Source organism: Rhizobium subbaraonis, from assembly GCF_900220975.1.
GTDB lineage: Bacteria > Pseudomonadota > Alphaproteobacteria > Rhizobiales > Rhizobiaceae > Mycoplana > Mycoplana subbaraonis.
In genome coordinates, this window is record NZ_OBQD01000006.1 from 55,902 (window position 1) to 171,244 (window position 115,343).

Sequence of the window (115,343 nt, forward strand, 5' to 3'; positions counted from 1 at the left end):
CGCATTCAACGTCGAGGAAGTCCTTCGGCTGGTCATCGCGAATGCGGGTATCGGCATGCTGCCCGTGCATCTCGCCGCGGCGTCGGCGGCTTGCGGCGACCTCTGGCAACTGCCGCCCTATGACGACCTGCCGCAGACCGAGACTTTCCGCATCACCAATCCGAGTGCGGCCCTCAACCCTGCCGAACGCGCCTTCCTTGCGCACATCGCGGACGTTCCGCTCTGGCAGCATCCGAACGCATAAACCGTATTTATAGCCGCTTTCATGACTATAAATTTGAGCGACGGCTCCGCCTCCCCTACAAGATGCCGTCAGCGCGGCCCGCGGAGCACGGCCGGACAGCGGACGGGGGTGGACGAGCATGCAGCACTACGACGTGGCCATTGTCGGTGGCGGGATTGCAGGATTGTCCCTCGCCTATTTCCTTGCACCGCAACGTTCCGTCGTCGTGCTGGAGCGCGAGAGCGCGCATGGCTATCACAGCACCGGGCGTTCGGCCGCCGAGTTCACCCTGCGCGACAACACGGCGGCCGTAAACGCGCTTGCCCGCGTCAGCCACGCCTTCATGTCTGATCCGCCGGCGGAGTTTGCCGCAGTCCCGCTGCTGACCCGGCGGGGCAGCCTCTGGATCGGAGAAGCGGGCAAGGAGGAAGCGGTCGAAAGCGCGCGGCGCAAGGCGGAGGCAAGCGGGGCCGGCGTGGTCGCTCTCACCGTCGAGGAGGCGGTTGCGCGCGCGCCTTTCCTCGATCCGGCCTATGTCGCGGCCGCCTATTTCGATCCGGACTACTGGGACATCGACGTGGACGCCCTGCTGCAGGGATATGCGCGCGGTGCGCGTCGGTCGGGCGCAGAGTTCCTGAACGGGGCGGAACTCGTCCATGCCCGCCATGAGGATTGCCGCTGGCGGATCGAAACGTCGACGGGCCATCTGTCGGCGGGGCTGCTGGTGAATGCGGGCGGTGGCTGGGCGGACGCGATCGCCCAAATCTGCGGCGTGGCGCCCGCCGGCATCGTCCCCCATCGGCGCACCGCGATCACCGTCGGCCTGCCGGATGGCATCGACGCCTTGGCCTTGCCGGAGATCAACGAGATCGACGAGACCTACTACTTCAAGCCGGATGCCGGACGCCTGCTCGCCTCCCCGGCGGATGAGACGCCCTGCGAGCCGGCCGACGTGCAGCCGGAAGAGATCGACATCGCCTATGCAGCGCACTACCTCCAGGAAGCGACGACGCTGACCATCGGGCGGATCGCCAGCAGTTGGGCGGGCATGCGCAGCTTTTCCGCCGACAGGCTGCCGGTGATCGGTCCGGCAAACGACAATCCCGCCTTTTTCTGGCTTGCCGGACAGGGCGGCTACGGCATCCTCTCCTCACCGGCCCTCGGGCGGCTTGCGGCACATCTGCTAACCGGCATTCCACTACCGCCGGACTTTGCCCGCGAGGGGGTCGAGCCCGCCGTGTTTTCTCCCGCGCGCTTCGGCTGAGGCCGGGCGCGGGTACGGGACCGAAGGGCGGGGCGTGCCCTTCCCCCCGCTTGGCATCGCCGCCGGATTTTCCATGTACCTTCGAGGCAGGGCTTACCGTTCCAGCAGGTCGATCAGCGACGGCAGTAAAGCGAAAGGGGCGCCGAAGCGCCCCTTTCCTCATTTCTGCTCGATGACCTGGCCTTCCGGCGAAGCCGTCGGCAGGCGGCTGCCTTCGCGGTCCGTCCACCAGCGCGACAGGAACAGCAGGATCGGGCCGCCGATGTAGATCGACGAGGACGTCGCGACGATGACGCCGAACACCATCGGCCAGGCAAACGGCTTGACCGTGTCGCCGCCCCAGATCGCCATCGGCAGCAGGGCCGCCGCCACCGCAACCGAGGTGAAGATGCATCGCATGATCACCTGGTTGATCGACAGGTCGATCAGCTCGGCGAACGGCATCGACTTGTACTTGCGCAGGTTCTCGCGCATGCGGTCGTAGACCACCACCTTGTCGTTGACCGAGTAGCCGATCATCGTCAGCACGGCTGCGATGGCCGTCAGGTTGAAGTCGATCTGCATCAGCGCGAAGAAGCCGATCATCTTGGTGACGTCGAGGATCAGCGTCGCGATGGCGCCGACGGCGAAGTGCCATTCGAAACGCCACCAGATGTAGATCAGGATCGCCAGCATGCCGAGGCCGACGGCGATGAAGCCGGACCGGGCAAGCTCGGTGCTGACGGTCGGGCCAACGACTTCGGTGCGCTCGAAGCTCGCGTCCGGAATGACCTCGAGCACGCCCTTCTGCATCTGCTGCAGCGCCGCTGTCTGCGCCTCTTCGCCGCCGGGCTGGCGCTGGACGCGAATGAGGACCGAGGTGCCCTGGCCGAATTCCTGCAGCGCGACCTCGCCGAGGTTCAGCCCTTCCATCTTCTCACGCAGGGGTGCCAGCTCGATCGGCGTCTTGGACGTCGCCTCGACCTGGATACCGCCGATGAAGTCGATGCCGTAGTTGAGGCCCGGCTTCAGGAACAGGATGATAGAACTGATCGAAAGGAAAGCCGAGATGGCGATGGCGATGTAGCGCCGCCGCATGTAGGAGAAGTTCGGAATGCCCCACACAGCACCGAAGATCGAATGGATCTCGATCTTCTTCATCTTACGGCGAATGACGACCTCACGCATCAGCAGTCGAACGACGGTGATGGAGGTGAACATGGAAATCGCCAGGCCGAGGATCATGGTGATCGCGAAGCCGCGCACGGGGCCGCTGCCGAACATGAACAGCAGGATCATGCCGACCATGGTCGTCATGTTGCCGTCGACGATGGTCGCGTAGGCCTTGTTGAAGCCGACATCGAGCGCCTTCATGGCACCGGAACCGGTGGCCGTTTCCTCGCGGATACGCGCGTTGATCAGGATGTTCGCATCCACCGCCATGCCAATGCCGAGGATGATGCCGGCGATGCCCGGCAGGGTCAGCGTCGAGCCGAGCAGGCCGAGAAAACCGATGGTCATGACCGTGTGCAGGACCAGACCGACGACGGCGATCAGGCCCCAGGCGCTATAGAGGCCGACCATCATGACGACGACGAGGGCGAGACCGGCGAGACCGGTGTAGAGGCCCATGCGGATCGAGTCGCTGCCGAGGTTCGGGCCCACGGTGCGCTCTTCGATGATCGTCAGCGGCGCAGGCAGAGCGCCGGAACGAAGCAGTGCAGAGAGGACGGTGGCTTCCTGCGGGGTGAAGTTGCCGCTGATCTGTCCCTGACCGCCGAGGATCGGCTCACGGATCACCGGCGCGGTCAGAACCTTGCCGTCAAGGACGATCGCAAAGGGACGGCCGACATTGGCCTTGGTGATTTCGCCGAACTGACGCGCACCGGTCGTATCGAAGGTGAACGAGACGATGGGTTCGTTGGTGCGCTGGTCGAAGCCGGCCTTGGCATCCGCCAGGCGATCGCCCGAGATCGCGACGCGATCCTCCACGGCATACTTCTGGCCGTCGTTGGCACCTGGCAGGATCGTCACGCCACGCGGCGCCACGCCGTTCGGGTCGACCGACGAATCCAGCATATGGAAGCTCATCTGCGCGGTCGAACCGAGAAGCTGGCGCAACCGGGTCGGATCCTGCAGGCCGGGAAGCTGGACGAGGATGCGGTCGCCGCCCACGCGCTGGATCAGCGGCTCGGCCACGCCTACCTGGTCGACGCGTCGCCTTATGATCTCGAGGCTCTGGTCGACCGCCGCGGTCATCCGATCGGCTAGGCCGGCTTCGGTCAGCTGGACGGTGATCGTCGTGCCGGAAGTCTGGACGTCGATGTCGGACGTTCCGCCACCGAAGCCGAGCGTCCCCGTGGGGGCGGCGAGCTTGCGCACTTCGGGCAGGACCTTGTCGAAGGCCGCCTGGTCGGTAAGCGTGATGACCAGCGCATCGCCGTTCAGGCGCGCCGCGGAAGCACGTTCGCCGGCGGTGCGCAGGATGCCGCGAACATCGTTCAGCAGCACGTCCATGCGCGCCTTGGTCAACGCCGCCGAATCCACCTCCAGAACGAGGTGCGAGCCGCCCTTCAGGTCGAGGCCGAGCGTAACGGGCTTTGCCGGCAGGTATCCGCCGAAACGCTCGAGCTGCGATGGCGTCAGGACATTCGGTACGGCCGTCAGGACGCCGAAAAGAATAATGGCAATATAGGCCAGGAGGGCCCATTTGGATGTGCGCATGGAATATTCCGCTTCATGTGCGATGGAGCGCCGAGCCTTAGGCCGTATCGCTCCGGAAACTGATGGAAAAATCGGCGACAGCGCGCCGAAGCCGGCCTCAGAAGGCCGTCAGAGGATCACCGCTGGAGGCGCCCTGCCCTCGAACTGATGCCGCGGCGTGCCTGCCGGCACCAGACCGACGCGCGCCAGCACCTTGGCTTCTCCGGTCTTCGATAGACCGATGCCCGGGGCGTCCGTGGCCAGAAGGCCGACATCAGGGAAAGGATCCCCGCCGGTACCCGTCGGCTTCACCTTGAAGACGCGCCGATCCGTGCTGCTGCCGGCCATGTGCCAGTTGTCGCCGCTGCTCGTTCCGCCGCCGGCCGAACGCGGCAGCGGCGCGTTGCGTTGCGCCAGCTTTTCGGCTGCCGAGCGCGAGACGGACGGATCGGCCGAGGACCTAAAGGAGATCTTGCGTTCCAGCGTGACGAACTGGCCAACGACAAGCGCAAGCATGAGGAGCAGCGCACCGAGGAAACCCCGCTGCCGTTCCGTCACGCCGCTGTATTGCCCATTGGTCATGCCGTTCGCCCGTTGCCGCTTCGGTCCGGACCGAAGCACGGTGCCAAGAACCATCGGCGGTCCGTCAAGTCAACCCCGTAGCCACTCTGAGGCCTCCGAAGCGTTCTGTTTCGGCCATCTGCCCGCTGACGACGGCCACGCGGACGACGCTGACGCCCGCGACAGAATCGCGCTGCCGCGGGGGAAACGCAACTGTGATTTTGCGATTTGCGGAACAGGCCCCATATGCGGACCTCCAAAGCCCAAGCGCCGCCAGCCGTTACATTGCGGTCACCTCGCCGGCGTAACCTCACAGCCGACGCCGCCAGCATAAGGGATTCCATGATCGACGAAACGCCCGGAGACGAGTTCTCGAAAGAGGCAGCAGGGGGCTCCGAACCGCCACGACGCCGTTTCTCGACCATCCTGAGCGAGCTTGCCGACGACACGGTACGCGAGAGGATATCCGTGGGCGACATCCTCGCAGCCATGGGCGATCGCGCCTTCGGCGCGCTGATGCTGATCTTTGCGCTGCCGAACATCCTGCCGACTCCGCCCGGCACCTCGGCCATTCTCGGCGCTCCGCTGGTCGTGCTGACCGCACAGATGACGGTCGGCCTGACGCCCTGGCTGCCGAAGGTGATCGCCAACCGGTCGATGCTGACGAAGGACTTCGCCGCGATCGTCCGGCGACTGCAGCCCTGGCTCCAGCGGGCCGAGCGCCTGCTCCGCCCGAGGATGAGCTATCTCACGATACCACCGGCGGAGTATTTCGTCGGCGCGGTCTGCCTCGTGCTTGCGGTGATCCTCTTCCTGCCGATGCCGCTCGGCAACATCCTACCGGCGCTGGCGATTTCGGTTGCCGCGTTCGGCATTCTGGAGCGCGACGGGGCCTGGGTGATCGCCGGTCTGATCTGTGCGGTCGTGGCGATCATCGTCGTGGGGGGCGCGATCGTTGCCGCAGCGCTGGCATTCCTCCTGCTCCTGCGGCAATTCATGCCCTGAGACGAGACGGCGCCGACATGAACGCGAAGCGACCGGTTCAAAGCGCGTGGATGACGACGTCCGGGCAGGCCTCACGCGCGATGTCGCGCAGATGCTGGTGGTGCGTCAGGTAGATAACCTGCCCCACCTTCGACATCTCGGCCATCAAACGGAAGGTGTTCAGCGACCGGCCGTCGTCAAAGGTCTCCATGATATCGTCGGCCACGAAGGGCAGGATCTCGCGATTGGCCGCGATCTCGTGATAGCCTGCGACGCGCAACGCCAGATAGAGCTGGAAGCGAGTCCCCTTGGAAAGCTCGCGCGCAAGCTTGGTGCCTCCGGCGGCAGCCGTCGCCACCAGGATCTCCTGCTCCTTCTCCACGATGGTGGCGAGGCCTGCATATTCCCCGCCGCTGATGGTGCGGAACGCATCCGAGGCATGGCGCATCATCGCGCTGCGGTGGCGCTCGCGGTAGAGCCGCAGCGCGGCTTCTGTCGCGAGGATGCCGGCGCGGGTTGAAAGATATCCCCTCGCCCTTTCGGCGAGGTCCATGATGAGTGTGCGGCGCCGTTCTTCCAGCATGGCCGCCGTGCCGTCGGCACCGATGGCGGCCAGTTGCTCCTTCGCCTTTATCCTTGCCGCATGCACCTCGCGAACCTCCGCATCCCTGTCCTCGTGGACGGCGCGCAGGCGATCCTTCTCGGCAAGGAGTTCGGCTTCGTCGGTGGCGATCAATGCCGCTTCGGCTTCCTCCGCGCTTGCCGCCAGCATCTGCCGGGCAAGATCGTGAGCGGTATCGTCGACGCGCTGCCTCAGGTCTTCGCGCTCCCTGTAGCGTTCCAGCGCGAACGAAGCCTCAGAAAGCGTCTCGCAACCGAGCGCGACGCAGATGTCGCGCGAGCGCTGGTCATGGAACGCACTGCGCTCCTCAAGCGCGATGCGCTCCTTCTCCAGCCGGTCGAGCTCGGCCTCGAGGTCCTTCCGGCGCGCCTGCATGTCCCGGGCGCGCTGCAGGCGCTCGGATAGCGCCTTGACTATGCCGAGCGGATCGGCAGCCGGCTCGTCACCCGCCTGCGCCGCCAGTTCAGTTGCGCGGCGGCGATAGTCCGCCTCGTCGCGGCGCATGCCGTCGATGCGGCGGTCGAGCTCGCGGCGCGCCTCCACCAGGCGCGAGAGCGCGTGAATGAGAGGCAGGCGTTCGCCCACGCGCGCGGCCTCGCCTGCAAGGCCAGCCGCAGCAAGCCACGTGCCCTCGCCGGCGGCCGCCCATGCCGCACGCCAGTCCTCGATCGCAGCGTGCGCCGCCTTCAGGGCCACCGTGCGCTCCGCGAGACGCTGCTTCGCCAAGCGATGCGCCTCGGCGGCGGCCTGCCGGCGTGCGGTGCTTTCGGCCAGCGCATCGGCGCGTTCCTGGGCGAGATCAAGAAGTTCGTCCAGCACTGCCGCTGATATCGTATCAGGCGCCCGCGCCCCGAGCGCGGCAGCAAGGCGATCCGCAAGCCCCCTTGCCTCCCGCTCGGCGAGATCGAGACCCGCCTGCCGCCCGGACGCGAGTTCGGCATCCGCCAGCGCAACGGCACGGCGTTCAAGCCAGCGCTCGATCCTTTCCAACTCGCCAAGAGCGGTTTCCAGCGCACCGGCGACGGCATCCGGTTCCTCATCGGCGCTGTCATCCGGCCTGGAAACCGCAGCGGCGCCAAGCGAGGCGGTGGCAAGCCTGCCGGCACGGCGGGCCGCCGATGCCCCGCGGGTCAGATGTGAAAACGCGACCGGCAAACCGCAGCGCGCGACGATCGCTTCGGTTCGCGCAATTGCCGCGACACCGTCACTGGCGACACGCCGCAGTTCGTCCTGCAGCGCTTCCAGCCGCGCCTCCCCCTCGGCAATCACCTTTTCTGCCAGCCGCAGCTCCGAAAGCCTGCCGGCCTGCGCCAGGCGCTGTGCGCCGGCGCGATCATCGTCCAGCATCGCCATTTCGAAGTGATGGGCCGAGGTCGCGTCCAGGGCTGCGCGATGCGCCTGCCAGGCCTCGTCGCGGCGGGCACGCAGCGCTTCCGCTTCGTCGTCGGCGATCAGCGGCTCCGAGCGGCGCATGCGCTCCATGCCCGCGCGTCGACCGGCCAGATCCCGCTCGGTCAAACGGGTCTGCTCGCCAATCTGGGCGACCGTGTCGATATGGCGCCGGATCGCCTGCCGGAGAGCATCGATCGTCTCACGCCCCGGCGCATCGAGCGCGCGCAGCGCCTCCAGATCGCCGCGCCACTGCAGATTAGCAAGCGCGGACGATGACGCCTTCCTTGCGGCCGTCACGTCGCGTTCGGCCTCGCGCAGGCGGGCGGCGTTCTGTCGCCCGAGCCGGATCAGCCTCGTCAGGCCCTCGCGCGCCGCGTCGCCGTCGGGCGCCTCGTCCGAAGCGCCGGCGTGTTCGGCCTTTTCCTCCGCCACCGCAAGAGCGCGGACCGCCTCCTCTTGCTCGCGCCCCGCCGCCGCAAGCCGTTCGTCGATGCCGGAACGGGATGCGGCTAGACCCGACAATGCTTCGGCGCGGTCCGCCGGCAGTACGAGGGAAGAGGTGTCCATGTCGGAGGGAATGGCGAGCAGGACGCGCTTCTCGACGATGTCGGCGTCTATGCGCTCGCGTTCGCCGATCCTCCCGTCGAGATCGATGCGGGCCGTGCGATAGCGCGCCTCCAGATCCGAACCCGCAAGATCTTCGATACCGGCCTCGAGCAGCAGGACCGGCGGATCGGCGGGAATGCCCTTCAGGGACTCGCACCGCTGTTCGAACTCGGCTTGCAGGCTTTCGCGGCGAGCGGCCAATTCGGCTTCCTGCAGCATCAGCTGATTGGCGGTTGCCGCCCACTCCCGCGGGGGCGTTTCTCCCAGCTCGTAGGCATCAAGCTGCGCGCGAAGAGCGCGAAGCCGGTGCAGCAGCGGCATCGCCGCCAGCTTGCGCTCGATCTCGTCGAGCTGCCGTCTGGCTTCGCTGCGCTTTTGAAACGCCTCGTCATAGGCTGCGGTGGAGGCTTCCAGTTGGCGGGTCAGTGCGCCGTATTCCCGCGCGGCGACATCGACCTCCTGCCGCTTCCTCTTCAGCTCCTCGATCTCCGCCTTCATTGCCGAAAGCTGGTGCTTGCGGCCCTGCGGCCGGAAGAAGGCGTCGGCCTCGGCCCTGAGGCGTTCCAGCCCGGAACCGACGCCAGAAAGGCCGGAGCTTGCGGAGAAGAGCAGCGCCCCCAGTTCGCCCTCGCTCTTGAGAATGCTCTCGCCACCCCGTTCGATGCTGTCGTCATCGAGGGAGAACATCAGTTGATACGCCTGACGGTCCATGCCGCCGAGCGCCGGGGCGAAGAGCGCATCCGGCAAGGGCCTGTCGTCCGGGGCAACGAGCGAGCCCTGCCGCCGTTTCAGGCGCGCCACCTCGTGGCGTTCCGCGCCGATCGTGACGTCGCCGCCGACCCGCATCGTCGGATAGGGATGAAGGAAGCCGTATCCGCTCTGGGTTTCGATGCCGAAAAGTAGATCGAGATAGGCGGAAAACAGCGTCGACTTGCCGGCTTCGTTCGGACCGTAGACAAGGTGGAAATCGGCTAGGCCCGGTCGTGCCGGGCCGAAATCCAGGCGCTTGTCGGTAAACTTGCCATAGCGGGAAAGATCGAGACGGTTCAGGCGCATCAGGCCATCTCCCCCTCTGCGCCCGACGCCAGCTTAGGCAGGATTCCGGCTGCGCCGCGCGCCGAGGCGAGCGCGAGCAGCGCCTCCTCCCCTTCCTCGTCAGCCCCCAAGAGATCGCGCACCTCCCGCGGCAATTGCGCCATCAGGGCCGTCAACGTCTCGCGCAACTCGACCCCATAGGCGTGCGAGGGAAGGATGTCGCGTTCGATGATAGCCCCGAGTTCGGCAAGTGCGCCGACGTCATCGCCGGACTGCACCTCGAGTGCTCGGCCGACGGCAAGCTCGACGGTTTCGATCCAGCAGTCGCCGATACCGTCCGCAACGGCCTGCAACTCCGCCGACAGCAGGTCATGGTCGCGCTGCAGGCGCCAGGCGAGCTGCGTAGTACCGGCAAGGGTGATGCGGCAGACGAGGTGGTCTGCATGCACCTCCTGCTTTGCCTGCTCCAGGCGGTGGCGGACCGTCCGCAACATCGCCTGCCACTCATCGATTCCGGCGACATCCACTGTCACGCGCTCGAAAGCGGCGATCGCCAGAAAGCGCTCATCCAGGGAAAAGCTGCCCTCTTCATCGATCGTGACGAGAGTGACGGATTTCGAGCCGGCTTCATTGATATCGCGCCCCTGCGGAATGCCCGGCATGACGACGAAAGGTCGATCAAGGTGGACGGCGCGCTGGTGGATGTGGCCGAGCGCCCAGTAGTCGAAACCATGCGCCGCAAGGTCGGCGATGCTGGCCGGCGCATAGTTGTCGTGGCGCGTGGAGCCAGCAAGACTGGTGTGCATCAGGCCGATATTGATCGCGTCCGCGACCGGCGCACGATAGGATGGCAGCAGGCTTGCCGGGGCATGCGGCTGGCCGAAGCTGATGCCGTGCATGTGCACCTCGCGGCCGTTTGCAAGCATCCCTGCCTTCACCGGCCGCCCGCGCCCGTCGAAGACGTGAACATTGTCCGGAAACGTCAGCTCCCGGGTGATCTGCGACTGGGCATCGTGATTGCCGCGGATAATGAAGACCCGAATACCCGCGGCCTGCAGCCGACGCATCTGCGCGACGAGGAAGAGCGCCGTCGACATTGACGTCTGCGCCCCGTCGTAGAGATCACCGGCGACGACGAGGGCATCCGCCTCCTCGCTGATGGCAAGGTCGACGATCCGCTCAAGGGTCCGCCGCGTCGCGCCCCGCACAAGCTCGGCCAGTTCGCCGTTGCGCAGGGCGAGCGAAGCGATCGGCGAATCCAGATGCAGGTCGGCGGTGTGAACGAAGCGAAAGGGCATGACCGACCTTCCCGCAGGCATTGGCCGATGGTCAATGGCCCGCCGGAACAGTCACCAGCTTATTCACGCACGAATACTGCACCACGACTGGGCGGATACTGAACCATTGTTCAACAAATCGAACCACTCCTCCATGAAAGTGCCTCAATTCTTTTGACATGGTCCCTCAATATATATATGGTGCCGGCATGACAGATACTCTCGAAATCTCGCAGGGAATGTTCAAGCTCTACCACCAGGTCAGCCGCCTGGTGAACGAATGCATGATGGACGAGGGCGTATCGCTTGCGCGCAGCAAGTTTCTATTCCTCCTCTCCTGTGAAGGCCCGCAGCGGTCCACCGACATTGCCGCGGCGCTCGGCTTTGCCCCACGCACCGTCACCGAGGCGATCGACGGGCTGGAACGGGACAAGCTTGTGGTAAGAGAGCCGGATCCGAAAGACCGGCGGGCGAAGATCGTCTCGATTACCGAGACGGGGCGCACGGTCATGAATGCGGCGATGGAACCCAAGCAGAAGATCGTCCACGGCATCTTCGATGTGCTCAACGACGACCAGAAGAACCAGTTCGCCGAGATTCTCGAGTGCCTCAGCGCCCGAACGGTGGAATTGCAGCGCGAACGCGACGAGGCGGCGAGCCAGCTCGTCGACCCGCGCGTGACCGCAAGCTCCTGATCGAATACACCTCGACACCCGCATCCTTCCAAATGCGAAGAGGCCGGAAGCATCGCTTCCGGCCTCTTGCCTGTTCAACCCTACAAGGGGTGGTCACATCGCATTGACCGGGCCGACACCGAAGAACAGTGTCTCGCCGGACGAACCATCCACCCCGTCGTTGTCGGTCACGACATAGCCATTGCCGGCCGCATCGATGGTGAAGCCTTCCACCTTGTCAACGACATAGCCGTTCAGCGCCTTCAGGTCCGGAATGAGGTCGCGGACCTCTTCCTTCTTCACGACGGACAGTTCGCCGCCGAGCTTGGCAGGCTTGAGATCGGCCAGGGCGACGCGGTAGAGCTTCTTCAGCTTGGCATCCTTGCCGACCAGATTGTCCCGCTCGACGATATAGGCATAGTCACCGTTGACGGTGATTTCCGAGAGGCCGACCCAGCCGCCATCGGCCTTTTCGAGCGGATAGCGGACCGCGCCCCATTCCTCGGTCGAGGGCTTGTAGGATACGAGCTTCACGAAGCCCTTCTCGTCGTCCTTCCACTCGCGCTGCACCGCCATCCAGAGGACCATGTCGTCCCCTTCGCCAACGGTGGTGACACCTTCGAAGCCGAAGCGGGTTTCGCCGGCGCGCAGTTCTGCCGGAATGGCGATCTCCTTCTTGATCTCGCCCTTCTTGTTCACGTTGATGATGGCATGCGCGTAGAGCTTGTCGGCATTGCCCTCGGAGGCGAGCCAGAAGCCGCCCTCCCCGTCATTGGCGATGCCTTCGAGATCCAGCTTCTGGGCCGGCGCGCCGTCGCGCGTGATCGTCAGCTTGTCGGTGATGAGGGCCGGCGTCTGGGTGGCGTCGATCGTGAAGATCGCCGGATCAGACGAATAGAACGAGTCGCTGACGGCAAAGAGCTTGCCCGGCTCGTCCTTCGCGGCGGCAAGGGCCGACAGGGCGCCGAAGCCGACCGGCAGCCCGTCCTTGTCGGCGGAGCGGATCTGCGGGTAGGCGGGCGTGCCTTCTCCGCGCTCATAGATCATCACGTGGGAGCGAGGGCCGCCGTCCTCGACCAGATCGGTCTCGTTCGCCGTCACGAACAGGTTGCGGCCGGGAATGGCGACGGCACCTTCCGGGCCGACGCCGGAGGGCAAAAGCTGCAGAAGTTCCGGCTCGCCGCCGGTATCCTTGTAGACGCCGACGATCGAGGCCCGCTCCGACAGGACGAAGAAAAGGTTGTCGTCGCCGAACTTCGCCGCTTCCAGACCTTCCGGCTCGACTCCCTTGGAGTTGCGCTTGTCGGGATAGTGGCCGATGGAGGCGATTGCATGCTCGAAGGATGAGCCGCTTTCGTAGAGCATCTTGCCGGACTGGTCGAAGATGGTGAAACCACGGCTGCCGCCTTCCCAGTCGCCCTCGTTGGCCATCACGACGCGATCGTCGTCAAGCCACTTGACCGCGTCGGGCTCGCGCTTCTGCGCATCCTTCTTGCCGGCGAAGGAGACTACGCCGTCCTTCTTCGTGTCGATGTTCTTCAGATCGACGGTGCCGGCGGAGAAATGCGACTTCACCGTGCCGGACTTGCCGTCGACGATCACGATATGGTTGTTCTCCTGCAGCGTGACGACGATTTCGTCGCGGCTGTTGAAGGAGACGAATTCGGGTTCCGGATCCTCGGGGGCGATTTCGGCCAGGCCGGTCAGCGCCACATGCTTGGTCGAGGCACAATCGGGTGCACCGTCCTTCAGCGACACGATAACCAGTTCGCCGGCAGGCATCTGCGGCAGGGCGCCGTCGTTGACATCTTCATCGCGCTCGTTTTCGATGGCGATCGCCGCAAGCGTGGCGTCCTTGTTGATCGCGATGGAGTCCGGCTGACCGCCGAGATCGCAGGTCGCGTCGATCTTCCGGCTGGCGATATCGACGGTTGCAAGAATGCCCGACGGCTTGACGTAGCTCTCCCGAGTATTGACGGCGACCAGCGCCTTGCCACCGACGACGGCAACGGAGGTCGGCTCGCCCTCGAACGAAACCGTACCGCCGGCCTTCGGCGCGCGAGCGTCGGTGATGTCGATGAAACCGATCGCCTTCAGCGGGCTGTCGGAATAGACGAGCGTGTTGCCATCTCCGGTCGCCGCGATGATCTCGGACGACGTCGGCGCCTTCCGATCGACGCCGTCGGGCAGATTGTCGACCACGGCGAATGAAGCAATGCGGTTGAAGACTTGCTCGGCATGGGCGGCAGGTGCCACCGATGCAGCGAGCGCGGCGGCAAGGCCGGCCACGAGAGAATGCGATTTCATCTGAACCTCCGAGTGTGCGTCAAGGAATTTTGGGGTTCTGATGGCTCACCGTTACAGCGCGATGACGATTGGATGACAGATTGACGACGGTCCCCAGCAAAGAAAAAGGGCCCGGAAAACCGGGCCCCCATTCCGCCGGCCGGAGCCGGAACAGGCATGCAATCAGCCGTTGACGGCGTCCTTCAGGCCCTTGCCGGCCGAGAACTTCGGCACGTTGCGCGCCGGAATGTCGATCTCTGCGCCGGTCGAAAGGTTACGACCCTTCGAAGCTTCGCGACGCGATACGGAAAAATTGCCAAAACCGACGAGGCGAACGTCACCGCCGCTCTTCAGTTCGCCCTGGATCGTCTCGAATACAGCATCGACAGCCGATGCAGCATCCGTCTTCGACAGGCCGGACTTCTCAGCTACTGCGGAGACCAGTTCGTTCTTGTTCATGTTTCCACCCCTTTCATACGGTTCGAAACGACTCATACCAAGTCGAGGGCAGAATACGCATCGACCTTCCCGCCGCAACCGGATTTCACCCGCAAACGCTGAAATTCCGGGCTTTTCACAGGCTTTTACATGAAAAAGGCCGGCATCGCTGCCGGCCTTCCTCTTCCTTGAGCTGCGAAAAGACAAATCTTCCGCGCTGGCTCCAACGTCAATGGGCGACGGCGGAACCGGCGTCGTCGGTCGATTCGACCGGCGCGACCGCCTTGGTGTCGGCAGTCGCCGGGTCCCATTCGATCGGTTCCGGCTTGCGAACGAGGGCGTGTTCGATCACCTCGCCCATGCGCGAGACCGGAATGATCTCCATGTTGTTCTTCACGTTGTCCGGAATCTCAGCCAGATCCTTGGCGTTCTCTTCCGGAATCAGCACCTTCTTGATGCCGCCGCGAAGGGCAGCAAGCAACTTTTCCTTCAGGCCGCCGATCGGCAGCACGCGGCCGCGCAGCGTCACCTCGCCCGTCATCGCCACATCCTTCGAAACCGGGATGCCGGTCATGATGGATACGATGGCGGTTGCCATGGCGATACCGGCCGACGGACCGTCCTTCGGTGTCGCACCTTCCGGCACGTGCACGTGGATGTCGGTCTTGTCGAAGCGCGGCGGCTCGATCCCGAAATCGATGGCTCTGCTGCGGACATAGGATGCCGCCGCCGAGATCGATTCCTTCATGACGTCCTTCAGGTTGCCCGTGACCGTCATGCGGCCCTTGCCGCCCGGCAGGCTCACGCCCTCGATCGTCAGCAGTTCGCCGCCGACCTCGGTCCAGGCCAGCCCGGTAACAACGCCGACCTGGTCGTCGCGTTCGGCTTCGCCGTGGCGGAAGCGCGGAACGCCCAGGAAGTCGTGGATGTTCTCCGCCGTCACCTCGACCTTGGTCGTCTTGCCCTTGATGATCTCGGTGACCGCCTTGCGGGCGAGCTTCATCAGCTCACGCTCGAAGTTACGGACGCCCGCCTCGCGGGTGTACTGCTGGATCACCGCCATCAGCGCGCCGTCTGTAACGGAGAATTCCTTCTCCTGCAGCGCATGATCGCGGATCGCCTTGGGCAGCAGGTGACGCTTGGCGATCTCCCGCTTCTCGTCCTCTGTGTAGCCGGCGATACGGATGACTTCCATGCGGTCCATCAGGGGCGCAGGGATATTCAGCGTATTCGCCGTCGTCACGAACATCACGTTCGACAGGTCGTATTCGACCTCGAGGTAATGATCCATGAAGGTCGAGTTCTGTTCCGGATCGAGCACCTCGAGCAGGGCCGAAGACGGATCGCCGCGGAAATCCATGCCCATCTTGTCGATCTCGTCGAGCAGGAAGAGCGGGTTGGACTTCTTCGCCTTCTTCATCGACTGGATGACCTTGCCGGGCATCGAGCCGATGTAGGTCCGGCGGTGACCGCGGATTTCGGCCTCGTCACGCACGCCGCCGAGCGCCATGCGGATATATTCGCGGCCGGTCGCCTTGGCGATAGACTTGGCGAGCGAGGTCTTGCCGACGCCCGGAGGGCCGACGAGGCAAAGGATCGGCCCCTTGATCTTGGTCGAACGGGCCTGCACGGCGAGATACTCGACGATGCGTTCCTTGACCTTGTCGAGACCGAAGTGATCCTCGTCGAGGATCTTTTCCGCGGCGTTGAGGTCGGTCTTGATCTTCGACTTCTTACCCCAGGGAATGCCGGTCAGCCAGTCGAGGTAGTTGCGCACGACGGTGGCCTCGGCCGACATCGGGCTCATCTGGCGCAGCTTCTTCAATTCGGCGTCCGCCTTCTCGCGGGCCTCCTTGGAGAGCTTGGCCTTGGCGATCTTCTCTTCCAGTTCGGCCATCTCGTCGCGGCCGTCCTCGCCGTCGCCGAGCTCCTTCTGGATCGCCTTCATCTGTTCGTTCAGATAGTACTCGCGCTGGGTCTTCTCCATCTGGCGCTTGACGCGCGAGCGGATGCGCTTTTCGACCTGCAGCACCGAGATCTCGCCTTCCATGAAGCCGAGCGCCTTTTCCAGACGCAGCTTAACGCTGGTCGTCTCGAGCATCTCCTGCTTCTCGGTGATCTTGATCGACAGGTGCGAGGCGACCGTATCGGCCAGCTTCGAGTAGTCCTCGATCTGGCTTGCAGCGCCAACCACTTCCGGCGAGATCTTCTTGTTCAGCTTTACGTAGTTCTCAAACTCGGAGACGACCGAGCGCGACAGCGCCTCGATCTCGACCGGATCCTCTTCGGGTTCCGGCAGAACATGTGCCATCGCCTCGTAGAAGTCCTCGCGATCGGTATAGCTTTCGATCTCGGCGCGTGCGCGGCCCTCGACCAGCACCTTCACGGTGCCGTCGGGAAGCTTCAGCAATTGCAGCACATTCGCAACCGTTCCGACCTTGTAGATCGCATCGGGCTCCGGATCGTCGTCACCGGCGTTGATCTGGGTCGCAAGCATGATCTGCTTGTCCGTCCCCATCACCTCTTCCAGCGCGCGGATGGACTTTTCGCGGCCGACGAACAGCGGCACGATCATGTGCGGAAATACCACGATGTCGCGCAGCGGCAGGACCGGGAATGCCATGTTTTCGTTCGCGCCAGACGTTTTCTTCGTCATGTCATGTCCTTTCCAACTTCCCGTTGCCGGGAGCTGATGCCGGAGCGCCCTGTTGCGCCAATCCGGCTTACTTTCTTCCACACTCAAGTGGACTTCGATCGACTACTTTTCAAGGCTGCAGCCAGGCCGGATGGATTTCCTCACCCTAGGGAAGCCACGGTAGAACCGGCACCTGTCGCGGAGCTTACGCCCGCGTCCGCGCACCAGCTTCGGTACGGCAATCCCCTGATATCGTACACATTCGGGCGACGGTCACAATGCCAAGGTGTAGCCGGAACGCATTTCGCGAAGGGCGGGAGCGTTGTCCCGCGCGAGACCGGCAATTGCTGCAGCCGTGCCATGCAATAATGCTGCATCTTGCCGGACCGCGTCTTGGACGCCAATCCCGAATACTCACTACATCCAAAGACTGCGGTCGAGCGAACGGGACCAAACCCTTCGCCTGGTGCAGGCCCGCAATTGCGGGCCTACTGTCTTGCGGTCGGCCTCAGGCCGATACGTTCGCCTTCTCCTCCGAGCGATCGGAGTAGATGTAGAGCGGACGGGCGGCGCCCTTGACGACCTCGTCGGAGATGACGACCTCGCGCACGCCTTCCAGCGTCGGCAGTTCGAACATGGTGTCGAGCAGGATCTTTTCCATGATCGAGCGCAGGCCGCGCGCGCCGGTCTTGCGGATGATGGCGCGGCGGGCGATCTCGCGCAACGCGTCCTCGTGGAATGTCAGTTCCACGTCTTCCATCTCGAACAGGCGCTGGTACTGCTTGACGAGTGCGTTCTTCGGCTCCGAAAGGATCTGGATCAGCGCGTCCTCGTCCAGGTCCTCCAGCGTCGCCAGAACCGGCAGACGACCGATGAATTCCGGGATCAGGCCGAACTTGACGAGATCCTCCGGCTCCAGTTCGCGCAGCACTTCGCCGACGCGGCGGTCTTCCGGCGCACGCACCATCGCGCCGAAGCCGATCGAGGTCTTCTCGCCGCGGGCGGAGATGATCTTGTCGAGACCGGCAAACGCGCCGCCGCAGATGAACAGGATGTTGGTCGTGTCGACCTGCAGGAATTCCTGCTGTGGGTGCTTGCGTCCGCCCTGTGGCGGAACCGAGGCAACCGTGCCTTCCATGATCTTCAGAAGCGCCTGCTGTACGCCCTCGCCAGACACGTCGCGGGTGATCGACGGATTGTCGGACTTGCGGGAGATCTTGTCGACTTCGTCGATATAGACGATGCCGCGCTGGGCACGCTCGACATTGTAGTCGGCGGCCTGCAGCAGCTTCAGGATGATGTTCTCGACGTCCTCGCCGACATAGCCGGCTTCCGTCAGCGTCGTGGCGTCGGCCATCGTGAAGGGAACGTCGATGATGCGGGCGAGCGTCTGGGCCAGATAGGTCTTGCCGCAACCGGTCGGGCCGACGAGCATGATGTTGGATTTCGCCAGCTCGACGTCGGAGCCCTTGGCCGCATGCGCCAGACGCTTGTAGTGGTTGTGCACGGCGACCGAAAGGATGCGCTTGGCCTGCTGCTGGCCGATGACGTATTCGTCGAGGACCTTGATGATGTCCTGGGGCGTGGGAACGCCATCGCGGGACTTGACCATCGAGGTCTTGTTCTCCTCGCGGATGATGTCCATGCACAATTCGACGCATTCATCGCAGATGAACACGGTCGGACCCGCAATCAGCTTGCGAACCTCGTGCTGGCTCTTGCCGCAGAATGAACAATAGAGAGTGTTCTTGGAGTCGCCGCCGTTGCTGCCGCTGACCTTGCTCATATCACTTTCCTTCCGGCACGCCGCACGAACCACAAGGTCGCGCGGACCACTCAACCCGCCTTACGGTCCGGCCACGACGCCGGCCCATCCAGGCCCTTTGGGGTACTGGCCGGCCGAAACGAAAACTTTCGACCGGCGGCAACGAATCCCCCACCAAACCGACTGCCACGTGGTTCAAGCCCAGCATGACATGGCGGTCATTATTAACGTCTTTGGCGCGCGGATAAAGCCCTTGGACCATTACAATTCCGTCACATCGGAGTTGATCCACCGCCAAAGCCCCCCTGATCAGCCGGCCTGCGGCCCTTCGACCGCCTCGCGCGTCGTGATCACCTTGTCGATCAGGCCCCAGTCAAGAGCCTCGTCCGCACTCATGAAATGGTCGCGGTCGAGGGTCTGTTCCACCTCTTCATAGGTGCGGCCGCAATGCTTCACGTAGACCTCGTTCAGGCGGCGCTTCATCTTGATGATGTCCTTGGCGTGGCGCTCGATGTCCGAGGCCTGCCCCTGGAAGCCGCCCGAAGGCTGGTGAACCATGATGCGCGAATTCGGCGTGGCGAAGCGCATGTCCTTGTGACCGGCGGCGAGCAACAGCGAGCCCATCGAGGCGGCCTGGCCGATGCACAGCGTCGAAACGGCCGGCTTGATGAACTGCATGGTGTCGTAGATCGCCATGCCCGACGTCACGACGCCGCCCGGAGAGTTGATGTAGAGCGCGATCTCCTTCTTCGGGTTTTCGGCCTCGAGGAAGAGAAGCTGTGCGCAGACGAGGGTAGCCATCGAGTCTTCCACCGGCCCGGTCAGGAAGATGATGCGTTCCTTGAGCAGGCGGGAAAAGATGTCGTAGGAGCGCTCGCCGCGGTTGGTCTGTTCGACGACCATGGGCACGAGGCCCAGTGCGGTATCAACGGGATTTCTCATATCCACCCTTTTCAATGTGCCCGAAACCTTTGCGAAGCGCCGGGAATCAACAATTCTTCATATTCCCTACATAGAGTGTCCCGGTGCCCTACTTCAAGACGCGCAGGAACTTTGGCCCCGGTCAATGGCAGATTGCAGTTAACCGGCGAAGCGGCGCAGCCGATATCCACAACGCAATGGGCCACGAGCGTAAAGGAAGCGTGAAAGCCACCTCACCCGCGTCGCCTTGCGATCGTCCCTTGCGTGCCGATTGCCAGCCCGGGCGCAGCCAGCCATAGTATTGCGGCCATTTCGAGGGAGGTCCGATTGCAAAGGAACCTTTTCGCCTGCGCGCTTGCGGCACTCGTGCTCGCCACGCCCGCCCGGTCACAACAGGCCTCGGACGCGACGGCGCCCGAAGCCTCCACCACGACGTCGACCGCCCGACTGGTGACGGCAAAATCCTACATGGTGGCGGCCGCAAACCCGATCGCCGCCGCCACCGGCGCCGAGGTTCTCAAGCAGGGCGGCAGCGCCATCGACGCAGCCGTCGTCGTGCAGACGATGCTGGGCCTGGTGGAGCCGCAATCCTCCGGCCTCGGCGGCGGCGCCTTCCTCGTCTACTACGACGCCGGCAGGAAGCGGCTGACGACGCTCGACGGCCGGGAGACCGCACCGCAGATGGCAACGCCGAAGCTGTTTCTGGACAAGGACGGGCAGCCGCTGGAGTTCATGGACGCCGTCGTCGGCGGGCGCTCGGTCGGCACGCCGGGTACGGTGCGGCTCCTGCAGGAGGCGCACAATCGATGGGGCCGGCAGGACTGGAAGCGGCTGTTCGAACCGGCCGCCGCGCTTGCCGATGCCGGTTTCTCCGTCTCGCCGCGGCTGGCCGCGCTGATCGCCGAGGCGGGCGACGGGCTGAAGAAATACGAGGCGACGAAGAACTACTTCTTCGACACGTCGGGGGCACCTCTCAAGACAGGTTCGCTGCTGAAGAACCCGGCCTACGCCGAGACGCTGCGCCTGATCGGGGAGCGGGGCGCGGACGCCTTCTACACCGGCAGGATCGCCGAGGCGATCGTCGATACGGTGCGGATGGCCGCCGGCAACCCGGGGGTGCTGGTCCTCAACGATCTCGCCGACTACCGGGTGCGCGAGCGGCAGCCGGTATGCATCACCTACCGCGCCCTCGAGGTCTGCGGCATGGGACCGCCGTCCTCCGGTGCCGTCGCCGTCGGCCAGACGCTCGGCATGATCGAGAACTTCGACATCAAGGGGCTCGGCCCGGACAATCCGCAGAGCTGGCGGATCATCGGCGATGCGCAACGGCTCGCATTTGCCGATCGTAGCCGCTACCTTGCCGACACCGACTTCGTGCCTGCGCCGATCAAGGGGCTGATGGAGAAGGACTATCTCGGCAAGCGCGCCGCCCAGCTGGACGGCGACAAGGCGCTTGGCGGCGATGCCGTGCAGGCCGGTGAACCGGATTGGGACCACGCGCTGCTGTTTGGCCGCGACCGTTCGATCGAGCTGCCGTCGACCAGCCACTTCGTCATCGTCGACCGGGAAGGCAACGTCGTATCGATGACGACGACGATCGAGAACGGCTTCGGCTCGCGCCTGATGACGGGCGGTTTCCTGCTCAACAACGAGCTCACCGACTTCTCCTTCGAAACGCACGACAACGGCGTCCCCATTGCAAACCGCGTGGAGCCCGGCAAGCGGCCGCGGTCCTCCATGTCTCCGACGATCGTGATGAAGGACGGCAAGCCGCTGCTTGCGATCGGCTCTCCCGGCGGCAGCCAGATCATCGGCTACGTCACCCAGGCGCTGATCGCCTATATCGACTGGGGCAAGGACGTCAGCCAGATCGTCGCCATGCCGCACCTGCTCAACCGCTTCGGCACATTTGAGATCGAGGCGGGGACGGACGCGGAAAAGCTGGCCGATCCGCTGAAGGCGCTCGGCTACGAGGTCAAGATCGGCGACATGAACTCCGGGCTGCAGGCCATCGAGATCACGGCAGACGGGTTGAAAGGCAGCGCCGATCCACGGCGGGAAGGCATTGCGATCGGTGAGTGAGACGCCGATCGCGAATGCTCCGTTGTGAGACTTGCGCCCGCTCCCGCCAGTTGCGTGACGGTTGCAACCGACGCTGCATCGATCCTGCCGCAACCGGGCTCCCGGAACGATGCTTTACGGGACCGCATCGGAGATCTGTTGGATCGCCCGCCGCCGGACTTTTCACCTTCGGCGAAATCAAATAGGTCTGGGGCATGAGCCAGAAATTCCCCTTCCTCTCCATAGACGCCGCCGCCCGGCGCGTCTCTCTCGATGCCCGCGACCCGGCGTTCTACAGCGATCCGAATCCGGTCTATGCGGAACTGCATGCTCATGCGCCGACCTTCTACTGGGAGCAGCAGAAGCAGTGGTATTTCACCGGCTACGATCAGGTGAACGCGCTTTTGCGCGACCGCCGCTTCGGTCGGCAGATCCTGCACGTGGCCAGCCGAGAGGAGCTCGGCATGCCCGCACCGCTGCCGCATTTGAAGCATTTCGATGCGGCGGAAGCCTGGTCGCTGCTGGAGATCGAGCCGCCCGAACACACGCGCCTGCGCACGCTCGTCAACCGCGCTTTCGTCTCGCGCCAGATCGATCGCCTGCGGCCGGAGATCACCGAACTGACCGACCGGCTGATCGACGGCTTCGAGAAGGACGGAAAGGTGGAGCTGCTGTCGGCGCTCGCCGATATCGTTCCGGTGACGATGATCGCGCGAATGATCGGCATTCCCGACGACATGGGGCCACAGCTCCTGAAATGGAGCCACGCCTATGTGCGCATGTACATGTTCGGGCGGACCGACGCCGACGAGCACGCCGCCGACAAGGCGGCGGCCGAATTCGCCGACTATGTGCGCTCGATTATCGCCGAACGCCGCGCCGAACCTCGCGACGACCTTCTGACCCACATGATCCACACGGAGCACAAGGGCCAGTTGCTGACGGACGACGAACTGATCTCGACAACGATCGTGCTCTTGAATGCCGGGCACGAGGCGACCGTGCACCAGATCGGTAACGCCGTGCGCGTGATCCTGGAAAGCGAAATCCCGGCCGAGACGATGTTCGCCGACGAGAAGACGACCGAACAGACGGTGGAGGAATGTCTGCGCATCTGCGCTCCGGTGCATATCTTCCAGCGCTATGCGCTCGATGACATCGACTTCGACGGCCTTTCGTTCAAGCGCGGCGACAAGGTCGCGCTGATCCTCGCGGCCGCCAACCTGGACCCGAAGAAATTTAGCGATCCGCTCGCCTTCCGGCCCAATCGCGACGAAGGCCCGAACCTTTCGTTCGGCGCCGGCATCCACTTCTGCATCGGGGCGCCGCTGGCGCGCCTGGAGCTCAACATCGTCCTGCCAATCCTGTTCAAGCGACTGGCCGGCATGCGGCTTGCCGGGACACCGACGGTGAAGGACGTCTACCACTTCCACGGGCTGGAGCGCCTGGATCTGGAATGGTGAGAAGACGAGGCTTCTGAAGCGCGTCGCGACCCGAAAGGGCGCGGATGCGTTTCAGATCGGCTTTTTCTCCGCCTGCTGGGACACGAGTTTCAGCCACGCCCCACGACGCCGGGGCGCACGTGCGTATCATGGGCGATCACGCCACGCAAAACCGGGTTGAACAGAATGAACGGAACGCCGCTCAGTGCGGGCAGCGGAATACTGTCCTGCCTCTCCCGGCGATGGCTTTCCGGCAAGAGGATATCAGGCCGTTCCCCGTGGCTCAGACCCGGATCACATAGTCCTTGCGAGTCGTTTCAACGACTTCCCAGGTTCCCTTGAAGCCGGGCCTGAGGATGAGCCTGTCACCGGCCCGGAGGTGAAACACGTCTCCGTCGTCGGAGGTGACGATCGAATGGCCGGAGAGAATGTTGAAATACTCCCACTCGTCATAGACGATCCGCCACTTGCCCGGCGTCGCTTCCCAGACGCCGCAATAGATCCCGCCCTCGGCCTCTTCCAGATTCCAGGTGCGAAACTGTGGATCGCCAGAAATCAGGCGATCCTCCGCCGGCCGGCCGATATCCGGCGCGATGGCGGCGAAGTCGAAACGAAGGGCTTTTGTCATATCCCATCCTGCTGCAAGTTTGCGCCCGAAGGCGCCGCTATTGGTAAGGCCCGGCAGCAACCGCCGCGCCGTGAGTTGCGATGCGCGTCAGGTGCAGTTTTCCCGGGTCCATCCGCGATACGCGCAGGGCAGTATCGATTTCGCTGCACGATTCGACAACCACCGCCGGACAGGCCTGACAGTTTCGGGACACCGGCGCAGACTGCCGATGAGCCCTCGCCACACCCCTCAGCGTCGCGACGGATCAGCGTCACAATCGAGCATGGAGAACCGGCCAGCCTTGACCGAGGTCGGGGGACGGCCGGGCTGCACGGGCTTGCTTCGTTCATTAAGGCCAATGGCGGGTCCGGGTGTTCGGCAGGTCCGCCGGGCAATTCCCCGAGCGAGCTGTCGGCTTGTCGAAATGACGCTTGCCGATCCTGCCCCTTTGCTCCTATCCTTCATTTCAACATTTAAAGGATTATTGCAATATGGATGATCATCAGGCCCTCGCTTCCTTTGCCGCGCTATCCCAGGAAACCCGGCTCGCCATCGTAAGGACCCTGGTCGTCGCCGGTCCTGAAGGGCTGGCCGCCGGTGCGATTGCGGAACGCATGGGGGTCTCTCCGTCGAACGTCTCGTTCCACCTGAAGGAACTCGAACGCTCTGGCCTCATCTCCCAGCGCCGGGAGTCACGCTCGATCGTCTACAGCGCAAGCTACGACACGCTGGCCGACCTGGTGACTTTCCTGATGGAAGATTGCTGCGCGGGACATGCCGGCATCCGCGGCACGGTCGAGCGATCCACGGGTTGCCGCCCGAGCGAAGCATAGGTGGCCTTGAGGAAACCGTCTTGAATACGATCAAGGTTCCGGCGGGTATAGTCTCCGCTCTCGGTGTTACGCAGATCATCGGCTACGGCACCCTCTACTATTCCTTCAGTATCCTCGCGCCCGGCATGGCCAGGGACCTGGGCATCAGCCTGGAACAGGTCTTCGCGGTGTTCTCCGTCTCACTGTTCATCGGCGGCCTGTCGGCTCCGATCATCGGCAGGCATATGGACAGGATCGGCGCGGCGACGATGATGACGCTGGGATCGGCTCTTGCAGCGCTCACCCTGGCACTGTGTGCATGGTCGCCATCCGTTGCAGTGTTCGCCCTTGCGATCGTCCTGCTGGAGGTCTCCTCGGGCATGGTCCAGTATCAGGCAGCCTTCGCGACGTTGGTCGAAAGCTCCCCCCGGACAGCCTCCCGCAGCATCACGTATCTGACGCTCATCGGCGGCTTTGCCTCAACGATCTTCTGGCCGATCGCCGCGACACTGACCGGATACCTGTCCTGGCGGGAAATCTATCTTGTGTTCGCCGTGCTGAACCTTCTGGTCTGCATGCCATTGCACTACTGGATCATGCGGGTCGGAAGGGCCGGTTCCAAACTGGACGCGACACGAACCCGCGAGGTCGTCGTCGGCGCTCTCGCGCCGCAGGACCGCCGCCGTGGCATGCTGCTCGTCTCCTTTGCCTTTTCGCTTTCGGGCTTCACTCTGGCCGCGATCCTTGCCCACATGGTGCCGATGCTGGGCGCGATCGGAGTTGGCGGTGCGGCGGTCGTGATCGGTTCCCTGTTCGGTCCGGCACAGGTCATGAGCCGCCTGGTCAATATGGTCTTCGGAAAGAGCTTGTCGCCGCCCGCGCTGGCGATCGTCTCTGCGGGCCTCATGGTGCTCGGCGTCCTGATCCTCGGGCTCTCGGGCGATTGGTTGCCAGGCGCGCTGGCGTTTGCAATCTGCCTTGGGCTGGGGTCCGGGATCAACAGTATCGCCCAGGGAAGCCTGCCGCTCTATCTCTTCGGCTCCGCCGGCTACGGCGCGATCACCGGCAGGATGGCAGCGGCAAGGCTGGCAGTGGGTGCCGCCGCCCCCTTCGTGTTCGCCATGGCGATGGAAAATCTTGGCATCGCCACAGCGCTGTTGGTCAATGCTCTGCTTGGCACTCTCGGCATTGCCGCGTTTGTCGCAGTGGCTGTGTCAACGCGGCGCGCTGCGAGGCCAGAGTGACTAGATCGACCTCAGCGACACCCGCTTCTCCAGTTCTCCAGCCTGTTCCTTCCGCTCGCTGTAGCGGTCGGTCAGGTAGGCGGAAGCATCCCTCGTCAGAAGGGTGAACTTCACCAATTCCTCGCAGACATCCACGACGCGGTCGTAGTAGGAAGACGGCTTCATCCTGCCGTCGGCGTCGAACTCCTGATAGGCCTTCGCGACGGACGATTGGTTGGGGATCGTGATCATCCGCATCCAGCGGCCCAGCACCCGCATCTGGTTCACCGCGTTGAAGGACTGGCTGCCGCCGGAGACTTCCATGACCGCCAGCGTCTTTCCCTGCGTCGGGCGGATCGATCCGAGCGACAGGGGAATCCAGTCGATCTGGGCCTTCATGATGCCCGTCATCGCGCCGTGGCGCTCGGGGCTGACCCACACCTGGCCCTCCGACCATTGCGACAGGTCGCGCAACTCCTGCACTTTCGGATGGCTTGCCGGCGCTTCGTCCGGAAGCGGCAATCCTTTCGGATCGAACACCCGAACCTCGCACCCCAGACGTTCGAGAAGGCGTCGGGCTTCGTGCGCAAGCAGCCGGCTGTACGACACCTCGCGGAGCGAGCCGTAGAGGATCAGGATACGCGGCTTGTGCGTCGAAAAGGCCGGACGCAGCGCGTCGAGGTCAGGCTGGCGAAGATGCCGTTCCTCCAGGGCGGGGATGGTCTCAGACAATGCGCTTTCCCTCCTGATCGAGGACCTGCTCGCCGTCTTCCTTGAAGAAGGCTCCCTTGAAGGCATCCGGCAGGATGTCGAGCACGGCCTCTGAGGGGCGTGCGAGCCTCGTGCCGAGCGGCGTGACGACGAACGGGCGGTTGATGAGGATCGGGTCCTTCAGCATCGCGTCGAGCAACTGCTCGTCGGTCAGATCCGGATCGTCGAGGCCGAGATCCGCATAAGGCGTCCCCTTCTCGCGGATCGCCTGCCGGACGGTCAGTCCGGCGTCGGAGATCATCCTCGCCAGTTCCTCGCGCGACGGCGGGGACTGGAGGTATTCGATCACGGTCGGCTCGATCCCGGCGGCGCGGATCATCTCCAGCGTGTTGCGGGACGTGCCGCAGGCCGGGTTGTGGTAGATGGTGACGTCCATTGTCATGTCCTTTCGGTAATGGTGTTCCGGGAGACGGCGGGGGCCGCCTCGTACCAGCCCTTCGTGCGGTTCACGGCCCACACGACCGTCAGCATCACGGGGACTTCGATCAGCACGCCGACGACGGTCGCCAGTGCTGCGCCGGACTGGAAGCCGAACAGGCTGATGGCGGCGGCGACAGCCAGTTCGAAGAAGTTGCTCGCCCCGATCAGCGCCGAAGGCCCCGCGACGCAATGGCGCTCGCCCGACATCCGGTTCAGCAGATAGGCGAGCCCCGAGTTGAAATAGACCTGGATGAGGATGGGAACGGCCAGCAGCGCGATGATCGTCGGCTGGTTGATGATCTGCTCGCCCTGGAAGCCGAAGAGAAGGACGAGCGTCGCCAGCAGCGCGACGAGCGAGAGCGGCTGCAGTTTCGCCAGCATAGCGTCCAGCGCCCTGGTCGTGCCGTCGGCGGTCAGCCGGCCTCTCAGAACCTGCGCGATGATGACAGGTACGACGATATAGAGGACGACCGACAGGACGAGCGTGTCCCACGGCACGGTGATGGCCGACAGCCCGAGCAGCAGCCCGACGATCGGCGCGAAGGCGACGACCATGATCGCATCGTTGAGGGCGACCTGGGAGAGCGTGAACAGCGGCTCGCCGCGTGTCAGGTTGCTCCAGACGAACACCATCGCGGTACAGGGCGCAGCCGCCAGGATGATCAGGCCCGCGATATAGGAATCGATCTGCTCGGCAGGCAGATATGGACGGAACAGCCATCCGATGAACAGCCATCCCAGCAGCGCCATGGAGAACGGCTTCACCGCCCAGTTGATGAACAGGGTGACGCCTATCCCACGCCAATAGGTGCTCACCTGCGAAAGCGAGCGGAAGTCGATCTTGACGAGCATCGGGATGATCATCAGCCAGATCAGGATGGCGACGGGCAAGTTGACCTTCGCGATCTCGGCCGCGCCGATGACATGGAAGACACCGGGCATCAAATGGCCGAGGGCGACGCCGACGACGATGCAGAGAAAGACCCAGATGGTCAGGTAGCGTTCAAACGCGGACATCAGGCGGACTTCCCCTGGCTTGTCGTCGAGCCTTCCATAGTGCCGATCTGGCGGAGCTTCGTTTCGAGCGCCAGGCGGTCGATCGATGCCAGCGGAAGGCTCAAGAACACCATGATGCGGTTCTTCAGGAAGCGGGCCGCCTGCGCGAAGGCGCGCTGGATCTCGACTTCCGAGCCGACAACGGCCGCGGGGTCTTCGACACCCCAATGCGCCGTCATCGGGTGCCCGATCCACACCGGGCAGGCCTCGCCGTGCGCGCTGTCGCAGACTGTGAAGATGAAATCCATTTCGGGCGCGCCCGGCTTGGCGAAGACGTCCCAGCTCTTGGAGGAGAACCCATCGCTCGGATAGCCAAGGGCCTGGAGTTCCTTCAGAGCGTGAGGATTGACTTCGCCCTTCGGATGGCTGCCTGCCGAATAGGCTTTGAACAATCCGCCGCCTTCCTTGTTCAGGATGGATTCGGCGAGAATGGAGCGAGCGGAGTTGCCCGTGCACAGGAAGAGCACGTTGTAGGTCTTGTCGGTCATGGTCGTTATCCGTGGTTAGATCGGAGTTCTGCTGGGCTTCATGATGGTGGCCGATGCCGGGCAGATGCCGGAAAGCTGACGGGTTGCGAGAACGGCAGGCGGAACATCGCCCCGCCACCCCGGGACCGGCTCCAACCGGACGCCGCTCATGACGGCTTCCCCTCGGGCGCACAGCAAGGCGTGAGTTCGGCGATCAGCGGCGCACACAGTTCGGTGGAGCCGCCGCAGCAGTCTTTCAACAGGAAGAGCGTCAGGTCGCGCAGTCCCTGAAGGTCCGCCCGGTAGATGATCGAGCGGCTCTGCCGTTCGCTTGTCACGAGACCCGCGCGCGACAGCGTCGCAAGGTGCGCGGACATGGTGTTCTGCGGAACGTCGAGAAGCCGGGCGAGTTCGCCGGCAGGCACGCCATCGGGCTCGTGCCGGACGAGAAGCCGGAATGTCTCGAGCCTTGTGGTCTGGGCGAGTGCGGCAAGCGCCGCGATTGCTGCAATACTATCCATATATCCAGAATAACGGATATTAAATCACTGTCAATCCCGGATCGATCCACCCGATGGATGGACCGTTCGGATAAGGGACGCTGGATCAACCCGGTCGTTCGCAGCCGGAAACAGGACGACTGCGGCCAGGCCCGGGAAACCTTTCCTTGCAGGCAGATGCCCCGACAAGACGACGCCTGTCGGGGCAAGCAAGTCAAAAATTTCTGGTTGCATCCAGAGCGCAGGCATGCCGGGACATGTCGTCTCAAATGCCGGCGTTGCTGGCGGTCAGGCTTTCGCCAGGGCCTGCTCGATATCCGCGATGATGTCGGCCGCGTCCTCGATGCCGATCGACAGGCGGACGACATCGGGGCCGGCGCCGGCCGCCGTCTGCTGTTCGGGCGAGAGCTGGCGATGGGTCGTGGAGGCGGGATGGATCACGAGCGAGCGGGTATCACCGATATTGGCAAGATGCGAGATCATCTCCAGCCCCTCGACGAACCGCTTGCCCGCGTCGTAGCCGCCCTTCAGCCCGAAGGTGAACACGGCGCCGGCGCCCTTCGGCGCATAGCGCTTCTGCAGGGCGTGGTTCGGGTCGCTCTCGAGCCCGGAATAGTTGACCCACGAGACCTTGTCGCTCGCCTTCAGCCACTTCGCCACGGCCAGCGCGTTGTCGCAGTGCCGCTGCATGCGCAGCGGCAGCGTCTCGATGCCGGTAATGATCTGGAAGGCGTTGAACGGCGAGATCGCCGGGCCGAGGTCGCGCAGGCCGAGCACGCGGCAGGCAATCGCAAAGGCGAAATTGCCGAAGGTCTGGTGCAGCACGATGCCGGCATATTCCGGGCGCGGTTCGGAAAGGGCCGGATACTTGCCCGAAGCCGACCAGTCGAAGGTGCCGCCATCGACGATGATGCCGCCCATCGAATTGCCGTGGCCGCCGAGGAACTTGGTCAGCGAATGGACGACGATGTCGGCCCCGTGTTCGAACGGGCGAACCAGATACGGCGTCGCCATGGTGTTGTCGACCACCAGGGGCAGGCCGTGCCTGTGAGCGATTTCGGCGATCGCCGCGATATCGACGAAGGTGCCGCCCGGATTGGCGAGGCTTTCGATGAAGATCGCCTTCGTCCGATCGTCGATCTGGCTCTCGAAGGTTTCGAGCTTGTCGGTATCGGCCCAGCGCACATGCCAGTCGAAGTTTGCGAAGGAATGGCCGAACTGGTTGATGGAGCCGCCGTAGAGCTTACGGGCGGCGACGAAATTGTCGCCCGGACGCATCAGGGTGTGGAAGACCAGCAGCTGCGCGGCGTGGCCGGATGCGACCGCAAGCGCAGCCGTGCCGCCCTCGAGTGCGGCAACGCGCTCCTCCAGAACCGCCTGCGTCGGGTTCATGATGCGCGTATAGATATTGCCGAACGCCTGCAGACCGAAGAGCGAGGCGGCGTGATCGGTATCGTTGAAGACGAAGCTCGTGGTCTGGTAGATCGGCGTCGCGCGTGCCCCGGTCGTGGGATCCGGTGCTGCACCTGCATGGATTGCGAGCGTCGAGAAACCCGGCTTGTTCTTCGTCATGTCAACCTCCCGTATGGCGCGCCCCTCCAACGGTAAAACGCGCCTTTATCAAAACCTTAGCCTCCGCCCGCAAGCATACTGCTCCAGCAACCCGGGCGTCCGGAGCGGCACTATTCCAGAGCAATCAATGACGGTCAAAGAAAGAATTTGTCGAATGTGGGCCGCAACCGGAAACAGCTTTCCGCGCCACATCCACAACCGGCATGCACCGAGAGGAACCTCCCGCGATTTCCGCCGGTTGCTCCGCCGTGGCGTCAGCTGATCAGCCGCGGATGTTCAATGGCCGGGCAGCGGTCCATGACCACCTTGATGCCGGCAGCCTCCGCGCGTTCGGCGGCACGATCGTCGCGAACGGACAACTGCCCCCAGATGACCTTCGGCAGCGGGTTCAGGGCCAGCACTTCGTCGACGAGGGCGGGCAGCGCGCTCGCGGCCCGGAAGACATCCACCATGTCGATCGGCTCGGAGATATCCGCAAGGCGCGCATGGACCGCCTGGCCATGAATCGCCTTGCCGGCCTGCCCCGGATTGACCGGGATCACCCGATAGCCCTTGCGGAGGAGGAAGGCCATGACGCGGTTGCTCGGCCGCTCAGGATTGGGTGAGGCGCCGACAAGCGCGATGACGCGCGTGTCCCGCAGGATATCGGCCAGATAGTAGTCGGCGTAGCTGTCGTGATTCATCCGGCCTCCGTCATGCTGACTTCAACATGGAACGGTTGGCGGACTTGTCAATACGCGATTGACGCCAGGTCAGGCGGACATCGCTGCGACGCGTGTCCGCGCCGGAAACTCGGCGACCGGCGAACGATCCATCACCACCTGCAGGCCGGCCGCCTCCGCCTTTTCGGCTGCAGCATCGTCGCGAACGCCGAACTCGCCCCAAATCACCGCCGGGCGATGATCAAGCGCAAGCACCTCATCCACCACCGCGGAGAGGTGCGAGGGGGCGCGGAACACGTCGACCATATCGACGGGCTCAGCAATGTCGCACAGGTGCGCCACCACCGTCTGGCCCAAAATTTCCTTGCCGGCGTGGCCAGGATTGACCGGTATGACGCGGTAGCCCTTGGCGATCAGGAAATCCATGGCGCTGTGGCTGGGACGCGACCGGTTGGGCGAAGCGCCGACAACGGCGATCGTGTGCACCGAGCGCAGAATCTTGCGCGTGTAGCCGCTTGCGTAATGATCGTGGTTCATCGAAGCCTCCCGGGGCTGTCGTGACGGCGGGGCGCCCCGCGCCCGCACTCCCGATCCGTTTCGTCCGTACATCATACGTTATTTCAGCCACAATTGCGACCATGCGCCGCCACGGAGCGCACCAGCCCTTATCCGGCCGCAGGCGTGCCGGATTTTTCTGCGGCAGCGCCCGCGCGCTCCGTTGCAAATACGTCGGTTTCGGCAGATGAAGTGTCTGCCGCCCATCACCCCCTCCAGCCCCAACCGAAAAGACCGAGGTTCTTCCGTGCCGATAGACGTGATTGCGCTTGTGCTGCTCGGCGCGGCGCTGCATGCGACCTGGAATGCCATGGTCAAGGCAGGCACCGACAAGTCGCTGGATGCGGCGATGATCGCGCTGGGCGCCGGCGTGTTCGGCCTCGTCTTCCTGCCTTTCGTTCCGCTGCCGGCCCCGTCCTCCTGGCCCTTCATCGCCGTTTCGGCAGTCTTCCAGTTCGCCTACTTCCAGCTGGTTGCTGCGGCATACCGGGCCGGAGACATCGGCCTCGTCTACCCGCTGATGCGCGGTGCCGCCCCGCTGATCGTCGCCTCGACCAGCGGCTTCGTGCTCGGCGAGCATCTCTCCCCCGGCGCGATGACAGGAATCCTCATCATCTGCGGCGGGGTGCTGACGCTGGCCTTCGAAAGCCGCCACGGCGGCAAGCATGCCTTCCTCCTGGCGCTCGCCAATGCCTGCGTCATCGCCTGCTACACCTTCGTTGACGGTGCGGGCGCGCGCGCCTCCGGCAACGCGATCTCCTATACGCTGTGGATGGCGCTCCTGCCGCCGGTGCTTCTGTTTTCGTGGGCGATCTGGAAGCGTGGCCTCGACGTGGTGACGAACCATGTCCAGCGGAACTGGAAGCGCGGGCTGATCGGCGGCGGCGGTTCGATCGCCTCCTACGGCCTGGCCCTGTGGGCGATGACGAAGGCGCCGGTCGCCACTGTCGCAGCACTCCGCGAGACCGCGATCCTCTTCGCCCTCATCATCTCCGTCGTGTTCCTGAAGGAAAAGGCGAGCATCTGGCGCTACATTGCCGGAGCTGTGATCGCTGCCGGCGTGTTGGTCCTGCGGCTCGGATAGCTATTCCGGGCTCCCCTTCCATTCCGGCATCCGCTTTTCCAGAAACGCGCCGATGCCTTCCTTCGCGTCGTCGCGCAGCATGTTGTCGACCATGATGGAAATGGCCGTGTCGTAGGCCTCGGGCAAAGGCAGACCGGCCTGCGCGCGGTAGGCGGCCTTGCCGATCCGCAACGCCTCGGGCGACTTCGAGGCGATGACGGCCGCATATTTGTCGACCACCTGGCGCAGATACTGTTTCGGCACGATGCGGTTGACGAGACCGAAATCCTTGGCGGTCGATGCGTCGATCGTCTCCCCGGTCAAAAGCATCTCCATCGCCTGCTTGGGATGGGCGGCGCGCGTCACCGCCACCATCGGGGTCGAGCAGAAGAGGCCGATATTGACGCCTGGCGTGCAGAAGGTGGACGTGTCGGTGCAGATGGCCAGATCGGCCGTCGCCACCAGCTGGCAACCGGCTGCCGTGGCCAGCCCGTCGATTTCGGCGATCACCGGCTGCGGCAGCCCGGCGATCTTCAGCATGAGGTCGGCGCACATGCGCATCGTCTTTTCGAAGAAGGACCGCCCGCCGTCGGCATCCGCGCGATGCGCCGTCATCTCCTTCAGATCGTGGCCGGCGGAGAAGAGGCTGCCGGTCGCCGCCAGCACCACCACGCGAATGCCATCGTCGGCCGCAGCCTTGTCCAGCGCCGCCGAAAGGGCCTCCATCAGGGCGATCGAGAGCGCATTTGCCGGCGGATTTGCAAGCGTCAGGCGCAGAACCGCGTCGTGGCGCTCCTCCGACAGCAAGCCGTTGCCCTCGGATTTGCGCAACTGGACCACATCAGCCATGACGACACTCCCATCCCGATTTCATCCGGCATTCCGCATTCATCCGGAACGCTGCCTTCGTCCGCCTCGTGGTACCCGCGCCGCAGGCTTGTTTCAAGTCTGCGGCTGGCATCGCGACAGCGCCGCTTGGGACTTTAGACTTTCCGGCAATTGCACTTATGTGGCTTTCGGCTCTATCACATTTGCCGTGGCGGAGAACGGATGAGATCACGATGGCGAGCGAACATATCCCGGTCATGACCGTCGAAGAGCTGAACCGGTTCCTGGAGACCGATTTCCCCGAGATCCATACCGACGGCAAGGTGGTCGAGGTGACCGCCGTCGGGCCCGGCAGCGTCTCCATGCGGCTGGCGCCTTCGGAAAAACACCTGCGCCCCGGCGGCACCGTTTCCGGCCCGACCATGTTTGCCCTTGCCGACGTCGCCGCCTATTGCACGGTGCTGGCGCATATCGGACCGGTGGCCCTTGCGGTGACGACGAACCTCAACATCAACTTCCTGCGCAAGCCGCAGCCGGCTCCCCTTTCCTGCGACTGCCGGCTTCTGAAGCTCGGCAAGCGGCTGGCCGTGATCGAGGCGTCGATCTCGGCAGGGACGGAAGGCGATCTGGTCGCCCACGCAACCGCGACCTATTCGATTCCGCCACGATAAAATGTGGTATAGGAGAACCACAAACTCAAAACATTGATTTTACAGAGTTTTTATTCCAGCCACTCAAAAAGCGTCCCTTGACGCCCTGAGAGCCATCCCCTATAAGCCCGCACAGATCGCGGTCCGTTCGGGCCGCTTTCGTTTTTGGCCGGCCCACGCCTGCCAGCCCAAGCAACAAGAAACGCCCCGGGCGCCTGGCGCCTCGGGTCCAAATGAAAAGAGTTTTACCATGGCAACCTTCTCTCAGAAGCCCGCCGAGGTGGAAAAGAAGTGGATTCTCATCGACGCCGAAGGCCTCGTTGTCGGTCGTCTCGCTTCCATCATCGCAAACCACCTGCGCGGCAAGCATAAGGCCACCTACACCCCCCACGTCGACGACGGCGACAACGTCATCGTCATCAACGCCGAGAAGGTCGCTCTGACCGGCAAGAAGTACTCCGACAAGAAGTACTACTGGCACACCGGCTACCCGGGTGGCATCAAGGAGCGCACCGCGCGCCAGATCATCGAAGGCCGCTTCCCGGAGCGCGTCATCGAGAAGGCCGTCGAACGCATGGTTCCGCGCGGCCCGCTCGGCCGTCGCCAGATGAAGAACCTGCGCGTCTATGCCGGTTCCAACCATCCGCATGAAGCACAGCAGCCGACCGTCCTCGACGTCGCCAAGCTGAACAGCAAGAACGTAAGGAGCGCCTGATAATGGCTGACCTGTCTTCCCTGAAGGATCTGGGTACGGCTGCTGCCGCTCCGGCTTCCTCCGCCCCGGTTCACGTCAAGAAGGTTGACGCCCAGGGCCGCTCCTACGCCACCGGCAAGCGCAAGGACGCCGTCGCTCGCGTATGGGTCAAGCCGGGCTCCGGCAAGATCACCGTCAACGGCAAGTCGTTCGAAACGTACTTCGCCCGTCCGGTCCTGCAGATGATCCTGCAGCAGCCGATCGTCGCAGCTGCCCGCGAAGGCCAGTTCGACATCGACGCCACCGTTGCCGGCGGCGGCCTCTCCGGCCAGGCCGGTGCCGTCCGTCACGGCCTGTCCAAGGCGCTCACCTACTTCGAGCCGGGCCTGCGCTCGGTCCTGAAGAAGGGCGGCTTCCTGACCCGCGACTCGCGCGTCGTCGAACGCAAGAAGTACGGCAAGGCGAAGGCCCGTCGTTCGTTCCAGTTCTCGAAGCGCTGATTGCTTCACGAACTTGCGGAATATCTGGAAGGCCGGGCTCGTCCCGGCCTTTCTCGTTTTCAGGGAGTGCTTTCCTTGCAGGCGGATGGTCGCTCCTCTTGCGCGCAAGGACTTGCCCGCGCTGGATGCCGGATCAAGTCCGGCATGACGGATGCAGGCGGACCGCATCCGGCGGCACTGGGGCCGGCCTTGGCCGGCCGCAATGACAGCGAGACTAACGGACTATGACGTGCTCCCTGCTGCCCCGGTGCATCGCCCTCCCGTCATGCCGGACCTGATCCGGCATCCAGCCGCGTCGCGTCCGCGGCGCGAGGGAACCGTTCCGTGCCACCGGGGGGACATGCGGGGCGCCTTCGCCCACCATTCCGCTGTGCCCGGTCAGAGCGGCAGTTCCGTCGAGGCCTTCATCTCGCGCAGGACGAAGCTGGAGACGACGTTGCGGACGTGGGGGTTGCGCAGCAGGTAGCGCGTCATGAAGGTCTCGTAGCTCTCGACGTCGGCGGCGCGGATCTTCAGCATGTAGTCGAAGGCGCCCGACAGCGCGTAGCACTCCAAGATCTCCGGATGGTTCCTGACGACGGCGGAAAAGGAGGCGATCGCCTCCTCGTGGTGGTCGTCGAGGGTCACATGAGCGATGACGCAGAGCTTCAGATCCAGCTTACGCGCGTCCAGCAGCGCCACCCGCGCGCGGATGACGCCGGCCGCCTCCAGTTCCTGCACCTTGCGCCAGGCCGTGCTTTGCGACATGCCGGCACGCTCGGCCATGTCGGAAAGGGCAAGGCTGCAATCCTGCTGCAGCAGCCGAAGCAGGCGAAGGCTACCCTGATCAATTTCTTTCATGAAAGCCGCCCTCCCCGCGATTTCCATTCAGAAGCCGAGTATCCGGCCGCGAGATTGAAAAGTCTATCCGCATCCTTCGACTACAATTTTCCGAGGCAAGAGTGCGCGGGCCATGCCCGCATGGCGACGGGAGGCGAGGATGCCGAAGGAAAGCACGTACATTGCAAAGCTGCCGGATGCAGACGGCATCTATGCCTACACCGCGGAAGAGGATGCGATCTGGAGCGAGCTCTATTCGCGCCAGATCGCCCTTCTCGCCGACAAGGCCTGCGACGAGTATCTGCAGGGCGTGAAGACGCTCGGACTGGATGCGCCGCGCGTGCCGCAGTTGAAGGACATCAACGCCAGGCTCGAGCGGGCGACCGGTTTCGGCGTCGAAGGCGTGCCCGCCCTGATCCCGCCATCGAAATTCTTCCAGCTGCTGTCTGAGGGCAAGTTCCCGCTCGCCACCTTCATTCGCCGGCGCGAGCATATCGATTACATCGAGGAGCCCGACATCTTCCACGAGGTGTTCGGCCACTGCCCGCTTCTGACCAATAGTGCCTATGCCAGCTTCGTGCGCCGCTTCGGCGAAAATGCCGTCGCGCTCGGCAAGGACTATTCCTGGCACCTCTTCCGGATCTTCTGGTTCACCGTCGAATTCGGACTGATCAAAACCGCCAAGGGCCGCCGCTGCTATGGCGCGGGCATCGTCTCATCTCCGAACGAAACGCGGGCGGCGATGATCGACAAGACGTCCGAGTTCCGCCGGTTCGACCTGATGACGGTGCTGCGCACGCCCTACCGGATCGATATCGTCCAGCCGATCTACTACGTCATCGACAGCTTCGCCGAGCTCGACGCCATCAACGACGAGGACATCGGTGCTGCGATCCGCGAAGCCAAGGCGCTCGGCGACTTCCCGCCGACCTTCGCGGCCAAGGCGTCCTGACCGGAGCGCTGCCGAGGATGGCGGATGGCGGTGGAAATCGCCACCCCGCCCCCTTGCCTTCGCACTGCCGATTGGCCAACGTCCTGCAACCCAAGGAGGACGGCTGATGGCAAACAAGACGATCGACCATGCGGTCACGGCGAAATCCCTGAAGAGCGCGGCATCCGACCCGACCCATGCCGGCATTCTCTCCTTCATGCGCCGGCGCTATACCAAGAACCTCAAGGACGTCGATGCCGTCGTCTGGGGCATTCCCTTCGACGCCGCCACCTCGAACAGGCCGGGCGCGCGTTTCGGACCGCAGGCGATCCGCCGGGCGTCAGCAATCATGGACAATGACCCGCAATACCCCTTCCAGCAGGACCTGTTCGAGAACATGGCCGTCATCGACTACGGCGACTGCCTGCTCGACTACGGCAACCACCAGAAGACACCGGCGACGATCGAGCGGGAAGCGGCGAAGATCCTGAAATCCGGCGCCTTCCTCCTCACGCTCGGCGGCGACCACTTCGTCACCTGGCCGGTGCTGAAGGCGCACGCCGCCCTGCACGGCCCGCTGTCGCTGGTACAGTTCGACGCGCACCAGGACACCTGGCCGGACGAAAAGGGCCGGATCGACCACGGTTCGTTCGTCGCGCGCGCCGTCAGGGATGGCGTGATCGACCCGGAAACCTCGATCCAGATCGGCATCCGCACGCATGCGCCTGAGGATTGCGGCATCCGTATCGTCTACGGCTACGAGGTCGAGGAGATGTCGGCTTCCGAGATCGCCGATGCCATCGTCCGCCATGTCGGCGACAAGCCCTGCTACCTGACCTTCGACATCGATTGCCTCGATCCCGCTTATGCGCCCGGTACCGGCACGCCGGTCTCCGGCGGCCCGTCGAGCGCCAAGATCCTTTCGGTGCTGCGCCACCTCGGCGCGCTGCACATCAAGGGCGCCGACGTCGTAGAGGTGGCGCCAGCCTACGACCACGCCGACATCACCGCGATCGCCGGCTCGACCATCGCCATGTACATGCTCGGCCTGCACGCCGGCTGGCTGGCGGAGCGCCGGTAGCACGCCACCTCGGCAACGGTCCTTCTCCCCGCCTGCGGGAGAAGGACCCAGAAGGGCGGATGAGGGGCGATCTCGGAGGCGACGCGGGCGCGATCTCGCCGGGCCCAGTTCCCGGTTCCAACCAAGCCAACGCTTTGCATTGAAAGCGTCATGCCGAGGCGGTATAGCGGGCCCAAGGCCGTCCGGCGTTGCGCGACGCAGCGCGCGGACTGCGGTGCCCCGAACCGGCAGAACGAAAGGCAGTCCCATGAAACCGAAGATCTTCATCGATGGCGAACACGGCACGACGGGGCTGCAGATCCGCACGCGCATGGCCGGCCGCGCAGATGTCGAGCTTTTGTCGATCCCGGAAGCCGAGCGCCGCAACAACAGGATGCGCGAGGACTTGCTGAACGCGGCCGATATCGCGATCCTCTGCCTGCCCGACGATGCGGCGAAGGAGGCGGTCGCAATGGTCGCCAGCAACAATTCCGTGCGCATCATCGACACCTCCACGGCACACCGGGTCGATCCCGCCTGGGCCTACGGCTTCGCCGAGATGGATACGGAGCAGGCACGGAAGATCGCAGGCGCCCGCCACGTCGCCAATCCCGGCTGCTACCCGACGGGCGCGATCGGTCTGATCCGCCCGCTGCGCGCCGCCGGCCTCCTGCCGGAGGACTATCCGGTCACCGTCAACGCCGTCTCCGGCTATACCGGCGGCGGCAAGCAGCTGATCGCGCAAATGGAGGATGCCGGCCATCCCGAACACATCGATGCACCGCACTTCCTCTACGGCCTGCCGCTGAAGCACAAGCACGTGCCGGAAATGCAGGTGCACGGGCTGCTCGCGCGTGCGCCGCTGTTCTCGCCGTCCGTCGGCAAGTTCGCGCAGGGCATGATCGTACAGGTGCCGCTCTATCTGGCCGATCTCAACGACAACGCCTCGCTCGGCTCGATCCACGCAGCCCTTGCCGACCACTATGCCGGCCAGGACATCGTCGAGGTCGTCAACCTCAAGGAGAGCGCCGCCCTGCCCCGCGTCAATGCGGTGGAACTGGCCGACACCGACCGGATGAAGCTCTTCGTCTTCGGCACAGCCGGTGCGCCGCACGTCAACCTCGTCGCGCTGCTCGACAATCTCGGCAAGGGTGCCTCGGGGGCCGCCGTGCAGAACATGGACCTGATGCTGCGCGGTTAAGACACGGCGACAAGACGGCCGGCCCTTGCAAGGCTACGTCCCGCAAGGACGCGGACAAACCACAAAGGGCATGATCTGCGTCCAGATCATGCCCTTTTTTTATTTTCGGCAAGGCCAGTCGCCGTCCCGCCTCTATTCCCGGATTTCGATCGCTACCGGCTTCGGGTATTCGCCGACGAAGCCGCGCCAGTGGGCGACGGCGAAGCCGAGGACGACGAGCGCGCCGCCCTGGTGCGCCAGCGCCCAGTCGAGCGGCACCTGCCAGATCAGCGTCAGGATGCCGATCAGCGCCTGCAGACAGACCAGAATAAAGAGCAGCACTGTGCGGCGTGCATGGGTGGTCTCCGGGCCGGCGCGCAGCGAGGCGATCATGTGCACGAGCACCATTGCCCACAGCACATAGGCGCCGCAGCGATGGACGAACTGCACCGTCTTTGCGTTCTCGAACAGGTTGATCCACCAGGGCTCCTGGATGAAGAGATCGCCCGGTACGATGGCGCCGTCCATCAGCGGCCAGGTGTTGTAGGCAAGGCCTGCGTCGAGACCGGCCACCAGTGCGCCCAGATAGATCTGGAAAAGCGCCATGCAGGCGATCGCCACCGCCCACCTCTTCGAATTCTCCGTCGGTGCCGGATCGTCGCTGTGGGGAGAGAGCCCGCGCATGATCCACGTGCAGGCGGCAAAGATCAGACAGGCGATGACGAGGTGGGTGGCGAGCCGGTACTGGCTGACCGAGACCAGTTCCGTCAGGCCAGACGACACCATCCACCAGCCGATGAAACCCTGGAAGCCGCCGAGCGCCAGCACGCCGACGAGCGGCCAGCGAAGCCGTCGCTCGATCCGCCCGGTCGCCCAGAAATAGAGAAGCGGCACGGCAAAGACGATGCCGATCGAGCGCGCCAGCAGCCGGTGCGCCCACTCCCACCAGAAGATCGACTTGAAGCTTTCCACCGTCATGTCCGAATTCAGCTGTTCGTATTGCGGAATGCGCTTGTAGAGGTCGAACTCCTCCTGCCATTCGGCATCGTTCAGCGGCGGGATTACGCCATGGATGGGCTTCCACTGCGTGATCGACAGGCCGGAATCGGTCAGCCGCGTCGCGCCGCCGACAAGCACCAGCGCGAATAGCGTGAGCAGCACGACGAAAAGCCAGCCGCGGACGGCCCGGCGATTGCGGTCGATGCGATCGAGGTCGCTCAAGAGCTGGCGTTCGGTCACGGCGGCGGTGCTGGTCATGATGGCTCCTGTCTCGTCGGCGTTGATTTGCATCACGATGCCATGCAAAACAAGCCCGGAGCCTTTGCGGCATCGGGTCGCGGCAGAAGCCCGCCCTGAATCGGATAAAACGAACGAGATTTCAGATGCCCCCTCGCCTGCGCAAACTGATCGGCACCGTCCTGATCATCATCCTCGTCATCGTCTACGCGCTCGTGGCCACCACGGTCGCCTCGCTGACGCTCGGCACCTCGCCGTGGTGGGTGCACATGCTGTATTTCTTCTTCAGCGGACTGCTGTGGATCCTGCCGGCGATGGTGATCATCAAGTGGATGGAGAAGCCGGCGAAGCCGAAGGAGTAATGCGATGCGGATCGCAGCCATAGCCGATATCCACGGTAACGATCTGGCGCTGGAGGCGGTGCTGGCAGACATCGGCACCCGCAGCGTGGACATGGTGGTCAATCTCGGCGACCACCTCAGCGGCGCCCTGAACGCCGCACGCACCGCAGAACTTCTGATCGAACGCGACTTCCCGTCCATCAGCGGCAACCACGACCGCTGGCTGCTGGAGAAAGACATCGCGGAGTTGGGCGAATGGGACCGGATCGCGCACGCGCAGCTGGCGCCGCGGCATTTCGAGTGGCTGCGATCGCTCCCCGCCACGCGTGTCGCAGCCGGCAGCGTGTTCATCTGTCACGGTACACCGGCAAGCGATACGACCTACTGGCTGGACGATGTCGCGCCAGGCGGAGCGATGCGGATTTCGCCGCGCGAGCGCATCGAGCGTTTTGCCGACGGTGTGGGATATCCCGTCATTCTCTGCGGCCATACCCACATCCCCCGCTGCGTCACGCTGGCCGACGGCAGGCTGGTGGTCAATCCCGGAAGCGTGGGCTGCCCCGCCTATGACGACGACCAGCCACGTCCGCACACGGTGGAGAACGGCTCGCCGCACGCCCGCTATGCGATCCTGGAAGAACGTCCGGCAGGCTGGAGCGTCGATTTCCGCCTCGTCGCGTACGACCACAGGACGATGTCGCGCCTTGCAGCGGAACGCGGGATGAGCGGCTACGCGCTCGGCCTTGCAACCGGCTGGCTCGAATAGGCGCTGCGCGCATCTCGCCACGTTAGCGCGTCGCTAACCTTGATTGCGGATTTCAGTCCTTCAATCTGCCATCGGGAACAGGAATTAAACCAGTCTCCCCTCATGCCGGCGTAAGGTGCACCAATCCCGGCGCAACCCTGACCTGGACACGACGGTATCGGACGCGGAGGCAATGCAGCTCGATTTCCAGATCATGCCCACGGATGGCGATGTCCTCGGCCGGCTCGCGCGCTACGTTCCCGGCGGCGCGCGGCGTCCGAGCACCATCTCCTTCGCCATCCAGCTGCACAACCGCATGGAGCCGCTGGAGGCAAGCTGGCGGGCGCTGGAGAAGGACGACAACCTCTCCCTCCACCAGAGCTACGATTGGTGCCGGGCCTGGGCGGCCACCCATCGCAGCCGGCTTTTGATCGTCGAGGGCGTCCATGCGGGGCGAACGGAAATGATCCTGCCGCTGGAGATCGTGCGCCACGGCCCGATCCGCATCGCGCGGTTCCTCGCGTCACGCTTCAGCAACATCAATACCGGTCTTTACAGCGAGGCTTTTCGGACGCTGGCCCCTGCACCGGTCCTCAGGCGAGCGCTCGATCAAGCGCGCGGCCAGTTCGCGCGCTACTTCGACCTCTTCATGCTGGAAAACATTCCGCTGCACTGGCGGGGGCAGGAACATCCCCTCTCGCTGCTGCCGGCGGTCCTCAACCAGAACGCGTCGTTCCAGCTGTCGCTGCACCGGGATTTCGCGCAGACACTGGCCCAGCTCAACGCCAAGCGCCGCCGGAAGAAGTTTCGCCAATGCGAGCGCCGCCTGGAGGCGCTCGGCGGCCATGAACACGTCATCGCAAAAAGCGGGGACGAGGCCTGCCACACGCTGACCCTGTTCTTCCAGCAAAAGGCCGTGCGGTTCGAGGCGCTGGGGCTGCCGAACGTCTTTCGCGAGGAAGAGACGCAGGCCTTCTTCCGTGCGCTTGCCCGCGTTTCCGATAGGGACGACAACTATCCGCTGCGGCTGCATACGCTGCGGATTCGAAGCGGTGACGAGGCGGGACGGATCATCGCGATTGCCGGCCTGTCGCGCAAGGGCGATCATGTGCTTTGCCAGTTCGGCTCAATCGACGAAGCCTTCGCGCCCGAGGCCAGCCCCGGCGAGTTCCTGTTTCACCTCATGATCGAAAAACTCTGCGGCGAAGGTGCCGCGCTCTTCGACTTCGGCATCGGCGACCAGGCCTACAAGCGCTCCTGGTGCAACATCGAGACGCAGCAGCACGACCTGCTCTGGCCGACGACCGTCGCCGGTTCCGCAGTGGCTGCGGTTCACCGGGCAAAGGCGAATGCGAAGCGGACAATCAAGCAGAACCCAAAGCTTTATGGCTTCGTCCAGCGCCTGCGCTCCGGCAAGACCGAGTTCGTAGAGACCGTCGCCGAGACCGATCGGGACTGAGCCCGGACCTTTGAACGGTTGCGGCTATGCGGCGCGCCGCCCCGGGTCGGCCGTCACCGCGCCACCGGTCAGGAGCACGATTTCGCTGTAGCCGGCCTCTCCGAAGGCGCCGATCAGTTCGACCACGCGATCTTCGTCAGCGCCTGGGATCGACAGGATGATTTCCGCGTCTCCGGAGGGCGTCAGGCGGTGGACACCGGCAACGTCCGCTGGCCCGCATTCCACCAGCACCGTGTCATAGGCATCGGAGAGCGCGTCGACGATCATCGAAAGGCGGTCGATGCCGCGCATGGCGCGCTTGATGTCGGCGTTGCCGCGCGCGACCACGTGCGCCTGCGAACGCTCGTCGCCATGGATGATGTCTCCCAGGGCCGCATCTCCGACGAGAAGGTCGGTGATGCCGGCGAGATGGCTTGTGCCGGCCATCTGCCGGGTGGGATAGGCCGAGCCCGTCAGATCCAGCAGGATGGTCTTGCGCCCGCGATCGGCAATCGCGCGTGCCAGCGCCACGGTCGCGGCCGATCCCGCATCGCCGGACGGCGAGACGGAGACTGCGACGCGCACGGCGTTTTCCACGACGTGGCGCGCTACGGCCCCGACGGTGAAATCTTCTTCTTCATCAGCTTCCGGCACCGGCACGACGTCCGGCGTCTCGGTTTCTGCGCGCTCGTCGTCCTCATAGTCGACCAGAATGGATCCTTGCGGGGCTTGCTCCACCTGTGCGGCAACGGCAGGCGCGGCCGCGGCGCGTCGGGCGGGAAGCGGTTCGGGAACCGGTGCCGGCCTGAAAGCGGGCTTGTCCTCGACTGTAGCGTCGTCGTCGGGCCCGCGATGGGGCGGCGAGACGGGACGCAGGCCGCGCCCGCTGAACAGTTCGGAAAGCAGGATGAAGACCGACGACAGCAGGAAACCCGCAAGGCCACCCACGATCGTGATCGGGACGACCTTCGGGAATTGCCGCTCGTTCGGCGGGACGGCGGCGGAAATGACACGCGCGTCGGCCGGCGTCGAGCTGGCGTCGGTGCGCGAGGTCGCCTCGCGATAGCGCGCCAGGTAGGTCTCCAGCAGCTGGCGCTGGGCCGTCGCCTCCCGCTCCAGTGCCTTCAAGCCCACTTCCTCTTCGCCGGCGCGGGCGGAATCAGCCTTCACGGTATTCAGTTGCTGGACGAGTTGCTGTTCGCGCAGCCGCGCCACGTTGGCCTCGTTTTCGAGGCTCGCCAATATCTTTCCCGTCTCGGCCTGGATCTGGCCACGGATCCCTGCCAGTTGCGAGCGCAGGCCCTTCAGGCGCGGGTGCTGATCGAGAAGACTGGTCGAAAGATCGGAAATCTGCCCCTGGATCTGCGCCTCGCTCTCCTTCAGCCGCTGGATCATCTGCGAGCCGACGACATCGCTGAGCGTGTCCGGCGCTCCGCCCTTCTTCAGGACGGCGCGCACGCTTTCCGCCCTCGCCTCGGCGGTCGCCTTTTCGGTGCGCACGCGCGCCAGCTCGGTGGAAATGTCGTTCAGCTGCTTCACGGCAAAGGTGGCGTTCTCCCCCGTCGGCAACAGGTCGGACTGGGAGCGGTATTGCGCCACCTTCTGCTCGGCCTCTCGCACCTTCTCGCGGAGGTTGGCGATCTCCGGCTCCAACCAGCGGCTTGCCTCGGAGTTGGTGTCGAGTTTCGCCCCGCTTTGCAGCGACAGGTAGACCTTGGCCATCTCGTTGGGGATGGCTGCGGCAAGCTGTGGATCCTTCGACGTGAACTCGATTGCGACGACACGTGACCTTTCGACCGGATATACGGCGAGCTTTTCCAGAAACTCCTTCAGCACGCGCTCTTCCGGCGGCAGTTCGAGCGGATTCTTCTTCAGCCCGAAGGCAACGAGGATATCCGACAGGGCCGACGGGTTGGCCGCCGGATCGAACTCCGGCAATTCGTAGAGCTTCATGTTGCGGGCGACCTGCTTGATCAGGTCCACCGATCGAAGCAGCTGTACCTGACTGACGACGTCGAGTTCGTCGATCGCCGGCTCGCGCGCAGCACTTCGATCTCCGCCCGTGGTGTAGGCGGGCTCGCGCGGTTCGATCAGAAGCCGTGTCTCGCTCTTGTAGCTCGGCGCGATCATGCTGGCGCCGACAAAGGCAAGGCCAGCCGATGCCACGGTAGCCAGCAGCACCTGCCGGCGCCTTCTCCAGATCGCGCGGACCAGCGCGCCGAGGTCGATATCGACGTCGTCCTGTGCTCCGTATCCGCCCGACATATGCCTAACTCCGTGAACGCGTGTTTCCGCGCACGGTAAACAAACATGGTAACCCAAGCGTTAATGCGACGCTCTCTCACAACCTTGCGCCTTCCCTTCCCGACCGCAGGAATAAAGACGTCGCGTTCACCCGGCATTTACCAGCCATTAACCCTAACAGGATGATAACAGGCGCACAGACGAACAGATCCGGCAGGCTCAAGCGAATGGCATTCGCACAGATAACCAGAGGCGTCGCGATCGCGATGGGGACCCTTGCGACGGTCGTCATGGCGGGCTGCAGCGGCTATCATCCAGCGCCGAAGGCGTTTCAGGAAGCGACGATCCAGCCCTACCGGCTGGACAGCGGCGACCGGCTGCGCGTAACCGTGTTCGAGCAGCCGAACCTCAGCAACACCTATCTGGTCGATCAGGCCGGCTATATCGCGTTCCCCCTCGTCGGCGCGGTCCCTGCCCGCGGCAAGACGATCCAGGAGATGGAAAGCATCATCGCCGGGAAGCTGCGCCAGGGCTATCTGCGCGATCCCGACGTCTCCATCGAGGTCGCAAACTACCGCTCGATCTACATCATGGGCGAAGTGGGCCAGGCGGGGCAGTACAGCTACGTCGCGGGCATGACCATACAGAACGCGATCGCCGTCGCCGGCGGTTTCTCGCCGCGCGCCAACCAGACGAATGTCGACGTGACGCGCAAGATCAACGGACGCATCATCACCGGTCGGGTATCGATTTCCGATCCGGTCCTTGCGGGAGACACGATCTACGTTCGCGAGCGGCTGTTCTGACCCAATGTCGAACAACCACCGCCCGCTGCGCATCATTCACTGCTTCAGGTCCCCGATCGGCGGAATCTTCCGGCATGTGCGCGATCTGGCCGAATATCATGCGCGACAGGGCCACGAAGTGGGCATCGTCTGCGACAGCAGCACGGGAGGAGCCTATGAGGACACGCTGTTCGACGAAATCCGTCCGTTCCTCGGACTCGGTATCTTCCGACTGCCAATCCGCCGCTCGGTCAGCCTCAGCGATCTGCAGGCCCTTTGGGGCAGCTATCGCGAAATAAGAAGTTTGCAGCCGGATGTTCTTCACGGGCATGGCGCCAAGGGTGGCGCAATCGCCCGGATTATCGGCTCAGTGTTGCGGGTGAACAGGTATCGCGTAGCCCGCCTTTATTCGCCGCATGGCGGCAGCCTCCATTTCACCCGCTCGACGCTTGCGGGGAAGGTCGTGCTGCGAGCCGAACGCCTGCTGGAAAGGACGACCGACGCGCTGGTCTTCGTCTGCGACTTCGAGCGCGACAGCTACATCGCCAAGGTCGGCAAACCCCGCTGCCGCTTCGAACGGATCTATAACGGCATCAGCGACCGGGACTTCGATACCGTCTATCCCAAAGAGGACGCCGCCGATTTCCTCTATATCGGCATGCTTCGCGACCTTAAGGGGCCGGACGTCTTTATCGACGCCTTCGCCCGCACCGAGCGCCGCGTCGGGCGACCGCTCTCGGCGCTGATGGTCGGCGACGGACCGGACGAAGAGAAGTATGAGCAGACGATGCTGCGGCTCGGGCTCGGACGGCGGATCGCAATGATGCCGGCGATGAAGGCGCGCGACGCCTTCGCCATGGCGCATTCCGTCGTCGTGCCCTCGCGCGCGGAAGCGATGCCTTACATCGTGCTCGAGGCGCTTGCCGCCAATGTGCCCGTCATCGCAAGCCGTGTCGGCGGCATCCCGGAGGTGCTCGGCCGGGACAGTATCGCACTCGCCGAGCCGGCCGATCCGGATTCGCTTGCCGAAACGATGGCGCTCGCTGTGACGGATGCGAAATGGCGGGCCCACTCGATGCCGGATGCCGACAGCTTCAAGGGCACCTTCTCGGCCTCCGTCATGGCCGCCACAATGATGGATCTCTATCGCGAACTCCTGGCTGAAGGCGCTTCGAAAGCGGGTTGTACCGTTTCGCCTCACCTCGCGTAAGCGTTTTCTTAGGAGCTTTCTGCTATCCGGTCAGAACTTAACGGTGCCGGACGCTGCCATGAACCACATCGACAAGCCAGACGCCTTCGACCGGGAAAATATCCGGCGCAAGGTCTCCGAAGTGCGCACGATTGCGCACGGCGCTGCCACCGACGATCAGGACGGCGGCAAGACGGTCGAGCTCAATCCCCTGGCCCAGCAGATCGCGCTTCAGTTTCGCGCCGAAAGCTATTCACCCGCCATGATCACGGGCCTGCTGCGGCTTCTGGAATTCACCGCCCTTTTTGCGATCGGCTACGGCGTCACGAGCTTCTACGTCATTCCGTCCGACGAGGTCATGCTGTTCTATGTCGGCGTGGTCGCGGGCGGATCTGCAATCGGCGTGCTGCTGCTGCACCTGGCAGATGCCTATCAGATCCCGGCCTTGCGCGCCGGCTGGCGGATGATCCCGCGCCTTCTCGGCGCCTGGGCGATCGCGTTCTCGGCGATGGCGCTCGCCTTCTTTCTCTTCAAGACCGCCGGTGTCGCTTCGCGCGTGTGGTTCGTCCTGTGGTTCGTGCTTGGCGCTGCCTATCTGGTGGTCGAGCGGCTGCTGATCGCCTACTCGATCCGCCGCTGGGCGCGCAACGGCACCATGGAACGGCGGGCCGTCATCGCCGGCGGTGGCGAGCCGGCAAAGGAGCTGATCCGCGCGCTGGAGCGCCAGCCGGAAAACGATATCCGCATCTGCGGCATCTTCGACGACCGCGACGAGCGGCGCTCGCCTTCCGTCGTCGCAGGCTATCCCAAGCTCGGGACGATCGCGGAGCTGGTGGAGTTCGCACGGCTCGCGCGCATCGACATGCTGATCATCTCCCTGCCGCTTTCCGCCGAGGCCCGCATCCTGTCGCTGCTGAGAAAGCTCTGGGTGCTGCCCGTCGACATCCGCCTTGCGGCGCATTCGAACGGCCTGCGCTTCCGGCCGCGCAGTTATTCGCAGGTCGGCAACGTGCACATGCTCGACATCTTCGACAGGCCGATCGCCGACTGGGACAAGGTCGCCAAGCGCGCCTTCGACATCGTCTTCAGCGTTATCGCACTGCTGCTGCTGTGGCCGGTCATGATCGGCGCCGCACTCGCGGTGAAGCTGACCTCACCCGGGCCCATCATCTTCAAGCAGAAGCGGCACGGCTTCAACAACGAGATCATCGAGGTCTACAAATTCCGCTCGATGTACACCAACATGTCGGACCCCACGGCTAAGGCCGCCGTGACCAAGGGCGATCCGCGCGTCACCCCTGTCGGGCGCTTCATCCGCAAGACCTCGATCGACGAGCTGCCGCAGATCTTCAACGTGCTCAAGGGTGAACTTTCGCTGGTTGGGCCCCGCCCACACGCCATCCAGGCGCAATCGCACGACCGCAAGTATGTCGATGTGGTGGAGGGTTACTTCGCCCGGCACCGCGTCAAGCCCGGCGTTACCGGCTGGGCGCAGATCAACGGCTGGCGCGGCGAGATCGACCATGACGACAAGATCCGCTTCCGCACGGAGTTCGACCTCTACTACATCGAGAACTGGTCGCTGCTGTTCGACCTGAAAATCCTGTTCTTGACGCCGATCCGCCTTTTGAACACGGAAAACGCGTATTGAGCACCGCCTCGATCCCGGCGAGCCACGTCCCGCGGCCGCAGCTTGCGACCGTTGGCCTCATCGCGTCGTTGCTGGTCACGTTCGGCGTGTTCCTCTCCGGCTTCGTCATCTCCGAGCCGGCGCCCTACGAACTCTTCATGGCCGCCCTTATCGGGGTATGGGCGATCCTGGGGCTTCGAATTTCGCGCAGCGTCGCGCCGCTGCTCGCGCTCTACGTCACCTTCAACATCGGCGGCATGCTCTCGCTCACCGTGATGGAGGACATGGCGGGCGGCCCGATGTATGTGGCCGTCTCGCTGTTTTTGGCGCTGTCTTCGGTGTTCTTCGCCGCCATCATCGAGGAAAAGCCGCAGCGTCTCGTCCTGATCTTCCGGGCATGGGTCGCAAGTGCGCTGATCACCGCCACGCTGGGCATCCTTGGCTATTTCAACGCCTTTCCCGGCAGCGAAGTCTTCACCCTCTACGACCGCGCCAAGGGCGCCTTCCAGGATCCGAACGTGTTCGGTCCCTTCCTCGTCGCCCCTGCGCTTTATCTGATGCACAGCCTTCTGGCGAAACCGCTGGCGCAGGCCCCCCTGAACCTCGCGGGACTGCTGGTCATCGCGCTCGGCCTGTTTCTCTCCTTCTCCCGCGCGGCCTGGGCGCTGTTTCTGTTCTCCGCCGTCGCGATGGTGTTCGTGATGCTGCTGAAGGAACGCACCGGCGTCTTCCGCCTGAAGATCCTCACGCTCAGCATCGCGGCTGTTGGCCTGATGGTGGTGGCACTGGTCATAGCCCTGCAGATCCCGCAGGTGGCCGACCTCTTTTCCAGCCGGACGCAACTCGTCCAGGACTACGACGGTGGCCACCTCGGCCGCTTCGCCCGCCACCGGCTCGGCTTCCTGATGTCGATGGAGACGCCGCTCGGGATCGGCCCGATGGTGTTCAGCACGATTTTTCCCGAGGACGAACACAATATCTGGCTGAAGTCGCTGACGAGCTACGGCTGGCTCGGCTTTCTCTGCTACCTGACGCTGGTCGTCTGGACGCTATGGGTCGGTTTCCGCAACCTCCTGCTCAACCGCCCCTGGCAGCCCTTCCTGATGATCGCCTACATCGCCTTCGTCGGCCACACCGCCATCGGCTTCGTCATCGACACTGATCACTGGCGTCACTTCTATCTCATCGTCGGTATCCTCTGGGGCTGCTTCGCGCTCGAGCATCGCCATCAAAGCCGCCTTGCGAACCCGGTGCGGACCCGATGAAGCCGGCCAGGGACAACGCGACGCGGCCGCTGCGCCTGCTGCAGGTGCTGGAGCCCAGCGGCGGCGGATCGGGCCGGCATTTCCTTGACCTCTGCCGGGGCCTGAAGCAGCGCGGTCACGTCGTTCATGCCGTCTATTCGCCACGCCGCGCGGAGGAGCGTTTCGTCGGCGAGCTGCTTTCCATCGGGCTGGACGGCGCGCACGCGCTCGACATGGCGCGCTCCCCAGGCCCATCCGACATCGCCTCCTACATCGGTCTGCGCGGCGTGATGCGCAAGCTCGGCCCCTTCGACGCCATTCACGCGCACAGCTCGAAGGCGGGCGCGCTGTCGCGGCTGCGGCTACCCGGCCCGCACGTGCCGCGCATCTACACGCCGCACGCCTTTCGCACGATGGATCCGCATTTGGGCGCGACCGGCGCTTTCGTCTACGGTTTCATCGAGCGCTTTCTGGCGCGATTTTTCACCGACGAGCTGATCTGCGTCTCGGCTGACGAATACGCCCATGCGCGCGCGCTCGGCATACCGCGCAAGCGCCTCTCGATCATCGTGAACGGTGTGGACGAGCCGGCCCATGGTTTGCGGGACGCCATCCGGGAAGAACTTGCTATTCCGCCGCATGCGCTCGTATTCGGCTTCGTCGGACGGCTTTCAGCACAGAAGGCACCCGAGCGACTGATCGAGGCCTTCACGATCGCCGCGCAGACGCTTCCCGACGCCTATCTCCTGATGGTCGGTACCGGCGAGCTGGAGCAGATGGTCGGCTACAAGATCGATTCCAGCACAGCGCGCGACCGAATCCGGCTGACGACGCGCTACACCGGCCGGCAGGTGATGGATGCGATCGACATCCTGACGATGCCGAGCCGCTACGAGGCGATGTCCTACGTGATGCTGGAGGCTGCGGCCGCCGCACGCCCCCTCGTTCTGACCCAGGTGGGCGGCGCATCGACGGTGCTGAAAGATAGCCGCAACGGGGTGCTGGTGGAGAACGTCGACGATCCGAGACCGTTTGCCAAAGCGATGATCAAGGCGGCGAGCCCTGCCCGCTTCGAACGCTTTCGCGCCGAAGCGTTGCGCCGCAGCGGCGACTACGGCCTGCCCCGCATGATCGCTGATACCGAAGCGATCTATCGCAGGCTGGCCCGGTGAGGCCTGTCGCGCAAACCTCCGCGGCGCATTTGCCGAACCCTTTGGGGCAGACGGCCGCGTGAAGCAGCGGCGAAGCGACTGGCGAAGCATTTGCGGCGCTTCTCGCCGGGCTTTTGCTCCCTTCCAAACCGCATTTTCCCGCCGTTTGTTCTTTTTTCGTTTGAGCAAGCATTTTTGCCCTTGCATCCAAATGCCCGAGATTATAGGGCTTTCCTCGGTTCGGAGCGTAGCGCAGCCCGGTAGCGCACTTGACTGGGGGTCAAGGGGTCGTGGGTTCGAATCCCGCCGCTCCGACCATTTTCTCAAATATTTCAGAGAATTGAGATCAACCGGTAGCGCTTCGCGAGAAGCGCTGCGGTTTGGTTTCTTTATGCTTGATGCTTATCCGTCCGACCACCTTGCGAACAGGTCGTGCGCAGGCGAGGCGACCTCAGCCGCCATGGGCGAGAGCGTGGGCCATCCGCGTATCGGCGGCATGACTCGCCACAAGGCTGGCCGCAAGCGTATCGCGGACGCGACGACGGCGGGAGCGGCGTTCGCCTGCTACCGGCATTCCAGCCTCAAGGCAGGCGAAGATGAAGGCCTCGCGGGCGATGTCGGCCGGCAGACCGCCGTCCAGCGCCAGGCGGCAGAGGTTCGCAGCGCGGGCGTAGAGAGCCCCAGTCCGGCTCGGCCACTCGTATTGAAGGAAGTCGAGCGCGTCGTGGACGCAGACGAATCCACGTTCCAGGCCACATTGCAGATGAACGCGGACGGGAGCGGTCCAGCGGGGTGCGGAGTTGTGCAAGGGATATGTCCTCCCGATCATTGAAATGCCCTGCCGTGCAACCGTCGTGTAGCAATGATTCGTGTCAGCGACGCGACGGTGGGACGGTGCGGCAGGCAAACGGCTGGAACGGGCATTTGTTCCGCGAAAAGCCGGCAAAACTCACGCCGTGTTCTCGACGAAAAGCCGCCTCGCTTGCACCCTCTCACAGACACCATTCCTTCAGGGATAGGTCAGGACGGAGCACGGATCTTGGCGACATCCGTTGGAACTGGACGCGCGAATTCGACAAGCCGGGAAGCACGTGGCAACGCGTCGGGCCGACGCGACCGTTCGGCGGCACGCGGGACGGGGCTCAGCAATGACGAAGGCGGCAATGGCGCGAGGCTCTGTGCCTGCATCCGGCGGCGGCGTCGCGTATCGATGCGGACACGGCTAGAGCGTCGAGCGAAGCGGACGTCCCGGGAACGGCATTCTACCGGGCGACGCGCGACAGCCCACGACAAGCCACGACGCGAGGCACGCGGTCTGCGGGCGGCCTCAGCGACCACCGGCCGTGTGAAACCCGACCGACCGATTGCACCCGCGTGAAGCGGAGTGCGCAATGCAAAGCCGCTGCACACTTTTGCGCGGCATGCTCCTGATTTGCGCGGCATGCTGCAGAGCCGCACAGGCGGCGTTTCAATCCGCCGGCGTCAGCGCACCTGATCCAGCAGGCGCTTGCACTCCAGGAGGTCGTAGAGCGCTTCCTGCAAAAGCGCCCGGTCCTCCTTGGACACGCTGCTCTTTCCGATCGAGATTTCCGGCGCATCTTCGCCGGCGCCGCCGACGAAGGAAAAGAACCGGCGACTGGCCGGCGCCTTGGCGCGCCCGACGATCTGGTCGTCGTCCGCCGTCTTCGGCGCGCTGGGCTCTTCCTGGTTGGCCGCAGCCAGCGCCTCTACGGTCGCAAGGTCGCCGCTCGCAATCGCTGCGACGAACTTGTTGCCGTTGTTTTTCAGCAGTTTCTGGACGCCCTTGATCGTATAGCCGTGATCATAGAGCAGATGGCGGATGCCCTTGAGCAATTCGACGTCGTCGGGCCGGTAGTAGCGGCGGCCACCGCCCCGCTTCATCGGCTTGATCTGCGAAAAACGGGTCTCCCAGAAGCGAAGCACATGCTGCGGCAGGTCGAGATCGTCTGCGACTTCGCTGATGGTCCGGAACGCGTCGGGGCTCTTCTCCATCATAAACCTCACCGAAAGACATTTGCGACTCAAAGCCGGGAAGCCGGCGAGTCTTTGCATTTCAGCGGGTTGTCACATTTTTTTCAAGCACAGAATCGGCGTCGTCCCAAGCCTGTGTACGAATCAGGACGCAGACGACTGGACCTTCTGCTTGGTTTTGCGGGCGGTGTGCGCCTTCAAAACCCTCTGCTTGAGGACATTGGACGCCTTGAAGGTCATCACGCGCCGGGGCGAGATCGGTACTTCCTCGCCCGTCTTCGGGTTGCGCCCGATGCGCTCGTTCTTGTCGCGGACCTGGAAGGTTGCGAAGGAGGAAAGCTTCACGCTTTCGCCACGGACGATGGCATTGCAGATTTCATCGATGACGGTTTCTACGAGTTCTGCGGATTCAGTCCTGGAGAGACCGACCTTCCGAAAGACGGATTCGGCCAAATCTGCGCGTGTCACGGTTTTGCCGCTCATCTTCTCCCACCGTTTTCTTATTGAAAGCGCTCAGTTATCGGGCCAGAGTATTTCCCTTGCCCCTGTCGGTCAAGCGCCGTTGAAGTAGGGTATGCGGGGGCGCCGATTACCAGCGAAGAAGCACAGCGCCCCAGGTGAAGCCGCCGCCCATCGCCTCCAGCAGGACGACATCGCCCTCCTTGATGCGCCCGTCGCGTGCAGCCGAAGCGAGTGCGAGCGGGATCGATGCGGCCGAAGTGTTGCCATGCAAGTCCACCGTGACCACGACCTTCTCCAGGGGAATGCCGAGCTTCCTGGCGGAACCGTCGATGATGCGGCGATTGGCCTGGTGCGGCACCATCCAGTCGAGATCGTCGATCGTCAGACCGGTGGCATCGAACGCCGCGACGATGACGTCGGTGATCATGCCGACGGCATGCTTGAAGACCTCGCGGCCTTCCATGCGCAAATGCCCCACCGTGCCGGTGGTGGACGGACCGCCATCGACATACAGCTTTTCAAGATGGGCGCCGTCGGAACGAAGCTGGGCCGTCAGGACGCCGCGGTCGGACACCTCGCCGGTCCCCTCCTGCGCTTCCAGCACGATCGCCCCCGCACCGTCGCCGAAGAGCACGCAGGTCGTGCGGTCGGTCCAATCCAGGATGCGCGAGAACGTCTCCGCACCGATGACCAGCACCCGGCGCGCGACGCCGCCGCGGATGTAGGCGTCGGCCGTGGTCACGGCATAGACAAAGCCGGAACATACCGCCTGCACGTCGAAAGCAAAACCGTGATGCATGCCGAGCCGGTTCTGGATGTTGACGGCGGTGGCGGGAAAGGTGTTGTCTGGGGTCGAGGTGGCAACGATGATGAGATCGATATCCGCGGGCGTCAGGCCGGCGCGCTCGAGCGCCTCGCGCGCGGCCGCCTCGCCCAGCGAGGCCGTGGTCTCACCCTCGCCGGCGATGTAGCGCTGGCGAATGCCGGTCCGCTGCACGATCCATTCGTCGGACGTATCAACCATGCTCTCAAGCTCACGATTGGTGAGCACCCGCTTCGGAAGTGCCGTCCCGAAACCGCGAACCACTGAACGGATCATCTTAATTCCTATATCCCGTCGCTCATGCTGCTGGCCGCGCCACGGACGGGTCGGTTGGCATGATATCTCTTCAGATCGTTTTCAATCTTTTCCTTCAGCCCGTTGCGGGCCATGTCATAGCCGACATCCACGGCCGCCGCAAAACCCTCGGCGTCCGTGCCGCCGTGGCTCTTGATGACGATGCCGTTGAGGCCGAGGAAGACGCCGCCGTTGACCTTGCGGGGGTCCATCTTCTCGCGCAAACGGTCGAATGCGCTCTTGGCGAGAATGTAGCCGAGCTTGGCAAGCCACGTCCGCGACATCGCCGCGCGCAGATACTCCGCCATCTGGCGGGCGGTTCCCTCCGCAGCCTTCAGGGCAATGTTGCCCGCAAAGCCCTCGGTCACCACCACATCCACGGTACCCCGGCCGATATCGTCGCCTTCGACGAAGCCATAATAGTCGATCGTGTCAAAATTGGCTTCACGGATGAGCTGGCCCGCTGCCTTGACGTCTTCCTGGCCCTTGATCTCCTCGACGCCGACGTTCAGCAGGCCGAGCGTCGGGCGTTCGACCTCGAACAGGGCGCGCGCCATCGCGCCGCCCATCAGCGCGAAGTCGAACAACTGGTTGGCGTCTGCGCCGATCGTCGCACCGATGTCGAGCACGATGCTCTCGCCTTTGAGGGTCGGCCAGATTCCGGCGATCGCCGGCCGCTCGATGTCGGCCATCATGCGCAGGCAGAATTTCGACATGGCCATCAGCGCGCCGGTGTTTCCGGCCGATACCGCCACATCCGCGTCGCCCTTGGCCACGGCGTCCAGCGCCATCCACATCGAAGACTTGCCCCGGCCGCGCCGGAGCGCCTGACTGGGCTTCTCGTCCATGCCGATCGCGATCTCGCAATCGGTAAACGTACTCGCCTCTTTCAGCTTGGGGTAGCTATCGAGCAGCGGCAGGCATTGGGATGACACCCCGAAAAGGCAAAAGCGAATGTCGGGGTGACGTTCGAGCGCCTTGGCTATGCCAGGGATGACGACCTGTGGGCCGTAATCGCCACCCATGACATCAACGGAAATTCTGACCACGCGAGTCCAGTCCTTATTCTCCAGCCCCCAGGGCGGATTTTCGGTCAAAATACCGCTTTTCGTCCGGGTGACAACTGAATTGTAGAGGGCTCAAATGCCCATTCAGGTCTTTTTCCAGTCCTTCAACGCGGCAAAAGGCGACGGTTTTCCGTCATCCGCCTCTGTGCTCTCCACATGGGCGGAAAAAGCCACGCCTTCCTTGCGCGGATAGGGGTCGATCGCCATCGCCGCATACTCTGCGGCCACGGCGCCGGCATCGATCGCATCGCCCTGGAAGGTTTCCGGGCTGTCCGGTCCATCGGGATCCAGCAGCATCTCCCCGCCTTCCAGAATCGGGCCACGGGCGAGCTTGGAGCCTTCCGGCACGAAGATGGCGTCGATCGGTTCGTCAATCTTTGCCTCCATCGGCTCCAGCGTCACGACGCAGGTCTGGACGATATCCGCCCTCACCCGCCCCTTCAGGCGCACCCCGTCCTTCTTCCAGCGCTTGACCTCGAACTCGGCGGAAAACGCGTTGACGCCGACGATGTCCCACTGCCGCGCCAACGCCTTGCACTCCGCGGCAGTGGCGTCAATCGTCACGATCACCGGATTGGAGGAGATATGCCCCACCTTCACGAGATAGGAGAATGGCATGTCTTCATGATGTTTCATTGTCGTTTCCTTGCGGACACAGCCGGCTCAGGCGGCAGTTCCTGGCGGAGGCAACTGCGCATCTCCGGTTTCGATGACGAACTCGTCCAACGCGGCAAGGTGAGCCTCGGCAGCAAAGAGATATTGCGCCAAGCCCTGCATGTCCGGGGCGGATTCGGTATCATCGGGATAGATATTCCGTTTCAGCGCCTGCGCAAGTGCTTCCTCGTCAGAAGCATCAAGCGCCGCTGCATAGGCTTCGAGGCGGCCATAGAAGCGCCCCGCCAGTTTCTTCATCCGCTTCGGTACACCCACGTCGCTGATACCGAGTTCGCGTATGGAGTGGTCGACGTCCTGGAAGAAGGCGTCGACGATCTGCTGTGCGATCTCCTGCCCGGACCTCCCCGAACCACGCGTGCGGCGGAAGTAGAGGATGAGAACGGCGGAAAGCATTTCCAGCCGTCCCATGACCGTATCGGGCACGCCGAGGCTTTCATAGAGACGAGGTTGGCGAGCGGCCGCAGTCAGATGGGCGTATTGACGCTCGACGATGCGCTGGTTCGAATTTTTTTTCTTGAACAGGCCGAAAATCATCATAACGCCTAGTTTTGGCTGATTGAAAGGGCATGGGCTGCCCCAGCCGTGTTGCATGACAGCCGAAGCTGGTTTACCGAAGCATCCACGAATTGCAATGGCTTGCGGGCCATCTTAGCCTCAAGGGGATTGTCGTTGAAGAGACGGTATTTTGGGACTGATATGAATTTGCTGCGCAGCACTGCCATTGCCATTACGCTTTCCTCCGCCCTGCTCGCCGGTTGCCAGACGGGCGAAGTCCTGAACCAGGGCTATGTGGTCGACCAGCAGACGCTTGCGCTCGCCCCCGTCGGCTCTTCCCGCGAACAGGTATTGCTGTCGCTCGGGACGCCTTCGACGACGGCGACCTTCGACACTGAGGTCTTCTACTACATTTCGCAGAAGCGCTCCCGCCCTGTCGCCTTCATGAAGCCGAAGCTGATCGAGCAAAGCATCCTTGCCGTCTACTTCAACAAGGACGGCAATGTCGACAGGCTGGCGAACTATACGATGAAGGACGGCGTTCCGTTCGACATGATCTCGCGCACGACGCCGACCGGGGGCGTCGAACAGACCTTCCTCGGCCAGTTGCTGAAGGGCGGTGCGGACCCCAACGCGGCGATCCGCAACGCGCTGAGCCAGCAGCCTCAGTAAATGCAGCCAGATTGAGAATGAAAAAACCGCGGGGCAAGACCCCGCGGTTCCATGTTCAGCGCATCGGAAATTCAGGCGAGAACCGCCAGCAACAGCAGGGCCACGATGTTGGTGATCTTGATCGCCGGGTTCACTGCCGGGCCGGCAGTGTCCTTGTAGGGGTCGCCCACGGTGTCGCCGGTGACGGAGGCCTTGTGCGCTTCCGAACCCTTCATGTGGCGATGGCCGTCCTTGTCGACAAAGCCGTCCTCGAAGCTCTTCTTCGCATTGTCCCACGCGCCACCGCCCGACGTCATGGAGATCGCAACGAAGAGGCCGTTGACGATGACCCCCAGAAGCGAGGCACCAAGCGCAGCGAAGGCCGAAGCCTTGGAGCCTGAGATCAGGAGGACGCCGAAATAGACGACGATCGGTGCCAGCACCGGCAGCAGCGAGGGCACAATCATCTCGCGGATCGCAGCCTTCGTCAGAAGATCGACGGCCCGCCCGTAGTCCGGCTTGTCCTTGCCCAGCATGATGCCCGGCTTTTCCTTGAACTGCTTGCGCACTTCTTCCACGATTGCACCTGCCGCGCGCCCCACGGCGGTCATCGCGATGCCGCCGAAGAGATACGGGATCATGCCGCCGAAGATCAGGCCCGCCACCACATAGGGGTTCGACAGATCGAACGATATCTCACCGATACCGGCGAAATACGGATATTTGTCCGGGTTGGCGGCGAAGTAGGCCAGATCGTTGGAATAGGCCGCGAACAGCACCAGTGCGCCGAGGCCGGCCGAGCCGATGGCATAGCCCTTCGTCACGGCCTTGGTGGTGTTGCCGACCGCATCGAGCGCGTCGGTGGACTTTCGCACTTCCGGCGGCAGATGCGACATTTCGGCGATGCCGCCGGCGTTGTCGGTCACCGGACCGAACGCGTCGAGCGCCACGATCATGCCGGCAAGACCGAGCATCGCGGTGACTGCGATCGCCGTGCCGAAGAGCCCCGCCAGCTGATAGGTGGAGATGATGCCGCCCACGATGACGAGCGCCGGCAGCGCCGTCGATTCCAGCGAGACGGCGAGCCCCTGGATGACGTTGGTGCCGTGTCCGGTCACCGATGCCTGGGCGATCGAATTGACCGGGCGCTTGTTGGTGCCGGTGTAGTATTCGGTGATCACGACGATCAGGGCGGTCACGACGAGGCCGACCAGGCCGCAGAGGAAGAGACCGGTTCCGGTGACGTCGACGCCGCCGACCGTGCCGATCGACCCCCAGCCCACCGTCAGCCACGTCGCAAGACCCAGCCCGAAGATGGACAGTACGCCGGTTGCGATCAGGCCCTTGTAGAGGGCGCCCATGATCGAGTTGTTGGTGCCGAGCTTGACGAAGAAGGTGCCGACGATCGAGGTGATGACGCAGGCGGCGCAGATCGCCAGCGGATAGACCATGGCGGTCGCAAGCAGCGGGGTGCCGGCAAAGAAGATCGCCGCCAGCACCATCGTGGCGACGACCGTCACCGCGTAGGTCTCGAACAGGTCGGCCGCCATGCCGGCGCAATCGCCGACATTGTCGCCCACGTTGTCGGCGATCGTCGCCGGGTTGCGCGGATCGTCTTCGGGAATGCCGGCCTCGACCTTGCCGACGAGGTCGCCGCCGACGTCCGCACCCTTGGTGAAGATGCCGCCGCCGAGGCGGGCGAAGATGGAGATGAGCGAGGCGCCGAAGCCGAGCGCAACCAGCGAATCGATCACTTCGCGCGAGGCGGGCTCATGGCCGAGAACGGCCGTCAGGATCCAGAAGTAGATCGAGACGCCGAGCAATGCGAGGCCGGCCACCAGCATGCCGGTGATCGCGCCTGACTTGAAGGCGATCTCGAGGCCGGAGGCCAGGCTGACCGAAGCGGCCTGGGCGGTGCGCACGTTGGCGCGGACGGAGACGTGCATGCCGATGAAGCCGGCTGCGCCGGACAGAACGGCGCCGATCAGAAAACCGATGGCGGCGGACGGGGACAGAAGAAGCCAGGCGGCGATGAAAACGACGACGCCGACAACTGCGATGGTCTTGTACTGACGGGTCAGGTAGGCCTGAGCCCCCTCACGGATATAGCCTGCAATTTCCTGCATGCGGGCGTTCCCCTGATCGGCGGCAAGCACCGACCGCGTTGCCCAGATGGCATAAACCACCGAGAGCAACCCGCATGCGATAACGCCCAATAGTATGGCCATTTCGCTATTTCCTCCTGTGAAGCCGCATTTCCCAGCACGCGGCCATAAAAAACGCCAGCGGCCCGCTTGCCTCCTCACAATACGGGCGGTTGACGACAGGGGCAGAGTGCAAGTGCGAATCGGCCGCGTCAAGACGCCGCGGGCTGATCACATTGGCGCGAAGGGCTTATTTTCTTTGCAGGACGGCTCAGCGCGCCTGCGCCCGGCGGCGGTAGAGCAGTATCAGAACGAGGAACAGCGAGATGCCGGTGACTGGCCAGAAGACGAGGTTGATCGTCTGCCAGCCGTAGGCATTGAAGACCTTGCCGGAAAAGAACGAGGCGAATGCCACCGTGCCGAAGAGCACGATATCGTGAAAGCCCTGCACCTTGTCGGCCTCGTGCGGGCGATAGCTGGAGGCGACGATCGCTGTGGAGCCGATGAAGCCGAAATTCCAGCCAATGCCGAGCAGGATCAGCGCGCCCCAGAAATTCCAGAGCTCGATGCCGGCATGGGCGATCGCCGCGCATGCCATCAGCGTCAACAGCCCTGCCGCTACCACCTTCTCCGTTCCGAAGCGCTGGATGAGCATGCCGGTGAAGAAGCTGGGCGCGAACATCGCCAGCACGTGCCACTGGATGCCGAGCGTGGCGAGTTCGGGGGAAAAGCCGCAGCCGATGACCATGGCGAGCGGCGCGCCCGTCATCATGAAGGTCATCAGCGCATAGCTTGCGATACCGCAGACCATTCCGGTCAGAAAACGCTGGCTGAGAACGATTTCGCCCAGCGGGCGGGCGGGCGCAGAGGCTGCCGACTTCGCCGCCGAGACGTCCGGAAGGCGCAGAAGCAGGAACAGCACGATGGTCGACAGGAACAGCGGCCCGATTGCGACGAAAGCGCCGGCGAACAGCACCGGCTCGAACAGGTCCTTGGTCAGGATAACCAGTTGCGGGCCGAGGATGGCGGAGATGACCCCGCCGGCAAGGATCCAGGAAATCGCCCGAGGCTTGTAGAACGAGGGCGAGGCGTCGGCTGCGGCAAAGCGGATCTTCTGGGCGAAGCCGGCGGAAATCCCGACCAGCAGGAAACCCGCCGCCATCAGCCAGAATTCGGATCGGAACAGCGCGATCGCGGCAAGAAGGCCGCCGCAGGCGCCAAGCACGGCGCCGGAAATGAAGCCATAGGTGCGGCCGAGCGCGCGGGCGAGGATCGCAACCAGCACCGCGCCGAGCGCCACGCCGATGTTGAAACCCGTCAGCGGCGCCGTTGCCAGCGACTTGTCTTCGCCCAGAAGCTCATATCCGGCCAGACCGCCGACGGAGAAGACTATGGGGCCGGCCGAGGCCAGGATCGCCTGCGCGGCCGCCAGCAGGAAGACGTTCCGGCGAGCCGCTGAAAGCTCGCGCTCCAGACCTTCCACCGCCACCGTCATGTCCCGCCCCCTACACGCTTTCGATCAGGCCCGAACCTGCTTTGCGATGCGGTCCAGCACCGCGTTCACCAGTTTCGGCTCCTCGTCCTCGAAGAAAGCCTTGGCGATCTCGACGTATTCGGTGACGATCACCGCGACCGGCACGTCGCGGCGCTCGATCAGTTCAAAAGCACCCGCACGCAGGATCGCGCGCACGGTCGCATCGAGCCGCGAAAGCGCCCAGTCGTCCTGCAGTGCTGCGCCGATCAACGGGTCGAGCTTGCGCTGGTCGCGCACGACGCCGGCGACGATCGAACGGAACCAGGAGGCGTCCGCCTTGAGATAGGTGTCGCCATCGACTTCCTGCCCGAGACGATGCGCCTCGAACTCCGAGACGATCTCCAGAACGCCCGTGCCGCCGATTTCCATCTGGTAAAGCGCCTGAACGGCGGCGAGGCGCGCCGCACCCCGCTGGTTCGCCTGCTTCACCGGCTGGTCCGATTTGTCCTTGGTCACGATACGCCGCCCAGTTTCTTCTTCAGTTCAATCATGCGCAATGCCGCGCGTGCGGCAAAGCCGCCCTTGTCGCCTTCGGAGCGGCGGGCACGCGCCCAGGCCTGCTCGTCGTTTTCCACCGTCAGGATACCGTTGCCGATCGGCAGGCTTTCGCTCACGCTCAGATCCATGATCGCACGGCAGGATTCGTTGGCAACAATGTCGAAGTGGTAGGTCTCGCCACGGATCACCATGCCGAGCGCCACGAACCCGTGGTATTCGGTGCCGCCATAATCCATGCCGTCGAGCGCCATGGAGATCGCAGCGGGGATTTCGAGCGCACCGGGCACGGTCACGATGTCGTAGCTCGCCCCTGCCGCGTCGAGGGCGGCTTTTGCGCCGTCCAGAAGCGCGTCGGACATGTCGTCGTAGAAGCGCGCCTCGACGATGAGGATATGAGGGGTTTCAGCATTTGCCATGGGTCACCCGAACGTTGGAAGGAAAGGCACGCGGATCGTCGCGGCAGAGCGGCGGTCAAACCACGACCGGGCGCCATTGGCAAGGAAATTCGCACATTTTCGCGCGGCGAGGCGCGCAAGCCCGTCTTGTGCCGCATCGCCAACATATGCTCGTCATTCCATAGCGCCGATCTTCGCCATGCGACACCCGAACCTGCCACCGGAGACACCAGACCATGACAGAAACCCGCACGCCCGTCGTCAACCCGACAAGGCTTAAACTCGACCACTGGACGAATGGGGCGTTCTTCGAATCGCGCGACGTCGCCATCGGTCAGTTGCTCGGCTTGAAGGATCTCGGCATCGGCTACGGAGAAGTGCCGCCAGGAAAATCCGGCTGCCCCTTCCACAACCACCATGTCGAGGAGGAATTGTTCGTCATCCTCGAGGGCACCGGCACCTACCGCTTCGGCGATCAGCGCCACGAAGTCGGTCCCGGCGACGTGCTGGGCGCGCCTGCAGGCGGACCGGAAACGGCACATAACCTGATCAACACCGGGCAGACGGTGCTGAAATATCTCTCCATATCCACGATGGCTGCCACCGAGATCTGCGAATACCCCGATTCCGGAAAGTTCCTGGCAAAGACCCGGCCCGCTGCCGGAGGCCCGGTCGAGTTCCGGTATGTCGGCCGGACGCAGGGCGCGGTCGACTATTGGGAGGGGGAGCCGGGCGCAGAGGACGACGGACCGTCTCCGTGACTGCTTCGGCGCATTTACGCATGTTCAACGAGGAGCAGCCGCCTGGACGGCTGCTCCGGTTTCAAGGGGACCTGCAAGCGCGAGCCCCGGCAACGTCAGGAGATGCGCGCCTTGCCCCGGCGCGCAATCCGGTCAGCAATCCCGTCAGGCAGCCAGCGCCTGCGCGCGGGCGGCAAAGCGTTCCTGGGCATCGCCGATCGGGTCGTGGACCTTTGCGAACGGCAGCACGGCGCTCCGTAGCAAGGCCTTCAGATGGTCGCGGCCGCGATTGCGCACGATCGGCGCGAACGGTGCCATGACGGTTACGGCAGCCATCGGCATCACCTTGTCGACTTCCGCGAAGTTCACGAACACTTCGTGGTTGGCCGCCTCGATGCGGAAGGTTTCGGCCGGCGCGCCTTCGGCGAGCACGACTTCATGGCTGTCGAGCAGGATATGGTAGTAGTCCACCGCCTCATAGCCGGCCGGAAGGGCCGGTGCGATCGTAGAACCGTTCACCAGATCCTTGGCCTGGATGAGGACGCCGTCCACATACAGGCTGTGATAGGGCGAGACGTAAAGGTCCGCACGCGGGGTGTTCTCGTCCAGAGCATGACGAGCGATGCGGATCGGCAGTACGTCGCTGTTCCAGGTCGGGCCGAAACGTTTGAAGGTCTGGTGCCCGATCCAGCGAATGGGCATGCTCTCGCCGCGAACGGTTTTCACCATGTCGCCGACGCGGAGTTCTTCCACGCGGACTTCCCCGTCGGGCGTCGAAATGGACGTACCCTGCAGGAAGCAGCGAGGCCCCCCACCGGGACGGCCACCGCCGGGACGACCGCCGCCACGACGTGCCCAGGCGTGGCCGGGTACGATCGAGGAAGCCAGAACGCCCATTGCAGCAGCTTTCGCCCCCGTGGAGGCAGCCAGACCGAGGAAGTTACGTCGAGCCCGATTTAGCTGGGAGGGCCGCTTACTCTTTGAAGACATCGTTCTCTCCTTGCCTTTAAATTTACGGATTCACCACTTACACTTCGATATCCTGCCGCAAGGAGTCATATAAAGAAATATACATGCCCATGGCCTTCCACTGTAACAACGGTTGCCCGTATTACTTCGAATGACCAAGGTCGGTTACTTTAGCGGTAGGGCTACCACCAAAGTTGGTGGGGGGAGCAGGGCTTCGACCCTTGGACGAACGATCTAGAACGTTCTAGCTCGTCGGCGCAGCGGGGAATTCCGCAAGGCGGGCGGCGTAGCGCGCCATGGTGTCGGCCTCAAAATTGACAAAGTCGCCGACTGTGCGCTCACCCCATGTGGTGACTTCCAGCGTGTGCCGGATGAGCAGCACGTCGAAAACGTCGCCGGCAACCTTGTTGACCGTCAGCGACGTGCCGTCGAGCGCGACGGACCCCTTGGGCGCGACGAAGCGTTCGAGGCCGGCGGGCGCGCGCAGCGTATAGCGGGTGGCGTCGCCCTCTGCCTCTACCGCCAGGATTTCGGCCTTGCCGTCGACATGGCCGGAAACGAGATGGCCGCCGAGTTCGTCGCCGATCTTGAGCGAGCGCTCGAGGTTGATGCGGGTTCCCGGCCGCCAGCCACCGATCGTGGTCAGACGCAATGCCTCTTCCCAGGCTTCGACCTCGAACCAGCGCTCGTTGGAGCCCTCGTCCGGCAGCGCCGTCACCGTTAGGCAGGTGCCGGCGTGGGAGATCGAAGCGCCCATATCGATGGTTGCCGGATCATAGGCGGTGCGCACGCGCAGGCGAACGCCCTCGTTCATGGGCTCGAGCCGCTCGACCGTGCCGACATCCGTTACGATTCCTGTAAACATCGTTAGTCTCTTTCGTATTCTTCCAGCAAATCGGTTCCGAGGCGCATCGTGCGGCGCAGCGTGAAACCCGGCGGCACTGCGCCCGGCACAAGTGGGGATGCGATGCCGTTTTCGCCAATGGAATCGGCACTGGAATAAAGGTGGATCCGGTCGACGAACCCCCCGTCAAGGAAGCTCGCCGCCACCGTCGCTCCGCCCTCGACCAGGAGCGAGGATATCCCGCGCGAGGAAAGCGCCGCCAAAAGGGTCGCGATATTGCGCGGATCGCATTGCAACACCTCGACTCCCGCCTCGTCCAGTGCTTCGCGGCGCGCCAGAAACGAACGGTCGGCGGCATCGTCAAAACGCGGCGGTTCGCCGGCCACGTCGATGACCGGCACCTCCCGCGCCGTCAGCGCCAGCTTGCTGTAGAGCGGCAGCCGCAGATCCTGATCCAGAACGATGCGGATCGGCGAGCGATCCTGCAATCCCGGAAGCCGGCAGGTCAGTTCGGGGTCGTCGGCCAGCGCCGTACCGATACCGGCGAGGATCGCATCGCTCTCGGCGCGCAGAATCTGTACCTGCCCGCGCGCTACCGGTCCCGTGATGGCCACCTGCCCCGCGCCGAGTCGGCCGAGCATACCATCGGAGGAAACGGCAAGCTTCAGAGTCACATAGGGACGCTTGTTGATCTTTTGCATGAGGTAGGCGGCCAGGGCGCGGCGCCCTTCACCCTCCAGCACGCCGGTCTCGACCTCGATCCCGGCGGCGGCGAGCATGGCAATCCCCCTGCCCGACACGCGCTCGTCCGGATCGACGACGGAGACCACGACACGGGCAACCCCCGCCTCGATCAGGCCTTCGGCGCAGGGCGGCGTCTTGCCGTAATGGGAACAGGGTTCGAGCGAGACATAGGCGGTGGCACCGCGGGCCGCCTCGCCGGCCTCGGCCAGCGCGACCCGCTCCGCATGCGGCCGCCCGCCAAGATCGGTGACGCCCGTCGCAACGACGGCCCCGTCCTTGACGAGGAGGCAACCGACGGAAGGATTGGTTCCCGTCCTGCCGAGGTTGCGCAGGCTCAGCCGGATCGCGGCGGCCATGAAGCGCTCGTCTTCCGCCGCGACCGCCATGATCAGGCCTCGTCGCCGGGGTCGCGGGCGATCTTGGCCGCGACTTCGGACAGCGTCTTCTCGAAATCGTCGACGTGGGAAAAGTCGCGGTAGACGGAGGCGTAGCGGACGAAGGCCACGTCATCGAGCGCCTTCAGCGCCTCCAGCACCTGCAGGCCGATCTGTTCCGACGATATCTCCGTCTCGCCCGAACTCTCCAGCCGGCGGACGATGCCAGAGACCGCACGTTCGATGCGGTCGCGATCGACCGGCCGCTTGCGCAACGCGATCTCGAAGGACTTCATCAGCTTGTCGCGGTCGAAGGGGGCCTTGCGGCCCGTCTTCTTCAGCACCATCAGTTCACGCAGCTGCACCCGCTCGAAGGTGGTGAAGCGGCCGCCGCAATCCGGGCAGATGCGGCGGCGGCGGATGGCGGTCCCGTCCTCTGCAGGACGGGAATCCTTCACCTGGGTATCTTCCGAGGCGCAATAGGGGCAGCGCATGTCCGTCCTTACATGTAGGGATACATGGGGAAACGGTCGGTCAGCTTGACGACCTTCTCCCGGACGGAGGCTTCGACGGCGGCATTGCCCTCGTCGGAGTTGGCGACCTTCAGCCCGTCGAGGACCTCGACGATCAGCTTGCCGATCTCCCTGAACTCGGCCTCCTTGAAGCCGCGGGTCGTGCCGGCCGGCGTGCCGAGGCGGACGCCGGAGGTGACGAAGGGCTTTTCGGGGTCGAAGGGGATGCCGTTCTTGTTGCAGGTGATGTAGCCGCGGCCGAGCGCAGCCTCGGCCCGCTTGCCGGTAGCGTTCTTCTTGCGCAGGTCGACCAGCATCAGGTGGTTGTCGGTACCGCCGGAGACGATGTCGAGGCCGCCGTCGATCAGCGTCTCGGCCAGCGCCTTGGCGTTCTTGACGATCTGGGCCGCATAGTCCTGGAACTCTGGCTGCAGCGCCTCGCCGAAGGCGACAGCCTTGGCGGCAATGATGTGCATCAGCGGGCCGCCCTGCAGGCCGGGGAACACGGCCGAGTTGATCTTCTTGGCGATTTCTTCGTCGTTGGTCAGAACGACGCCGCCGCGCGGGCCACGCAGGGACTTGTGCGTCGTCGTCGTGGCGACGTGGCAGTGCGGGAACGGCGAAGGATGCTGGCCGCCGGCGACGAGGCCGGCGATGTGGGCCATGTCGACCATCAGATAGGCGCCGACCGAATCGGCGATCTCGCGGAAGCGCTTCCAGTCCCAGATGCGCGAATAGGCGGTGCCGCCGGCGATGATCAACTTCGGCTTGTGCTGCTCGGCCTTGCGCGCGACATCTTCCATGTCGAGCAGGTTGTCGCCCTCGCGCACGCCGTAGGAGACCACGTTGAACCACTTGCCGGACATGTTGACCGGCGAGCCATGGGTCAGGTGGCCGCCCGAATTCAGGTCAAGGCCCATGAAGGTGTCGCCCGGCTGCAGCAGCGCCAGGAACACGGCCTGGTTCATCTGCGAGCCGGAATTCGGCTGGACGTTGGCAAAGTTGACGCCGAACAGCTTCTTGGCGCGTTCGATCGCGAGCTCCTCGGCGATATCGACGAACTGGCATCCGCCATAGTAGCGCTTGCCCGGGTAGCCCTCGGCATACTTGTTCGTCATGATCGAGCCTTGGGCTTCGAGCACCGCGCGCGAAACGATGTTCTCCGACGCGATCAGTTCGATCTCATGACGCTGGCGGCCGAGTTCCTTCTCGATCGCGCCGAAGATATCCGGATCGGTATCGGCAAGCGAGCGGGAGAAGAATGCTTCGGTGGTGGAAGAATGGCTCATCCTCGAGGCTCCTGTGAGACGGTGGCACGGTGTTTATCGTCCTCGCATGGCAAGGGCAATATCCGCTGTGCCGATTGCGCCATTTCCAGCCCGACCGGGAAATAAAAGCGACAGGCCGCACCGGAAACCAGAAACGAAAGGGCCGCGCAAACCCTTCGGTTGCGCGGCCCCCAAAGACATGGCGAACAGGCTTACTGCGGCAGGAAGTCCTGCTCTACCGACCCGGCCGACGGCTCGACGCCGATATTGGTCTGCAGCGCCAGCTCGGCAACGCCGTCGCGCTCGTAGATGTCGTCACGGAACTGCACGACGCGGTCGGTGGCCGACCAGGCGGTGACGTAGACGATGTAGACCGGCACTTCCTGGGAAAGCTTGATCGGCGTGTTCTGCCGGGTGGAGATGACGCGCTCGATCTCCTGCCGCGACCAGCCGGGCGTGTCGCGCAGCAACCATGTGACGAGGTCGCGAACGTTCTGCACACGCACGCAGCCGGACGATTCGAAGCGCATCAGCTTGTTGAACAGGCCCTGCGAGGGCGTGTCGTGCATGTACTCGTTGTTGGGATTGTGGAAGTTGATCTTCGTCGAAGCCATGGCGTTGATCTTGCCCGGGTCCTGGCGGAACATCAGGTTGGGCGCCTTGTCGGCGAACCAGTCGATCGTCTCCGGCGCCACTTCCGTTCCCTTCCCGTCGATCAGGCGGATCGAGTTGCGCGTCAGGTAGGTCGGATCCTTGCGCATCAGCGGCACGATGTCCTTCTCGACGATCGAGCGCGGCGCGGTCCAGTACGGGTTGAGGATGACTTCGTAGATCTTGGAATTGATGGCGTGCGTCGGGCGGTCGATCTTGCCGACGACGGCGGTGTGGCGAAGCGCCACGCGGTTGTTCTCCACCGCCTCGATATAGGCGGCCGGGATGTTGACCATCACGAAACGCTGGCCGAGATCGCCGGACATCGCCTGGATGCGCACGAGATTGGTCTGCAACTGGCCGAGCCGGACATCCGCGGGCACGTTCATCGCCTTCAGGGTGTATTCGCCGAGCACGCCGTCCGCCGGCAGGCCATGACGGGCCTGGAAGCGCTTGACCGCGCCGTCGACATAGGAATCGTAGGCGTTCGAAATGCCGGCGGAGCGCGGCAGATCGCCGGAAATGATCAGGCGCTGGCGCAGCTGCTGCACCGACGGGTCGCTGGTGCCGAGCTCAAGCTTCCCCGGCGCGTTGACCATCGGCCAGCCGCCATTGGAAACGATGCCCTGGTAGTCGAAGATCGCCTGCTGGATATGGCCGGCCGAGCCGGGGCCGAAGATCGGATTGTTGGAAACGACAGCCGTCGCCGTCCGCGAGGCCTTCGCGTCGAACTGGTCGTCCCAGTTGCCGCGGCGGGGAGCGTTGAGGATATCGTCGATCGCGGTCTGCGCGCCGGCGGAACCTGCCACGGCAGCAGCCCCAAGCGTTGCTGCGGAACGCAGGAAAGTGCGGCGTGAAAACACATCATTTCCGATCTTGCGAGACATCTATCCTACCATTCTCTACCCGGCCGCAATATCGGCCTTCGCCCGTACGAACATCGAACCACCAAAGGCCCATATCCCACGGAACCTAATACGAACAGGGTTAACAAACGGAAACCGGCCATGCGGAGGGCGCATGCCTGCGGCCATAGCTTCCGGTCTCATAGCAATATGGCCAAAGCGTGTCGCGGGGATGCTGGCGCGGGTAACGCGCGCGTGATGGCCTGCACTTGTATTCAGCCACTCCCAATAGAGGAAAACCGGACGCGCAGGTCTGCGCATCCGGTTTTGACACTGGCTGACCGCCCGATCGGGCCGAATGCTTTACAGGCGATAGAGGATGCTGTCGTTCCAGAAGCGGTCGAGGCGCTGCAGGAGACGGTTCATCTCGTTGAACTCGTTCTCGCCGATGCCACCGACCTTCTGGATGGAGCCGATGTGGCGGTCGTAGAGCTTCGCCACCGTCTCGGCGATTTCCTGGCCGCTCTCGGTCAGGCTGATCCGAACCGAGCGACGGTCGACGCGCGAGCGCTGGTGGTTGATGAAGCCGAGATCGACCAGCTTCTTGACGTTGTAGGAAACGTTCGAGCCGAGGTAGTAGCCGCGGGAGCGAAGTTCGCCGGCGGTCAGCTCGGAATTGCCGATGTTGAAGAGGAGCAGCGCCTGGACGGCGTTGACGTCGGAACGACCGGCGCGGTCGAACTCGTCCTTGATGACGTCGAGCAGACGGCGGTGCAGACGCTCGACGAGGTGAAGGGATTCCATGTACAGGTTGCGGATCGCATCTTCGTGGGTTTCGACTGCGACCGCCTGCGGCTTAAGCTTCGTGTTCATTTTCTGCCTCACTGTTTTGGTGGCGGTGTCTGTTTTCCCGCCTTGAGTGAGACCCTATCGAATGCGTCTAAAATTCTACTTAAACCGCAGCCTTAACAGCGCCTTACCGGTGCGCCACCCTGTCTCAGGGTAAATCAGTCCTTACCTGCCGCGTCTGCTTGCGCCGCTGCAGGAAGAGCGCAGCCTGGAAAAGAACGTAGATGACGGCCACGGTGATGTGGGCGATCACCAATAGCCGGTTGATCCCGAAAATCGAGGGATAGAACTCGTGCATCGCGATTTCCGTCGCCGCCGCGAGCACCCAGACGACCGCCCCCCAGGGCGCCAGAAGCCAGAGCCCGACCGCCGCCACCGGAAACATCATCGCCAGCGCCGTGGACGCCGCCTTCCACGCCGGCGGCAGCAGGTCGAAGCGCCCCCTCCCCTCCAGCGAATAACCGGTCAGCATCGCCCAATACTGAAGGGCGAACCACAGGCAGACGGCAGCCATCACGCGCAGGAACGTCACATACAGCGTATCGGTCAGCGTCCATCTCGGTACATTCGGGGAATCAGAAGCCATGGGCAGACAATAGCAGCCCCCGCCGGGGCATAATACCGATGTTCGATGATCCGAACCCGTTGCGCCGGATCGATTTCGGTTTCCGCCCAGGCAGCAACGCGCCTGGCAAGCGGCCTTGTGCCGCATTCGCATCCGATAACGCCTTCTGGTAACCCGTCCCGACGTGCTATGAGCACGCAAAACATGCAAGGACAGTTCCATGACCAATGTCGTCGACCAGATCACCGGCCATCGGCGGATGCGCCGCAACCGCAAGGCGGACTGGACGCGCCGTCTCGTGCAGGAAAACCGGCTGACGGTGGACGACCTGATCTGGCCGGTCTTCGTCATCCCCGGTACCAATGTGGTGGAGCCGATCCCCTCGATGCCCGGCGTCAACCGCATGAGCGTCGATCGTCTCGTCGAAGCGGCGAAGGAAGCCGCCGACCTCGGCGTGCCGGCGCTCGCAACCTTTCCCAACATCGAGATGCGCCTGCGCGACGAGACAGGCTCCAACAGCCTTGCCGCCGACAACCTGATCAACGAGGCAACGCGCGCGCTGAAGAAGCATGTGCCGCAGATCGGCGTGATCACCGACGTGGCGCTCGATCCCTTCACCAGCCACGGCCATGACGGCATCCTGCGCGGCGCGGAGATCGTCAACGACGAAACGGTCGAGCAGGTGGCCAAGGCCGCCGTCGTCCAGGCCGATGCCGGTTCCGACATCATCTCGCCTTCGGAGATGATGGACGGACGGATCGGCGCGATCCGCCAGGCGCTCGACGCCGCCGGGCACCAGAACGTCGGCATCATGTCCTATGCGACCAAGTTCGCCTCCGCCTTCTATGGGCCGTACCGCGAGGCAATCGGCACTGGCGGGCTCTTGAAAGGCGACAAGAAGACCTACTACATCGACCCCGCCAACGGCACCGAGGCGATCCGCGACGCTGCGCTCGACGTGGAGGAAGGCGCGGACATGCTGATGGTCAAGCCGGGCCTGCCCTATCTCGACATCTGCTTTCGGATGAAGGAAGCGTTCGGCCTTCCCGTGTTCGCCTATCAGGTCTCCGGCGAGTATGCGCAGATCAAGGCTGCGGCCATGAACGGCTGGATCGACGGAGACCGGGTGATGATGGAGACGCTGCTCGCCTTCAAGCGCGCCGGCTGCGACGGCATCCTGACCTATTTCGCCGTCGAGGTCGCCCGGCAGCTTTCGAAGAAGGGCTGACGGTCTGCGCGCAATTCACCCGCATGGCTTGGGGCAAGCCGACTTTATTGCTTTTGCGCCCGCAATTCCCATATCAGTGGCATGAGTGAACACAGGAGCCATTCGATGAGCAATTATGACGAGGTTCGTCTGCCGAGCACGGACTGGCGCGCCTATCGCGGCGTGCTGTCCCGACGGATCTTCGCCTTTCTGATCGACTATGCGATCGTGGCCCTTCTCTGGGTGCCTGCGGCTGTCATCGTCTTCTTCCTCGGCATCATCACGCTGGGCCTTGGCTGGATGCTTTATCCGGCGCTCTTCGTCATCGTCGCAATGCTTTATTTCGGCCTGACGATCGGCGGACCGAACCAGGCGAGCGTCGGGATGAACGTGATGGGGCTAGCCGTGATGCGCGTAGACGGGCGGCCGATGGATTTTCTCACCTCCGTCGTCTATCTCGTGCTGTTCTGGCTCGGCAATGCCCTGCTCACGCCCTTCATCCTGCTGATCGGCCTTTTCACCGATCGCAGCCGGTTGCTGCACGACCTGCTTCTCGGCACCGTCGTCGTCCGGCGCTCGGGCTTCTGAACAATCGGCAGCTGAACGTTGCGGCCGCCGCCCTTCCGGGCGGCCCGCCCCCGACCGGAAGGCTCGTGAAGAGTATTGGCAACGCCGGTACTAGCTCTCCGAACAGGTTGACCTTTTCCTTAACTGCGCCATGCTAGTATTGTCAGTCAGGCCGGTTGGAGTCGCGCGCCGAAAACATGAATACCCAGACAACCCCCGCCCCCCAATTCTACCTGACGGCTCCGGCTGCATGCCCCTACCTGCCGCACGAAATGGAGCGGAAAGTCTTCACGCACCTCGTCGGCGAGCGCGCGCCGGAGCTCAACGACCTGCTGACGCAGGGCGGTTTCCGCCGGTCGCAGAACATCGCGTACCGGCCGGCATGCGAAACCTGCAGGGCGTGCATTTCGGTGCGGATCCTCGTCAACGAGTTCGAACCGAGGCGCTCGATGCGGCGCGTGCAGGCTGCGAACCGCGATCTCTTCGGCTACGAATACCCAGCCGAGCCCTCCAGCGAACAGTACACATTGTTTCGCCGCTATCTCGACCGCCGCCACCAGAAGGGCGGCATGTCGGACATGTCGGTTCTCGACTATGCGATGATGGTCGAGGATACGCATGTCCACACCAAGGTCATCGAATATCGCAAGCGCACAGAAGGCGCCGGCCTTGAAGAGCGCCCCCGGGGCGAGCTCATCGCAGTGGCCCTGACGGACCGCATGGGCGACGGGCTCTCGATGGTCTACTCATACTTCGATCCAAACGAGCAGCAACGCTCGCTCGGAACCTTCATGATTCTCGATCACATTCGCCGCGCCAGGGCGCTGGGGCTGCCGCACGTCTATCTCGGCTACTGGGTGAAGGGTTCGCGAAAAATGGACTATAAGACAAAGTTTTTGCCGCAGGAGCACCTGATGGCGCGCGGCTGGGAACGCTATGATGGCGGAAGTTCGGACTGAGAATCGGATTTCCGCGTGACACCTGTGCAAGACCCCAGCCTGCATCGCAAAGGCCTGATGATCACCGCAATCGGCGGCCTGGCCCTTTCCTTCGACATTCCCCTGATCCGCTCGGCCCACGGCGAGGTGTGGTCGGTGCTTGCCGTGCGCAGCATCGCCACCTTTCTGGTGGCAATGGCCGTCTGGTCGGTCTTGCGCCTTCTGCTGCATCGTCCGCTGCCGCTGATCCCGGGTCGTGCCGGCCTTGCCGCCGGCGTGCTGTACGGCATCAACTCGCTCACGTTCATGCTCGCGGTCTTCAACACGACCACGGCCAACGTCGTGTTCATCCTGGCCTTCACCTCGATGTTCGCTGCCCTTCTCTCATGGCTTTTCCTCGGCGAGCGCCCGTCGAACGCCACGCTTGCGACCATGGCGGCGATGGTCTGCGGCGTCGTGCTGATCGTCCATGACGGGCTGGAGAGCGGCAACTTCTTCGGCGATGCGATGGCCGCCTGCTCCGCCTTCCTGCTTGCGAGCGCCATCACCATCAGCCGAAAAAGCGGTGCCGACATGGGCTTCGTGCCGCTGGTGACCGCCATCGTGCCCGGCCTGGCCGGGCTTCTAATGCTTCCCGGCGGCTCACTGCAGATCGAACAGCCAGCCTTTATCCTCTTCAACGGGCTGGTCATGATCCCGCTCGCCTTCTGGTGCCTTGCCACGGGACCGCGATATCTGTCCGCGCCCGAGGTCGGGATGTTCTATCTGCTGGAAACGGTGCTGGCGCCGATCTGGGTGTGGATCGTCTTCGCCGAGCAGCCCTCCGGACAGACACTGGTCGGCGGCTCCATCCTCATCCTGGCGCTGCTGTGCCATTCGCTGTGGCAGATGCGCAGCAAGGCGAAGGCGGCGCGGCTGCAGAGCGCCAGCGCCGTGGCCGCCCCGACGTACCCCTGACAGGTCGAATTGCGACCGGCCGAGGCAAAGAACGCATTGCCATTGTCGTGCCCGGCGTGTTCCTCATGGAGAATGGCCATGAAATCGCCGTTGACGACCGCACGCTCCAAGAATTCCTGCTCGGCGCCGAAGCGATACCGCTTCGGCTGGAAATGCACTATCCGCTGAACTTGCCGCTGCGCGGAAAGCCCTTCGGTACGGTGCGCCCGGCGCTGGCGCGGTCGGCCAGCCATTCGGCTAGCTCTTCCTTGCTGCGCACGAAGTTGCGGCCGGCGCTGTCGTCCCAGGTCAGGCCCTCGTCGAGCGCGAAGCAGCGGATGTCGGAAACGCCACCGTCCTTGTAACGCTGCAGGCGCACGCCCTTGCCGCGCGACATTTCCGGCAGCTGCGCCAGCGGGAAGATCAGCATCTTGCGGTTTTCACCGACGACGGCGACATGGTCGCCGCGCACGGGCACCACAAGCTTGGCCTCGTCCGGCATGCCGACATTCATGATCTGCTTGCCCTTGCGGGTGTTGGCGATCATTTCCGTCTCTGCGATGACGAAGCCGTTTCCGGCCTGCGAGGCGAGAATCACCTTCCGAGCCGGATCGTGCACGAAGGCGGTCAGGACGTCCTGATCGTTCTCCATGTCCACCATGATGCGCAGCGGCTCGCCATGGCCGCGTCCGCCCGGCAGTTTGTCAGCACCGAGCGTGTAGACCTTGCCGCCGGTCGTCAGCACGAGGATCTTGTCGGTCGTTTGCGCCGGGAACGCGACGTTGAGGGCATCGCCTTCCTTGAACTGCAGGCCGGAGGTGTCGGCGATATGCCCCTTGAGCGCGCGGATCCACCCCTTCTCGGAAATGACGACGGTGACCGGCTCCTTCTCGATCATCGCCTGCTGAATCGCCTCGATGTCGGTTTCGGGCGCATCCGAGAACTGGGTGCGGCGGCGGCCGATCTCGGTGGCCTTGGCAAACTTCTTCTTCACCTCGCCGATCTGCCAGGCGACGGTCTGCCACTGCTTCGGCTCGGAAGCCAGCAGCGCCTCGATCTCCGCCTTCTCCTTCGTCAGTCCGTCGAACTCGGTGCGGATCTCGAATTCCTCGAGCTTGCGCAACGAACGCAGCCGCATGTTGAGGATCGATTCGGCCTGGAGGTCGGTCAGCGAGAAGCGCGCCATCAGCGCCGGCTTCGGCTCGTCCTCCTCGCGGATGATGCGGATCACCTCATCGATGTTGAGATAGGCGACGAGATAGCCGCCGAGGATTTCCAGCCGCCGTTCGATCGCAGCCAGCCTATGGCGGGAACGGCGCACCAGCACTTCGCGGCGATGGGCCAGCCATTCCGACAGGACCTCGTTCAGCGCCATCACCCGCGGCACGCGCCCCATCGAGAGCACGTTCATGTTCAGCGGCACGCGGCTCTCGAGCTCGGAAAGCTTGAACAGCGATTCCATCAGCAGCGTCGGATCGACGCTGCGGCTCTTCGGCACGAGCACGATGCGGACGTCCTCGGCCGATTCGTCGCGGATGTCTTCCAGCAGCGGCACCTTCCGCGCCAGAAGCAGTTCTGCGACCTTCTCGATCAGGCGCGACTTCTGCACCTGGTAGGGAATTTCGGTGACGACGATCTGATAGCCGCCGCGCCCCAGGTCTTCGGTCTCCCACTTTGCCCGGACGCGGAACCCGCCGCGGCCGGTGCGGTAGGATTCCAGCATGCTTGCGCGGCTTTCCACGATGATGCCGCCGGTCGGAAAGTCCGGTCCCTCGACCCCGCCCTTCTGCGGGTTTGCCGGATCGAACATCAGGTCCTCTACGGTGGCGTCCGGGTGCTTGATCAGGTGGAGCGCCGCATCGCAGAGTTCGTGCGCATTGTGCGGCGGGATGGACGTCGCCATGCCGACGGCGATGCCCGAGGCGCCATTGGCCAGAAGGTTCGGGAACGAGCCCGGCAGCACGACCGGCTCCTCGTCCTCCTCATTGTAGGTCGGGCGGAAATCCACCGCGTCCTCGTCGAGCCCTTCGAGGATCAGGGTTGCGACATCGGTCATGCGCGCTTCGGTGTAGCGCATCGCCGCAGCGTTATCGCCGTCGATATTTCCGAAGTTGCCCTGCCCGTCCACCAGCGGGTAGCGGATGGCGAAATCCTGCGACAGGCGCACCAGCGCATCATAGATCGAGGCGTCGCCATGCGGGTGGAACTTACCCATGACGTCGCCGACGATGCGGGCGCATTTCTTGTAGGCCTGTCCTGGATCCAGGCGGAGAATACGCATCGCATGCACGATGCGCCGATGAACCGGCTTCAGGCCGTCGCGCACGTCAGGCAGCGCGCGATGCATGATCGTCGACAGCGCATAGGCAAGGTAGCGCTCTTCAAGCGCCGCCTTCAGGTCGACCGGAAGGATATTGTCGTCGTCTCCGCCACCAGGCGGCAAAATCTCTTGTCCCATGGGACTTGACTACCGAAAAGCCCGATTCGCGGCAAGGAAACCGGGCGATTGCGCTGTGGATAGCCGGCCAAGGAAAATCGGACAGAGCGCACGGCATGGTTGTCATTGCCGCTGTGAGACAATAGAAAACCCCGCCGACAGGAGACAGCGATATTCCATCGGCCGGGCAAGGGATTCCGAGGCCCCGACCGTTTTGGGATCGGATCATCACGCAACGGGATATCGGCGGTCCGGGCAGCCGGTCCGCCCTCATTCCCGCCACCATTGAAGTGAAATAGTAGGGTGCGCAATCCCGCCCCGGCGCGGGATGCAAGCCCATTTGCATGACGAATAGACAAGCCGTATCAAACGTTTCCGAGCCGGACGACGGCCGATGGCCGGCACGACAAGAAGGAACCATTATGCTTTACAACCGCACTCTCCGTAAGATGTTTGCCAGCGTCGCGCTTGCGGCAATTGCAAGCCCCGCCTTCGCGCTCGACGGCGCCGACCTCGTCGCCAAGCTCAACGCGGCCAACAGCGCCAGCGGCATCACGGTGACCTACGGCAACATCGCGGTCGACGGCGATACCCTGACGCTGCAGGCAGCGAAGGTCACGCCCACAGGCGGCAAGGCGCTGGAAATCGGCGACATCACGCTTGAAGGCGTCGGGGAAGATGGCGACGGCGGCTACACGGTCGAAACGGTGAGCTTTCCGGACATCAACAAGACCGAAGGCGACACGACCATCGTCGCGTCCGACATCCAGCTCGGCGGCCTGACCATACCCGCCAAGGCGGACGGCAAGACGCTCGACACCATGCTCTTCTACGAGACCGCGTCCACCGGCCCGATCATGGTCACCAACAAGGGCAAGGAAGTCTTTTCGACCTCCGGCATCGCGGGCAGGGTCGAGCGCCGAGCAAACGACGCCGGGATGGACTTCGACGGCTCGGTCTCAAACATCAAGGCCGACCTGACCACGATCCAGGATCCGAAGGGCAAGGATACGATCGAAAAGCTCGGCCTGCAGACGATCGAAGGCAAGATCGACATGAAGGGCAGCTGGGAACTTGGCAGCGGCCTCTTCTCCGTCGACGAGTATGCATTCGATTTCAACGACGTCGGCAGGCTGAACCTGGCTTTTGCGATTTCCGGCTACACGCTCGATTTCATGAACACGATGCGCGAGGCGGTGGAGACGGCGCAGGCCAACCCGAACAAGGAAGAGGCGAACAACGCGCTCGGCATGTCGATGCTGGGCATGCTGCAGCAGCTGACCTTCAACAGCGCCGAAATCAGCTTCAACGATGCGTCGCTGACAAAGAAGGTGCTGGACGTGGTCGGCGCCGAGCAGGGCGTTTCCGGCGACCAGATGGCGCAATCGCTGAAGGGGCTGGTGCCGCTGATGATCGCACAGCTGAACATGCCGGAACTGCAGAACCAGATCTCGCAGGCCGTCAACACCTATCTCGACGATCCGAAGTCGCTCAAGATCACCGCCGCGCCGGCAAATCCCGTCCCCTTCCCGATGATCATGGGGGCTGCGATGGGCGCGCCGAACACGATCCCGCAGGTGCTCGGCGTGACGGTGACTGCCAACGAATGAGCGGCTGAGCTTGCCGAATGAAGGTGACGAGGAACCCGGCGGCGACCCGCCGGGTTTTCTTTTCGGTCGAATTCAGTGCGATGCCGGCAGGGCTGTGCGTTCCTTGTCGTGGACCGCGAAGCGGTCAAGCATGTGGGCACTCGCCTCGTTCAGCCCCTTCACTTCGACCTCGATGCCGTGGCGGCGATACTTCAGCACCACCTTGTCCAGGGCGCCGACGGCGCTGATGTCCCAGAGGTGGGCGCTGGACACGTCGATCACCACCTTCTCCAGTTCCTCTGCGAAGTCGAAGGCCGCGACAAAGCTCTCGGTGGAGGCGAAGAAGACCTGGCCTTCGACGATGTAGGTGCGGATACGGCCGCCCGCATCGGCTTCGGAGCTGACCCTGAAGAGGCGTGCAACCTTGCCTGCGAAGAAGACGCCGGAAAGGAGCACGCCGACGAGGACGCCCTTGGCAAGGTCGTGCGTTCCCACCGTGGTGACCACGGTTGCCAGCATCACGATGGAAGACGGTAGCGGGTTCTTCCCAAGATCGATGATCGAGCGCCAGGAAAACGTACCGATCGAGACCATGATCATCACCGCCACCAGAGCCGCCATCGGAATGATCCGCACCAGGTCGTCAAGGACGAGGATCAGGAACAGCAGAAAAGCGCCGGCGACGAACGTGGACAGGCGGCCGCGGCCGCCGGAGCTGACGTTGATCACCGATTGCCCAATCATGGCGCAACCGCCCATGCCGCCGATCAGGCCGGAGGCGATATTGCTCGCGCCCTGGCCGATGCACTCCTGGCTCTTCGAGCTCGTCGTGTCAGTCATGTCGTCGACGATCTGTGCCGTCAGCAGCGATTCCAGCAGACCGACCGCGGCGAGCGCTGCCGAATAGGGAAAGATGATCTGCAGCGTCTCGAGAGTCAGCGGCACCTGCGGCAGGGCGAAAATCGGCAGTGCCGAGGGAAGCTCGCCAAGATCCCCGACGGTGCGCAGATCCAGCCCGCCCCACCAGGCAATCGCGGTCAGCACGAGGATGGCCACGAGCGGCGACGGCACCGCCTTCGTAAGGTAGGGGAAGAGATAGATGATGGCGAGTCCGGCTGCGATCATCACGTAGGTCAGGTGCGGCACGCCGACGAGTTCGGGCAATTGCGCCATGAAGATCAGGATCGCCAGCGCGTTGACGAAACCGGTGATGACGGAGCGTGAGACGAAGCGCATCACGCGGCCAAGCCTGAGGACGCCGGCAACGATCTGGATGGCGCCCATCAGCAAAGTCGCAGCGAAGAGATATTGCAGGCCGTGCTCCTTGACGAGCGTGACCATCAGCACCGCGGTTGCGGCGGTCGCAGCCGAAATCATGCCCGGGCGGCCGCCGGCGAAAGCCGAGACGCAGGCGATCGCAAAAGAGGCAAACAGGCCAACCTTGGGGTCGACCCCGGCGATCACGGAAAAGCCGATCGCTTCAGGAATCAGCGCAAGGGCGACGACGATGCCCGAGAGGATGTCTGCGCGAATGTTACAGAACCATTCGCGACGGTAGGCAGAGAGTGTGGTTTTCATTGAGAGTTTCGCAAAGTCCATGCATCCAGGCCGGCGGGGTGGCCGGCATGTGAGTGATGTGATGCATTTGCGTTGTCTGGCGGATCGGCGGCCAGAAGAGCCACCCGGAGTTTCACCGGGTCCGTGGTGATTACCTTTCGTATAGTCGCCCCTGCCCCGCATGGCAACATACGAGGCAATCAGCACTGCCGCCTCTGGTCGGGCCTGCAATCGAAAAACCCGCGCCAGTCCGCCGATCCGGTGCCTCCGTCAGCGGCCGGAGCCGGCAAAGCGCAGGACCCTTCCCGGCGCGGCCGCCACCTCCGGCGTCGCAGCGTCCGCCGGCAGCTTGAAGGCGGAGACTAGCGCCCGCAGCCGTTCAGCCTGCGCGGCGAGCAAGGCGCTCGCCGCGGTGTTCTCCTCCACCATCGCGGCATTCTGCTGCGTGCCCTGATCCATCTGGTTGACGGTGGCGTTGACAGCGGAAATGCCGAGCGACTGCTCACGAGAGGAAACGGCAATCGCCTCCATCAGCGCATGGATGGTCTTGACCTCCTGTCCGATCGCCTGCAGCGCCGTACCGGTGTTGCGGACGATCTCCACGCCGTCCGCGACCTCCGCGGTGGAATTGCGAATCAGATCCTTGATCTCCTTTGCCGCAACGGCGGAGCGCTGCGCCAGTTCGCGGACCTCCTGTGCGACGACCGCAAAGCCGCGACCCGCCTCTCCGGCCCGCGCCGCCTCGACGCCGGCGTTCAACGCCAGAAGGTTCGTCTGGAAGGCGATCTCGTCGATGACGCCGATGATGCTGGAGATCCGCCGCGACGACTGCTCGATGCGCTCCATCGCGCCCACGGTGCCGCCGACGAGTTCGGCCGTCCGTTCGGCGTGGACGTTGGCGCGGGACGCGACGTCGCGCGCCTCCTGCGCCCGTTCGGCCGCATGGGTCACATTGACGGTAATCTCGTCGAGCGCGGCCGCCGTCTCTTCCAGCGACGCCGCCTGCCGCTCCGTGCGCGCCGAAAGCGTATCGGCGCTGGCGCTGATCTCGCGGCTGCCGCCGTCGATCGTGCCGCTGACGGTGGAAATTTCCCCAAGCGCTGCCCCCAATTGCCGCAACGCCTGGTTCAGGTCGGCGCGCAAACCTTCGAATTCCGGCGAAAACGCTTCCGTTAGCTGGAAATCGAGATTGCCGCCGGCGAGCCGGCGCAGGCCGGCCGCAAGGCCCTGCGTCGCCTGCATCAGCCGCTCGTGAGCCTCGGCCTCCGCGCCTGCCTGGATCGCCGCGCGCTCGGCCTCGGCCTTTCTGCGGCCCGCCTCCGCCTGTTCCTCCAGCCGACGGTTATCGATCGCCGCCTGCCGGAACACTTCGAGTGCTGCGGCCATCGCGCCGATCTCGTCGCGGCGGGATAGGCCAGGAACGGCGATCTCCGTCCTGCCTCCGGCCAGGGATCGCATCGCCTGCGTGATCGATCCGATCGGGCGCACGATCGAGCGGCCGACGAGCCAGACGGCGAACAACAGCGCCGTCACCGCCACGCCAATCAGGACAGCGACGACGGTGATGGTGCGGCGGGCCGAAGCCTCGGTCGCGGCGAGGTTCTCAGACCGTTCGCGGGCAAAGAGCGCAGTCGCCCGCTGCTTTGCCGGCTGGATCTCCGCGTGCGCGGCGCTCACCGCCTCGCGGGCGGCGGCCTCCCTCAGGCTCGTTTCCGAGTACAGACGGAAGGCGTTGCGATAGACCTCGAACGTCTCCATCACCCGCTGGCGCTGTGCGCCGGGACGGTAGAACTTGCGCACGAGGCCGGTGAACGTCTCCGCCTCCTCCGCATGCCGCTCGATGTATTTCGCATCGCGACGCAGGATGAAATCCTTCTCGTGCCGCCGCAGCATCAGCATGCTGGCACGCACGCCGGCATCGTCGATGGCCTGAAGTTGCTCCTCGATGCTGTGCACGGACGATCGCATGGCGCCCTCAAGTCCCTGCGACTGGTCGAGCCCCAGTTCCTCGTTGAGCTTCACCAGGCTCGCGAAAGCGCTTCGATAGGTCTCGAACCGGGCGCCGATCTCCTGCAGTTCCGCAGCCAGTTCCACGCCGGCCTCCGCCTCCAGCCTTTGCAGGCGCATGGCCGCGCTTGCGGCGGTCTGCTCGAAGGCGGCATTCGCCGACAGGTCGTGTCCGAGCAGGAAGTCCTTCTCCGATAGCCGTGCGGCAAGGAAATCCGCAGACAGGCTGCCGAACTCGGCCTCGCGCGCCGCGAGCCGGTAGCCCGTCTCGCGATTGGCGGCTTCGAACTGCCGCTGCGCCAGAAGGATGCCCGCGATGACCGCGATGCCGGCCACGGCCAGCACTCCCAGCACCATCAAGCGGTGCGCAATTTTCAGCTTGGACAGAATGGACATGGATAGCGCCCCATAGAAAACGAAGCCTGTCCTATCGCCTCCAAGAACTTAAAGGAAACTCAAGCCTTTATGAAGGTTTTGTGACAATTCACAGGCCCGCTCGCGCAAGGCGGTCGTCACACCGCTGCCAACCGTCTCAGTCCTTTCGGCGACCGTGGAAGAAGACGATGGCGACGATGACGCCGATCACCACCCCAAGGATGACGTCGAGAAAGCGCGCGAGACCGGCACTCTGCGGCCCGAGCAGCAGGACCAGCATGGCCGACGCGCCGGCCTGGATCGGAACGACCGGTGCAAGGCCGAAGAGCGAAGCGAGCATCATGGCGATGAAGGTGGCTACAGCAAGCCGGACTTCGCCGAGAATATCGGGCGCCAGGTCATAGGGAATGAGGAAGGCCAGTTCGCCGACGATGATGCCGATGGTCACGCCGACCAGCAGGTTGGCACCCTGCCGAAGGTGGTCGGGGATGCCGGGGGCCAGGCAGATCAGCGCGCTGATCGCCGCAAATATCGGCTGTGGCTGCCCGAACAGGAGGTGGGCAAGCCAGTATGCCAGGGCGGCGGACAGCGCCGCCGCCAGGGCACGGGAGAATGCTGCGCGACCGCGATCGAGCAGCATCCGCAGCACGAGATCAGTCCTTCTTGGACGGAACGACGCGCAGCCCCAATTCGCGCAGCTGTGCCGGGGTTGCCGGCGACGGTGCGTTCATCAGGAGGTCCTGCGCCTGCTGGTTCATCGGGAACAGCGAGATTTCGCGCAGGTTCTTGGCGCCGACGAGCAGCATGACGACGCGGTCGATGCCGAAGGCGCAGCCGCCGTGCGGAGGAGCGCCGTACTGGAAGGCGCGGTAGAGGCCACCGAAGCGCTCTTCCACGTCGGCCTGGCTGAGGCCCACCTTCTCGAAGGCCTTGACCATCAGTTCCGGCGACTGGTTACGGATCGAGCCCGAGGCGATTTCGAAGCCGTTGCAGACCGCGTCGTACTGATAGGCCTTCAGTTCCAGCGGATCCTTGCTGTCGAACGCCTCCAGACCGCCCTGCGGCATGGAGAAGGGGTTGTGCGCGAAGTCGATCTTCTTCTCGTCTTCGTTGTACTCATAGAACGGGAAATCGACGATCCAGCACATTTCGAAGCGGTCGCGATCGACGAGGTTCAGCTCCTCGCCGGCGCGCGTGCGGGCTTCGCCGGCAAACTTGTAGAACTTGGCCGGGTCGCCGGCGACGAAGAAGCAGGCATCGCCGTCATCGAGGCCGAGCTGCGTGCGGATGGCTTCGGTGCGCTCCTCGCCGATGTTCTTGGCGAGGGGACCCGCGCCTTCGAGCTTATCGCCTTCCCTGCGCCAGAAGATGTAGCCGAGGCCGGGCTGGCCGGTCGACTGTGCCCAGGCGTTCATGCGGTCGCAGAAGGCGCGGCTGCCGCCGGTCTTGGCCGGGATCGCCCAGACCTGCACCTTCGGGTTGGACGCGATCATGTTCGCGAAGACCTTGAAACCGGAGCCGGCGAAGTGATCGGTGACGGCTTCCATGACGATGGGGTTGCGCAGGTCCGGCTTGTCGGAGCCATACTTGCGGATCGCTTCGTCATAGGGAATGCGCGGCCACTTCCTGGTGACCGGCTTGCCTTCGGCAAACTCCTCGAAGACGGCCGTCATCATCGGCTCCATCGTATCCCAGACGTCTTCCTGGGTGACGAAGCTCATCTCGACGTCCAGCTGGTAGAACTCGCCCGGCAGGCGGTCGGCGCGCGGGTCTTCGTCGCGGAAGCACGGTGCGATCTGGAAGTAGCGGTCGAAACCGGCGACCATGAGGAGCTGCTTGTACTGCTGTGGGGCCTGCGGAAGCGCGAAGAACTTGCCCTCGTGAATACGCGACGGCACGAGGAAGTCGCGGGCGCCTTCCGGCGACGACGCGGTCAGGATCGGCGTGGCGTATTCGGCAAAGCCGGCCTCTCCCATGCCCTTGCGCATGGCCGAGATGATCTGCGTGCGCTTGACGATGTTCTTGTGCAGCGTCTCGCGGCGCAGGTCGATGAAGCGATACTTCAGGCGCACGTCTTCCGGGTACTCCGGCTCGCCGAAGACCGGCAGGGGCAGTTCCTTGGCGGCGGAAAGCACTTCGATTTCCTGCGCGTAGAGCTCGATCTCGCCGGTCGGCATGCCCTTGTTGACGGTCTCTTCCGTGCGCGCCTTGACGAGGCCGTCAATGCGGATCACCCATTCGCCGCGCACCGTCTCGGCCAGCTTGAAGGCCGGGCTATCGGGATCTGCGACGACCTGGGTGATGCCATAGTGGTCGCGCAGGTCGATGAAGAGCACGCCGCCATGATCGCGGACGCGATGAACCCAGCCGGAAAGGCGAACGGCCTGGCCGACGTCGGACTTGCGGAGGGCGGCGCAGGTGTGGCTGCGGTAACGGTGCATTGTTCTATCCTGGAATGCGCTTGAGCTCGGCTCGCAAAGCGGTGCCGCACTTCTTGAAAATCGGCCGGAAAAGCGCATGGCCGGCCCGATTTGTCAAGGCTTGGGGCTCAGCCCCACGCGTAGCGGCGATGCTCCGCGTCCTGTTGCGGCATTCGCCGTTTCGCCGGAGCCCGTTGCGGCCGCCGCCCCCGGCGCGGGCAAACGGCAGATGGGACAAGGCAGGTTAACGGCGCTTTGCCTTTCGATTCACCATGTTGCTCCACCCGAATTTAAGCGATGCGGTGGAATATCGGGGGACTGCATGATGCAGGTCTAACAAGAAAAAGGGCAATGATATGCTTGAACTTCCTATGCTGACGCCGCTGATCATCATTTCGGTCGCCGTATATTTCTTTTTCCGCTGGGTCGTCTTCGACATGAACCGCCAGTAATGCCGTCGCGAGCAACGCAGACCATTTCCCCCCTCGCAGCCGATCGATCGGTTGATTTCAGGCCCGATCGGCCGGCTGCGGTTCAAAATTCCTTCTCCTTGTCACTTCTGGCCTGTCGTGCGGCCACATCCGCCTGTAGTAATCGCCTGCGACGCAAAGCGCATTGCGATTCCCTCCTGTGGCGGCCCCATGAGCCAGATCCGTCTCCTCGTCCCCCTTCTCGTCACCGCCGGCATCCTGATCGGGGGCAATGGCCTGCAGGGAACCTTCATCTCGCTGCGCGCCTCGCATGAAGGCTTTTCCACCTCCCTGATCGGCCTTGTGGGAGCCGGCTACAACATCGGATTTGCCGTCGGCTGCATCTACGTCACCCGGATCCTGCGGGCGATCGGCCACATCCGGACCTTCTCGGCCATGGCGGCGATCGCATCGGCCTCGTCGATATCGATGCTGCTGGTCATCGACCCGACGTTCTGGTTCCTCATGCGACTGCTGTCGGGACTGTGCTTTGCCAGCCTGTTCGCCACGGTCGAAAGCTGGCTGAACGCCAGCGTCACCAATGCCAACCGCGCGCGCACGCTTTCGGTCTATCGCCTCGTGGATCTCGGCTCGGTGACGGCGGCGCAGTACCTCATACCGGGCGTCGGCATCGGCGGCTTCCAGCTGTTCGCCATCGTCTCCATGGCGCTGACACTCTCGCTCGTGCCGATTTCGCTTGCCGACCGCTCGAGCCCGATTGCGCCTGACGCTATCCGCTTCAACGTCAAGAAGCTATGGAACATTTCTCCGCTGGCGACGATCGGCTGTATCGTCGTCGGACTGACGAACGCGGCGTTCCGCTCGCTCGGGCCGATCTACGGCCAGGAGATCGGAATGTCGGTGACGGCGATCGCGAACTTCATGAGCGCCGGCATCATCGGAGGCGTCGTGCTGCAATATCCGCTGGGCCTTTATTCGGACAAGCTGGACCGCCGCGTCATCATCCTCATCGCCACCTTCGGCGCGACGGCCGCGGCCCTCTTCCTGGCCATCTATGCCGGCAGTGACGAATGGCTGAACATGGCCGGCATCTTCGTCTTCGGGGCCTTCGCCATGCCGCTCTATTCGCTGTGTTCGGCCCACGCCAACGACCACGCCGGCGAAGGAGAGCACGCGCTGGTGTCGGCAGGCATGCTGTTCTTCTGGTCGATCGGCGCGATCATCGGCCCGCTCTTCGCCTCGGTGCTGCTCGACATGTTCGGCCCGGGCTCGCTGTTCACCTATACCGCCGTGGTGATGGTGGGCTTCATGGCCTATACCGTTCTGCGCATGACCGCACGGCCCGGGGTACCTGCCGAACAGCGGCACGGACGCTTCCGCAACCTGCTGCGCACCTCCGCCTTCTTCAACAAACTGGCAGGAGACAGCCGCAACGGCGAGGAGCGCTGATTTGTCGCCGCGCGGTCCGTGCAGGATCGGATTGATGAGCGGAAAAATCAGGTTTAAGGAGGGCCGCCAAGTCCACCTCCGGAGCAGCCATGCCGATCGACCGCCGCACCCTCCTCAAAGGTTCAGCCTTGGCCGCGGCCGCCTACGGGGCAGGCTTGGTCCTGCCGCTCGCACGCCGCGCTGCTGCCGGCAGCCCGGTCGATCTCGTCGCCCATGACGGTAGCGCGCCGATCGACGGACAACATCTCACCGAGCGCACAATGTCCTACAGCTTGGGTGAAGCGGGCGATACGGGCGACGGCCTGCCGCCGGTATTGCGGATGCGCAAGGGCGAGGCGTTCGCCGCCCGTCTTGTCAACCGGCTGAAGGAGCCGACCACCGTTCATTGGCACGGTCTTCGCATCGAAAATGCCATGGACGGGGTGCCGGAAATGACGCAGCCCTACGTCTATCCCGGCGACACATTCGACTATCGCTTCACCCCGCCCGATGCCGGTACCTTCTGGTACCATCCGCACTGCAACACGCTGGAGCAGATGGGGCGCGGAATGACCGGCATGATCGTCGTGGAAAATCCGCTCGATCCGGTGTTCGACGCCGAGATCGTGCTGAATCTGCGTGACTTCAGGCTCGGCGGCGACGGCCAGTTCATCGAACAGTTCAAGCCCCGCGATGCTGCCAGAAGCGGCACCTACGGCACGGTACGCACCACAAACTGGCGCAGGGAGCCGGTCTACGACGCGCCGGCGGGCGGGCTCGTGCGCCTTCGCATCGCCGCCACGGACGTTACCCGCATCTACCGGCTGGGACTGGAGGGCGGCGCGGCAAAGGTCGTCGCACTCGACGGCAACCCGCTGGAAGCCCCCTTCCCGCTCGAGTTCCTCGACGTGGGCCCCGGCCAGCGCATGGAACTGGTCGTGCGCATGCCGGATGGCGAGGGGGAAACCGTCAGGCTCGTCAACGTGCGCGGCAGCACGCCCTGGACGGTCGCCGCGCTGCGTTCCACCGGTGCCAGCCGGAAGGGCGACCTCGGCGACGTCAAGCCCCTTCCCGCCAATGAGGTTCCGATCGCCGACCCGAAGGCGGAGATCATTCCGCTCGATTTCACCGCGACTGCCGAGCACGGCGCGCGCGCCAGCATCTGCGGTTCGCTCGGCTACACCTTCTGGGCGATCAATCGCGTCGCCTGGCCGGGCGACACGCCGGACCGGATCGCAGCGCTTGCCGACCTGAAACTCGGCAGGAGCTACATCTTCCGCATGGCGAACCGGACCCCGCACGCCCATCCCATCCACCTGCACGGCCTGAGCTTCCGCGCAGTCGCCTCCAACCAGCCACGGCTTCTTGGCCACCCGACGGACACAATCCTGCTGCAGCCCGACGAGACCGCCGACCTTGCATTCGTCGCCGACAATCCCGGCGAGTGGCTGCTCCATTGCCATATCATCGAACACCAGAAGGCCGGGATGAGCAGCTATGTTCGCATAAGCTGACACCCGCTGTCAGTTTTCGATTGTGGCGAAATGGTGGAGCGGTTAAACCATCCTGACGTGAACCCGGCCGCATTCGAGCAAATTTGATGCATATCATCGAGACCACCGCTGCACTGGCAGAAGCCTGCGCCCTGCTTGCCAAATCCGACTACATGACGATCGACACGGAATTTCTCCGCGAGACGACGTTCTGGCCGGAGCTCTGCCTGATCCAGATGGCCGGCCCGGAGACAGCGGTGATCGTCGATCCGATGGCAAAGGGGATCGACCTTGCGCCATTCTTCGCACTGATGGCCGATAGCAGCGTGGTCAAGGTTTTCCATGCCGCCCGGCAGGACCTGGAAATCATCTACAACCTCGGCAAGCTGATCCCGCATCCGATCTTCGACACGCAGGTCGCCGCCATGGTCTGCGGCTTCGGCGACAGCGTTTCCTACGACCAGCTGGTGCAGAAGACGAAGGGCGTGCAGATCGACAAGTCCTCGCGCTTTACCGACTGGAGCCGCCGGCCGCTGACGGACAAGCAGCTGGAATACGCCCTTGCCGACGTCACCCACCTGCGCGACGTCTACCAGTTCCTCAAGAGTAAGCTGGAACAAGAAGACCGCACGCTCTGGGTCACAGAGGAAATGGCGGTGCTGGAGGCTCCCGGCACCTATGACATCCATCCGGACGATGCCTGGAAGCGGCTGAAGCTCAGGGTCAAGAAGCCGCTGGAGCTCGTCGTGCTGCAGAAGGTCGCCGCATGGCGCGAGCGCGAGGCCCGGTCGCGCAACGTGCCGCGATCGCGTATCCTGAAGGACGACACGATCTACGAGATCGCCCAGCAGCAGCCTGCGGACGCCGAGGCGCTTGGACGGCTGCGCACGATCCCGAAGGGCTGGGAGCGCTCGCAGTCGGGCTCCGCCCTTCTGGAGGCGATCAAGGAAGCGCTGGCAATTCCGAAGACGGACCTTCCAAAGCTGCCGCGCCAGCCGCACGTGCCGGAGGGCGCTGCGGCCGCCACCGAAATGCTGAAGGTGCTGCTCAAGCTCGTCGCCGAAAAGCAGGGGGTCGCCGCCAAGATCATCGCCAACAGCGACGATCTGGAAAAGATCGCCATCGATGGCGAAAGTGCCGACGTCGCCGCCCTGCACGGCTGGCGCCGCGAACTGTTCGGCAACGTCGCGCTGGACCTGATCGGCGGCAAGGTGGCTCTGCGCTTCGTCAACCGGAAGATCGAAGCCGTAGAACTCTGAACCGGCCGAGCTGCACGGGCCGGCTTTCACAACACCCGAAGGCGGCCTCCGAAAGGACAGATATCGTGCTTGGCGCAGGTCGCGTTGCGATGTTCGCGCACACGCACTTGCAGCGTTCCGCGCATGTGCGGATTGCGAATGCCGGGCAGCTTTTTCCGTAACATTCTATAGAATGGGGTTATGGCCATTGCCGAACCCTTCACGATTTCGACTATCGCGCTGCCTGATGGCGGACGCATCGGAATCAGCCACATTCCCGGACGCAGCGGTGCTCCCGACAACGACATCGCAGCCATCGCCGAATGGGGCGCTGCCGCTGTCGTCTCCATGACGGACCTGGCGGAAATGCAGGCGTGCGACTGCGAGGACCTGGGTGACCGGCTCTCCGGGCGGTCGATCGCATGGTTTCACGTCCCCGTCCGCGATCTCGGCGGACCGGGCGCTGCAAGCCTTGAGAAATGGGCAGGCATCGCGCCCGCGCTGCACGCGATCCTGGATGAGGGTGGCGCCGTTCTCGTTCACTGCCATGGCGGGCATGGGCGCGCCGGAATGGCGGCCCTTCGGCTCCTCGTCGAGCGCGGCTGGCCGCCGGAGCAGGCGCTTCGGCACATCCGGTCGGTGCGGCCCGGCGCGGTGCAGACCGAACGCCAGTATCGCTGGGCGGCATCTGCGGCGCGCTAGCCGGCGCCTGACCGCAGGGAGCGCCACACAGATCGGCAGATGGTTCCGGAAAAAAGCAGCCGGAGCGACCGCCGTGGACGGTCACCAAACCTTCAAGCAACTGTCAAGCACCGGTCACAGCCGGTTCCTATCGACTGGTCGCGTAGTGCAAACCCATGGGGATGTTTGATGACCAAATTCTTGCTCACCACCGCCGCCGTAGCCCTCGTGATGTGCGGACAGGCCTCCGCCGAGGAGAAGGCCTTCACGGCCACGCTCAAGGCGCACGCGATCCTGCCGGCGAACACCATCATCGCGGCACCTGGCGATGCCGCCGACTACCTGAAGACGTCGGGCAAGTTCACCACCGCTGACCGCAAGCGCGCCGAAGGCCTAGGCACGGTGCCCGGCAAGGATGGCGTGCGCACCACCGGCCTCTCGCTGCCCTTCGACGGCCAGCCCATGCAGGGCTTCTCCGGGATCAAGACCATGGAGGACGGCACGTTCTGGTCGCTCTCCGACAACGGTTTCGGCGCCAAGCTCAACTCCACCGACGCTATGCTGATGCTGCACAACGTGCGTTTCGACTGGGAGAACGGCAAGGTGGAACCGGTCCGGACCGTCTTCCTCTCCGATCCGGACCGCAAGGCGCCGTTCCCGATCGTCATGGAGGGGGCGGCCACCCGTTATCTCACCGGTGCCGACTTCGACCTCGAATCGATCCAGCCGGTCGCAGACGGCTTCTGGATAGGCGAGGAGTTCGGTCCCTACATCCTGAAGTTCGACCGCGACGGCAAGCTGACCGACGTCGTCGCCACCGCGGTTGACGGAAAGCCGGTCATGTCGCCCGACAATCCGACGCTGACGCTGCAGGCCGATCCCTCGAAGCCGACGCCGGCGTTCAACCTGAAGCGTTCCGGCGGCTATGAGGGGCTCGCCATGTCGAAGGACGGCAGCAAGCTCTATGGACTTCTCGAGGGCCCGCTGTGGACCGATAGCGAAACCACCGAGCAGGCAGAGGGTCGCCCGGCGTTGCGCATTGTCGAATTCGACGTCGCGACGAAGACGTGGACCGGCCGCAGCTGGCTCTATCCGCTCGCGGAAGGCGGCGAGGCGATCGGCGACTTCAACATGCTGGACGACAAGACCGCGCTGGTGATCGAACGCGACAACGGCGCCGGCACGGTGGACAAGGCCTGCGCCGACCCAAAGGATCCGAAGGCGGACTGCTTCGCCGTTCCATCCAAGGTGAAGCGGATCTACAAGATCGAGATGACCGATGAGAATGTCGGCAAGGCCGTCCGCAAGATCGGCTACATCGACCTCCTCAAGATCGCGGACCCCGAGAACAAGAAGCGCCAGGGCGGCGGCGACGGCTATTACGACATGCCGTTCCTGACGATCGAGAACGTCGACCGGGTGGACGAGACCCACATCGTCGTCGGCAACGACAACAACCTGCCGTTCTCCGCCGGTCGCGCGCTCGACAAGGCCGACGACAACGAGTTCGTGCTTCTGGAAGTGGGCGAATTCCTGAAGGCGGAGTGATACCTGTGCGCCGCCGCCGCAACCGGCGGCGGCGCATCAACAAACAAGTTCGGAAGAACTAGAGCGGCGGCTGAAAGCCGTAGTCTCCATTCTGATCCCGATCGAACGCGCCAAGTTCCTTGAGGCACGCCGGCCGCCTTTCCGGGATCGCGACAGGTTCCATCGAGCCGTCCGACAGAATTTTGGAGATCGTCGCGTCGAATAGTGGCTGTATTTCTCCGCTTTCCACCACACGGTAGCTGCCAAAGCGATCGAATATAAGGATTGCTCCTTCTGCAATCCTGCAAAAAGCCAACCGCCCTGCCCCACCGGAATCAAGGTCAAGTTCGCTAGCGAACTCAGCTCCATCGGCGCTACGCACCGTCAGGATACGTTTGTACTCGGCGAGAAAGGGATGAACCGCGTAGCGCTCGAGCCGAAATGTACGTCCCTCGATGACGACTTGAGAGGTATCGACCAGCGGGTAATCGCCAGCCTCCATACGTCGCATCTCCAGCATCCCGCCGATGATGAACACCGCTGAGATAAAAATGAACGCCAGAACGAAGAAGGATATGATAAGGACCAACGCGCTGTTGACCGCCCTCAGCATCCTCCAAACCGTCTTCATTCGAAGCGGAACGCGATCCGCTTTCCCGTCAGTTTTGCCAGCTGTTGCAGGCGGCCCTCGAGGCGCTCGCCGGCAAAATCGGCATATTGATGCGGCACAACGAAATCGAGGTCGACATCTTCCGCCTGCGACGGGCGGATGGAGAGGTTGCGCACCACGCCGGGCATAGAGGCGGAGAAGAGGTAGACGACACGCAGAAGGCCACCGAGCAGCTTGGCGAGCATCAGCATCCGCGGCGTTGCGATCGCCGCCAGCGGACCGGAGGCGCCGTCGTCATAGAGCCCCTCGAAACGATAGTAGTTGGCAAGGGCGATATAGGCACGGCCGGAATGGGTGATGCCGGTGAAGGTGCCGTGCGCAATGATGTTGAGCGCCTGCAGGCCACGGTAGTCCGGGTGGGCGCGCCAGCTGATGTCGGCGAGAAGGCAGGCGGCCTGGCGGTATCGCGCCTCCTGGTCGGTCTCCTCGATGCCGAAATGCGGCATGGCCTGGCCGGTCCAGTCGGCAAGCTCGCGGGCGTGCTCGGGCGAACGGGCACGCAGGATCGCCAGTTCCTCGGCCGCGGCCAAGAGCGGATCACGCTGCTTTTCCTGTTCCGGCAGCAGCGAGTAGAGATAGCCCTCGCGCACGCCCTGCGACGAAAACGAGACTCTGGCGGGCCGCATCAGCGCGATCGCCTCCTGCATGGCCACGGCGCCGAAGGGCAGAAGGTTGCGGCGGTTCTTGGAGATGGTGGCGTAGGCGGGATCCTTCGTGTCCTTGCTGGTGACGACGTAGGTAAGGAAGTCCATCGCCTCGTCGAAGGAAACCTCGTAGCCCTGCATCATGTGCAGCGGATAGTTCTTCACCTCCATGTGCAGCTTGGCGATCGAGCGCCAGGTGCCGCCGACCGCATAGAAGGTACGTCCCTGCCCGCGCTTGAGCAGGCCGGCGGTCTTCAGATGCTTGCGGGCGATGATGCGCGCCTGGGCGACGGACCCTGCGGAGGCTTCCGACAGGCGGATGCCGCCCAGCGGCAGGGTCAGTCCGTTCCCGATCGCATCGCCTGCGACGTCCACGAGCTCCAGCGAGCCGCCGCCAAGGTCGCCGACGATGCCGTCAGGATCATGGAAGCCGCTGATGATGCCGAGCGCGGAAAAATAGGCCTCCTCGTCGCCGGAGAGCACCCGAACCTTGTGCTCGAGGATTTCCTCGGCGCGCGCGATGAAATCCGGGCCGTTCTCCGCCTCCCGTGCGGCGGCGGTCGCAAGCGCATACATGCGGTTGGCGCGGGCCTGATGGGAAAGTGCCTTGAAACGATGAAGCGCCGTCAGCGCGCGCTCCACGCTCGCATCGTCCATGCGACCGGTCTTGGCCAGCCCCTTGCCGAGCCCGCACATGACCTTCTCGTTGAAGAGAATGGCAGGCGCCCGGATCATCCCTTCGTAAATGACGAGACGAATGGAGTTCGACCCGATATCGACGACGGATACCGGGGCGATGCCGGGCAGGCGCCCCTGCGCTTCAGATTCAACCATGCAAATCCAATATTACCGTTTGCGCTGGCTCTTCCAGCCGGCGATCGCCTTGGGCGCGCTCGACTTAAGGGCCTCCCCTCGCCCGGACAGGCTGGGGTTGGTCATGAAATAGTGCTGCGCATTGAACGGCTCGGTCCCTTGCGGCACCTGCATGCGCCGCGAAGTTCCATCCGGAAGGATCTCATAGCTCTGCTGGTTATCGATCAGATTGCCCAGCATGATCTGCGATAGAACCTGTTCATGCACAGTGCGGTTGGTCAACGGAACCAGCGTTTCGACGCGCCGGTCCAGGTTACGCGGCATCATGTCCGCCGAGCCTATATAGACGAGCGCCTTCTCCGAGGGAAGCCCGTGACCATTGCCGAAACAGAAGATGCGGGAATGCTCCAGGAAACGGCCGACGATGGACTTGACTCGGATGTTGTCCGACAGGCCGGCAACCTGCGGACGCAGGCAGCAGATGCCGCGCACAACAAGATCGACCTCGACGCCGGCCTGGCTGGCGCGATAGAGCGCGTCAATGATCTCGGGATCGACGAGCGAGTTCATCTTCATCCAGATCGCCGCCGGCGCGCCGTTGCGGGCATGCTCGATCTCGTTTTCGATGTTGCGCAGGATGCGCGGACGCAAGGTATGCGGCGAAATCGCAATCTGCATGTCGGCTTCGGGCTCGCCGTAGCCGGTGATGAAGTTGAAGATGTTCGCCATGTCGTGGGCGATCAACGGGTTGCAGGTGAAGAAGGACAGGTCGGTGTAGATCTTCGCCGTAACGGGATGGTAGTTGCCGGTGCCGAGATGGCAGTAGCTGCGCAGCCTGCCCTCCTCGCGGCGGACTACGAGCGACATCTTTGCGTGCGTCTTCAATTCGATGAAGCCGAAGACAACCTGCACGCCGGCGCGTTCCAGGTCGCGCGCCCAGCGGATGTTGGCCTCTTCGTCGAAGCGCGCCTTGAGCTCGACCAGTGCCGTCACCGACTTGCCGGCCTCGGCGGCGTCGATCAGCGCGCGTACGATCGGGCTGTCGTTGGAGGTGCGGTAGAGCGTCTGCTTTATCGCCACGACCTCAGGATCGCGCGCAGCCTGGAGAAGAAACTGAACCACCACGTCGAAGGATTCGTACGGGTGGTGGACGACCATGTCCTTTTCGCGGATGGCTGCGAAGCAGTCGCCGGCGTGCTCGCGGACGCGCTCGGGAAATCGCGCGTTGTAGGGCTCGAAGCGCAGGTCGTTGCGCGGGGCCTTGGTGATCTCCGAAAGCGTGTTGAGCGCCAGCAGACCCGGCAGGACGGCGACGCGGTTTTCAGGCACGCCGAGTTCGTTCACGACGAAATGGCGAAGCGATTCCGGCATTTCGGAATCGGTCTCGATGCGAATCACCGAACCGCGGCGCCGGCGCTTCAGCGCAGTTTCGAAGAAGCGGACGAGATCCTCGGCCTCTTCCTCCACCTCGATATCGCTGTCGCGGATGATGCGGAACGTGCCGGAGCCCTGAACCTCGTAGCCGGGGAACAGCCTGTCGATGAACAGGCTGACAGCGTCTTCCAGGGTGATGTAGCGAATGACCGCGCCGTCATCCGGCAGCCGGACGAAGCGGTCCAGTGCCGGCGGCAGACGCAGCAGCGCCGTCATCGGCTCACGATCGCGCTTGTGGATCAGCTGCAGCCCCATCGAGAAGCCGAGGTTGGGGATGAAGGGGAAAGGGTGCGCGGGATCGATGGAAAGCGGCGTCAGCACCGGGAAGATCGACTGCTCGAACTCCTGGGCGAGCCAGCTCCGGTCATCGCCCTTCAGGCCGGAGGGCCGGATAATGACGATGTCTTCCTTGGCGAGATACTGCTGCAGCACGGCGAGCGAAGCCTGCTGCTCCATCTGAAGGTTGTCGATTTCCTTCAGGATACCGTCAAGTTGCTCGGCCGAAGTCTTGCCGTCCGGGCTGCGAATGGCAATCCCCTGGCGAACCTGCCCTTCCAGACCGGCAACGCGGACCATGAAGAACTCGTCGAGGTTTGCCGCCGAGATCGACAGAAAGCGCACGCGCTCGAGCAGCGGATGGGCGGTGTTGAGGGTCTCCTCGAGAACGCGGCGATTGAACTGAAGCCAGGAAAACTCTCGGTTCACGAACCGTTCGGGGCTTTTCATCAACTCCGCGAGAGCCAGCGCATCATCCAACTGCTGCGGCTGTTCTGCGCTCTCGTTCTTCGTCGGTACTGCATCCATGTCCATAACCGCCCCGTTGTTTTTGTTCAGGCTGTTAGCGCAGTTTGACGACGGTTCTATGACAGTCAATCCCCGAGGTCGGAGCTATCTCCCTCGGCCATCTGCCCGAGCACCTCCTGGGCGAGCGCCCGCGTGATGCGGCTGCCGCGCGCCAGCGCCAACCTGTCAAGGCGATCCACGACCTTTTGCGCGGCATCGAGGGAGCGTTCCATCCGCGCGACCATGTAGGCGACGAGGCGGTCGTCCACGAAAAGCTGGCGATCGGCGAAGAGCTTCACGATCACCTGCGACAGAAGCTCGTCGTCAGGCTCGCCGATCTCCACCACCGTCGCGGCCTTGAGACGCGAACGCAGGTCCGGCAGCTCGACCGGCCAGGACATCGGCCACAGGCGCGAGGTCATCAGAAGCGTGTTGCCGTTCTGGCGGACATTGTTGATGACGTGGAAGAGCGAGCGGTCGTCGAAGCCGCAGCGGTCCGCGTCCTCGAACAATACGGGGCCTGCGGCCGCCATCTCTTCCGCACCCTCGCCTTCCCGCGGACGGATTTCGGCAGCGCCCGAGCGCTCCCGCCAGATCGAGGCGAGATGCGTCTTGCCCGAACCGATCGGCCCGGCAAGGATCACCACCGGCGACGGCCAGTTCGGCCAGGCGTCCACGACCGAGACGGCGGCGCTCAAGGGATCGGATATCAGCAGGTCGTCGCGACCTGACGAGGGAACGTGCTGGAACTCCAGCGGTAGCTGTTCTGCGGGTTTGGGCGATTTCATGCGATACTCGGCTACGGCTTGCGAACGGAAGGCGTTTCCTTCTTCCGGACGGCGGGCGGATTGGCCTGACCGTGATAGACATCGCTGTCAAGGTAGCGCTGCAGCCCAAAACGGACAAGCACGCCGACCGCTGCGGCGGCTGGAACCGCCACCAGCAGGCCGACGAAGCCGAACAGGGCGCCGAAGGCGAACAGCGCGAACATCAGCCAGACCGGATGAAGTCCGACCTGCTTGCCCACCAGCTTCGGCTGCAGGATGTTACCCTCGATGAACTGCCCCGAGAAGAAGATCGCGAGCACCGCACCGATCCACAGGTAATCCGGCCAGAACTGGACGATGGCAACGCCCACCGAGAGTACCAGCCCCACCATCGAGCCCACATAGGGGACAAAGCTGATCAGGCCGGCGAAGAGGCCGATCAAGAGGCCGAAGTTCAGTCCCACGGACGTCAGCCCGATGCCGTAGTAAAGGCCGAGAATAATGCAGATCGAACCCTGGCCGCGCACGAAGCCGGCGATGGCGGTGTTCATCTCGGTTGCGATCTGGCGGACGGTCGTCACGTGCTGGCGCGGAATCCAGCTGTCCACCTTGGTGATCATCCGATCCCAGTCGAGCAGCAGGTAGAAGGCAACGACGGGGGTCACGATGAGCAGCGAGGCAATGTCGACGAGCGCAAGTCCGGAATTCCAGATCTGCTTGAAGACCGTGCCGAGCAGCCCGGCACCTTCGGCCAGCACGCTGCCGAAACCCTGCTTGATCGTGCCCATCTGGCTGCTGATCCAGGGCGGCAGGATCTCCGGGTTGAAGCTCGTCACCAGGTTCTGCAGCTGGGTGATGTAGCCCGGCAGCTTGGCAAAGAGATCGGAGGCCTGCGTCGCCAGAAGCGGGATGATGATCATCAGCGAAAGGGCAAACAGGATGACGAAGGCGACGAGGATGAAGACCGTCGCCATGGTGCGGCTGAGGCCAAAGCGCTCCAGCCTGTCGGCGACCGGATCGAGGAAGTAGGCGAGCGCCATGCCGGCGACGAAAGGCAGCAGGATCGAGCTGAAGATCATCAAGAACAGAACGAGGCCGGCCAGCGCAATCAGCCAGAAGATGACCTGCCGTTTCAGTCCAGCACCGCTGACGTGGCCGGAAACCGGGCCAGGGGCCGTGTCGCGATGTACTGTTTCGTGATCCTTCACGACCGCCCTACCCTGACTGATACGCATCCTGATGTTGAAATAGGCCGCACCAGAGAGAATGGTCAAGGTCGCGGCGGCTAAATCGACAGCGGGCTTTGGGGGACGCCGCCTTCCGGCCGGCAAAAACGTTAAAAAAGCCGGGCGATCCGGGCATTGCGCTTGCACTTGCGGCCCCGACGTGCCAATCGGGCGCAATTGCCAGAAAGCGGAGAGCGGACGATGAGCCAGTCTGACAGAAACGGCCTGACCTACAGCGATGCGGGCGTCGATATCGACGCGGGCAACCTGCTGGTCGAGAAGATCAAGCCGGCCGTACGCTCCACCCGCCGCCCCGGCGCCGATGGCGAGATCGGCGGCTTCGGCGGCCTGTTCGACCTGAAGGCGGCAGGCTTCACCGATCCCGTCCTGGTCGCCGCCAACGACGGCGTCGGCACCAAGCTGAAGATCGCGATCGACGCCGACAGGCACGACACCGTCGGCATCGACCTCGTCGCCATGTGCGTCAACGACCTCGTGGTTCAGGGCGCAGAACCGCTGTTCTTCCTCGACTATTTCGCCACCGGCAAGCTCGATCCCGACCAGGGGGCTGCAATCGTCGGCGGCATCGCCGAGGGCTGCCGCCAGGCCGGCTGCGCGCTGATCGGCGGCGAGACGGCCGAGATGCCCGGCATGTATGCCGGCGGCGACTACGATCTCGCGGGCTTTGCGGTCGGTGCGGCCGAACGCGGCAAGCTGCTGCCGGCCGGCGATATCGCCGAGGGTGACGTGATCCTTGGGCTCGCCTCCTCGGGGGTCCACTCCAACGGCTATTCGCTGGTGCGCAAGATCGTGGCGCTGTCCGGCCTTGCCTGGGACGCCCCTGCCCCGTTCGCGGAAGGCCAGAGCCTCGCCGAAGCGCTGATGACGCCGACGAAGATCTACGTGAAGCCGCTCCTGAAGGCGATCCGCGAGACCGGCGCGATCAAGGCGCTGGCCCACATCACCGGCGGCGGCTTTCCGGAAAACATTCCGCGCGTGCTGCCCAAACACCTCGCCGCGGAGATCGACCTCGACGCCGTGAAGGCGCCGGCCGTGTTCTCCTGGCTGTCGAAGACCGGCGGCGTCGCGGCGACCGAAATGCTGCGCACCTTCAACTGCGGCGTCGGCATGATCGCCGTCGTTTCGGCGGATGACGTCGAGCGCGTCAGTGCGGTGCTTGCGGCCGAAGGCGAAACCGTCTTCACGCTCGGCCGCATGGTCGCCCGCGCCGAGGGCGAAGCCGGCACCCGCTACAAGGGCACGCTCGCCCTATGAGCGCAGGCGTCTCCCGCAAGCGCGTCGTCGCCTTCGTCTCCGGCAGCGGCTCCAACATGGTGAAGCTTGCCGACAGCTGCGCGCAGCCGGACTTCCCGGCCGAGATCGTCGCCGTCTTTTCCGACAAGGCCGACGCCGGCGGACTTGCCAAGGCCCAGGCGCGCGGCATTCCGACCTTCGCCTTCGCCCGCAAGGATTTCGCCTCGAAGGAGGCGCACGAGGAGGCGATCCTGGCCGAACTCGAGCGCCAGCGGCCGGACATCATCTGCCTCGCCGGCTACATGCGCCTGCTTTCGGGCCGCTTCATCGCCCGCTACGAGGGACGCATCCTCAACATCCACCCCTCCCTGCTGCCGCTCTTTCCGGGCCTCGACACCCATCGCCGCGCCATCGAAGCCGGCATGAAGATCGCCGGCTGCACCGTCCATTTCGTCACCGAAGGCATGGACGAGGGTCCGCAGATCGTCCAGGCGGCCGTGCCGGTGCTGGCAGGCGACACGCCGGCCGACCTCGCGGCGCGCGTGCTCACCGTCGAGCACAGGGCCTATCCGCTGGGGCTGAGGCTTGTTGCGGAAGGCAAGGTGCGGATGGAGGGGGGACGGGCTGTGGCGGTCGACGCGCCGGCAGGGGAAGCCACGGGATCGCTCATCTCCCCGAACCGGTAGAGCATACCCTGATCACCGGATCCCCGGCTGCTATTCAAAGAGCCGAGATCCGGTTGCGGCCGGCCCGTTTCGACAGATAAAGCCCCTCATCGGCACGTTTCAGTACATCGCTGGAAAACCGGTCCGGCCCACCGAACTCGCTGACACCGCCACTGATCGTCGATTCATAGCGCACGTTTTCCCTCAGGATGACGGGAACACGTGCGCGCAGCATCTCGGCAATTTCCAACGCGTCGCCGCGATGGGTGCCGGGCATCACGACCACGAATTCGTCTCCGCCAAAACGGGCAATCACATCGCTCTGGCGCAGATGCTGGCGGCACAGGCGCGCAATTTCCACGAGGGCCGCGTCACCTGCATGATGCCCCATCTCGTCATTGAGCCGTTTGAAATTGTCGAGATCGAAGACGAGGACCGAGGTCTGGGACCTTTCCCGCTCAAAGATCGCCAGTTGGTGATCCAAGGTCTCCATCAGCTTCCGTCGGTTGTACAGCCCGGTCAGGGCGTCCGTTTCGCTGAGTTGGCGCAGCTTTTTCTGAACGTCGTTCTTGTCGGTGATGTTGCTCGCCACCCAGACGACGGCAGCCTCGCCCTCCACCTGAAAACTCAACGCCTGGATGCGGCCTTCGAACCAGATGGAATGACTGGGACCGTCGCCAGCTCCCTTGACGTCGCTGCCGCTGAGTTCGTATTCCACGATATGGAGTACACCGCTTTCCAGCGCCTTTTCAATTTCGTCAGCAAACCACTGAGCCTTCTCCTCCTTCAGCACTTCAAACATGCTGCGCCCGACAAGGGCGCTACCGTCATGATAGTGCCGGAGGTCCTTCCCTCCGAATACCGCTGCATAGCGGCCACTGCGCGTGAGGATGAATGCGGGGTCCGGGAGGGAGGAAAGGATTGAAACCAATTGCTGTTGCGAAAACACGATACCACTTTCCGGCGTTACCTACCGACACGGCCCTGCCCAAAACACTTGCATGTACCCTGGCACACGCGCGTTCACTTGCAAGTCAGCCTCCCGGTTCCTCCTAATTGCCACAACGGCATTTCACTTTTCTAAACGCATAGCTCCCGGAAGCGGCAGACATTCTTGACCGACGGAGTGAGGCAGACCTGGCGGTTGGAGCGTGCCAGTGCTTTTGATGTTCAGTTCCGATACGGCTTGAACGAAGACGGCCTGTCTTTCAGTCGCGTACCAGAAACTGCGCGAACTGACCCGTCACATCAAGCTTCGGCTGCGCCCGAACGACAGGCCAAAGCGCTACTTCCGCCGCGCCAGCGCCCACTGCACCAGCATGATCGTCTTACCGTCGCAGATCTCGCCGGTCTCGATCATGCGAGCGGCCTCGTCGAGGCCGAGTTCGACGACCTCGATGTCCTCGTGCTCGTGGTCGGCGCCGCCGCCGTTGCCCTCGCGCACGGAGGCGTCGATCTCGGCTGCGAAGAAGTGGACGAGTTCGGTCACGGCACCCGGGCTCATGAAGGCGCGGAACAGCGGCCTGACCTCGCCGATCCTATAGCCGGTCTCCTCCATCACCTCGCGGCGGATGGCATCGGCCGGGTGGTCGCCGTCGAGCAGGCCGGCCGGCGTCTCCAGAAGCCAGCCGGAATGGCCGTTCTGGTAGGCGGGCATGCGGAACTGGCGCACAAGGATGATGGTGTCGCGCTTCGGGTCGTGCAGGAGGATGGTGGCGCCGTTGCCGCGGTCATAGACCTCGCGCTCGAGGCGGACGGTGTGGCCGTCCGAGCCGGTATAGTCGAAAGTGACCTTGCGCAGGTGGTACCAGTTGTCGGAGAGCGTCTCGTCGGAGACGACGTCGATCGTCGCGTCCCGGAACTTCGTCATGCAGCCTCTTTCCTGAGCCAGACGCGGTTGTCGTGCAGGGCGGCGCCACCATAGGGGGCAACCGGATCGGCACCTGTCAGCACGTTGATGCCCTCGCCGTCCAGATGGGCGTCGTTCGGCCAGATGCCCTCGCAGATCAAGATGCCCGGCTTGGTCTCGCCGGTCACCTTCGCATGCAGGCGGATCTCGCCGCGGACATTGCCGAGCCTCACGACATCACCGTCGGCGATGCCGTTGGCCCCGGCGTCGTCCGGATGGATCATCACCTCCGGCCGGCCCTCGCGTTCGCGCGACCACTTCATCTCGGTGAAGCTGGAATTGAGGTAGGTGCGCGCCGGCGGGGTCGCGAGGCGGAAGGGATGTTCGTCGTCCGCCGCCTCGATCACCTCGATATAGTCGGGGAATTCCGGCAGCGCCGCGTGCGGGCCGAGCGGGCCGATCGAGGCCGGCGGGCGGTTCGGCGCCGGCGTCGCCGTCCAGTTCGGGCGGAACCGGAAACGGCCATCCGGATGGCCGAAGCCCTTGGCGTAGTGCGCCGTGTCGAAGTCCGGCTGGCAGTCGATCCACTTGTCTTCGGCAAGGCCGTCGCAATCCATCTCGTAGTGCGGCAGCATGCGGGTGATGTGGTCGCGCTCGGAAAGCCCGAAGCCCGGCAGGTGGGAAACGCCGAGGCGCCTGGCCAGCTCGTCGATGACGAAGAGGTTGGTGCGCACGGTGGATGGCGGCTCGACGAGCTTGGGGCCGAGCAGGATGTGCTGGTGGCCGCCGCCGCGATAGAGATCGTCGTGCTCGACGAACATGGTGGCCGGCAGCACGATGTCGGCGAGCTTGGCCGTATCGGTCATGAACTGTTCGTGCACGGCGACGAAGAGGTCGTCGCGCATGAACCCCTTCCTCACCAGCCGCTGCTCGGGGGCGATGCTGGCGGGATTGGTGTTCTGGATCAGCATCGCCGTCACCGCCCCTCGATGGCGCAGCGCCACCGGATCGCCGGTGAGCACGCGGCCGATCTGCGACTGGTCGAGCTCGCGGATGTCGGGATCGAGGAGGTCGAGGCCCATCAGCTCGCGCTTGTCGAGCCGGTAGATGCCGCCGTTGTTGTGGAAGGCACCACCGCCCTCGTATTGCCAGGAACCGAGCACGGTCGCGACCGAGACGGCGGCATGCATCGACACCGATCCGTTGCGGCTGCGGGTGAAGCCATAGCCGAGGCGGAAGAAGGTGCGCTTCGTCTCGCCGACGAGGCGGGCGAAGGCCTCGATCTCATCGACCGAAAGCCCGGTGATTTCGGCTGCCCATTCCGGCCCGCGGGTGGCCAGATGCGCCTCGAGGCCGACCGGATCGTCGGCGAAACTTTTCATGTAGGCGCGGTCGGCATGGCCGTCACGGAAGGCGATGTGCATGACGGCGCAGGCGAGTGCGGCGTCGGTGCCGGGGCGCAGCTTCAACGCCATATCGGCCTGCTTCATCGTCGGGTTGTCATAGATGTCGATGACGACGAGTTTCGCGCCGCGCTCCTTGCGGGCCTTCACCGCATGGGTCATCACGTTGACCTGCGTGGCGACCGCATTCGTGCCCCAGATGACGACGCAGTCGGCCTTGGCCATTTCGCGCGGGTCGGGGCCGGTCAGGCTGCCGGTGCCCATGACGTAGCCGGTCCAGGCGGTGTTGGTGCAGATACTGTCGAAGAAGCCGGAATAGCGCTTGGCATGGCGCAGGCGGTCGATCGAATCGCGCTGAACCTGCCCCATCGTGCCGGCGTAGTAATAGGGCCAGACGGCTTCGGTACCATGCGCCTGCTCGGCCCTGACGAAGGCGTTCGCAATCTCGTCGAGCGCATCCTCCCACGAAATGTCCTGCCAGCCGCCCGCGCCCTTTTCACCCGTCCGACGCAGTGGCTTCAGCAGCCGGTCGGGATGATAGAGACGGTCGGCATAGCGGGCGACCTTGGCGCAGATCACGCCAGCCGTATAGCTGTTGTCGGCGCTGCCGCGCACCTTGCCGATTCGCCCGTCGGCGCCGATCTCGATGTCGAGCGCGCAGGCGGAGGGACAGTCATGCGGACAGACCGAGTGGCCGATCCGGGATTTGCCGATATTGGGGGTCGCAACGTTCATGGCATTTGTATATTGCAGGGCGGAAGCGCCAAGAAGGCATAAAATTCTCCCATCGCAACAATTGATGGGCGCATCACGGAAACGAAGGCTTCGGTATCGGGATGAACTACCGCCACATCTACCATGCAGGCAACTTCGCCGACGTGCTCAAGCATGCGGTTCTGGCGCGGCTCGTCACCTATATGAAGGCCAAGGACAAGGCGTTCCGGGTGCTCGACACCCATGCCGGGCTCGGCCTCTACGACCTGTCGAGCGAAGAGGCGCAGAAGACCGGCGAATGGCGCGACGGTATCGGCCGGCTGCTGGACGGCGACCTGCCGGCGGAGATCGCCGACCTGTTGGCACCCTATCTCGGCGCAGTGAAGGACCTCAACCCCGGCGGCGGCATCCGCCACTATCCAGGCTCGCCGAAGCTTGCGCGCATGCTGTTCCGCCCGCAGGACCGGCTGTCGGCGATGGAGCTGCATCCCGACGACTACGAGAGCCTGCACCGCCTGTTCGACGGCGATTTCCAGAGCCGCATCACCCATCTGGACGGCTGGCTGTCGCTCGGCGCGCACCTGCCGCCGAAGGAAAAGCGCGGCATCATCCTGGTCGACCCGCCGTTCGAGATCGAGGGCGAATACGAGCGGCTGGCAGACGGGCTCGCCAAGGCCTGGCGACGTTTTCCCGGCGGCATCTATTGCCTCTGGTACCCTTTGAAGAAGGGCGCGCCGATCGCCGAATTCCACAAGGCGCTGAAGGATCTCGGCATCCCGAAGATGCTCTGCGCCGAGCTTTCCGTGAAGAGCGACCGCGACACGACGGGGCTATCGGGCTCCGGCCTGATCGTCGTCAATCCGCCGTTCACGCTGAAGGACGAGCTCGGCCGGCTGCTGCCTTTCTTGAAGGAAAGGCTGCGGCAGGACCGCTTCGCCTCCTCGCGCTGCTTCTGGATTGCCGGCGAGAGCCAAGTCGCCTCTTGACCCGGGGCCACGCGGGGACGCAATCTTCGCTTCGGGCAAGGGCTGCAACAACGCGGATTTGCAGCATGAGACGGGACGCAAAGCTGCAGCCTCTCTCGACCCGGGAACCGCCGTCGGAGGGGACTATGACCGTCGCTAGAGCCGCAGGCATCGCCGCCTGGACCGCCGCCGCATTTTGCGCCACGCCGTCTGCTGCCGCCGACTACGAGAGCGCGCCGCATCCCCGTGCTGCCTATGTCGCGAGCGGCCCTGCCAGTGCGTGCGCTGATCCCGGCGTGCTGCGCTTCATCACCGGCCGCTTCGAATACAAGGCGGCGAACTATATCAGGCGGAACCTGTCGATCTACGAGATCGGCCAGATTCAGCTCAGCCGCTACGAGCCGTTCAACAGCTACATGTCCTCGGTCCAGCGGGAGTACTGCGTCGCCGCTGCCACGCTGACGGACGGCAGCCGCCGCCCGCTTCTCTACGTGATCGAGACCCCCTGGGGCTTTGCCGGCGTCGGGCGCAACATCGAATTCTGCATTCCGGGGCTCGACCCCTGGTATGTGTATGGTGATTCCTGTAGTTCGCTCCGCTAGAAAACCGTGACACCCAAGACCTCGCCCTTCCGGCCCCGCAGCGCCAGCCTTGCCTCGATCATTCTCGCCCTGCCGCTCGCGCTTGCCGGTTGCAGCGAGGACCAATCCCGCCCCGCCGATGCGAAGCCGCCTGCGCAGGTTGGAGGCGCGAGGCAGACCACTGGCCAGGCCGCACCGAAGTCGGCGCAGGCCGGCGGCGAACGACGCGGCGATGCGCCTGCGTCGCTGCCCGTGGGGCAAGGCTTCGATTTCTACGTGCTTTCGCTCTCCTGGTCGCCGACCTGGTGCATGGACAACGACGCATCGGGTAACGGCGAGCAATGCCGCGCGGGACGCAATGCCGGCTTCATCGTGCACGGCCTGTGGCCGCAGAACGAGCGCGGCTATCCCGAATTCTGCCCTACGCGCCAATCCGACCGAGTCCCCGCCTCGCTCGGACGCGGCTACCTCGACATCATCCCCAGCATGGGGCTGATCGGTCACCAGTGGCGCAAGCACGGCAGTTGTTCGGGCCTGTCGCAGCGCGATTATCTGGACACCACCCGTGCAGCCTTCGAGCGCCTTGTGCTACCGCAATCGCTGGAGGACGCAGCAGGAAATCGCACCGGACCGGCAGCGATCGAGGCCGCGCTGATAGAGGCCAATCCCGGCCTCACGGAAAGCGGAATCGCCGTCACCTGCGACGGCGGGCGGCTGGACGAGATCCGCATCTGCATGACGCCCGACCTGAATTTCCGCGATTGCCCGGAGGTGGATCGCGCCGCCTGCCGGGCCAGGACGATTACCCAACCGCCGATCCGCTAGCGGCACAGCCGGAGACCCATCTTGAAGATCTTCTATTCCACCACATCGCCCTACTCCACCAAGGTCCGCATGGCCGCGCACTATGCCGGCCTCGACGCCGAGCACGTCTCAACCGAAACCAACGCCGACCCGGCCGATCTGATCGCCGCCAACCCGCTAGGCAAGATCCCGACGCTCGTCACCGACGAAGGGCTGGCGATCTACGACAGCCGCGCCATCATGCATTTCATCGACCGGGAAACAGGCCGCAAGCTCTATCCGCGCGCCGCCGCCAAGCGCACGGAAGCCGATGTGCTGGAAGCGACCGCTGACGGGGTGTGCGACTGCCTGCTGGCGATCGTCTACGAACGACGCACCCGTCCGGAGGACAAGATCCACCAGCCCTGGATCGACCGCCAGTGGTCGAAGGTCGAGCGCGCGCTCGACCACCTCGAAAAGACCATGCCGCGGCTGGGCAAGAAGCCTCATGGCGGCCACTTCGCGCTTGCTGCGATGCTGCGCTACATCGAACTGCGCTTCTCCGGCCAGTGGCAGAAGGGCCGCCCGAAGCTGAAGCGGTATCTCTCACGGTTCGAAGCGGTGTTTCCGGACTTTGCCAAGTTCAAGGATTGAGGACGCTACGGCGCCATCATCACACCTGTTTGTTTTGTCTCACCGCGCATCCGCGCGGTGGCTGGATGCCGGATCAAGTCCGGCATGACGGGTGACCTGGAGGCAGCGCCTCTTGCAGTTCCAGCGTGCATCATCACGAACAGCCCATGAAGGGCTATGTCCACCTTCTCCTGCAGGCGCGCCTGAGCTTGTTGTCGACAGCTGCATTGCGTGCGGCCTCATCGCATCCGTCATGCCGGACTTGATCCGGCATCCAGCCACGGCGCGTTCACGCCGTGAGATAGTGCTCCCTCCCGGTGTGCGGAATGCCCCACCCGGGCAAAAGACAAAAGGCCGGACGCATGTGCGCCCGGCCCTCTCGTTCATTCAGCTGATCGGGAGGATCAGAACTTCACGCCCATACCGACGCGGACGCTCTGCTCGTCCTGGCCGGCCTTGACCTTGCCGGAGTCCAGATCGAAGTCCTTGCTGCCGTAGTCGGTGTAGCGGTATTCGACGCGGGCGGTAACGTTGTTGGTGACGAAGGTTTCGGCACCGACGCCAGCCGTCCAGCCGACCATCGTGTTCTTGTCGGACGAGGTGTTGTCCTCCATCTTGGCGCGCGACAGGGCCAGACCGCCGGTGCCGTACAGCAGGACCGGATTCAGATCGACGCCGACGCGTGCGCGCAGCGAACCGTTGACGCCCTGCTCGGCTTCGCGGGTCGAGTTCTTCGAATCGATGCCCGAGTAGTTCACGTCGGCTTCACCGCCGTACACCAGCTGGCCGCTCTGCATGTTGTAGCCACCGTAGACGCCGCCGCCGAAGCCGTTGGCGCCGTTGCCGCTCTGCTTCTGGAAGTTGCCGTGCTGCCAGGTGACGGTACCACCCGCGTAACCGCCGGCCCAGTTGCCGCTTGCGACCGGCTCGGAATATTCGGCAGCCGGAGCCTGGGGGATCTGGTCGACCGCGTCTGCAGCGCGTGCGGACTGGAAGGCGGCGATCGACATGGCGGAAGCCATCAGGGTGATGATCAGGGTACGCATACTAATTCTCCTTTGCATTCCCATGCCGACGGCAATGAACACGCCAATTCGGCACTACTAATATATACGGCGTTACGCGTCCGGTTGAGTTCAAATTGAATAAAGATTGAGGATTTGAAAGAGCGGAAATGTGAAATTTTCGCGGCACAATCATGATCAGATTGCGATGTTGCTTTCGGACAACAGGCATATTATTAACCATAATCCCAAATATTGAAAATATACTTCGATCTTGGCAAACAACATTGCCAATCGATCACTCCTGTTAATTATTCTGAAAACTTTATGCAGGCCCAGTTTAAGCGCTCGCGCCGATCTCTATATCTGTGGCAGGTTAAGCAAACAGAAAGCGATGCGAGCCCTTCATTGAGAATTCTTCATCGAACAGCACTGGTTACGGGCGCGGCGCAGCGGATCGGCCGCGCGATCGCCGAGGACCTGGCGGCGAACGGTTTCGCCGTCGCCATCCACGCCAATTCGTCGATCGAGACGGCGCGATCGATCGCCCGCACGATCGCTTCGAACGGCGGACGCGCAACGGCGCTCGACTGCGACCTCGCCGACGCGGACGCGACCGCGCTGCTGGTGGGTCGGGCCGTTGAGGCACTTGGTCCGCTGGGCGTCGTCGTCAACAACGCCTCGCTGTTCAAGCCCGACAGCCTGCGCCATCTGGACAGCGCGCTCTGGGATCGCCATTTCGACGTGCATGTCCGCGCGCCGTCGATTCTCGCCCGTGACTTCGACCGTCAGTTGCCGGAGGGGTCGGGCGGGCTGATCGTCAACATCATCGACCAGCGCGTATGGAACCCGACGCCGCGCTACTATTCCTACACACTGTCGAAATCGGCGCTGTGGATGGCGACGCGCACCATGGCGCAGGCCCTGGCGCCTCGCATCCGCGTCAATGCGATCGGTCCCGGACCGACGCTGCCGAACGAGCGCCAGAGCGAGGCCGATTTCAAGGCGCAGACCGAGGCGCTGCTGCTGCAATCCGGGCCTGATCTGGACGAATTCGGCCGCACGATCCGCTTTCTCGTCGACACGCCTTCGATTACCGGGCAAATGATCGCCCTTGATGGCGGCCAGCATCTTGCGTGGCAAACGCCAGACGTCGCGGAGATCACGGAATGACCACCGGCCGGCCGGTGCAGGATGGCGGCATCCTCTATGACGAAACGGAACGGGACGACGAAGAGGAACTGACGGAAGCCGCGCCCTCCCCTTCCTCCCTGCCCGACATCGAATGGTCCGAGGCGATCGAACCCTCGCATCAAGGCTTGCGCGGTGCGGAACTGATCCAGGCCTTCGTCAAGCGCTTGCCGAACAGCCCCGGCGTCTACCGCATGTTCAACGAGGCCGGCGATGTGCTCTATGTCGGCAAGGCGCGAAGCCTGAAGAAGCGGGTGAACAACTACGCGCTTGGCCGCGGCCATTCCAACCGCATCGGCCGGATGATCCGCGAGACGGCGAACATGGAGTTCGTCACGACGCGCACGGAGACCGAGGCGCTCCTGCTGGAAGCGAACCTCATCAAGAGGTTGCGCCCGCGCTTCAACGTGCAACTTCGCGACGACAAGTCGTTTCCCTATATCCTCGTGACGGCGGACAGCCGGGCGCCTGCGATCTTCAAGCATCGTGGCGCACGCAGCCGCAAGGGCGCCTACTTCGGCCCGTTCGCCTCCGCCGGCGCCGTCGGTCGGACGATCAATTCGCTGCAGCGCGCCTTCCTGCTGCGCACCTGCACGGACAGCGTCTTCGAAAGCCGGACGCGCCCCTGCCTGCTCTACCAGATCAAGCGCTGTTCGGGGCCGTGCACGCACGAGATCAGCGACGAGGGTTATGGGGAACTGGTGCAGGAGGCGAAGGATTTCCTCTCCGGCAAGAGCCAGAACGTGAAGGGCCAGATCGCAGCAGCCATGAACGAGGCGGCCGAAAACCTGGATTTCGAGCGCGCCGCCGTCTATCGCGACCGGCTGGCAGCGCTTTCCCATGTCCAGAGCCACCAGGGCATCAATCCGGCCGGGGTCGAGGAGGCGGACGTCTTCGCCATCCATCACGAGGGCGGCATTTCCTGCATCCAGGTGTTCTTCTTCCGCACCGGGCAGAACTGGGGCAACCGGGCCTATTTCCCGAAGGCCGATCCGCAGCTTGCGGGCGGTGAGGTGCTGAACGCCTTCCTCGCCCAGTTCTACGACGACAAGCCCTGTCCCCGGCAGGTTCTGCTTTCGGAGCAGATCGAGGAGCAGGAACTGCTTTCCCAGGCGCTGAGCGAGAAATCGGGATACCGGGTCGCCATCCACGTGCCGCAGCGCGGCGAGAAGAAGGACCTGGTCGACCAGGTTCTGGCGAACGCACGCGAGGCGCATGGCCGGAAGCTGGCCGAGACCGCATCCCAGTCGCGGCTTCTCGAAGGTTTCGCGCAGACCTTCAAGCTGCCCACCGTCCCGCGCCGCATCGAGATCTACGACAACTCGCACATCATGGGCGCAAATGCCGTCGGCGGCATGGTCGTCGCGGGGCCGGAAGGCTTCGTCAAGGGGCAGTACCGGAAGTTCAACATCAAGTCGACGGAAATCACCCCAGGTGACGACTTCGGCATGATGCGGGAGGTGATGACGCGCCGCTTCTCGCGGCTGATCAAGGAAGAGGGCCTGCCGGACCGGACCGTGGACGCCGGCACTGAAGCCGCCGACCTGCCCCTCCCCGCCTGGCCCGACGTAATCCTGATCGACGGCGGCCAGGGGCAGATGACGGCGGTGCGGGCCATCCTCGCCGAACTTGGCATCACCGACCATGTCGTCGCCATCGGGGTCGCCAAGGGCGCGGACCGAGAGGCAGGCCGCGAGCGGTTCTTCGCCGCCGGTACACCGGACTTCTCGCTGCCGCCGCGCGATCCGGTTCTCTACTTCATCCAGCGACTGCGCGACGAGGCGCACCGCTTCGCCATCGGTTCGCACCGGGCCCGCCGCAAGAAGGAGATGGTGAAGAACCCTCTGGACGAAATTGCCGGGATCGGGCCGACGCGCAAGCGTGCGCTGCTGCAGCATTTCGGCACCGCCAAGGCTGTGTCGCGTGCCGGCATATCCGACCTCATGGCGGTGGAAGGCATTTCCGAAAGCGTCGCGCGACTGGTCTACAATCACTTCCACGAAGACGCGCGGTAGCGCGGCAGCGCAGGTGCGGCCGGTTGTGCGGCAGCCGCTCGCCTCGCCTCGCCCCGCTTGTCACAGCAGGAAATCTGCCTTTCCGAAGGTGTGAATGCCGGAGAAAAGGATGCTGAAATCCGCCTTGCCGTCGCCATCGACGTCGCCGGAAAGCAGCGTGTCGCTGCCGCTCTTCTGATACCGCAACTCGCCCGCATGCTTGCCGAATCCGGACTTGCCGATGAACAAGAAGGCGTTGTCGGCGCTTGTCGCCACCCGCGCGTCGATGCCGCGCAGGTCGATCAGGTCGCCGTCGCTGCGGGAAAAGTCGAGCACGGTATCGCGCCCGCCGCTGGCAACGGTCGTCTCCGACACCTTGCGGAACACGAAGACGTCGCGACCCGCTCCGCCGGAAAGCCTGTCGGCGCCCGCACCACCTTCCAGCGTATCATTGCCGTTGTTGCCGTAGAGCCGGTCGCTTCCGCTGCCCCCGTCGAGCAGGTCGTTGCCGTCCATCCCTTTCACGAGGTTTGCGCCGGCACTGCCGGTGATCCGGTTCGACAAGGCGTTGCCGGTACCGGCATGGTTGCCCAGGCCCGTCAGAAGCAGTCGTTCGACATTGTCCGTGAGCGCATAGCTGCAGGCGGCCTGCACCGTATCCGTGCCCGCGCCTCTGAGCTCCACGACGATGTCGCCGGCGCTCACCACATAGAGATCGTTGCCGGCGCCACCGTAAAGGCGATCGGATCCGGCGCCGCCGTCCAGCGTGTCGTTTCCATCGCCGCCTTCAAGTCTGTCGTTGCCGCCGCCACCCAGAAGCAGGTCGTTGCCGCCAAGCCCTTTGAGCGTATTGGCCGCGGCATTGCCGGTGACGGCATTGGCGAGCGAATTGCCGGTGCCGCCGTACTTGCCCGATCCGAGCAAAACCAGTTTCTCGATGTTGGCACCGAGCGTATAGCTGCAGCTTGCCTGCACGGTGTCGGTCCCGGCATTTGCGGCCTCGACGACCATGTCCCTTGTGTCGTCCACCATATAGGTCTCGTCGCCGCTTTCGCCCTTCAGCGTATCGATACCGCTGCCCCCGTCGATCAGGTCGTTGCCCTTTCCCCCGATCAGCGTGTCGTTGCCGCCCTTGCCGTACATCAGGTCGCCGTGGATGCTGCCGGTCAGCTTGTCGTTGCCTGACGTGCCGGAAAAGAGATCGGGCGAAATACCCATCACGGTCAGGGTAATGGTGGCCGTCGACGTCCCGCCCTTGCCGTCGGAAACCGTGTAGCTGATGACGACCTTGCGGCTTTCGCCGTCACCGATGTTCTGGTTCGGCCCGACGGTCGGATTGTAGATCAGCATCTTCTTGGCATCGATCATCACCGAGCCGAAGCCGGAGACGATGCGAGCCTTGATCATCGACAGTTCGTCGCGGTCGACGTCCGCGGCGGCGTCCTTGACCTCGACCTTGTAGACGGCGTTCTCGTAGGTCGACGCGCTCAGCGCCCGCGCGTTCGGATTGTCGTTCACCGGCGCCACGTCGAGCGTCAGCTTGCGCGTGATGGGATCCGTATCGCGGCCGTCGAAATCCGTGCCGCCAGTATCGACGACGTTGAAGGTCAGGGCACCGAGCGCGATGCCGTTCAGGTTCGCCGTCGCCTTCCAGGCAAGCTTGCCGGCCTCGATATCGCTTGCCGAAATCATCTGGCCCGGCACGACCGGGCGGCCGCCGAGCGTGAGTGCTCCGTTTACCGGAACAGACGAAATATGGACGGCCTTCAGCAGGTCGCCATTGGCATCGCGGAAGCCGAAATCCTCCGCCTTGAAGACGTAGGGGCTGTCTTCCTTGACATGCAGAGTCTTGCTCTCGCCGGTCGGCGCGTCGTTTACCGCCCGATAGACCTTTTCGTAAAGATGGACGCCGTCGTCCTCGCTGGCCTGCCAGCTCAGCGCCAGCCCGCCATCGTCAAGGGCCGCAATCTTCGGGGCGCCCTGCACCAGCGCCGAAGCCTTCGCGACCGGCTCGTCGATTGACATGCGCGCAGTGCCGGTCGCGTTGAAGACGCGAAGCGAAACGGAGTAGCCGTCGTCGCCCTGTGTCGTCCAGGCGACTGCAAAGCCGCCACCGGCGAGTGCGACCACGAACGGATCGACCTGAACCCCGGCAGTCCCGACATTCACCGGAATATCGCCCGCCATCCTGGTCTTGCCGTCGGCATTGTAGACCTGCATAGCAAGGCCTGCGCCGTCTTGGGCGGTTTCGCCGCTCCACAGCACGACGAAGCCGCCGTCCTTCAAGGCGGCGACGAGCGGGCTTAGCTGGTCGCCGCCGCTATGTTCGTTCACCGAGAAGTCGGTACTGGCGCTCGCGGTGCCGTCGGGATCATAGACCTGCAGGGAAATGCCGGCCGAATCGCCGTTGCGTTGGCCATCCCAGGCGACGACGAAACCGCCGTCCGCCAGCGCGGTGACGACGGGCCGGGCCTGCGAAGCGCCATCGCCCGCAAAGATCGGCACGATCGCATCCTTCTTCACGGACCCGGACGAGTCGAAAATCCGCATCCGCACCCGCGGGACGCCGCCGTCTTCGGAGGCTGCGCCGTCGTGAACGACGACGAAGCCGCCGCCGGCAAGCGCCGCCATCGAAAAAGTCCCGACCGAGGCGACGTCGAGCCGGACGTCCTGGTCGCCGGATCTCGCCTTGCCTTCCTTGTCGAAAACGCGCAACGACAAGCCGGAGGGCATATCGCTGCTTGCGGACGTCTGCCAGGCGACGACGAGGCCGCCATCGGCAAGCGATGTCATTTGCGGCGCCGACTGGATGCCGTCCGTGTCCACGTTGACGAGCGTATCGGTCGCAGACTGCGGGGTGCCGTTGGCATCGAAGATCCGAAAGGCGATGCCCGCCTCATCCCCCGCCGTCTGCCCGGCCCAGACGACCGCGAAACCGCCGCCTGCCAGCGACGTCAGCCGCGGCATTGCCTGTTGCCCGGCAAGATCGCCGTTTGCGGGAACATCGACCAGGGACCGGAGGCTGCCGTCGGCGTTGAAGACGCGCAAGGTGACGTCGGCGGTGCCGCTGATCGCCGTGCCGCTCCAGGCAAGGACGAAACCACCATCCGCCAAAGTGACGATATCGCTCTGGTACGGCACCTGCGCGAGGAAGCCGTTCACCGACAACAATTCTCCACCGATGATCCCCATCGAGGACCCGCCCTTCCAAAGCCTGAATTGAATTTCACCGCGCGGAACAGCCACGAACCACAACCCACGGTCAATGGTACCGACGTTCGCACTACGCAAAACCTGTTCTAAAACGAACAAACTTCGCAATCTATTCGCGCAATCTGAAACTTTTTCTTCATCGCGCGACGCTTGCGAAACACCATGCGGCATCCGGTGCGCAACGGCCGACAAATCAGCGATTAAACCGGATCATCCGAATAATGCCTTGATCGCGATGAAAAGCTGTCGCCAACTGTTGACGGAAATGTCACAAACGCCACAACTAACGGCAAACACATTCGAGACTGCAAATCCATGGCTTCTCCCGCTTACAGCATCCCCAATCTCCTCACCTACGCCCGCATGCTCGCGGTTCCATTGATCGTGCTCTGCTTCTTCGTCGAGGGGCGGCTGCAGTCCTCGGACTTCGCCCGCTGGTCGGCATTAGGTCTGTTCGTGGCGGCGTCGATCACGGACTTCTTCGACGGCTACCTGGCGCGGATCTGGAAGCAGACGTCCAACATCGGGCGGATGCTCGACCCGATCGCCGACAAGCTGCTTGTCGCGTCCGTCCTGCTCTTGATGGCTGCCGACGGCACGATCGCCGGCTGGACGATCTGGGCGGCCATCATCATCCTCTGCCGCGAGATCCTCGTCTCGGGCCTGCGCGAATATCTGGCGGAGCTGAAGGTCAGCGTTCCGGTGACGCGCATCGCCAAGTGGAAGACGACGATCCAGATGTTTGCGATCGGCTTCCTGCTTGCCGGCCCGGCCGGCGACAAGGTGCTGCCCTATACGACCGAATTCGGCATCGCGTTGCTGTGGATCGCGGCCGCCATTACCATGTACACCGGCTACGACTATTTCCGCGCCGGCCTGAAGCATATCGTGGACGAACGATGACCAAGCTCGTCTATTTCGCCTGGGTGCGCGAACGGATCGGCCGCGGCGAGGAGGAACTCGACCTCCCCGGCCACGTGAAGACGGCCGGCGACCTCCTGCGCCATCTCAAGACGCTGGGCGAGGAATACGAAATGGCCCTGGAACACGAAAACGTCATCCGCGTTGCGGTCAACCACGAGCATGTCGAACATGGCGAGACGATCGAAGGCGCGCGCGAAATCGCCCTGTTCCCGCCGATGACCGGAGGCTGACCATGCCCGCCACGTCCGCTGTCCCCGTGGTCGTGCGTATCCAGCGCGAGGATTTCGACACGGCGGGGGAGACGGCCAGCCTCTGCGCACAACGCGGACGGATCGGGGCGGTCGTGACCTTCACCGGTCTTTGTCGCGAC

102 protein-coding genes, 1 tRNA gene and 1 other annotated feature (2 of these 104 cut by a window edge) are annotated in these 115,343 nt (G+C 64.0%); of the genes, 47 read left to right on the forward strand and 56 right to left on the reverse strand.

The genetic code is table 11. From position 1 onward, the window contains the following. Positions 1–244 carry the end of a LysR family transcriptional regulator gene (locus CRO48_RS10370; protein WP_097138890.1) on the forward strand. 701 nt of this gene lie to the left of the window's left edge, so only the last 244 of its 945 coding nucleotides appear in the window; its start codon lies off the left edge, out of view; it ends in the stop codon at positions 242–244. A 118-nt stretch (positions 245–362) separates the two neighbouring features. Further along, the gene (locus tag CRO48_RS10375; RefSeq protein WP_097138892.1) at positions 363–1,487 is read left to right on the forward strand and encodes an NAD(P)/FAD-dependent oxidoreductase; all 1,125 of its coding nucleotides are present in this window, start codon (positions 363–365) and stop codon (positions 1,485–1,487) included. A 159-nt stretch (positions 1,488–1,646) separates the two neighbouring features. On the opposite strand, the gene secD is transcribed toward CRO48_RS10375, so the two are convergent. After that, on the reverse strand, positions 1,647–4,190 hold the full coding sequence (secD, locus tag CRO48_RS10380) for a protein translocase subunit SecD (RefSeq protein WP_097138893.1): 2,544 nt from the start codon (positions 4,188–4,190) through the stop codon (positions 1,647–1,649). 108 nt (positions 4,191–4,298) lie between these two features. Then, entirely contained in the window at positions 4,299–4,751 is a 453-nt protein-coding gene (locus CRO48_RS10385) for a hypothetical protein (RefSeq protein ID WP_097138895.1), read from the reverse strand. Between the two features lie 405 nt (positions 4,752–5,156). Between CRO48_RS10385 and CRO48_RS10390 the strand changes: the two genes are divergently transcribed. After that, positions 5,157–5,735: an exopolysaccharide biosynthesis protein gene (locus tag CRO48_RS10390; protein ID WP_210201989.1), complete on the forward strand. Its 579-nt coding sequence runs from the start codon at positions 5,157–5,159 to the stop codon at positions 5,733–5,735. A 37-nt stretch (positions 5,736–5,772) separates the two neighbouring features. On the opposite strand, the gene CRO48_RS10395 is transcribed toward CRO48_RS10390, so the two are convergent. Both CRO48_RS10395 and CRO48_RS10400 read right to left on the reverse strand, forming a co-directional pair. Next, positions 5,773–9,390 (reverse strand): ATP-binding protein, encoded by a 3,618-nt coding sequence (locus CRO48_RS10395; protein WP_097138899.1) that lies wholly within the window; start codon positions 9,388–9,390, stop codon positions 5,773–5,775. After that, complete coding sequence (locus tag CRO48_RS10400) at positions 9,390–10,667, reverse strand: DNA repair exonuclease (RefSeq protein WP_097138900.1); 1,278 nt, start codon at positions 10,665–10,667, stop codon at positions 9,390–9,392. Before CRO48_RS10400 ends, CRO48_RS10395 begins: the two co-directional genes overlap by 1 nt. Positions 10,668–10,855: 188 nt before the next feature. Here CRO48_RS10400 and CRO48_RS10405 point away from each other — a divergent pair, with 188 nt between their 5' ends. After that, on the forward strand, positions 10,856–11,341 hold the full coding sequence (locus tag CRO48_RS10405) for a MarR family winged helix-turn-helix transcriptional regulator (RefSeq protein WP_097139390.1): 486 nt from the start codon (positions 10,856–10,858) through the stop codon (positions 11,339–11,341). A gap of 93 nt (positions 11,342–11,434) precedes the next feature. Here the strand turns inward: CRO48_RS10405 and CRO48_RS10410 are convergent, their stop codons facing one another. From CRO48_RS10410 to CRO48_RS10430, 5 genes are all read right to left on the reverse strand, one after another. Then, positions 11,435–13,627 carry an esterase-like activity of phytase family protein gene (locus tag CRO48_RS10410; RefSeq protein ID WP_097138902.1) on the reverse strand — a complete coding sequence of 731 codons (2,193 nt, stop codon included), beginning with the start codon at positions 13,625–13,627 and terminating at the stop codon, positions 11,435–11,437. Positions 13,628–13,789: 162 nt separating this feature from the next. Then, on the reverse strand, positions 13,790–14,065 hold the full coding sequence (gene hupB, locus CRO48_RS10415) for a DNA-binding protein HupB (RefSeq protein WP_097138904.1): 276 nt from the start codon (positions 14,063–14,065) through the stop codon (positions 13,790–13,792). Between the two features lie 208 nt (positions 14,066–14,273). After that, entirely contained in the window at positions 14,274–16,700 is a 2,427-nt protein-coding gene (lon, locus tag CRO48_RS10420) for an endopeptidase La (RefSeq protein ID WP_097138906.1), read from the reverse strand. A gap of 487 nt (positions 16,701–17,187) precedes the next feature. Next, positions 17,188–18,465 carry an ATP-dependent Clp protease ATP-binding subunit ClpX gene (gene clpX, locus CRO48_RS10425; protein WP_097138909.1) on the reverse strand — a complete coding sequence of 426 codons (1,278 nt, stop codon included), beginning with the start codon at positions 18,463–18,465 and terminating at the stop codon, positions 17,188–17,190. 288 nt (positions 18,466–18,753) lie between these two features. After that, positions 18,754–19,386, reverse strand: coding sequence for an ATP-dependent Clp protease proteolytic subunit (locus tag CRO48_RS10430; protein ID WP_097138911.1), 633 nt, complete (start codon positions 19,384–19,386; stop codon positions 18,754–18,756). Positions 19,387–19,692: 306 nt separating this feature from the next. Here CRO48_RS10430 and ggt point away from each other — a divergent pair, with 306 nt between their 5' ends. Further along, complete coding sequence (gene ggt, locus CRO48_RS10435; protein WP_245423486.1) at positions 19,693–21,447, forward strand: gamma-glutamyltransferase; 1,755 nt, start codon at positions 19,693–19,695, stop codon at positions 21,445–21,447. A 194-nt stretch (positions 21,448–21,641) separates the two neighbouring features. Continuing rightward, the gene (locus CRO48_RS10440; protein ID WP_097138913.1) at positions 21,642–22,889 is read left to right on the forward strand and encodes a cytochrome P450; all 1,248 of its coding nucleotides are present in this window, start codon (positions 21,642–21,644) and stop codon (positions 22,887–22,889) included. Between the two features lie 262 nt (positions 22,890–23,151). Here CRO48_RS10440 and CRO48_RS10445 read toward each other — a convergent pair whose 3' ends face one another. Then, positions 23,152–23,496 (reverse strand): cupin domain-containing protein, encoded by a 345-nt coding sequence (locus CRO48_RS10445; RefSeq protein WP_097138915.1) that lies wholly within the window; start codon positions 23,494–23,496, stop codon positions 23,152–23,154. Positions 23,497–23,966: 470 nt separating this feature from the next. Between CRO48_RS10445 and CRO48_RS10450 the strand changes: the two genes are divergently transcribed. Next, positions 23,967–24,308, forward strand: a complete 342-nt coding sequence (locus CRO48_RS10450; protein ID WP_097138917.1) for an ArsR/SmtB family transcription factor — start codon at positions 23,967–23,969, stop codon at positions 24,306–24,308. A 20-nt stretch (positions 24,309–24,328) separates the two neighbouring features. Further along, positions 24,329–25,531: an arsenite efflux MFS transporter ArsK gene (gene arsK, locus CRO48_RS10455; RefSeq protein WP_097138919.1), complete on the forward strand. Its 1,203-nt coding sequence runs from the start codon at positions 24,329–24,331 to the stop codon at positions 25,529–25,531. On the opposite strand, the gene arsH is transcribed toward arsK, so the two are convergent. From arsH to CRO48_RS10495, 8 genes are all read right to left on the reverse strand, one after another. Further along, on the reverse strand, positions 25,532–26,260 hold the full coding sequence (arsH, locus tag CRO48_RS10460; protein ID WP_245423496.1) for an arsenical resistance protein ArsH: 729 nt from the start codon (positions 26,258–26,260) through the stop codon (positions 25,532–25,534). Next, entirely contained in the window at positions 26,235–26,657 is a 423-nt protein-coding gene (arsC, locus tag CRO48_RS10465; protein ID WP_176526716.1) for an arsenate reductase (glutaredoxin), read from the reverse strand. The genes arsH and arsC overlap by 26 nt, the downstream gene beginning before the upstream one ends. A 2-nt stretch (positions 26,658–26,659) precedes the next feature. Then, positions 26,660–27,718, reverse strand: coding sequence for an ACR3 family arsenite efflux transporter (gene arsB / locus CRO48_RS10470; RefSeq protein ID WP_097138923.1), 1,059 nt, complete (start codon positions 27,716–27,718; stop codon positions 26,660–26,662). After that, complete coding sequence (locus CRO48_RS10475; protein WP_097138925.1) at positions 27,718–28,245, reverse strand: arsenate reductase ArsC; 528 nt, start codon at positions 28,243–28,245, stop codon at positions 27,718–27,720. Before CRO48_RS10475 ends, arsB begins: the two co-directional genes overlap by 1 nt. Positions 28,246–28,391: 146 nt before the next feature. After that, positions 28,392–28,745: an ArsR/SmtB family transcription factor gene (locus tag CRO48_RS10480; RefSeq protein WP_097138926.1), complete on the reverse strand. Its 354-nt coding sequence runs from the start codon at positions 28,743–28,745 to the stop codon at positions 28,392–28,394. Positions 28,746–29,012: 267 nt separating this feature from the next. After that, positions 29,013–30,296 carry an O-acetylhomoserine aminocarboxypropyltransferase gene (locus tag CRO48_RS10485; protein WP_097138928.1) on the reverse strand — a complete coding sequence of 428 codons (1,284 nt, stop codon included), beginning with the start codon at positions 30,294–30,296 and terminating at the stop codon, positions 29,013–29,015. Between the two features lie 254 nt (positions 30,297–30,550). After that, positions 30,551–30,979: a CoA-binding protein gene (locus tag CRO48_RS10490; RefSeq protein WP_097138930.1), complete on the reverse strand. Its 429-nt coding sequence runs from the start codon at positions 30,977–30,979 to the stop codon at positions 30,551–30,553. A gap of 69 nt (positions 30,980–31,048) precedes the next feature. Next, complete coding sequence (locus tag CRO48_RS10495) at positions 31,049–31,495, reverse strand: CoA-binding protein (RefSeq protein ID WP_097138932.1); 447 nt, start codon at positions 31,493–31,495, stop codon at positions 31,049–31,051. A gap of 265 nt (positions 31,496–31,760) precedes the next feature. On the opposite strand from CRO48_RS10495, the gene CRO48_RS10500 reads away from it, so the two are divergent. Continuing rightward, positions 31,761–32,597, forward strand: coding sequence for an EamA family transporter (locus CRO48_RS10500; protein WP_097138934.1), 837 nt, complete (start codon positions 31,761–31,763; stop codon positions 32,595–32,597). Here the strand turns inward: CRO48_RS10500 and CRO48_RS10505 are convergent, their stop codons facing one another. Next, on the reverse strand, positions 32,598–33,425 hold the full coding sequence (locus tag CRO48_RS10505; protein WP_097138936.1) for an enoyl-CoA hydratase: 828 nt from the start codon (positions 33,423–33,425) through the stop codon (positions 32,598–32,600). Between the two features lie 212 nt (positions 33,426–33,637). On the opposite strand from CRO48_RS10505, the gene CRO48_RS10510 reads away from it, so the two are divergent. The 3 genes from CRO48_RS10510 to rpsI all read left to right on the forward strand — a co-directional run bounded on the left by CRO48_RS10510 (position 33,638) and on the right by rpsI (position 35,248). Then, the gene (locus CRO48_RS10510; RefSeq protein WP_097138938.1) at positions 33,638–34,075 is read left to right on the forward strand and encodes a PaaI family thioesterase; all 438 of its coding nucleotides are present in this window, start codon (positions 33,638–33,640) and stop codon (positions 34,073–34,075) included. Between the two features lie 229 nt (positions 34,076–34,304). Continuing rightward, positions 34,305–34,769, forward strand: coding sequence for a 50S ribosomal protein L13 (gene rplM / locus CRO48_RS10515; protein ID WP_097138940.1), 465 nt, complete (start codon positions 34,305–34,307; stop codon positions 34,767–34,769). 2 nt (positions 34,770–34,771) lie between these two features. After that, positions 34,772–35,248, forward strand: coding sequence for a 30S ribosomal protein S9 (gene rpsI, locus CRO48_RS10520; protein WP_097138942.1), 477 nt, complete (start codon positions 34,772–34,774; stop codon positions 35,246–35,248). Positions 35,249–35,626: 378 nt separating this feature from the next. On the opposite strand, the gene CRO48_RS10525 is transcribed toward rpsI, so the two are convergent. After that, positions 35,627–36,088 carry an Lrp/AsnC family transcriptional regulator gene (locus CRO48_RS10525; RefSeq protein WP_097138943.1) on the reverse strand — a complete coding sequence of 154 codons (462 nt, stop codon included), beginning with the start codon at positions 36,086–36,088 and terminating at the stop codon, positions 35,627–35,629. Positions 36,089–36,227: 139 nt separating this feature from the next. Between CRO48_RS10525 and CRO48_RS10530 the strand changes: the two genes are divergently transcribed. From CRO48_RS10530 to argC, 3 genes are all read left to right on the forward strand, one after another. Next, positions 36,228–37,019, forward strand: a complete 792-nt coding sequence (locus tag CRO48_RS10530) for a phenylalanine 4-monooxygenase (protein ID WP_097138946.1) — start codon at positions 36,228–36,230, stop codon at positions 37,017–37,019. 106 nt (positions 37,020–37,125) lie between these two features. Continuing rightward, entirely contained in the window at positions 37,126–38,079 is a 954-nt protein-coding gene (gene speB / locus CRO48_RS10535; protein ID WP_097138948.1) for an agmatinase, read from the forward strand. 247 nt (positions 38,080–38,326) lie between these two features. After that, positions 38,327–39,259 carry an N-acetyl-gamma-glutamyl-phosphate reductase gene (argC, locus tag CRO48_RS10540; RefSeq protein WP_097138950.1) on the forward strand — a complete coding sequence of 311 codons (933 nt, stop codon included), beginning with the start codon at positions 38,327–38,329 and terminating at the stop codon, positions 39,257–39,259. A 132-nt stretch (positions 39,260–39,391) separates the two neighbouring features. On the opposite strand, the gene CRO48_RS10545 is transcribed toward argC, so the two are convergent. Continuing rightward, positions 39,392–40,495, reverse strand: coding sequence for a COX15/CtaA family protein (locus tag CRO48_RS10545; RefSeq protein ID WP_097139395.1), 1,104 nt, complete (start codon positions 40,493–40,495; stop codon positions 39,392–39,394). A gap of 125 nt (positions 40,496–40,620) precedes the next feature. Here CRO48_RS10545 and CRO48_RS10550 point away from each other — a divergent pair, with 125 nt between their 5' ends. The 3 genes from CRO48_RS10550 (at position 40,621) to CRO48_RS10560 (ending at position 43,019) form a co-directional block, all read left to right on the forward strand. After that, a complete protein-coding gene (locus CRO48_RS10550) occupies positions 40,621–40,836 on the forward strand; it encodes a DUF2842 domain-containing protein (protein ID WP_097138952.1) in 216 nt (71 codons plus the stop codon). A 4-nt stretch (positions 40,837–40,840) separates the two neighbouring features. Beyond that, positions 40,841–41,581, forward strand: coding sequence for a metallophosphoesterase family protein (locus CRO48_RS10555; RefSeq protein ID WP_097138954.1), 741 nt, complete (start codon positions 40,841–40,843; stop codon positions 41,579–41,581). A 172-nt stretch (positions 41,582–41,753) separates the two neighbouring features. Further along, on the forward strand, positions 41,754–43,019 hold the full coding sequence (locus CRO48_RS10560) for a GNAT family N-acetyltransferase (protein ID WP_097138956.1): 1,266 nt from the start codon (positions 41,754–41,756) through the stop codon (positions 43,017–43,019). Between the two features lie 24 nt (positions 43,020–43,043). Here the strand turns inward: CRO48_RS10560 and CRO48_RS10565 are convergent, their stop codons facing one another. After that, positions 43,044–45,263, reverse strand: coding sequence for a GumC family protein (locus tag CRO48_RS10565; RefSeq protein WP_097138957.1), 2,220 nt, complete (start codon positions 45,261–45,263; stop codon positions 43,044–43,046). A 245-nt stretch (positions 45,264–45,508) separates the two neighbouring features. On the opposite strand from CRO48_RS10565, the gene CRO48_RS10570 reads away from it, so the two are divergent. The 6 genes from CRO48_RS10570 (at position 45,509) to CRO48_RS10595 (ending at position 51,559) form a co-directional block, all read left to right on the forward strand. After that, positions 45,509–46,048, forward strand: a complete 540-nt coding sequence (locus tag CRO48_RS10570) for a polysaccharide biosynthesis/export family protein (protein WP_407071917.1) — start codon at positions 45,509–45,511, stop codon at positions 46,046–46,048. 4 nt (positions 46,049–46,052) lie between these two features. Continuing rightward, complete coding sequence (locus tag CRO48_RS10575; protein ID WP_097138961.1) at positions 46,053–47,237, forward strand: glycosyltransferase family 4 protein; 1,185 nt, start codon at positions 46,053–46,055, stop codon at positions 47,235–47,237. Between the two features lie 58 nt (positions 47,238–47,295). After that, positions 47,296–48,867 carry an undecaprenyl-phosphate glucose phosphotransferase gene (locus CRO48_RS10580; protein ID WP_097138963.1) on the forward strand — a complete coding sequence of 524 codons (1,572 nt, stop codon included), beginning with the start codon at positions 47,296–47,298 and terminating at the stop codon, positions 48,865–48,867. After that, entirely contained in the window at positions 48,864–50,111 is a 1,248-nt protein-coding gene (locus CRO48_RS10585; protein WP_097138966.1) for an O-antigen ligase family protein, read from the forward strand. The genes CRO48_RS10580 and CRO48_RS10585 overlap by 4 nt, the downstream gene beginning before the upstream one ends. After that, positions 50,108–51,262, forward strand: coding sequence for a glycosyltransferase (locus CRO48_RS10590; protein ID WP_097138967.1), 1,155 nt, complete (start codon positions 50,108–50,110; stop codon positions 51,260–51,262). The genes CRO48_RS10585 and CRO48_RS10590 overlap by 4 nt, the downstream gene beginning before the upstream one ends. Before the next feature lie 220 nt (positions 51,263–51,482). Continuing rightward, positions 51,483–51,559: transfer RNA gene (locus CRO48_RS10595), tRNA-Pro, on the forward strand. A gap of 133 nt (positions 51,560–51,692) precedes the next feature. On the opposite strand, the gene CRO48_RS10600 is transcribed toward CRO48_RS10595, so the two are convergent. From CRO48_RS10600 to CRO48_RS10630, 7 genes are all read right to left on the reverse strand, one after another. After that, positions 51,693–52,049: a DUF982 domain-containing protein gene (locus tag CRO48_RS10600; protein WP_407071910.1), complete on the reverse strand. Its 357-nt coding sequence runs from the start codon at positions 52,047–52,049 to the stop codon at positions 51,693–51,695. Between the two features lie 674 nt (positions 52,050–52,723). Beyond that, positions 52,724–53,254 (reverse strand): MerR family transcriptional regulator, encoded by a 531-nt coding sequence (locus CRO48_RS10605; RefSeq protein ID WP_097138972.1) that lies wholly within the window; start codon positions 53,252–53,254, stop codon positions 52,724–52,726. A 123-nt stretch (positions 53,255–53,377) separates the two neighbouring features. Then, positions 53,378–53,716: an integration host factor subunit alpha gene (locus CRO48_RS10610; RefSeq protein ID WP_097138974.1), complete on the reverse strand. Its 339-nt coding sequence runs from the start codon at positions 53,714–53,716 to the stop codon at positions 53,378–53,380. Between the two features lie 106 nt (positions 53,717–53,822). Next, complete coding sequence (locus CRO48_RS10615) at positions 53,823–54,794, reverse strand: beta-ketoacyl-ACP synthase III (protein ID WP_097138976.1); 972 nt, start codon at positions 54,792–54,794, stop codon at positions 53,823–53,825. 8 nt (positions 54,795–54,802) lie between these two features. After that, positions 54,803–55,861, reverse strand: coding sequence for a phosphate acyltransferase PlsX (plsX, locus tag CRO48_RS10620; RefSeq protein WP_097139397.1), 1,059 nt, complete (start codon positions 55,859–55,861; stop codon positions 54,803–54,805). A 102-nt stretch (positions 55,862–55,963) separates the two neighbouring features. Further along, positions 55,964–56,515, reverse strand: coding sequence for a YceD family protein (locus CRO48_RS10625; RefSeq protein ID WP_097138978.1), 552 nt, complete (start codon positions 56,513–56,515; stop codon positions 55,964–55,966). 27 nt (positions 56,516–56,542) lie between these two features. Next, entirely contained in the window at positions 56,543–57,145 is a 603-nt protein-coding gene (locus CRO48_RS10630) for a ubiquinol-cytochrome C chaperone family protein (protein WP_097138980.1), read from the reverse strand. A 78-nt stretch (positions 57,146–57,223) separates the two neighbouring features. Here CRO48_RS10630 and CRO48_RS10635 point away from each other — a divergent pair, with 78 nt between their 5' ends. Next, positions 57,224–57,721 (forward strand): outer membrane protein assembly factor BamE, encoded by a 498-nt coding sequence (locus CRO48_RS10635; RefSeq protein ID WP_407071911.1) that lies wholly within the window; start codon positions 57,224–57,226, stop codon positions 57,719–57,721. A 71-nt stretch (positions 57,722–57,792) separates the two neighbouring features. Here the strand turns inward: CRO48_RS10635 and CRO48_RS10640 are convergent, their stop codons facing one another. The 4 genes from CRO48_RS10640 to ribH all read right to left on the reverse strand — a co-directional run bounded on the left by CRO48_RS10640 (position 57,793) and on the right by ribH (position 62,292). After that, on the reverse strand, positions 57,793–59,928 hold the full coding sequence (locus CRO48_RS10640) for a sodium-translocating pyrophosphatase (RefSeq protein ID WP_097138984.1): 2,136 nt from the start codon (positions 59,926–59,928) through the stop codon (positions 57,793–57,795). 187 nt (positions 59,929–60,115) lie between these two features. Next, positions 60,116–61,339 carry an MFS transporter gene (locus tag CRO48_RS10645; RefSeq protein WP_097138986.1) on the reverse strand — a complete coding sequence of 408 codons (1,224 nt, stop codon included), beginning with the start codon at positions 61,337–61,339 and terminating at the stop codon, positions 60,116–60,118. A gap of 24 nt (positions 61,340–61,363) precedes the next feature. Beyond that, positions 61,364–61,834, reverse strand: coding sequence for a transcription antitermination factor NusB (gene nusB, locus CRO48_RS10650; RefSeq protein ID WP_097138988.1), 471 nt, complete (start codon positions 61,832–61,834; stop codon positions 61,364–61,366). Continuing rightward, the gene (ribH, locus tag CRO48_RS10655; RefSeq protein ID WP_097138990.1) at positions 61,831–62,292 is read right to left on the reverse strand and encodes a 6,7-dimethyl-8-ribityllumazine synthase; all 462 of its coding nucleotides are present in this window, start codon (positions 62,290–62,292) and stop codon (positions 61,831–61,833) included. Before ribH ends, nusB begins: the two co-directional genes overlap by 4 nt. Before the next feature lie 215 nt (positions 62,293–62,507). On the opposite strand from ribH, the gene CRO48_RS10660 reads away from it, so the two are divergent. After that, positions 62,508–63,032 (forward strand): cupin domain-containing protein, encoded by a 525-nt coding sequence (locus tag CRO48_RS10660; RefSeq protein ID WP_097138992.1) that lies wholly within the window; start codon positions 62,508–62,510, stop codon positions 63,030–63,032. A 144-nt stretch (positions 63,033–63,176) separates the two neighbouring features. On the opposite strand, the gene CRO48_RS10665 is transcribed toward CRO48_RS10660, so the two are convergent. From CRO48_RS10665 to CRO48_RS10700, 8 genes are all read right to left on the reverse strand, one after another. Then, positions 63,177–64,001 (reverse strand): Hint domain-containing protein, encoded by an 825-nt coding sequence (locus tag CRO48_RS10665; protein ID WP_097138994.1) that lies wholly within the window; start codon positions 63,999–64,001, stop codon positions 63,177–63,179. A 223-nt stretch (positions 64,002–64,224) separates the two neighbouring features. Next, a complete protein-coding gene (locus CRO48_RS10670; RefSeq protein ID WP_097138997.1) occupies positions 64,225–64,845 on the reverse strand; it encodes a riboflavin synthase in 621 nt (206 codons plus the stop codon). Positions 64,846–64,847: 2 nt separating this feature from the next. Next, positions 64,848–65,954, reverse strand: coding sequence for a bifunctional diaminohydroxyphosphoribosylaminopyrimidine deaminase/5-amino-6-(5-phosphoribosylamino)uracil reductase RibD (gene ribD, locus CRO48_RS10675; protein ID WP_097138999.1), 1,107 nt, complete (start codon positions 65,952–65,954; stop codon positions 64,848–64,850). Between the two features lie 2 nt (positions 65,955–65,956). Next, entirely contained in the window at positions 65,957–66,436 is a 480-nt protein-coding gene (gene nrdR / locus CRO48_RS10680; RefSeq protein ID WP_097139001.1) for a transcriptional regulator NrdR, read from the reverse strand. Between the two features lie 8 nt (positions 66,437–66,444). Next, positions 66,445–67,743: a serine hydroxymethyltransferase gene (glyA, locus tag CRO48_RS10685; RefSeq protein ID WP_097139003.1), complete on the reverse strand. Its 1,299-nt coding sequence runs from the start codon at positions 67,741–67,743 to the stop codon at positions 66,445–66,447. A 191-nt stretch (positions 67,744–67,934) separates the two neighbouring features. After that, entirely contained in the window at positions 67,935–69,260 is a 1,326-nt protein-coding gene (locus tag CRO48_RS10690) for a L,D-transpeptidase family protein (protein WP_097139005.1), read from the reverse strand. 321 nt (positions 69,261–69,581) lie between these two features. After that, the gene (gene ldtR / locus CRO48_RS10695; RefSeq protein WP_097139007.1) at positions 69,582–70,091 is read right to left on the reverse strand and encodes a transcriptional regulator LdtR; all 510 of its coding nucleotides are present in this window, start codon (positions 70,089–70,091) and stop codon (positions 69,582–69,584) included. Positions 70,092–70,215: 124 nt separating this feature from the next. After that, a complete protein-coding gene (locus tag CRO48_RS10700; RefSeq protein ID WP_097139008.1) occupies positions 70,216–70,653 on the reverse strand; it encodes a DUF6163 family protein in 438 nt (145 codons plus the stop codon). A gap of 199 nt (positions 70,654–70,852) precedes the next feature. Between CRO48_RS10700 and hemB the strand changes: the two genes are divergently transcribed. The 4 genes from hemB to CRO48_RS10720 all read left to right on the forward strand — a co-directional run bounded on the left by hemB (position 70,853) and on the right by CRO48_RS10720 (position 74,301). Further along, positions 70,853–71,860, forward strand: coding sequence for a porphobilinogen synthase (gene hemB, locus CRO48_RS10705; protein WP_097139010.1), 1,008 nt, complete (start codon positions 70,853–70,855; stop codon positions 71,858–71,860). Between the two features lie 81 nt (positions 71,861–71,941). Next, complete coding sequence (locus tag CRO48_RS10710) at positions 71,942–72,427, forward strand: RDD family protein (RefSeq protein ID WP_407071912.1); 486 nt, start codon at positions 71,942–71,944, stop codon at positions 72,425–72,427. Positions 72,428–72,603: 176 nt separating this feature from the next. Next, a complete protein-coding gene (locus tag CRO48_RS10715) occupies positions 72,604–73,365 on the forward strand; it encodes an arginyltransferase (RefSeq protein ID WP_097139014.1) in 762 nt (253 codons plus the stop codon). A gap of 15 nt (positions 73,366–73,380) precedes the next feature. Then, positions 73,381–74,301: a DMT family transporter gene (locus CRO48_RS10720; RefSeq protein WP_097139016.1), complete on the forward strand. Its 921-nt coding sequence runs from the start codon at positions 73,381–73,383 to the stop codon at positions 74,299–74,301. A 157-nt stretch (positions 74,302–74,458) separates the two neighbouring features. Here CRO48_RS10720 and parC read toward each other — a convergent pair whose 3' ends face one another. Then, positions 74,459–76,738, reverse strand: coding sequence for a DNA topoisomerase IV subunit A (gene parC, locus CRO48_RS10725; RefSeq protein WP_097139018.1), 2,280 nt, complete (start codon positions 76,736–76,738; stop codon positions 74,459–74,461). 401 nt (positions 76,739–77,139) lie between these two features. Between parC and CRO48_RS10730 the strand changes: the two genes are divergently transcribed. Continuing rightward, positions 77,140–78,327 carry a hypothetical protein gene (locus CRO48_RS10730; RefSeq protein WP_097139019.1) on the forward strand — a complete coding sequence of 396 codons (1,188 nt, stop codon included), beginning with the start codon at positions 77,140–77,142 and terminating at the stop codon, positions 78,325–78,327. Between the two features lie 72 nt (positions 78,328–78,399). Here CRO48_RS10730 and CRO48_RS10735 read toward each other — a convergent pair whose 3' ends face one another. From CRO48_RS10735 to aspS, 4 genes are all read right to left on the reverse strand, one after another. After that, positions 78,400–79,884, reverse strand: coding sequence for a SulP family inorganic anion transporter (locus CRO48_RS10735; protein ID WP_097139021.1), 1,485 nt, complete (start codon positions 79,882–79,884; stop codon positions 78,400–78,402). 70 nt (positions 79,885–79,954) lie between these two features. Beyond that, positions 79,955–80,010 (reverse strand) — a sequence feature (sul1 is cis-regulatory element that is thought to sense ions involved in sulfur or methionine metabolism; They are found in Alphaproteobacteria). Positions 80,011–80,133: 123 nt separating this feature from the next. Next, the gene (locus tag CRO48_RS10740; RefSeq protein ID WP_245423487.1) at positions 80,134–82,266 is read right to left on the reverse strand and encodes a methyl-accepting chemotaxis protein; all 2,133 of its coding nucleotides are present in this window, start codon (positions 82,264–82,266) and stop codon (positions 80,134–80,136) included. A 136-nt stretch (positions 82,267–82,402) separates the two neighbouring features. Continuing rightward, entirely contained in the window at positions 82,403–82,885 is a 483-nt protein-coding gene (locus tag CRO48_RS10745; RefSeq protein ID WP_245423497.1) for an FUSC family protein, read from the reverse strand. A 13-nt stretch (positions 82,886–82,898) separates the two neighbouring features. Beyond that, positions 82,899–84,686, reverse strand: coding sequence for an aspartate--tRNA ligase (gene aspS / locus CRO48_RS10750; protein ID WP_097139025.1), 1,788 nt, complete (start codon positions 84,684–84,686; stop codon positions 82,899–82,901). A gap of 620 nt (positions 84,687–85,306) precedes the next feature. On the opposite strand from aspS, the gene CRO48_RS10755 reads away from it, so the two are divergent. From CRO48_RS10755 to CRO48_RS10775, 5 genes are all read left to right on the forward strand, one after another. Further along, positions 85,307–86,545: an MFS transporter gene (locus CRO48_RS10755; RefSeq protein WP_097139027.1), complete on the forward strand. Its 1,239-nt coding sequence runs from the start codon at positions 85,307–85,309 to the stop codon at positions 86,543–86,545. A gap of 89 nt (positions 86,546–86,634) precedes the next feature. Continuing rightward, a complete protein-coding gene (locus CRO48_RS10760; RefSeq protein WP_097139029.1) occupies positions 86,635–88,038 on the forward strand; it encodes a multicopper oxidase family protein in 1,404 nt (467 codons plus the stop codon). Positions 88,039–88,130: 92 nt separating this feature from the next. Next, the gene (gene rnd / locus CRO48_RS10765; protein ID WP_097139401.1) at positions 88,131–89,276 is read left to right on the forward strand and encodes a ribonuclease D; all 1,146 of its coding nucleotides are present in this window, start codon (positions 88,131–88,133) and stop codon (positions 89,274–89,276) included. A 180-nt stretch (positions 89,277–89,456) separates the two neighbouring features. After that, positions 89,457–89,957, forward strand: a complete 501-nt coding sequence (locus tag CRO48_RS10770) for a protein-tyrosine phosphatase family protein (RefSeq protein WP_097139031.1) — start codon at positions 89,457–89,459, stop codon at positions 89,955–89,957. A 168-nt stretch (positions 89,958–90,125) separates the two neighbouring features. Then, a complete protein-coding gene (locus CRO48_RS10775) occupies positions 90,126–91,484 on the forward strand; it encodes an esterase-like activity of phytase family protein (protein WP_097139034.1) in 1,359 nt (452 codons plus the stop codon). A 58-nt stretch (positions 91,485–91,542) separates the two neighbouring features. On the opposite strand, the gene CRO48_RS10780 is transcribed toward CRO48_RS10775, so the two are convergent. The 5 genes from CRO48_RS10780 to CRO48_RS10800 all read right to left on the reverse strand — a co-directional run bounded on the left by CRO48_RS10780 (position 91,543) and on the right by CRO48_RS10800 (position 97,809). Next, positions 91,543–92,094, reverse strand: a complete 552-nt coding sequence (locus CRO48_RS10780) for a hypothetical protein (RefSeq protein ID WP_097139036.1) — start codon at positions 92,092–92,094, stop codon at positions 91,543–91,545. Further along, complete coding sequence (ppx, locus tag CRO48_RS10785) at positions 92,091–93,611, reverse strand: exopolyphosphatase (RefSeq protein WP_097139038.1); 1,521 nt, start codon at positions 93,609–93,611, stop codon at positions 92,091–92,093. The genes CRO48_RS10780 and ppx overlap by 4 nt, the downstream gene beginning before the upstream one ends. A gap of 12 nt (positions 93,612–93,623) precedes the next feature. Then, positions 93,624–95,828, reverse strand: coding sequence for an RNA degradosome polyphosphate kinase (locus CRO48_RS10790; RefSeq protein ID WP_097139403.1), 2,205 nt, complete (start codon positions 95,826–95,828; stop codon positions 93,624–93,626). A gap of 65 nt (positions 95,829–95,893) precedes the next feature. Continuing rightward, positions 95,894–96,595 carry a DnaA regulatory inactivator HdaA gene (gene hdaA / locus CRO48_RS10795; RefSeq protein WP_097139039.1) on the reverse strand — a complete coding sequence of 234 codons (702 nt, stop codon included), beginning with the start codon at positions 96,593–96,595 and terminating at the stop codon, positions 95,894–95,896. Positions 96,596–96,606: 11 nt separating this feature from the next. Continuing rightward, the gene (locus tag CRO48_RS10800) at positions 96,607–97,809 is read right to left on the reverse strand and encodes an AI-2E family transporter (RefSeq protein WP_097139405.1); all 1,203 of its coding nucleotides are present in this window, start codon (positions 97,807–97,809) and stop codon (positions 96,607–96,609) included. Positions 97,810–98,001: 192 nt separating this feature from the next. Between CRO48_RS10800 and purM the strand changes: the two genes are divergently transcribed. Then, positions 98,002–99,075 carry a phosphoribosylformylglycinamidine cyclo-ligase gene (purM, locus tag CRO48_RS10805; RefSeq protein WP_097139041.1) on the forward strand — a complete coding sequence of 358 codons (1,074 nt, stop codon included), beginning with the start codon at positions 98,002–98,004 and terminating at the stop codon, positions 99,073–99,075. Then, positions 99,072–99,740, forward strand: a complete 669-nt coding sequence (gene purN, locus CRO48_RS10810) for a phosphoribosylglycinamide formyltransferase (protein ID WP_097139043.1) — start codon at positions 99,072–99,074, stop codon at positions 99,738–99,740. The genes purM and purN overlap by 4 nt, the downstream gene beginning before the upstream one ends. A 34-nt stretch (positions 99,741–99,774) precedes the next feature. Here purN and CRO48_RS10815 read toward each other — a convergent pair whose 3' ends face one another. The 3 genes from CRO48_RS10815 to CRO48_RS10825 all read right to left on the reverse strand — a co-directional run bounded on the left by CRO48_RS10815 (position 99,775) and on the right by CRO48_RS10825 (position 103,706). Continuing rightward, positions 99,775–100,668 (reverse strand): sensor domain-containing diguanylate cyclase, encoded by an 894-nt coding sequence (locus tag CRO48_RS10815; protein ID WP_097139045.1) that lies wholly within the window; start codon positions 100,666–100,668, stop codon positions 99,775–99,777. Between the two features lie 336 nt (positions 100,669–101,004). Further along, positions 101,005–101,589, reverse strand: a complete 585-nt coding sequence (locus tag CRO48_RS10820) for an NUDIX domain-containing protein (RefSeq protein WP_097139046.1) — start codon at positions 101,587–101,589, stop codon at positions 101,005–101,007. After that, the gene (locus CRO48_RS10825) at positions 101,586–103,706 is read right to left on the reverse strand and encodes a molybdopterin-containing oxidoreductase family protein (RefSeq protein ID WP_097139048.1); all 2,121 of its coding nucleotides are present in this window, start codon (positions 103,704–103,706) and stop codon (positions 101,586–101,588) included. Before CRO48_RS10825 ends, CRO48_RS10820 begins: the two co-directional genes overlap by 4 nt. Positions 103,707–103,807: 101 nt before the next feature. On the opposite strand from CRO48_RS10825, the gene CRO48_RS10830 reads away from it, so the two are divergent. The 4 genes from CRO48_RS10830 (at position 103,808) to CRO48_RS10845 (ending at position 106,668) form a co-directional block, all read left to right on the forward strand. Then, on the forward strand, positions 103,808–104,671 hold the full coding sequence (locus CRO48_RS10830) for a 23S rRNA (adenine(2030)-N(6))-methyltransferase RlmJ (RefSeq protein ID WP_097139050.1): 864 nt from the start codon (positions 103,808–103,810) through the stop codon (positions 104,669–104,671). A gap of 125 nt (positions 104,672–104,796) precedes the next feature. Continuing rightward, the gene (locus tag CRO48_RS10835) at positions 104,797–105,252 is read left to right on the forward strand and encodes a hypothetical protein (protein ID WP_097139052.1); all 456 of its coding nucleotides are present in this window, start codon (positions 104,797–104,799) and stop codon (positions 105,250–105,252) included. Positions 105,253–105,258: 6 nt separating this feature from the next. After that, positions 105,259–106,056: a ribonuclease T2 family protein gene (locus CRO48_RS10840; protein WP_097139054.1), complete on the forward strand. Its 798-nt coding sequence runs from the start codon at positions 105,259–105,261 to the stop codon at positions 106,054–106,056. Between the two features lie 18 nt (positions 106,057–106,074). Next, a complete protein-coding gene (locus tag CRO48_RS10845) occupies positions 106,075–106,668 on the forward strand; it encodes a glutathione S-transferase family protein (protein ID WP_176526729.1) in 594 nt (197 codons plus the stop codon). A 383-nt stretch (positions 106,669–107,051) separates the two neighbouring features. On the opposite strand, the gene CRO48_RS10850 is transcribed toward CRO48_RS10845, so the two are convergent. Then, a complete protein-coding gene (locus CRO48_RS10850; protein ID WP_097139058.1) occupies positions 107,052–107,693 on the reverse strand; it encodes an outer membrane protein in 642 nt (213 codons plus the stop codon). 366 nt (positions 107,694–108,059) lie between these two features. On the opposite strand from CRO48_RS10850, the gene CRO48_RS10855 reads away from it, so the two are divergent. Together CRO48_RS10855 and uvrC are read left to right on the forward strand one after the other, a co-directional pair. Further along, on the forward strand, positions 108,060–108,824 hold the full coding sequence (locus CRO48_RS10855; protein WP_245423489.1) for an SDR family oxidoreductase: 765 nt from the start codon (positions 108,060–108,062) through the stop codon (positions 108,822–108,824). Next, complete coding sequence (uvrC, locus tag CRO48_RS10860) at positions 108,821–110,857, forward strand: excinuclease ABC subunit UvrC (protein WP_097139062.1); 2,037 nt, start codon at positions 108,821–108,823, stop codon at positions 110,855–110,857. Before CRO48_RS10855 ends, uvrC begins: the two co-directional genes overlap by 4 nt. A gap of 60 nt (positions 110,858–110,917) precedes the next feature. Here the strand turns inward: uvrC and CRO48_RS10865 are convergent, their stop codons facing one another. Continuing rightward, positions 110,918–114,028: a cadherin-like domain-containing protein gene (locus CRO48_RS10865; RefSeq protein ID WP_102026004.1), complete on the reverse strand. Its 3,111-nt coding sequence runs from the start codon at positions 114,026–114,028 to the stop codon at positions 110,918–110,920. Between the two features lie 336 nt (positions 114,029–114,364). Between CRO48_RS10865 and pgsA the strand changes: the two genes are divergently transcribed. The 3 genes in view from pgsA to CRO48_RS10880 are tightly spaced (at most 2 nt apart) and all read left to right on the forward strand, a layout consistent with a single transcriptional unit that may run on beyond the window. After that, a complete protein-coding gene (pgsA, locus tag CRO48_RS10870) occupies positions 114,365–114,952 on the forward strand; it encodes a CDP-diacylglycerol--glycerol-3-phosphate 3-phosphatidyltransferase (protein ID WP_097139066.1) in 588 nt (195 codons plus the stop codon). After that, a complete protein-coding gene (gene moaD, locus CRO48_RS10875; RefSeq protein ID WP_097139067.1) occupies positions 114,949–115,203 on the forward strand; it encodes a molybdopterin converting factor subunit 1 in 255 nt (84 codons plus the stop codon). The genes pgsA and moaD overlap by 4 nt, the downstream gene beginning before the upstream one ends. Positions 115,204–115,205: 2 nt before the next feature. Then, positions 115,206–115,343 carry the 5' end (the start) of a molybdenum cofactor biosynthesis protein MoaE gene (locus tag CRO48_RS10880; RefSeq protein WP_097139070.1) on the forward strand. Its footprint extends 339 nt past the window's final position, so only the first 138 of its 477 coding nucleotides appear in the window; its start codon is at positions 115,206–115,208; its stop codon lies off the right edge, out of view.

Coding starts and splice junctions, on each gene's coding strand:
- CRO48_RS10575 (WP_097138961.1), top strand. CDS start 46,053: ATGTCGAACAACCACCGCCCGCTGCGCATCATTCACTGCTTCAGGTCC.
- CRO48_RS10490 (WP_097138930.1), bottom strand. CDS start 30,979: ATGAATCACGACAGCTACGCCGACTACTATCTGGCCGATATCCTGCGG.
- CRO48_RS10445 (WP_097138915.1), bottom strand. CDS start 23,496: ATGACAAAAGCCCTTCGTTTCGACTTCGCCGCCATCGCGCCGGATATC.
- ldtR (WP_097139007.1), bottom strand. CDS start 70,091: ATGAACACGAAGCTTAAGCCGCAGGCGGTCGCAGTCGAAACCCACGAA.
- CRO48_RS10375 (WP_097138892.1), top strand. CDS start 363: ATGCAGCACTACGACGTGGCCATTGTCGGTGGCGGGATTGCAGGATTG.
- CRO48_RS10550 (WP_097138952.1), top strand. CDS start 40,621: ATGCCCCCTCGCCTGCGCAAACTGATCGGCACCGTCCTGATCATCATC.
- CRO48_RS10385 (WP_097138895.1), bottom strand. CDS start 4,751: ATGACCAATGGGCAATACAGCGGCGTGACGGAACGGCAGCGGGGTTTC.
- aspS (WP_097139025.1), bottom strand. CDS start 84,686: ATGCACCGTTACCGCAGCCACACCTGCGCCGCCCTCCGCAAGTCCGAC.
- CRO48_RS10480 (WP_097138926.1), bottom strand. CDS start 28,745: ATGGATAGTATTGCAGCAATCGCGGCGCTTGCCGCACTCGCCCAGACC.
- CRO48_RS10395 (WP_097138899.1), bottom strand. CDS start 9,390: ATGCGCCTGAACCGTCTCGATCTTTCCCGCTATGGCAAGTTTACCGAC.
- purN (WP_097139043.1), top strand. CDS start 99,072: ATGAGCGCAGGCGTCTCCCGCAAGCGCGTCGTCGCCTTCGTCTCCGGC.
- CRO48_RS10665 (WP_097138994.1), bottom strand. CDS start 64,001: ATGTCTTCAAAGAGTAAGCGGCCCTCCCAGCTAAATCGGGCTCGACGT.
- hdaA (WP_097139039.1), bottom strand. CDS start 96,595: ATGAAATCGCCCAAACCCGCAGAACAGCTACCGCTGGAGTTCCAGCAC.
- CRO48_RS10800 (WP_097139405.1), bottom strand. CDS start 97,809: ATGCGTATCAGTCAGGGTAGGGCGGTCGTGAAGGATCACGAAACAGTA.
- CRO48_RS10835 (WP_097139052.1), top strand. CDS start 104,797: ATGACCGTCGCTAGAGCCGCAGGCATCGCCGCCTGGACCGCCGCCGCA.
- hupB (WP_097138904.1), bottom strand. CDS start 14,065: ATGAACAAGAACGAACTGGTCTCCGCAGTAGCTGAGAAGTCCGGCCTG.
- CRO48_RS10790 (WP_097139403.1), bottom strand. CDS start 95,828: ATGGATGCAGTACCGACGAAGAACGAGAGCGCAGAACAGCCGCAGCAG.
- CRO48_RS10865 (WP_102026004.1), bottom strand. CDS start 114,028: ATGGGGATCATCGGTGGAGAATTGTTGTCGGTGAACGGCTTCCTCGCG.
- CRO48_RS10530 (WP_097138946.1), top strand. CDS start 36,228: ATGCCGAAGGAAAGCACGTACATTGCAAAGCTGCCGGATGCAGACGGC.
- CRO48_RS10580 (WP_097138963.1), top strand. CDS start 47,296: ATGAACCACATCGACAAGCCAGACGCCTTCGACCGGGAAAATATCCGG.
- speB (WP_097138948.1), top strand. CDS start 37,126: ATGGCAAACAAGACGATCGACCATGCGGTCACGGCGAAATCCCTGAAG.
- CRO48_RS10495 (WP_097138932.1), bottom strand. CDS start 31,495: ATGAACCACGATCATTACGCAAGCGGCTACACGCGCAAGATTCTGCGC.
- CRO48_RS10610 (WP_097138974.1), bottom strand. CDS start 53,716: ATGAGCGGCAAAACCGTGACACGCGCAGATTTGGCCGAATCCGTCTTT.
- CRO48_RS10640 (WP_097138984.1), bottom strand. CDS start 59,928: ATGGCCATACTATTGGGCGTTATCGCATGCGGGTTGCTCTCGGTGGTT.
- CRO48_RS10830 (WP_097139050.1), top strand. CDS start 103,808: ATGAACTACCGCCACATCTACCATGCAGGCAACTTCGCCGACGTGCTC.
- CRO48_RS10730 (WP_097139019.1), top strand. CDS start 77,140: ATGCTTTACAACCGCACTCTCCGTAAGATGTTTGCCAGCGTCGCGCTT.
- moaD (WP_097139067.1), top strand. CDS start 114,949: ATGACCAAGCTCGTCTATTTCGCCTGGGTGCGCGAACGGATCGGCCGC.
- CRO48_RS10745 (WP_245423497.1), bottom strand. CDS start 82,885: ATGCTGCTCGATCGCGGTCGCGCAGCATTCTCCCGTGCCCTGGCGGCG.
- parC (WP_097139018.1), bottom strand. CDS start 76,738: ATGGGACAAGAGATTTTGCCGCCTGGTGGCGGAGACGACGACAATATC.
- CRO48_RS10545 (WP_097139395.1), bottom strand. CDS start 40,495: ATGACCAGCACCGCCGCCGTGACCGAACGCCAGCTCTTGAGCGACCTC.
- hemB (WP_097139010.1), top strand. CDS start 70,853: ATGACCAATGTCGTCGACCAGATCACCGGCCATCGGCGGATGCGCCGC.
- CRO48_RS10605 (WP_097138972.1), bottom strand. CDS start 53,254: ATGGAGAAGAGCCCCGACGCGTTCCGGACCATCAGCGAAGTCGCAGAC.
- rpsI (WP_097138942.1), top strand. CDS start 34,772: ATGGCTGACCTGTCTTCCCTGAAGGATCTGGGTACGGCTGCTGCCGCT.
- CRO48_RS10700 (WP_097139008.1), bottom strand. CDS start 70,653: ATGGCTTCTGATTCCCCGAATGTACCGAGATGGACGCTGACCGATACG.
- CRO48_RS10735 (WP_097139021.1), bottom strand. CDS start 79,884: ATGAAAACCACACTCTCTGCCTACCGTCGCGAATGGTTCTGTAACATT.
- CRO48_RS10615 (WP_097138976.1), bottom strand. CDS start 54,794: ATGATCCGTTCAGTGGTTCGCGGTTTCGGGACGGCACTTCCGAAGCGG.
- CRO48_RS10485 (WP_097138928.1), bottom strand. CDS start 30,296: ATGACGAAGAACAAGCCGGGTTTCTCGACGCTCGCAATCCATGCAGGT.
- CRO48_RS10740 (WP_245423487.1), bottom strand. CDS start 82,266: ATGTCCATTCTGTCCAAGCTGAAAATTGCGCACCGCTTGATGGTGCTG.
- CRO48_RS10400 (WP_097138900.1), bottom strand. CDS start 10,667: ATGCCCTTTCGCTTCGTTCACACCGCCGACCTGCATCTGGATTCGCCG.
- CRO48_RS10590 (WP_097138967.1), top strand. CDS start 50,108: ATGAAGCCGGCCAGGGACAACGCGACGCGGCCGCTGCGCCTGCTGCAG.
- ppx (WP_097139038.1), bottom strand. CDS start 93,611: ATGGTTGAATCTGAAGCGCAGGGGCGCCTGCCCGGCATCGCCCCGGTA.
- CRO48_RS10570 (WP_407071917.1), top strand. CDS start 45,509: ATGGGGACCCTTGCGACGGTCGTCATGGCGGGCTGCAGCGGCTATCAT.
- uvrC (WP_097139062.1), top strand. CDS start 108,821: ATGACCACCGGCCGGCCGGTGCAGGATGGCGGCATCCTCTATGACGAA.
- purM (WP_097139041.1), top strand. CDS start 98,002: ATGAGCCAGTCTGACAGAAACGGCCTGACCTACAGCGATGCGGGCGTC.
- CRO48_RS10450 (WP_097138917.1), top strand. CDS start 23,967: ATGGATGATCATCAGGCCCTCGCTTCCTTTGCCGCGCTATCCCAGGAA.
- rplM (WP_097138940.1), top strand. CDS start 34,305: ATGGCAACCTTCTCTCAGAAGCCCGCCGAGGTGGAAAAGAAGTGGATT.
- CRO48_RS10505 (WP_097138936.1), bottom strand. CDS start 33,425: ATGGCTGATGTGGTCCAGTTGCGCAAATCCGAGGGCAACGGCTTGCTG.
- CRO48_RS10710 (WP_407071912.1), top strand. CDS start 71,942: ATGAGTGAACACAGGAGCCATTCGATGAGCAATTATGACGAGGTTCGT.
- CRO48_RS10770 (WP_097139031.1), top strand. CDS start 89,457: ATGGCCATTGCCGAACCCTTCACGATTTCGACTATCGCGCTGCCTGAT.
- CRO48_RS10440 (WP_097138913.1), top strand. CDS start 21,642: ATGAGCCAGAAATTCCCCTTCCTCTCCATAGACGCCGCCGCCCGGCGC.
- argC (WP_097138950.1), top strand. CDS start 38,327: ATGAAACCGAAGATCTTCATCGATGGCGAACACGGCACGACGGGGCTG.
- secD (WP_097138893.1), bottom strand. CDS start 4,190: ATGCGCACATCCAAATGGGCCCTCCTGGCCTATATTGCCATTATTCTT.
- CRO48_RS10775 (WP_097139034.1), top strand. CDS start 90,126: ATGACCAAATTCTTGCTCACCACCGCCGCCGTAGCCCTCGTGATGTGC.
- CRO48_RS10850 (WP_097139058.1), bottom strand. CDS start 107,693: ATGCGTACCCTGATCATCACCCTGATGGCTTCCGCCATGTCGATCGCC.
- glyA (WP_097139003.1), bottom strand. CDS start 67,743: ATGAGCCATTCTTCCACCACCGAAGCATTCTTCTCCCGCTCGCTTGCC.
- pgsA (WP_097139066.1), top strand. CDS start 114,365: ATGGCTTCTCCCGCTTACAGCATCCCCAATCTCCTCACCTACGCCCGC.
- lon (WP_097138906.1), bottom strand. CDS start 16,700: ATGACGAAGAAAACGTCTGGCGCGAACGAAAACATGGCATTCCCGGTC.
- CRO48_RS10430 (WP_097138911.1), bottom strand. CDS start 19,386: ATGAGAAATCCCGTTGATACCGCACTGGGCCTCGTGCCCATGGTCGTC.
- CRO48_RS10670 (WP_097138997.1), bottom strand. CDS start 64,845: ATGTTTACAGGAATCGTAACGGATGTCGGCACGGTCGAGCGGCTCGAG.
- nrdR (WP_097139001.1), bottom strand. CDS start 66,436: ATGCGCTGCCCCTATTGCGCCTCGGAAGATACCCAGGTGAAGGATTCC.
- CRO48_RS10555 (WP_097138954.1), top strand. CDS start 40,841: ATGCGGATCGCAGCCATAGCCGATATCCACGGTAACGATCTGGCGCTG.
- ribD (WP_097138999.1), bottom strand. CDS start 65,954: ATGGCGGTCGCGGCGGAAGACGAGCGCTTCATGGCCGCCGCGATCCGG.
- CRO48_RS10630 (WP_097138980.1), bottom strand. CDS start 57,145: ATGCAACACGGCTGGGGCAGCCCATGCCCTTTCAATCAGCCAAAACTA.
- CRO48_RS10475 (WP_097138925.1), bottom strand. CDS start 28,245: ATGACCGACAAGACCTACAACGTGCTCTTCCTGTGCACGGGCAACTCC.
- CRO48_RS10755 (WP_097139027.1), top strand. CDS start 85,307: ATGAGCCAGATCCGTCTCCTCGTCCCCCTTCTCGTCACCGCCGGCATC.
- CRO48_RS10825 (WP_097139048.1), bottom strand. CDS start 103,706: ATGAACGTTGCGACCCCCAATATCGGCAAATCCCGGATCGGCCACTCG.
- CRO48_RS10560 (WP_097138956.1), top strand. CDS start 41,754: ATGCAGCTCGATTTCCAGATCATGCCCACGGATGGCGATGTCCTCGGC.
- CRO48_RS10510 (WP_097138938.1), top strand. CDS start 33,638: ATGGCGAGCGAACATATCCCGGTCATGACCGTCGAAGAGCTGAACCGG.
- CRO48_RS10715 (WP_097139014.1), top strand. CDS start 72,604: ATGAATACCCAGACAACCCCCGCCCCCCAATTCTACCTGACGGCTCCG.
- ribH (WP_097138990.1), bottom strand. CDS start 62,292: ATGGCAAATGCTGAAACCCCTCATATCCTCATCGTCGAGGCGCGCTTC.
- CRO48_RS10565 (WP_097138957.1), bottom strand. CDS start 45,263: ATGTCGGGCGGATACGGAGCACAGGACGACGTCGATATCGACCTCGGC.
- CRO48_RS10645 (WP_097138986.1), bottom strand. CDS start 61,339: ATGACGGTGGCGGTGGAAGGTCTGGAGCGCGAGCTTTCAGCGGCTCGC.
- CRO48_RS10690 (WP_097139005.1), bottom strand. CDS start 69,260: ATGTCTCGCAAGATCGGAAATGATGTGTTTTCACGCCGCACTTTCCTG.
- CRO48_RS10410 (WP_097138902.1), bottom strand. CDS start 13,627: ATGAAATCGCATTCTCTCGTGGCCGGCCTTGCCGCCGCGCTCGCTGCA.
- CRO48_RS10405 (WP_097139390.1), top strand. CDS start 10,856: ATGACAGATACTCTCGAAATCTCGCAGGGAATGTTCAAGCTCTACCAC.
- CRO48_RS10760 (WP_097139029.1), top strand. CDS start 86,635: ATGCCGATCGACCGCCGCACCCTCCTCAAAGGTTCAGCCTTGGCCGCG.
- CRO48_RS10525 (WP_097138943.1), bottom strand. CDS start 36,088: ATGAAAGAAATTGATCAGGGTAGCCTTCGCCTGCTTCGGCTGCTGCAG.
- arsC (WP_176526716.1), bottom strand. CDS start 26,657: ATGGACGTCACCATCTACCACAACCCGGCCTGCGGCACGTCCCGCAAC.
- CRO48_RS10625 (WP_097138978.1), bottom strand. CDS start 56,515: ATGAAACATCATGAAGACATGCCATTCTCCTATCTCGTGAAGGTGGGG.
- arsB (WP_097138923.1), bottom strand. CDS start 27,718: ATGTCCGCGTTTGAACGCTACCTGACCATCTGGGTCTTTCTCTGCATC.
- CRO48_RS10820 (WP_097139046.1), bottom strand. CDS start 101,589: ATGACGAAGTTCCGGGACGCGACGATCGACGTCGTCTCCGACGAGACG.
- clpX (WP_097138909.1), bottom strand. CDS start 18,465: ATGAGCAAGGTCAGCGGCAGCAACGGCGGCGACTCCAAGAACACTCTC.
- CRO48_RS10660 (WP_097138992.1), top strand. CDS start 62,508: ATGACAGAAACCCGCACGCCCGTCGTCAACCCGACAAGGCTTAAACTC.
- CRO48_RS10780 (WP_097139036.1), bottom strand. CDS start 92,094: ATGAAGACGGTTTGGAGGATGCTGAGGGCGGTCAACAGCGCGTTGGTC.